Source organism: Caballeronia sp. GACF4 (genome assembly GCF_023631025.1).
Lineage (GTDB): Bacteria > Pseudomonadota > Gammaproteobacteria > Burkholderiales > Burkholderiaceae > Caballeronia.
This window is the reverse complement of the sequence record NZ_JALQDW010000010.1, coordinates 54,838-169,354: the sequence shown is the minus strand read 5'-3', so window position 1 is coordinate 169,354 and position 114,517 is coordinate 54,838. Positions and strand designations below refer to the sequence as shown.

At 62.1% G+C, this 114,517-nt stretch carries 105 protein-coding genes, 1 tRNA gene and 5 pseudogenes (2 of these 111 running past the window's edge); 73 read left to right on the top strand and 38 right to left on the bottom strand.

Annotation, left to right across the window (positions count from 1 at the left end; all coding sequences use genetic code 11):
* From murC to lpxC, 7 genes are all read left to right on the top strand, one after another.
* A protein-coding gene (gene murC / locus NCR40_RS11600) for a UDP-N-acetylmuramate--L-alanine ligase (protein WP_244826301.1) crosses the window boundary here: on the top strand, positions 1-1,047 show its 3' portion. Its footprint begins 345 nt before the window's first position; only the last 1,047 of its 1,392 coding nucleotides appear in the window; its start codon lies off the left edge, out of view; the stop codon is at positions 1,045-1,047.
* A gap of 26 nt (positions 1,048-1,073) precedes the next feature.
* Positions 1,074-2,015, top strand: a complete 942-nt coding sequence (locus tag NCR40_RS11595) for a D-alanine--D-alanine ligase (RefSeq protein WP_244828120.1) — start codon at positions 1,074-1,076, stop codon at positions 2,013-2,015.
* A gap of 30 nt (positions 2,016-2,045) precedes the next feature.
* Positions 2,046-2,798, top strand: a complete 753-nt coding sequence (locus tag NCR40_RS11590; protein ID WP_244826300.1) for a cell division protein FtsQ/DivIB — start codon at positions 2,046-2,048, stop codon at positions 2,796-2,798.
* A gap of 26 nt (positions 2,799-2,824) precedes the next feature.
* The gene (gene ftsA, locus NCR40_RS11585) at positions 2,825-4,057 is read left to right on the top strand and encodes a cell division protein FtsA (RefSeq protein ID WP_244826299.1); all 1,233 of its coding nucleotides are present in this window, start codon (positions 2,825-2,827) and stop codon (positions 4,055-4,057) included.
* A 144-nt stretch (positions 4,058-4,201) separates the two neighbouring features.
* The gene (gene ftsZ, locus NCR40_RS11580) at positions 4,202-5,404 is read left to right on the top strand and encodes a cell division protein FtsZ (RefSeq protein ID WP_244826298.1); all 1,203 of its coding nucleotides are present in this window, start codon (positions 4,202-4,204) and stop codon (positions 5,402-5,404) included.
* 282 nt (positions 5,405-5,686) lie between these two features.
* Positions 5,687-6,190, top strand: a complete 504-nt coding sequence (locus NCR40_RS11575) for a peroxiredoxin (RefSeq protein WP_250509505.1) — start codon at positions 5,687-5,689, stop codon at positions 6,188-6,190.
* A 266-nt stretch (positions 6,191-6,456) separates the two neighbouring features.
* On the top strand, positions 6,457-7,374 hold the full coding sequence (gene lpxC / locus NCR40_RS11570) for a UDP-3-O-acyl-N-acetylglucosamine deacetylase (protein ID WP_250509504.1): 918 nt from the start codon (positions 6,457-6,459) through the stop codon (positions 7,372-7,374).
* A gap of 50 nt (positions 7,375-7,424) precedes the next feature.
* Here lpxC and NCR40_RS11565 read toward each other — a convergent pair whose 3' ends face one another.
* Positions 7,425-7,919: a DciA family protein gene (locus tag NCR40_RS11565; RefSeq protein WP_250509503.1), complete on the bottom strand. Its 495-nt coding sequence runs from the start codon at positions 7,917-7,919 to the stop codon at positions 7,425-7,427.
* A 288-nt stretch (positions 7,920-8,207) separates the two neighbouring features.
* Here NCR40_RS11565 and secA point away from each other — a divergent pair, with 288 nt between their 5' ends.
* From secA to NCR40_RS11540, 4 genes are all read left to right on the top strand, one after another.
* On the top strand, positions 8,208-11,021 hold the full coding sequence (gene secA / locus NCR40_RS11560) for a preprotein translocase subunit SecA (RefSeq protein ID WP_244826294.1): 2,814 nt from the start codon (positions 8,208-8,210) through the stop codon (positions 11,019-11,021).
* Positions 11,022-11,192: 171 nt separating this feature from the next.
* Positions 11,193-12,434 carry a bifunctional glutamate N-acetyltransferase/amino-acid acetyltransferase ArgJ gene (gene argJ, locus NCR40_RS11550; RefSeq protein ID WP_284507755.1) on the top strand — a complete coding sequence of 414 codons (1,242 nt, stop codon included), beginning with the start codon at positions 11,193-11,195 and terminating at the stop codon, positions 12,432-12,434.
* Positions 12,435-12,460: 26 nt separating this feature from the next.
* Positions 12,461-13,324 (top strand): ATP-binding protein, encoded by an 864-nt coding sequence (locus NCR40_RS11545; RefSeq protein WP_244826292.1) that lies wholly within the window; start codon positions 12,461-12,463, stop codon positions 13,322-13,324.
* Between the two features lie 5 nt (positions 13,325-13,329).
* Entirely contained in the window at positions 13,330-13,773 is a 444-nt protein-coding gene (locus NCR40_RS11540) for an NUDIX domain-containing protein (protein ID WP_250509502.1), read from the top strand.
* On the opposite strand, the gene NCR40_RS11535 is transcribed toward NCR40_RS11540, so the two are convergent.
* From NCR40_RS11535 to NCR40_RS11495, 9 genes are all read right to left on the bottom strand, one after another.
* Positions 13,770-13,961 carry a DNA gyrase inhibitor YacG gene (locus NCR40_RS11535; RefSeq protein ID WP_244826290.1) on the bottom strand — a complete coding sequence of 64 codons (192 nt, stop codon included), beginning with the start codon at positions 13,959-13,961 and terminating at the stop codon, positions 13,770-13,772. The two genes, NCR40_RS11540 and NCR40_RS11535, sit on opposite strands and share 4 nt — an antisense overlap.
* A 67-nt stretch (positions 13,962-14,028) precedes the next feature.
* Entirely contained in the window at positions 14,029-14,784 is a 756-nt protein-coding gene (gene zapD / locus NCR40_RS11530; RefSeq protein WP_244826289.1) for a cell division protein ZapD, read from the bottom strand.
* Between the two features lie 147 nt (positions 14,785-14,931).
* Positions 14,932-15,537, bottom strand: coding sequence for a dephospho-CoA kinase (coaE, locus tag NCR40_RS11525; protein ID WP_250509501.1), 606 nt, complete (start codon positions 15,535-15,537; stop codon positions 14,932-14,934).
* A gap of 16 nt (positions 15,538-15,553) precedes the next feature.
* Positions 15,554-16,465, bottom strand: coding sequence for a prepilin peptidase (locus NCR40_RS11520; protein WP_250509500.1), 912 nt, complete (start codon positions 16,463-16,465; stop codon positions 15,554-15,556).
* Positions 16,466-16,496: 31 nt separating this feature from the next.
* Entirely contained in the window at positions 16,497-17,705 is a 1,209-nt protein-coding gene (locus NCR40_RS11515) for a type II secretion system F family protein (protein WP_250509499.1), read from the bottom strand.
* Positions 17,702-18,895: a GspE/PulE family protein gene (locus NCR40_RS11510; RefSeq protein ID WP_250509498.1), complete on the bottom strand. Its 1,194-nt coding sequence runs from the start codon at positions 18,893-18,895 to the stop codon at positions 17,702-17,704. The genes NCR40_RS11515 and NCR40_RS11510 overlap by 4 nt, the downstream gene beginning before the upstream one ends.
* Positions 18,896-18,969: 74 nt before the next feature.
* The gene (locus NCR40_RS11505) at positions 18,970-20,259 is read right to left on the bottom strand and encodes an HlyC/CorC family transporter (protein WP_250509497.1); all 1,290 of its coding nucleotides are present in this window, start codon (positions 20,257-20,259) and stop codon (positions 18,970-18,972) included.
* A 161-nt stretch (positions 20,260-20,420) separates the two neighbouring features.
* Positions 20,421-20,497: transfer RNA gene (locus NCR40_RS11500), tRNA-Pro, on the bottom strand.
* Positions 20,498-20,538: 41 nt separating this feature from the next.
* The gene (locus NCR40_RS11495; protein WP_244826283.1) at positions 20,539-21,531 is read right to left on the bottom strand and encodes a polyprenyl synthetase family protein; all 993 of its coding nucleotides are present in this window, start codon (positions 21,529-21,531) and stop codon (positions 20,539-20,541) included.
* A 247-nt stretch (positions 21,532-21,778) separates the two neighbouring features.
* Between NCR40_RS11495 and rplU the strand changes: the two genes are divergently transcribed.
* From rplU to proB, 4 genes are all read left to right on the top strand, one after another.
* Positions 21,779-22,090 (top strand): 50S ribosomal protein L21, encoded by a 312-nt coding sequence (gene rplU / locus NCR40_RS11490; protein WP_244828118.1) that lies wholly within the window; start codon positions 21,779-21,781, stop codon positions 22,088-22,090.
* A gap of 52 nt (positions 22,091-22,142) precedes the next feature.
* On the top strand, positions 22,143-22,403 hold the full coding sequence (rpmA, locus tag NCR40_RS11485) for a 50S ribosomal protein L27 (RefSeq protein ID WP_014192314.1): 261 nt from the start codon (positions 22,143-22,145) through the stop codon (positions 22,401-22,403).
* A 210-nt stretch (positions 22,404-22,613) separates the two neighbouring features.
* Entirely contained in the window at positions 22,614-23,732 is a 1,119-nt protein-coding gene (gene cgtA / locus NCR40_RS11480) for an Obg family GTPase CgtA (protein ID WP_250465691.1), read from the top strand.
* A gap of 49 nt (positions 23,733-23,781) precedes the next feature.
* Positions 23,782-24,900 (top strand): glutamate 5-kinase, encoded by a 1,119-nt coding sequence (gene proB / locus NCR40_RS11475; protein WP_250509496.1) that lies wholly within the window; start codon positions 23,782-23,784, stop codon positions 24,898-24,900.
* Between the two features lie 92 nt (positions 24,901-24,992).
* On the opposite strand, the gene NCR40_RS11470 is transcribed toward proB, so the two are convergent.
* A complete protein-coding gene (locus tag NCR40_RS11470; protein WP_370652138.1) occupies positions 24,993-25,556 on the bottom strand; it encodes a CNP1-like family protein in 564 nt (187 codons plus the stop codon).
* Between NCR40_RS11470 and NCR40_RS11465 the strand changes: the two genes are divergently transcribed.
* Positions 25,516-25,662 (top strand): hypothetical protein, encoded by a 147-nt coding sequence (locus NCR40_RS11465; protein ID WP_244828158.1) that lies wholly within the window; start codon positions 25,516-25,518, stop codon positions 25,660-25,662. The genes NCR40_RS11470 and NCR40_RS11465 overlap by 41 nt on opposite strands.
* On the opposite strand, the gene NCR40_RS11460 is transcribed toward NCR40_RS11465, so the two are convergent.
* A complete protein-coding gene (locus NCR40_RS11460) occupies positions 25,663-26,313 on the bottom strand; it encodes an RNA pyrophosphohydrolase (RefSeq protein WP_244826279.1) in 651 nt (216 codons plus the stop codon).
* A gap of 295 nt (positions 26,314-26,608) precedes the next feature.
* Here NCR40_RS11460 and NCR40_RS11455 point away from each other — a divergent pair, with 295 nt between their 5' ends.
* Entirely contained in the window at positions 26,609-28,345 is a 1,737-nt protein-coding gene (locus NCR40_RS11455) for a proline--tRNA ligase (RefSeq protein ID WP_250509495.1), read from the top strand.
* Between the two features lies 1 nt (position 28,346).
* Positions 28,347-28,946 carry a MarC family protein gene (locus NCR40_RS11450; protein ID WP_244826277.1) on the top strand — a complete coding sequence of 200 codons (600 nt, stop codon included), beginning with the start codon at positions 28,347-28,349 and terminating at the stop codon, positions 28,944-28,946.
* Between the two features lie 46 nt (positions 28,947-28,992).
* Here the strand turns inward: NCR40_RS11450 and NCR40_RS11445 are convergent, their stop codons facing one another.
* A complete protein-coding gene (locus tag NCR40_RS11445; RefSeq protein WP_244826276.1) occupies positions 28,993-29,544 on the bottom strand; it encodes a hypoxanthine-guanine phosphoribosyltransferase in 552 nt (183 codons plus the stop codon).
* Between the two features lie 115 nt (positions 29,545-29,659).
* Positions 29,660-31,027, bottom strand: a complete 1,368-nt coding sequence (gene ffh, locus NCR40_RS11440) for a signal recognition particle protein (protein ID WP_244826275.1) — start codon at positions 31,025-31,027, stop codon at positions 29,660-29,662.
* Between the two features lie 121 nt (positions 31,028-31,148).
* Here ffh and NCR40_RS11435 point away from each other — a divergent pair, with 121 nt between their 5' ends.
* The 3 genes from NCR40_RS11435 to NCR40_RS11425 all read left to right on the top strand — a co-directional run bounded on the left by NCR40_RS11435 (position 31,149) and on the right by NCR40_RS11425 (position 36,410).
* On the top strand, positions 31,149-32,060 hold the full coding sequence (locus tag NCR40_RS11435; RefSeq protein ID WP_244826274.1) for a cytochrome C assembly family protein: 912 nt from the start codon (positions 31,149-31,151) through the stop codon (positions 32,058-32,060).
* Positions 32,061-32,088: 28 nt separating this feature from the next.
* Complete coding sequence (locus tag NCR40_RS11430) at positions 32,089-32,430, top strand: PP0621 family protein (protein ID WP_250509494.1); 342 nt, start codon at positions 32,089-32,091, stop codon at positions 32,428-32,430.
* A gap of 974 nt (positions 32,431-33,404) precedes the next feature.
* The gene (locus NCR40_RS11425; RefSeq protein ID WP_250509493.1) at positions 33,405-36,410 is read left to right on the top strand and encodes a ribonucleoside-diphosphate reductase subunit alpha; all 3,006 of its coding nucleotides are present in this window, start codon (positions 33,405-33,407) and stop codon (positions 36,408-36,410) included.
* Positions 36,411-36,569: 159 nt separating this feature from the next.
* Here NCR40_RS11425 and NCR40_RS11420 read toward each other — a convergent pair whose 3' ends face one another.
* The gene (locus NCR40_RS11420) at positions 36,570-37,964 is read right to left on the bottom strand and encodes an MFS transporter (protein ID WP_244826271.1); all 1,395 of its coding nucleotides are present in this window, start codon (positions 37,962-37,964) and stop codon (positions 36,570-36,572) included.
* 119 nt (positions 37,965-38,083) lie between these two features.
* Between NCR40_RS11420 and NCR40_RS11415 the strand changes: the two genes are divergently transcribed.
* From NCR40_RS11415 to NCR40_RS11400, 4 genes and pseudogenes are all read left to right on the top strand, one after another.
* Entirely contained in the window at positions 38,084-38,296 is a 213-nt protein-coding gene (locus NCR40_RS11415) for a DUF3820 family protein (RefSeq protein WP_250465684.1), read from the top strand.
* A gap of 696 nt (positions 38,297-38,992) precedes the next feature.
* Positions 38,993-40,252: a ribonucleotide-diphosphate reductase subunit beta gene (locus NCR40_RS11410; RefSeq protein ID WP_250465682.1), complete on the top strand. Its 1,260-nt coding sequence runs from the start codon at positions 38,993-38,995 to the stop codon at positions 40,250-40,252.
* 104 nt (positions 40,253-40,356) lie between these two features.
* Positions 40,357-40,693, top strand: a pseudogene (locus tag NCR40_RS11405) (hypothetical protein).
* A gap of 31 nt (positions 40,694-40,724) precedes the next feature.
* Complete coding sequence (locus tag NCR40_RS11400; protein WP_244826268.1) at positions 40,725-41,453, top strand: histone H1-like DNA-binding protein; 729 nt, start codon at positions 40,725-40,727, stop codon at positions 41,451-41,453.
* Positions 41,454-41,717: 264 nt separating this feature from the next.
* On the opposite strand, the gene NCR40_RS11395 is transcribed toward NCR40_RS11400, so the two are convergent.
* From NCR40_RS11395 to NCR40_RS11355, 9 genes are all read right to left on the bottom strand, one after another.
* Positions 41,718-42,197: an outer membrane lipoprotein gene (locus NCR40_RS11395; RefSeq protein WP_244826267.1), complete on the bottom strand. Its 480-nt coding sequence runs from the start codon at positions 42,195-42,197 to the stop codon at positions 41,718-41,720.
* A 17-nt stretch (positions 42,198-42,214) separates the two neighbouring features.
* The gene (locus NCR40_RS11390) at positions 42,215-43,153 is read right to left on the bottom strand and encodes a carbohydrate kinase family protein (RefSeq protein ID WP_250509492.1); all 939 of its coding nucleotides are present in this window, start codon (positions 43,151-43,153) and stop codon (positions 42,215-42,217) included.
* A 135-nt stretch (positions 43,154-43,288) separates the two neighbouring features.
* A complete protein-coding gene (gene tpx, locus NCR40_RS11385) occupies positions 43,289-43,789 on the bottom strand; it encodes a thiol peroxidase (protein WP_250509491.1) in 501 nt (166 codons plus the stop codon).
* Positions 43,790-43,904: 115 nt separating this feature from the next.
* Entirely contained in the window at positions 43,905-45,320 is a 1,416-nt protein-coding gene (locus NCR40_RS11380) for a DUF3426 domain-containing protein (RefSeq protein ID WP_250509490.1), read from the bottom strand.
* Between the two features lie 49 nt (positions 45,321-45,369).
* On the bottom strand, positions 45,370-46,272 hold the full coding sequence (gene prmA, locus NCR40_RS11375; RefSeq protein WP_250509489.1) for a 50S ribosomal protein L11 methyltransferase: 903 nt from the start codon (positions 46,270-46,272) through the stop codon (positions 45,370-45,372).
* A gap of 14 nt (positions 46,273-46,286) precedes the next feature.
* Positions 46,287-47,660: an acetyl-CoA carboxylase biotin carboxylase subunit gene (accC, locus tag NCR40_RS11370; RefSeq protein WP_244826262.1), complete on the bottom strand. Its 1,374-nt coding sequence runs from the start codon at positions 47,658-47,660 to the stop codon at positions 46,287-46,289.
* Positions 47,661-47,843: 183 nt separating this feature from the next.
* Entirely contained in the window at positions 47,844-48,317 is a 474-nt protein-coding gene (gene accB / locus NCR40_RS11365; RefSeq protein WP_250509488.1) for an acetyl-CoA carboxylase biotin carboxyl carrier protein, read from the bottom strand.
* Between the two features lie 528 nt (positions 48,318-48,845).
* Entirely contained in the window at positions 48,846-49,385 is a 540-nt protein-coding gene (locus NCR40_RS11360; RefSeq protein ID WP_250509487.1) for a TlpA family protein disulfide reductase, read from the bottom strand.
* 14 nt (positions 49,386-49,399) lie between these two features.
* Positions 49,400-50,047 (bottom strand): UDP-N-acetylmuramate--alanine ligase, encoded by a 648-nt coding sequence (locus tag NCR40_RS11355; protein ID WP_244826259.1) that lies wholly within the window; start codon positions 50,045-50,047, stop codon positions 49,400-49,402.
* Between the two features lie 218 nt (positions 50,048-50,265).
* On the opposite strand from NCR40_RS11355, the gene mpl reads away from it, so the two are divergent.
* The 16 genes from mpl to pyrF all read left to right on the top strand — a co-directional run bounded on the left by mpl (position 50,266) and on the right by pyrF (position 67,477).
* A complete protein-coding gene (mpl, locus tag NCR40_RS11350; RefSeq protein WP_244826258.1) occupies positions 50,266-51,660 on the top strand; it encodes a UDP-N-acetylmuramate:L-alanyl-gamma-D-glutamyl-meso-diaminopimelate ligase in 1,395 nt (464 codons plus the stop codon).
* Positions 51,657-52,256: a YqiA/YcfP family alpha/beta fold hydrolase gene (locus NCR40_RS11345; protein WP_244826257.1), complete on the top strand. Its 600-nt coding sequence runs from the start codon at positions 51,657-51,659 to the stop codon at positions 52,254-52,256. Before mpl ends, NCR40_RS11345 begins: the two co-directional genes overlap by 4 nt.
* Before the next feature lie 85 nt (positions 52,257-52,341).
* A complete protein-coding gene (locus NCR40_RS11340) occupies positions 52,342-54,423 on the top strand; it encodes a ribonuclease catalytic domain-containing protein (protein ID WP_250509486.1) in 2,082 nt (693 codons plus the stop codon).
* A gap of 61 nt (positions 54,424-54,484) precedes the next feature.
* Positions 54,485-55,333 (top strand): shikimate dehydrogenase, encoded by an 849-nt coding sequence (gene aroE / locus NCR40_RS11335; RefSeq protein ID WP_250465667.1) that lies wholly within the window; start codon positions 54,485-54,487, stop codon positions 55,331-55,333.
* Positions 55,333-56,085 (top strand): monofunctional biosynthetic peptidoglycan transglycosylase, encoded by a 753-nt coding sequence (mtgA, locus tag NCR40_RS11330; RefSeq protein WP_250509485.1) that lies wholly within the window; start codon positions 55,333-55,335, stop codon positions 56,083-56,085. The genes aroE and mtgA overlap by 1 nt, the downstream gene beginning before the upstream one ends.
* A 443-nt stretch (positions 56,086-56,528) precedes the next feature.
* Positions 56,529-57,410 carry an IclR family transcriptional regulator gene (locus NCR40_RS11325; RefSeq protein WP_250509520.1) on the top strand — a complete coding sequence of 294 codons (882 nt, stop codon included), beginning with the start codon at positions 56,529-56,531 and terminating at the stop codon, positions 57,408-57,410.
* A complete protein-coding gene (locus NCR40_RS11320; RefSeq protein ID WP_244826253.1) occupies positions 57,407-58,369 on the top strand; it encodes a 2-dehydro-3-deoxygalactonokinase in 963 nt (320 codons plus the stop codon). The genes NCR40_RS11325 and NCR40_RS11320 overlap by 4 nt, the downstream gene beginning before the upstream one ends.
* A gap of 18 nt (positions 58,370-58,387) precedes the next feature.
* Positions 58,388-59,074, top strand: coding sequence for a 2-dehydro-3-deoxy-6-phosphogalactonate aldolase (locus NCR40_RS11315; RefSeq protein ID WP_250465664.1), 687 nt, complete (start codon positions 58,388-58,390; stop codon positions 59,072-59,074).
* Positions 59,071-59,850, top strand: a complete 780-nt coding sequence (locus NCR40_RS11310; protein ID WP_250509484.1) for an SDR family oxidoreductase — start codon at positions 59,071-59,073, stop codon at positions 59,848-59,850. The genes NCR40_RS11315 and NCR40_RS11310 overlap by 4 nt, the downstream gene beginning before the upstream one ends.
* 113 nt (positions 59,851-59,963) lie before the next feature.
* On the top strand, positions 59,964-60,971 hold the full coding sequence (locus NCR40_RS11305; RefSeq protein ID WP_250509483.1) for an arabinose ABC transporter substrate-binding protein: 1,008 nt from the start codon (positions 59,964-59,966) through the stop codon (positions 60,969-60,971).
* A 59-nt stretch (positions 60,972-61,030) separates the two neighbouring features.
* Complete coding sequence (araG, locus tag NCR40_RS11300; protein ID WP_250465661.1) at positions 61,031-62,545, top strand: L-arabinose ABC transporter ATP-binding protein AraG; 1,515 nt, start codon at positions 61,031-61,033, stop codon at positions 62,543-62,545.
* A 24-nt stretch (positions 62,546-62,569) separates the two neighbouring features.
* Positions 62,570-63,586 carry an L-arabinose ABC transporter permease AraH gene (araH, locus tag NCR40_RS11295; RefSeq protein ID WP_244826248.1) on the top strand — a complete coding sequence of 339 codons (1,017 nt, stop codon included), beginning with the start codon at positions 62,570-62,572 and terminating at the stop codon, positions 63,584-63,586.
* Between the two features lie 75 nt (positions 63,587-63,661).
* The gene (locus tag NCR40_RS11290) at positions 63,662-64,450 is read left to right on the top strand and encodes an SDR family NAD(P)-dependent oxidoreductase (RefSeq protein ID WP_244826247.1); all 789 of its coding nucleotides are present in this window, start codon (positions 63,662-63,664) and stop codon (positions 64,448-64,450) included.
* A complete protein-coding gene (locus tag NCR40_RS11285; protein WP_244826246.1) occupies positions 64,441-65,316 on the top strand; it encodes an SMP-30/gluconolactonase/LRE family protein in 876 nt (291 codons plus the stop codon). The genes NCR40_RS11290 and NCR40_RS11285 overlap by 10 nt, the downstream gene beginning before the upstream one ends.
* 82 nt (positions 65,317-65,398) lie before the next feature.
* Entirely contained in the window at positions 65,399-66,532 is a 1,134-nt protein-coding gene (locus NCR40_RS11280) for an aldose 1-epimerase (RefSeq protein ID WP_250509482.1), read from the top strand.
* Positions 66,533-66,664: 132 nt separating this feature from the next.
* On the top strand, positions 66,665-67,477 hold the full coding sequence (gene pyrF, locus NCR40_RS11275; protein WP_250465655.1) for an orotidine-5'-phosphate decarboxylase: 813 nt from the start codon (positions 66,665-66,667) through the stop codon (positions 67,475-67,477).
* Between the two features lie 156 nt (positions 67,478-67,633).
* Here pyrF and NCR40_RS11270 read toward each other — a convergent pair whose 3' ends face one another.
* Genes NCR40_RS11270 through thiL form a run of 3 tightly spaced genes read right to left on the bottom strand, consistent with a single transcriptional unit; the run spans position 67,634 to position 69,707 of the window.
* Positions 67,634-68,134, bottom strand: a complete 501-nt coding sequence (locus NCR40_RS11270; protein ID WP_244826243.1) for a CinA family protein — start codon at positions 68,132-68,134, stop codon at positions 67,634-67,636.
* A 39-nt stretch (positions 68,135-68,173) separates the two neighbouring features.
* The gene (locus NCR40_RS11265) at positions 68,174-68,713 is read right to left on the bottom strand and encodes a phosphatidylglycerophosphatase A family protein (RefSeq protein WP_250509481.1); all 540 of its coding nucleotides are present in this window, start codon (positions 68,711-68,713) and stop codon (positions 68,174-68,176) included.
* Positions 68,703-69,707 (bottom strand): thiamine-phosphate kinase, encoded by a 1,005-nt coding sequence (gene thiL / locus NCR40_RS11260; RefSeq protein WP_250509519.1) that lies wholly within the window; start codon positions 69,705-69,707, stop codon positions 68,703-68,705. The genes NCR40_RS11265 and thiL overlap by 11 nt, the downstream gene beginning before the upstream one ends.
* A 263-nt stretch (positions 69,708-69,970) precedes the next feature.
* Here thiL and NCR40_RS11255 point away from each other — a divergent pair, with 263 nt between their 5' ends.
* From NCR40_RS11255 to NCR40_RS11245, 4 genes and pseudogenes are all read left to right on the top strand, one after another.
* The gene (locus NCR40_RS11255; protein WP_244826241.1) at positions 69,971-72,265 is read left to right on the top strand and encodes an NADP-dependent malic enzyme; all 2,295 of its coding nucleotides are present in this window, start codon (positions 69,971-69,973) and stop codon (positions 72,263-72,265) included.
* Between the two features lie 452 nt (positions 72,266-72,717).
* Positions 72,718-73,236: a ribonuclease gene (locus NCR40_RS11250; protein ID WP_250509480.1), complete on the top strand. Its 519-nt coding sequence runs from the start codon at positions 72,718-72,720 to the stop codon at positions 73,234-73,236.
* 15 nt (positions 73,237-73,251) lie between these two features.
* Positions 73,252-73,359, top strand: a pseudogene (locus tag NCR40_RS31610) (barstar family protein); the annotation flags it as partial.
* A 69-nt stretch (positions 73,360-73,428) separates the two neighbouring features.
* A pseudogene (locus NCR40_RS11245) lies at positions 73,429-73,824 on the top strand (barstar family protein); the annotation flags it as partial.
* 99 nt (positions 73,825-73,923) lie between these two features.
* Here NCR40_RS11245 and NCR40_RS11240 read toward each other — a convergent pair.
* Both NCR40_RS11240 and NCR40_RS11235 read right to left on the bottom strand, forming a co-directional pair.
* Positions 73,924-74,661, bottom strand: coding sequence for a 16S rRNA (uracil(1498)-N(3))-methyltransferase (locus tag NCR40_RS11240; protein ID WP_250509479.1), 738 nt, complete (start codon positions 74,659-74,661; stop codon positions 73,924-73,926).
* Between the two features lie 64 nt (positions 74,662-74,725).
* Positions 74,726-75,139, bottom strand: a complete 414-nt coding sequence (locus tag NCR40_RS11235; RefSeq protein WP_244826237.1) for a VOC family protein — start codon at positions 75,137-75,139, stop codon at positions 74,726-74,728.
* 347 nt (positions 75,140-75,486) lie between these two features.
* On the opposite strand from NCR40_RS11235, the gene tkt reads away from it, so the two are divergent.
* The gene (gene tkt, locus NCR40_RS11230; RefSeq protein WP_250509478.1) at positions 75,487-77,538 is read left to right on the top strand and encodes a transketolase; all 2,052 of its coding nucleotides are present in this window, start codon (positions 75,487-75,489) and stop codon (positions 77,536-77,538) included.
* A 42-nt stretch (positions 77,539-77,580) separates the two neighbouring features.
* Entirely contained in the window at positions 77,581-78,591 is a 1,011-nt protein-coding gene (gene gap / locus NCR40_RS11225) for a type I glyceraldehyde-3-phosphate dehydrogenase (RefSeq protein WP_250509477.1), read from the top strand.
* A gap of 189 nt (positions 78,592-78,780) precedes the next feature.
* Here the strand turns inward: gap and NCR40_RS11220 are convergent, their stop codons facing one another.
* Positions 78,781-79,476 carry a FadR/GntR family transcriptional regulator gene (locus NCR40_RS11220; protein ID WP_244826234.1) on the bottom strand — a complete coding sequence of 232 codons (696 nt, stop codon included), beginning with the start codon at positions 79,474-79,476 and terminating at the stop codon, positions 78,781-78,783.
* A gap of 230 nt (positions 79,477-79,706) precedes the next feature.
* On the opposite strand from NCR40_RS11220, the gene NCR40_RS11215 reads away from it, so the two are divergent.
* Both NCR40_RS11215 and alc read left to right on the top strand, forming a co-directional pair.
* Positions 79,707-81,026: a C4-dicarboxylate transporter DctA gene (locus NCR40_RS11215; RefSeq protein ID WP_244828113.1), complete on the top strand. Its 1,320-nt coding sequence runs from the start codon at positions 79,707-79,709 to the stop codon at positions 81,024-81,026.
* A 41-nt stretch (positions 81,027-81,067) separates the two neighbouring features.
* Positions 81,068-82,087, top strand: coding sequence for an allantoicase (gene alc / locus NCR40_RS11210; RefSeq protein WP_250509476.1), 1,020 nt, complete (start codon positions 81,068-81,070; stop codon positions 82,085-82,087).
* 185 nt (positions 82,088-82,272) lie between these two features.
* Here the strand turns inward: alc and fur are convergent, their stop codons facing one another.
* Complete coding sequence (fur, locus tag NCR40_RS11205) at positions 82,273-82,701, bottom strand: ferric iron uptake transcriptional regulator (RefSeq protein ID WP_244826232.1); 429 nt, start codon at positions 82,699-82,701, stop codon at positions 82,273-82,275.
* 231 nt (positions 82,702-82,932) lie between these two features.
* Between fur and NCR40_RS11200 the strand changes: the two genes are divergently transcribed.
* The 9 genes from NCR40_RS11200 (at position 82,933) to NCR40_RS11160 (ending at position 92,346) form a co-directional block, all read left to right on the top strand.
* Complete coding sequence (locus NCR40_RS11200) at positions 82,933-83,724, top strand: outer membrane protein assembly factor BamE (RefSeq protein ID WP_244826231.1); 792 nt, start codon at positions 82,933-82,935, stop codon at positions 83,722-83,724.
* Positions 83,725-83,826: 102 nt separating this feature from the next.
* Positions 83,827-84,624, top strand: coding sequence for a 4-hydroxy-tetrahydrodipicolinate reductase (dapB, locus tag NCR40_RS11195; protein ID WP_250509475.1), 798 nt, complete (start codon positions 83,827-83,829; stop codon positions 84,622-84,624).
* A gap of 5 nt (positions 84,625-84,629) precedes the next feature.
* Positions 84,630-85,295, top strand: coding sequence for a MotA/TolQ/ExbB proton channel family protein (locus NCR40_RS11190; protein ID WP_250465640.1), 666 nt, complete (start codon positions 84,630-84,632; stop codon positions 85,293-85,295).
* Between the two features lie 14 nt (positions 85,296-85,309).
* A complete protein-coding gene (locus NCR40_RS11185) occupies positions 85,310-85,738 on the top strand; it encodes an ExbD/TolR family protein (RefSeq protein ID WP_244826228.1) in 429 nt (142 codons plus the stop codon).
* Between the two features lie 460 nt (positions 85,739-86,198).
* Positions 86,199-88,793, top strand: coding sequence for a leucine--tRNA ligase (leuS, locus tag NCR40_RS11180; RefSeq protein WP_250492718.1), 2,595 nt, complete (start codon positions 86,199-86,201; stop codon positions 88,791-88,793).
* Between the two features lie 53 nt (positions 88,794-88,846).
* Entirely contained in the window at positions 88,847-89,398 is a 552-nt protein-coding gene (locus NCR40_RS11175) for an LPS-assembly lipoprotein LptE (protein WP_244828112.1), read from the top strand.
* 22 nt (positions 89,399-89,420) lie between these two features.
* Positions 89,421-90,521 carry a DNA polymerase III subunit delta gene (gene holA, locus NCR40_RS11170; RefSeq protein WP_250492717.1) on the top strand — a complete coding sequence of 367 codons (1,101 nt, stop codon included), beginning with the start codon at positions 89,421-89,423 and terminating at the stop codon, positions 90,519-90,521.
* Between the two features lie 127 nt (positions 90,522-90,648).
* Entirely contained in the window at positions 90,649-91,920 is a 1,272-nt protein-coding gene (locus tag NCR40_RS11165) for a glutamate-5-semialdehyde dehydrogenase (RefSeq protein WP_250509518.1), read from the top strand.
* 9 nt (positions 91,921-91,929) lie between these two features.
* The gene (locus tag NCR40_RS11160) at positions 91,930-92,346 is read left to right on the top strand and encodes a CopD family protein (RefSeq protein WP_244826225.1); all 417 of its coding nucleotides are present in this window, start codon (positions 91,930-91,932) and stop codon (positions 92,344-92,346) included.
* 10 nt (positions 92,347-92,356) lie between these two features.
* On the opposite strand, the gene NCR40_RS11155 is transcribed toward NCR40_RS11160, so the two are convergent.
* Together NCR40_RS11155 and NCR40_RS11150 are read right to left on the bottom strand one after the other, a co-directional pair.
* Positions 92,357-93,985 (bottom strand): hypothetical protein, encoded by a 1,629-nt coding sequence (locus NCR40_RS11155; RefSeq protein WP_502800979.1) that lies wholly within the window; start codon positions 93,983-93,985, stop codon positions 92,357-92,359.
* Between the two features lie 337 nt (positions 93,986-94,322).
* The gene (locus tag NCR40_RS11150) at positions 94,323-95,162 is read right to left on the bottom strand and encodes a MurR/RpiR family transcriptional regulator (protein ID WP_244826223.1); all 840 of its coding nucleotides are present in this window, start codon (positions 95,160-95,162) and stop codon (positions 94,323-94,325) included.
* A gap of 300 nt (positions 95,163-95,462) precedes the next feature.
* Here NCR40_RS11150 and edd point away from each other — a divergent pair, with 300 nt between their 5' ends.
* From edd to NCR40_RS11125, 6 genes and pseudogenes are all read left to right on the top strand, one after another.
* A complete protein-coding gene (gene edd / locus NCR40_RS11145) occupies positions 95,463-97,352 on the top strand; it encodes a phosphogluconate dehydratase (protein ID WP_250509473.1) in 1,890 nt (629 codons plus the stop codon).
* 85 nt (positions 97,353-97,437) lie between these two features.
* A complete protein-coding gene (gene eda / locus NCR40_RS11140; RefSeq protein WP_250465630.1) occupies positions 97,438-98,064 on the top strand; it encodes a bifunctional 4-hydroxy-2-oxoglutarate aldolase/2-dehydro-3-deoxy-phosphogluconate aldolase in 627 nt (208 codons plus the stop codon).
* Between the two features lie 1,087 nt (positions 98,065-99,151).
* A pseudogene (locus NCR40_RS11135) lies at positions 99,152-99,259 on the top strand (hypothetical protein); the annotation flags it as partial.
* Between the two features lie 444 nt (positions 99,260-99,703).
* Positions 99,704-99,916 (top strand): annotated as a pseudogene (locus tag NCR40_RS31460) (DUF2827 family protein); the annotation flags it as partial.
* Positions 99,917-99,969: 53 nt separating this feature from the next.
* Entirely contained in the window at positions 99,970-100,299 is a 330-nt protein-coding gene (locus tag NCR40_RS31455; protein WP_350029299.1) for a DUF2827 family protein, read from the top strand.
* Positions 100,296-101,219, top strand: coding sequence for a DUF2827 family protein (locus NCR40_RS11125; protein ID WP_350029298.1), 924 nt, complete (start codon positions 100,296-100,298; stop codon positions 101,217-101,219). The genes NCR40_RS31455 and NCR40_RS11125 overlap by 4 nt, the downstream gene beginning before the upstream one ends.
* A 239-nt stretch (positions 101,220-101,458) precedes the next feature.
* Here the strand turns inward: NCR40_RS11125 and NCR40_RS31280 are convergent, their stop codons facing one another.
* Entirely contained in the window at positions 101,459-101,593 is a 135-nt protein-coding gene (locus NCR40_RS31280; RefSeq protein WP_284507754.1) for a hypothetical protein, read from the bottom strand.
* Between the two features lie 13 nt (positions 101,594-101,606).
* Between NCR40_RS31280 and NCR40_RS11120 the strand changes: the two genes are divergently transcribed.
* The 4 genes from NCR40_RS11120 (at position 101,607) to NCR40_RS11105 (ending at position 104,507) form a co-directional block, all read left to right on the top strand.
* Positions 101,607-101,954, top strand: coding sequence for a YadA-like family protein (locus NCR40_RS11120; protein ID WP_250509472.1), 348 nt, complete (start codon positions 101,607-101,609; stop codon positions 101,952-101,954).
* A 107-nt stretch (positions 101,955-102,061) separates the two neighbouring features.
* Positions 102,062-102,373, top strand: a complete 312-nt coding sequence (locus NCR40_RS11115; protein WP_250465617.1) for a hypothetical protein — start codon at positions 102,062-102,064, stop codon at positions 102,371-102,373.
* Positions 102,374-102,637: 264 nt separating this feature from the next.
* Positions 102,638-104,002: a GntP family permease gene (locus NCR40_RS11110; RefSeq protein ID WP_250465615.1), complete on the top strand. Its 1,365-nt coding sequence runs from the start codon at positions 102,638-102,640 to the stop codon at positions 104,000-104,002.
* Between the two features lie 10 nt (positions 104,003-104,012).
* On the top strand, positions 104,013-104,507 hold the full coding sequence (locus NCR40_RS11105) for a gluconokinase (protein ID WP_244826208.1): 495 nt from the start codon (positions 104,013-104,015) through the stop codon (positions 104,505-104,507).
* A 107-nt stretch (positions 104,508-104,614) separates the two neighbouring features.
* Here the strand turns inward: NCR40_RS11105 and purB are convergent, their stop codons facing one another.
* The 3 genes from purB to NCR40_RS11090 form a co-directional block, all read right to left on the bottom strand.
* Entirely contained in the window at positions 104,615-106,003 is a 1,389-nt protein-coding gene (purB, locus tag NCR40_RS11100) for an adenylosuccinate lyase (RefSeq protein ID WP_244826207.1), read from the bottom strand.
* 95 nt (positions 106,004-106,098) lie between these two features.
* Positions 106,099-106,806: an N-acetylmuramate alpha-1-phosphate uridylyltransferase MurU gene (gene murU, locus NCR40_RS11095; RefSeq protein ID WP_250509471.1), complete on the bottom strand. Its 708-nt coding sequence runs from the start codon at positions 106,804-106,806 to the stop codon at positions 106,099-106,101.
* Between the two features lie 6 nt (positions 106,807-106,812).
* Positions 106,813-107,838 (bottom strand): aminoglycoside phosphotransferase family protein, encoded by a 1,026-nt coding sequence (locus NCR40_RS11090; protein WP_250465610.1) that lies wholly within the window; start codon positions 107,836-107,838, stop codon positions 106,813-106,815.
* Between the two features lie 246 nt (positions 107,839-108,084).
* Between NCR40_RS11090 and NCR40_RS11085 the strand changes: the two genes are divergently transcribed.
* From NCR40_RS11085 to rsmA, 4 genes are all read left to right on the top strand, one after another.
* Entirely contained in the window at positions 108,085-110,475 is a 2,391-nt protein-coding gene (locus tag NCR40_RS11085; RefSeq protein WP_250509470.1) for an LPS-assembly protein LptD, read from the top strand.
* Positions 110,476-110,600: 125 nt separating this feature from the next.
* A complete protein-coding gene (locus tag NCR40_RS11080; RefSeq protein ID WP_502800367.1) occupies positions 110,601-111,965 on the top strand; it encodes a peptidylprolyl isomerase in 1,365 nt (454 codons plus the stop codon).
* Positions 111,966-111,971: 6 nt separating this feature from the next.
* Positions 111,972-112,973, top strand: a complete 1,002-nt coding sequence (gene pdxA / locus NCR40_RS11075; protein WP_250465609.1) for a 4-hydroxythreonine-4-phosphate dehydrogenase PdxA — start codon at positions 111,972-111,974, stop codon at positions 112,971-112,973.
* Between the two features lie 47 nt (positions 112,974-113,020).
* Positions 113,021-113,830, top strand: a complete 810-nt coding sequence (gene rsmA / locus NCR40_RS11070; protein ID WP_250465607.1) for a 16S rRNA (adenine(1518)-N(6)/adenine(1519)-N(6))-dimethyltransferase RsmA — start codon at positions 113,021-113,023, stop codon at positions 113,828-113,830.
* 3 nt (positions 113,831-113,833) lie between these two features.
* Here the strand turns inward: rsmA and NCR40_RS11065 are convergent, their stop codons facing one another.
* On the bottom strand, positions 113,834-114,061 hold the full coding sequence (locus NCR40_RS11065) for a hypothetical protein (RefSeq protein ID WP_244826201.1): 228 nt from the start codon (positions 114,059-114,061) through the stop codon (positions 113,834-113,836).
* 175 nt (positions 114,062-114,236) lie between these two features.
* On the opposite strand from NCR40_RS11065, the gene NCR40_RS11060 reads away from it, so the two are divergent.
* A protein-coding gene (locus NCR40_RS11060) for a metallophosphoesterase family protein (RefSeq protein WP_250509469.1) crosses the window boundary here: on the top strand, positions 114,237-114,517 show its 5' portion. Its footprint extends 988 nt past the window's final position; only the first 281 of its 1,269 coding nucleotides appear in the window; the start codon lies at positions 114,237-114,239; its stop codon lies beyond the right edge, outside the window.

Here is a 114,517-nt window from a genome sequence, read left to right as displayed (position 1 = left end):
AAGACCACGACCACGTCGCTCGTCGCAAGTGTGCTGGCGGCAGGCGGACTCGATCCGACTTTCGTCATTGGCGGCCGGCTGATCAGCGCGGGCGCGAATGCGCGGCTCGGCACGGGCGACTTCATCGTCGCGGAAGCGGACGAGTCGGACGCGTCGTTCCTCAACCTCTTTCCCGTGATCGAAGTCATCACGAACATCGACGCCGATCACATGGACACCTACGGCCACGACTTCGCGCGGCTGAAGCAGGCGTTCATCGAATTCACGCATCGCCTGCCGTTCTATGGCATTGCCGTGTTGTGCGTGGACGACCCGAACGTGCGCGAAATCCTGCCGTTCGTGTCGAAGCCGATCATCCGCTACGGTCTCGGCGCCGAAGCGCAAGTGCGCGCGGTGAACGTCGAAGCGCGCGGCGGCCGCATGAAGTTCACGACGCTGCGCGAAGACGCGCCGCCGCTCGATATCGAACTGAATCTGCCGGGCACGCACAACGTGCAGAACGCGCTCGCCGCCATCGCCATTGCGACCGAACTCGAAGTCGCGGATGCCGATATCCAGCGTGCGCTCGCTGAGTTCAACGGCGTGGGCCGGCGCTTCCAGCGTTATGGCGAAGTGAAGGCGAACGACAACGAAGGCGCGTACACGCTGATCGACGACTACGGTCATCACCCGGTCGAGATGGCCGCGACCATCGCGGCGGCGCGCGGCGCGTTTCCGGATCGCCGGCTCGTGCTCGCGTTCCAGCCGCATCGCTACACGCGCACGCGCGACTGCTTCGAGGATTTCGTGAAGGTGTTGTCCACCGTCGATGCCCTCGTGCTCACCGATGTCTACGCCGCGGGCGAAGCCCCCATCGTCGCCGCCGACGGCCGTGCGCTCGCGCGCGCCATCCGCGTGGCGGGCAAGGTCGAACCGGTGTTCGTCGAAACCGTGGACGAAGTACCCGATGCCGTGACGACGCTTGCGCGCAACGGCGACGTGGTGATCACCATGGGCGCGGGTTCCATCGGCGGTGTATGCGGGCGGCTCGCGCTGAGCCAGAACTGAACATGAAAGACGCAACCAAAAGCAACGTGAATCAACTCGATCCCAAGGTCTTCGGCAAGGTCGCCGTGCTGCTTGGCGGTAACTCGGCCGAGCGCGAAGTCTCGCTCAACTCGGGACGGCTCGTGCTCGAAGGTTTGCGCGAAGCGGGCATCGACGCGCATCCGTTCGATCCGGCGGAGCGTCCGCTCTCGGACTTGAAGGCGGAAGGTTTCGAGCGCGTGTTTATCGCGCTGCATGGCGGCTATGGAGAGAACGGCCAGTTGCAGGGCGCGCTGGACTTTTACGGCATCCGTTATACGGGCAGCGGCGTGCTCGGTTCGGCGCTCGGCATGGACAAGCTGCGCACCAAGCTCGTGTGGCAGCAGACCGGCATTCCCACGCCGCCGTTCGAGACCGTGTATCGCGGTGAAGACTACGACGCGCGCACGCACGAGATCATTGCGAAGCTCGGCTTGCCGCTTTTCGTGAAGCCGGCGACGGAAGGCTCGAGCGTCGCTGTCATCAAGGTGAAGAGCGCGGAAACGCTCGCGCCCGCGCTCGAAGAAGCCGCGAAGTACGACAAGATCGTGATCGTGGAGAAGAGCATCGAAGGCGGCGGCGAGTTCACGTGCTGTATCGCCGGCAATCTGGATTTGCCGGTCATCAAGATCGTGCCGGCGGGCGAGTTTTACGACTATCACGCGAAGTACGTCGCCGACGACACCCAGTACCTGATTCCCTGCGGCCTGACCGAAGCGGAGGAAGCGCGCATGAAGCAACTGACGCAGCGCGCCTTCGACATGCTCGGCTGCACGGACTGGGGCCGCGCCGACTTCATGCTGGACCTCGACGGCAATCCGTACTTTCTCGAAGTCAACACGGCGCCGGGCATGACGGATCACTCGTTGCCGCCGAAAGCGGCGCGCGCGGTCGGCATCAGCTACAAGGATCTGGTGGTGAAGGTGTTGTCGTTGACGCTCGAAGACTAAGCATTCGCACAGGACACAAGCAAACGAACCATGTGGAACAACGTTCGCCAAATGAACCTCGCCGCCAGCGCGCTGCACTTGATGCTCGTGCTTATGCTGCTGGCCGCCGCGGGCATCTGGGCGATACAGCGTCCCGAGTTTCGTCTGCGCGGTATCCAGATCGACGGCGACACGGCGCACATCAACACGCCGACGGTGCGCGCGAGCGTGGTGGGGCATCTGAAGGGCAATTTCTTCACGGTCGATCTCGATACGGCCCGCGCCGCGTTCGAGCAGATGCCGTGGGTGCGTCATGCAAGCGTGCGGCGCGTCTGGCCGAATGCGCTCGCAGTGACACTCGAGGAATACAAGCCGCTCGGCACCTGGGGCAACGACCAGTTGGTGAGCGTGGACGGTGAACTCTTCACGGCGAACCAGGGCGAACTCGACGACGACCTGCCCGCGTTCGACGGTCCCGAGGGCACGGCGAAGGAAGTGGTCGCCCGGTATCACGATTTTCAGAAGTGGTTCGCGCCGCTCGACGCGCAGCCGGAGGAAGTGACGCTGTCGCCGCGATTCGCGTGGACGGTCAAGCTCTCGAACGGCACGCAGCTCGAACTGGGCCGCGAGCGCAATGAAGACACATTGCTCGAACGCAGTCGGCGCTTCGTCGCGTCGTGGCCGTCGGTGACGGGGCGTTGGGGCAACGACATCGAATACGCGGATTTGCGTTACCCGAATGGCTTCGCGATACGAGCAGCTGGAATGCGTTTCATCAATGACACCGACAAGGCCAAGAAGTAAGCAGACAAAACGGGCATGAGCACGCTATGAGCAAAGACTACAAAGACCTGCTGGTTTCCCTCGACATTGGAACGTCGAAGGTGGTCGCGATCGTCGCCGAACTGAAAGGCGAGGGCCACTACGAGGTGATCGGACTCGGTCAGAGCGACTCGAAGGGGTTGAAGAAGGGCGTCGTGGTCAACATCGAGGCCACGGTGCAATCCATTCAGCGCGCGCTCGAGGAAGCCGAGCTGATGGCGGATTGCAAGATCACGAATGTCTTCACCGGCATTGCGGGAAGCCATATCCGCAGCTTCAATTCGAGCGGCATGGTGGCGATCAAGGACAAGGAAGTCACGCAGACGGACGTCGCCCGCGTGATCGAAACGGCCAAGGCCATCAACATCCCGACCGATCAGCAGGTGCTGCATATCCTGACGCAGGAATTCATCATCGACGGACAGGAAGACGTGCGCGAGCCTATCGGCATGAGCGGTATCCGGCTCGAAGTAAAGGTGCATATCGTGACGGGCGCGGTGAGCGCGGCGCAGAACATCGTGAAGTGCGTGCGCCGCTGCGGGCTCGAAGTGAACGACCTCATTCTTCAGCCGCTCGCCTCGTCGCTGGCGGTGTTGACGGAAGACGAGAAGGAACTGGGCGTGGTGCTCGTCGATATCGGCGGCGGCACGACGGACATCGCCATCTTCAGCGAAGGCGCGATCCGTCACACGGCCGTGATTCCCATCGCTGGCGATCAAATCACGAGCGACGTCGCGATGGCGCTGCGCACGCCGACGCCGGACGCGGAAGACATCAAGGTGAGCTACGGCATCGCGAAGCAGGCGCTCGCCGATCCCGACGAGATGATCGAAGTGCCGGGTCTCGGCGAACGCGGTCCGCGCACGCTGTCGCGTCAGGCGCTCGCAGCGGTGGTCGAGCCGCGTGTCGAGGAACTGTTCTCGCTGGTGCAGCAGGTCGTGCGCGAATCCGGCTACGAAGAATTGCTGTCGAGCGGCGTCGTCCTGACCGGCGGCGCGGCGATGATGCCCGGCATGGTCGAACTCGGCGAAGACATTTTCCTGAAGCCAGTGCGTATCGGCGTGCCGGAATACGCGGGCGGCCTTGCAGACGTCGTGCGCAATCCGCGCTATTCGACGGCCATGGGCCTGCTCGCCGAAGGACGCTCGCAACGCATGCGCGGCCGCAAGGTCGCGGTACAGAACGGATCGATGGGCCAGGTCTTCACGCGCATGAAAGACTGGTTTCTCGGAAACTTCTGAATCGAATAAGAAACATAAGTAGCACGAAAGAAAAAGCAGCAGACGCTGAATATAATTCGTGCCAGTACCGGCGGCTGGCGCGCGGTGAGGGGTTGCCCGATCTCTCGCCGAATAACGCCGATCTTCATTCTTGACGGAGGCAACATGGATTTCGAAATGCTGGAAACGGAAACCAACGGAACGATCATCAAGGTGGTCGGTGTCGGAGGTGCGGGTGGCAACGCCGTGCAGCACATGATCAACAGAGGTGTACAAGGCGTCGACTTCATCGTGATGAATACCGACGCGCAGGCACTGGCTCGCTCACGCGCGCCGGCGGTTCTGCAATTGGGCATGACCGGTCTCGGTGCGGGCGCCAAGCCGGACAAGGGTAAGGAAGCGGCGGAAGACGCGCGCGAGCGTATCGCCGATGCATTGCGTGGCGCGCACATGGTGTTCATCACCGCGGGCATGGGTGGCGGCACGGGGACGGGCGCGGCGCCAGTGGTCGCGCAGATCGCGAAGGAAATGGGCATTCTGACCGTCGGCGTCGTGAGCAAGCCGTTCGAGTTCGAAGGCGGCCGCCGCATGCGCGTGGCGGAAGCCGGCTCGCAGCAGTTGGAAGATCACGTCGACTCGCTCATCGTCGTGTTGAATGACAAGCTGTTCGACGTAATGGGCGATGACGCCGAAATGGACAAGTGCTTCCAGTGCGCGGATGACGTGCTGAACAACGCTGTCGCGGGCATCGCGGAAATCATCAACGTCGATGGTCTCGTGAACGTCGACTTCGAAGACGTGAAGACCGTGATGGGCGAGCAAGGCAAAGCGATGATGGGCACGGCGACAGTCGCCGGCGTCGATCGCGCGCGTCTCGCGGCGGAACAGGCCGTGGCGAGCCCGTTGCTCGAAGGCGTGGACTTGTCGGGTGCGCGCGGCGTGCTCGTGAATATCACGTCGAGCCGTTCGCTGCGTTTGTCGGAAACGCGTGAAGTGATGAATACCATCAAGAGCTACGCGGCCGACGACGCAACCGTGATCTTCGGCGCGGTGTACGACGACGCAATGGGCGACGCCCTGCGCGTGACGGTGGTGGCAACGGGCCTGGGCCGTGCGGCGAAGAAGCAGCAGCAAGCGCCAATGACCCTCCTGCGCACGGGCACCGACAATCAGCCGGTCGCGCATGCGCACGCAACGCACAACACGTATTCGCCGCAGCATGGTCAGCCGACGGATTACGGTCAGCTGGACACGCCGGCAGTGTGGCGTTCGACGCGGGAAACGGCGGCATCGCATGTGCAGGCATTGCAGGAAAAGGGCGTCGACACTTACGACATCCCGGCGTTCCTGCGCAAGCAAGCGGACTAAGACGGGCCTCATCGCCGAATCATGGCGACGAGCGAAGCCGTAGCACCCGTTATCACGCGCGCTGAGTCGAGAAGCGCGACAATGCAGGCTTCACGTGGGGCGACTGTCCAAGGCCGCGTTCGAGGACGTATCGAATCGGACGCCAGGCCGTGGCCAGGCGCTCTCCACGAATTTGCCACTGTGCAGATGAAGCCGGTGTCGTCGAACTTCGCGATAAAGCGTCAAGCGCGGGACGATGCACTTCGCCGGAATGTGCGGGCACTGACGAGGGAAGGACCGAGCATGATCAAAGTGGGTGAAACGTTGCCGGATGTGCGTCTCTTCGAGTTCATCGAGGAGCCGAGCGAAGGCTGCGCCGTGGGACCGAACGGGTTCTCGGCGCGCGAGCGGACCGCTGGCAAGCGCGTGGTGATCTTCGGATTGCCGGGCGCGTTCACGCCGACGTGTTCCGCCAGACACGTGCCCGGCTATGTCGAGGCGGCGGAGAAGTTTTCCGCTGAGGGTATCGACGAAGTCTGGTGCGTTTCCGTCAACGACGCGTTCGTCATGAACGCGTGGGGACGCGATCTTCAAACCGCGGGCAAGGTGAAGATGATCGCGGACGGCAGTGCGCGTTTTGCCCAGGCACTCGGACTGGATCAGGATTTGACCGAGCGCGGCATGGGGATTCGTTCCCAGCGCTACGCGATGGTGATCGACAATGGCGTGGTCAAGACGCTCAATGTCGAAGCGCCCGGCAAGTTCGAAGTCAGCGACGCTCAAAGCATCCTGGCGACGTTGCGCTGAGTGAAGCGGCGTCGCGTTGTCTCTGTACAACGCCGCAGACGCACTCTCAAACAGCCGCAACTTGGGGCCGATGACCGGAAATGCCTCCATTCCGGCCATCGGCCCGTTCTACTTCATTAAATCTGTCATCGGCAGGTAACACCGGGAAACACTTGAAACCTCCCGGAGCGCGACGACGTGCACTGGATGGAGTATACTTCGGCCTATTAGCTTATATAGTGCGATTAATTCTCTTTATTGGGAATTCATATCGGAAGAAGAAAATCATGTTGAAGCAGCGAACAATCAAGACCGTAGTCAAGACCGTGGGGATCGGGCTCCATTCCGGCCGGAAGGTCGAACTGACGCTCAAGCCCGCACCGGCTGGCACGGGCATCGTGTTCTCGCGTATCGACTTGCCGCAGCCGGTCGACATTCCCGCGTCCGCGATGGCAGTCGGCGACACGCGTCTGGCGTCCGTGTTGCAGAAGGACGGCGCGCGCGTTTCCACCGTCGAGCACTTGATGTCGGCATGCGCGGGACTCGGTATCGACAATCTGTATGTCGATGTAACCGCCGAGGAAATCCCGATCATGGACGGCAGCGCGGCTTCGTTCGTGTTTCTGATTCAATCGGCGGGTATCGAAGAGCAGAACGCGCCGAAGAAATTCATCAAGGTGACGAAGCCCGTCGAAGTGCGCGACGGCGATAAATTCGCGCGTCTCGACCCGTATTTCGGCTTCAAACTGAGCTTTACCATCGACTTCCGTCACCCAGCCGTCGACAAGACCGGTCAGGCGTTGGAAGTGGATTTCGCGACTACGTCATATGTGCGTGAAATCGCGCGTGCTCGTACGTTCGGCTTTGCGCACGAAGTTGAAATGATGCGCGAACTCGGTCTCGCACGCGGCGGCAGCATGGACAACGCGATCGTGCTCGACGAGTACCGCATCCTGAATAACGACGGCTTGCGCTACGACGACGAATTCGTGAAGCACAAGATGCTGGACGCCATTGGCGACCTGTATGTCGTGGGGCATCCCCTGCTCGCGTCCTACAAGGCGTACAAGGGCGGCCACGCCATGAACAACATGCTTTTGCGCGAATTGCTCGCAAACGAAGACGCTTACGAAATGGTCACGTTCGAGGACATTCAGAAGGCGCCGCGCGGTTTCAGTTTCGACACGCAGACGGCATTTGCCTGAGTCACTTCAGGCAGCGAGTTTCAAGCGAATGAGCGGTGCGAAAGCATCGCTCATTTTTTTTCGCCGTTGCCTCGATGACGCGCGGCCATTTTCGCGAGCGCTTCCTGTAGCGGCGAAGGCGCGAGCGTCTCGGCAAGCTCGTGCAGCGCCGATGCGCCCGCCGCCGACATCCGCGCTTGCTTGGGCGGCACCGCGTCCTGCATCGATTGCGGACGCACGCGCACTCTCAGCGAGTTGACCGCCCAGCCGCGTTGCTGCAAATCGGCGAGCAAAGTGGGCTCGATATGGCGCAGCCGCGCCGCGAGCGCGTTATGCGCGGCGAAAAGCGCTAGCACGCCATCCTTGATGAAACCGGGCTCGACATTGGCCGCGAGATAATCCGGCAGGAGCGTGCTCAGATCGCGCTGCAGCGCCGCCACTTGCTCGACGCCTGCCCGCAATGCGCGAAAGGCATCGGTGCGATCGAGGACATCGGCCAGCGCCTGTGGCTTGCGCGGATCGAACCGCTGCGGTCCAGATCTTGAATTTGTAGAAAAACGGCTCATTTTTGGCTTGAGAACGCCCGACGCAATGGTTCGATTGTAACGCGCGCCCGCGCGCTTCCCCGACGCGCAAGCCTTATTCGGCAACCGCGCCGGAACAAACTTTCAAACGGTTGACTGTCGCGTTCCCCCGACGCGCGCGAGCCCACGCGGACGTAAGGTCTGCCAAACTCGCGTGCTAAAATTCCCGATTCGATTTCACCCAATGGACTTAAGTCGCCGGGGTTCTCCGAACTCGGACGCAGCAAGCAACATGCGCCCATCCGAAGCCGCGACGCAGACACTGATCCGATGACCACCGGTTTCCTTCAGAAGATTTTTGGCAGCCGCAATCAGCGGCTGGTCAAGCAGTACCAAAAGACCGTTGTGGCGATCAACGCCCTCGAGCCGACCGTCGAGAAATACACGGACGATCAGCTACGCGCGAAGACGGACGAGTTCCGCCAGCGCGTCGCGAGCGGCGAATCGCTCGACGTGCTTCTGCCCGAGGCGTTCGCGGTCTGTCGCGAAGCGAGTCGGCGCGTCCTGAAAATGCGCCACTTCGACGTCCAGTTGATCGGCGGCATGGTGCTGCATTACGGCAAGATCGCGGAAATGCGCACGGGCGAAGGCAAGACGCTCGTCGCCACACTCGCCGCGTATCTGAACGCGCTGTCGGGCCGCGGCGTGCATGTCGTGACGGTGAACGACTACCTCGCGCAACGCGACGCCGAATGGATGGCGCGTCTCTACAACTTCCTGGGTCTTTCGTGCGGCGTGAATCTGTCGCAAATGGAACACGGCCAGAAGCAGGAAGCCTACGCGGCGGACATCACTTACGGCACGAACAACGAATTCGGCTTCGACTATCTGCGCGACAACATGGTCTACGAGACCAACGCGCGCGTGCAGCGGCCGCTCAACTTCGCCATCGTCGATGAAGTGGATTCGATCCTCATCGACGAAGCGCGTACGCCGCTCATCATTTCCGGTCAGGCCGAAGATCACACCGACCTCTACGTGCGCATGAATGCGCTCCCGCCGCTGCTCGAACAGCAGATCGGCGAGGAGAAGGCGGACGGCACGGGCGTCGAAAAGCCGGGCGACTACACGCTCGACGAGAAAGCGCGTCAGGTGTTCCTTACCGAATCGGGCCATGAAAAGGCGGAGCGTCTGCTTGCCGAATGGGGTTTGATCGGCGAGGGCGAAAGTCTCTACGCGCCGCAGAACATCACCTTGATGCACCACGTGTACGCCGCTTTGCGCGCGCACACGCTGTTCTTCCGCGATCAGCACTACGTCGTGCAGGGCAGCGAGGTCGTTATCGTCGACGAATTCACGGGCCGCATGATGACGGGCCGCCGCTGGTCGGACGGTCTGCATCAGGCAGTGGAAGCCAAGGAGCACGTGCAGATCCAGAGCGAAAACCAGACGCTCGCTTCCATCACGCTGCAAAACTATTTCCGCATGTATTCCAAGCTGTCCGGCATGACCGGCACGGCTGACACGGAAGCCTACGAGTTCCAGGAAATCTACGGTCTGGAAACGGTCGTGATCCCGACCAACCGTGCGCCGAAGCGTGTCGACAAGCAGGATCAGATCTACAAGACATCGAAGGAACGTTATGACGCCGTCATCCGCGACATTCGCGAGTGCGTCGAACGCGGTCAGCCAACGCTCGTCGGCACGACGTCCATCGAAGCGTCGGAATTGCTCTCCGGCCTGCTCACTCAGGCAGGCATTCGCCACGAAGTGCTGAACGCGAAGCAGCACGCGCGCGAAGCGGCCATCGTCGCGGAAGCGGGGCGTCCGAGCGCCGTGACCATTGCGACCAACATGGCCGGTCGCGGCACGGACATCGTGCTTGGCGGCAATGTAGAGAAGCAGGCTTCGTTCATCGAGGCGGATCTTTCGATTGCCGAAGGCGAAAAGGCCCGGCTGATTCAGAAGCTGCACGACGAATGGCAGATGCTGCACGACACCGTGAAGGAAGCGGGCGGCCTGCATATCATCGGGACCGAGCGGCATGAATCGCGCCGTATCGACAACCAGTTGCGCGGCCGCGCGGGCCGTCAGGGCGATCCGGGTTCGTCGCGCTTCTATCTTTCGCTGGATGATCCGCTTCTGCGCATTTTCGCGGGCGACCGCGTGCGCGCGATCATGGACCGCCTGAAGATGCCGGAAGGCGAGCCGATCGAAGCGGGCATGGTCACGCGGTCGATCGAAGGGGCGCAGCGCAAGGTGGAAGCGCGCAACTTCGACATCCGGAAGCAACTGCTCGAATACGACGACGTCTCCAACGATCAGCGCAAGGTGATCTATCAGCAGCGCAACGAGTTGCTGGAAGCGACGGACGTGCAGGAAACCATCGCGGCCATGCGTCAGAGCGTGATCGGCGACCTGGTGCGCAACTTCGTGCCGGCGGGCAGTATCGAGGAACAGTGGGACGCGCCCGAGCTCGAAGAAGTGCTGCGCAATGACTGGTCGCTCGATCTCGCCGTGCAGGAGATGATTAACGAGTCGAACTCCATCGACGCCGAGGAAATCAACGAAGCCGTGCTCGCCGCCGCCGACGAAGCGTACGAGGCGAAGGTCGCCATGGTCGGCCGCGATTCATTCAGCGCGTTCGAACGCTCGATCATGCTGCAGACGCTCGACAGCCGCTGGCGCGAACATCTGGCCGCGCTCGATCATCTGCGTCAGGGCATCCATCTGCGCGGCTATGCGCAGAAGAACCCGAAGCAGGAATACAAGCGCGAGGCGTTCGAACTCTTCGCGGCCATGCTCGACGAGGTCAAGCAGGAAGTCACGCGCGTCGTGATGAACGTGCAGATCCAGTCGCCGGAGCAGCTCGAAGAAGCCGCAGAACAGTACGAAGAGCGTGGCAGCCATCTGGAGAACGTGTCGTTCACGCACGCGGACTTCAACGCGCCGGCGGCAGCGCCCGCGCCTGCCGCGGTGGCGGCAACTGCCGCCGCGCAGATGGTCAATCAGGCTATGTCCGCAGGCGACGACGTCAGCGTCGTCACACGTTCAGCCGACGATCTGCCGAAGGTCGGCCGCAACGACCCGTGCCCGTGCGGCAGCGGGAAGAAGTACAAAAACTGTCACGGCAAGCTGGCTTAATAGGCTGCTCAGACGAAACGGACCAAGCGACGCAGCAATGCGTCGTTTGTCCATCTGGCGCTTTCGCGCGCGTTTCACGGCGTCGCTCCGCTCCCGGCGCGCGTCAGTCCTTCATCCTGTGCCGGCCTGGTCTTCTCACCGGCACGCGTCACCTACAGCTGAGTCGCGAACATGGCCGTCAATTTCCCCTCGATCGATCCCGCAGCGCTTCATCCCGTCGCCGGCGTCACGCTAGGCTGGGCCGAGGCGAACATTCGCAAGCCCAATCGCAAGGACGTGCTGGTCATTCGCGTCGATGAAGGCGCGACCGTGGCGGGCGTGTTCACGCAAAATCGTTTTTGCGCCGCACCGGTAATCGTCTGCCGCGAGCATCTCGAAGCCGTTCGCGCGGGCGGCAAGGGCATTCGCGCGCTCGTCATCAACACGGGCAACGCGAATGCGGGCACCGGCGAGCCGGGCCTCGTGATCGCTCGCGAGACTTGCGCGGAGCTTGCGCGCCTCGCGAACCTCGACGCGCAGCAGATCCTGCCGTTCTCCACGGGCGTGATTCTCGAGCCGCTACCGCTCGATCGTCTGAAAGCGGGCTTGCCTGCCGCGCTGGCCAATCAGCAGGCCGCGCACTGGTTCGAAGCCGCGCAGTCCATCATGACCACGGACACGCTGCCGAAAGCCACGTCGCGTCAGGTTCGGATCGACGGCCACACGGTGACCTTTTCGGGCATCAGCAAGGGCGCGGGCATGATCAAGCCGAACATGGCCACCATGCTCGGGTTCCTCGCCTTCGATGCCAACGTCGCGCAACCCGTGCTCGACGAACTGGTGAAGCACGTTGCGGATCGCTCGTTCAACTGCATCACCATCGACGGCGATACCTCGACCAACGATTCATTCATTCTGATCGCGTCGGGCAAATCGAGCCTGCCGGCAGTCACATCGACGGATTCACCCGCTTACGCCGCTTTGCGCGATGCAGTCACTGCCGTCGCGCAAGAACTGGCGCAGCTCATCGTGCGCGATGGCGAAGGCGCGACCAAGTTCATGACGATCACCGTCGAAGGCGGCAAGGACGTCGCGGAATGCCGCCAGATTGCTTATGCAATCGGCCATTCACCGCTCGTGAAGACCGCGTTCTATGCGTCGGACCCTAATCTCGGGCGTATTCTCGCGGCAATCGGCTATGCGGGCGTGGCGGACCTCGACGTCGGCAAGATTGATCTTTACCTCGACGACGTGCTCGTCGCGAAAGCGGGCGGGCGCAACCCCGAGTATCGCGAGGAAGACGGCCAGCGCGTGATGAAAAAGAGCGAGATCGCGATTCGCGTGCTGCTCGGCCGTGGCGACGCACAAGCCACCGTTTGGACCTGTGACCTTTCGCACGATTACGTGAGCATCAACGCCGACTATCGCTCCTGATCCGGCGCGCCCAAGAAAAAGACACCATGGACAAGCTCGAACAATTCCTCACGCGCGCCGAAGCGGTGCTGGCGCGCATCGAAGGCATGTTGCCGCCCGCGGCGCCGGAAATCGACTGGGAATCCGCAGTGGCGTTTCGCTGGCGCAAGCGCCAGGGGCGCGGCTATTTGCAGCCGGTGACGGCTGTTTCGCAGATTGCGCTGGATGATCTCCAGAACATCGACCGTCAGAAAGGCCTGATCGAACAGAATACGCGCCAGTTCGTGCAGAAGCTGCCCGCCAACAATGTGTTGCTGACGGGCGCGCGCGGCACGGGTAAATCGTCGCTCATCAAGGCTTGCCTGAACGCATATTCGAAAGACGGCCTGCGTCTGATTGAAGTCGACAAAGACGATTTGCACGACCTTGGCGACATCGTCGATCTCATTTCGACGCGACCGGAACGCTTCATCGTGTTCTGCGACGATCTTTCCTTCGAGGAAGGCGAGTCTGGCTACAAGGCGCTCAAAGTCGCGCTCGACGGCTCTGTTGCCGCGCAGTCTGACAACGTGCTCATTTACGCGACGTCGAATCGCCGTCACTTGATGCCCGAGTACATGAGCGAAAACGAGACGTACAAGCACACGTCCGATGGCGAGATTCATCCGGGCGAAGTCGTCGAAGAAAAGATTTCGCTGTCGGAGCGTTTCGGGCTGTGGGTGAGCTTCTATCCATTCAAGCAGGACGATTATCTGGCGATCGTCGGCCATTGGCTGAAGCATTTCGGCGTCGATGAAGCCGAGATTGCCGGCGCTCGTGGCGATGCGCTCGTCTGGGCGCTCGAGCGCGGTTCGCGTTCGGGCCGCGTCGCATGGCAGTTCGCGCGCGACTGGTCGGGACGCAAGCAATGACGGACATGACCGACGCCAGGCACAAGAACGAGGCGACCATCGACCTTGCGCCCGATGGCCGCAAGGTGACGAAAGTGGCCGTCGGCGTCATGGTTCAGCCGGACGGGCGCTATCTGCTTGCGCAGCGTCCGCCGGGCAAGCCATACGAAGGTTACTGGGAATTTCCGGGAGGCAAGCTGGAACGAGGAGAGAGCGTCGAGGCTGCGCTTGGCCGGGAGTTGCATGAAGAGCTGGGAATTGACGTGGTCGCCTGTGAACTTTGGCGCACGCTCGAACACGATTATCCGCATGCCTACGTGCGGCTGTTTTTCTGCAAGGTGACGGAGTGGAAGGGCGAGCCGCTCGGGCGCGAAGGGCAGGCTATCTCTTGGCAGACTCTGCCGGTGGACGTGGCGCCGCTGCTACCCGCAGCGATTCCCATTCTGGAATGGCTCGCCGAAGAAGCCTAGTTCAGGCTGCCGCGCGTGTCGTCGTCAGGCGGCGTTTCCTGGGCGTTGCCTCCGATCTTGTACTTTTCGGTGGCCCAGGCGCCCAGATCGATCTGCTTGCAACGCTCAGAGCAGAACGGACGAAAACGGTTTTCCGGTACCCAGCGAACTTCCTTGGCGCAGGTCGGGCATTTGACGACAGTGGTCATGACGATGAGACGTAACGAATGGAGCGGGCTTCGATCTATCCTCGATACGAAACGGAAATGCTCGGGTTCAAAGGCTGCAAAGCGTCAGATGAAAGGGCACGTCGACATCGACGGCGCGCGGCTTGAGATCGCCGTCCTGCACGGTGAAACGCACCCACAGCATGTACTTGTTTGCGCTTGCTTCGGGAATCACGCGAACTTCTTGCGACACCCGCACCTGCATTAGTTGATACGTTCTGCCGGACAACATCTGCTGATAGCTGCCCTGCATGGCCATGACTTTAGACGCCTGGCCGGATTCGCGCGCAAGCCGCAATACGATGGCGGCGGCGTCGCGCAAAGCGAGCATGGGCATGACCCATTTGGCGATGTCCTGCCGGCGCTCTTCCACCGGCAACTGCTGCCACGCGTAATACGAGGGCAAATCGAATTTGCACGTACCGCCGGGAATGATCGTACGACTACGAATACTCGCGAGCCACTCGTTGTCCGCAAGATGCTGGCCGGTCTTGCCGTGCATGTCCGCAAGGCCCGCGAGCGTCTGCTCGATCTCGCCCAGCACCGCTTCCAGCGCTTCTTGTTCGATCCCGGGATTGCCGCGAAAGGGCGCAAGCGTCTGACGCTGACGCTCCAGTTCCTTCATGAGATCGGCTTTGAGGTCCGTACGGCCCGCGACTTCGGCGATCTCGAAGAGCGTGATCAACGCGACATGATGCTCCCGCGGATCTTCCTGAGTCAGAAAGAACGTGAAGCGCTCGAACAGGTCTTCGAGACGCAACAGCGTCCGGATTCGCTCGTTGAAGGGATACTCGTAAAGGATCAAGCGCTCGCCTCGGCGTAGGTCGGTTGCTTCCCCGGCAGGGAAGTCAGGACATTCTAATGCTGCATCCCTACCCTAGCAAATCGCGCCACATTTAGGTCGATTTCGAAGCATTTCGATAATTTCGCCCATGCCGGCCGCAATGAACGCTCATTCGGACGCCAGCGCGAGATAGCGGGCGTGCAAGGTGTCGACATGACGGGCGAGCGTGTCCAGCGTGGATGTTTCATCGTTTATGACGATATCGTCCGCTGCTTCGAGGCGTGCTTTGCGCGTTGCCTGCTTCGCAATGATCGCAAGCACTTGTTCGCGCGCAAAGCCATTACGCCGCATGACGCGCGCGATCTGCGTTTCCACCGGGCAATCGACCACCAGCACGCGTGACACTCGCGTCTTCCAGTTGCCCGATTCCACCAGAAGCGGTACGACGACGATGTGATACGCGCCCGTTGCAGCCTGCCGCTGACGCTCGGTCTCCGCGCGAATCAGTGGATGCACGATGCCTTCGAGCCGGGCCTTCGCGGTATCGTCGGAGAAGACGAGCGTGCGCATTTTCGCGCGGTCGAGGGAGCCGTCGGTTGCAACGAACTCTCGGCCAAACTCATTCGCGATAAGCGGCATTGCGACGCCGCCCGGCGCTGTCACCCGATGCGCGATGAGATCGGTATCGACTAGCGGCACGCCGCGCGCCGCGAAAAGGTCAGCGACCGTGCTTTTGCCGCTGCCGATGCCGCCCGTCAGACCGATGCTGAACATCCGTGGCTCCTTGTCGTCATCCGAACAAAGCATAAAGCGGCGTACCGATAAAAAGCGTGATCGCGCCGCCCGCCGCGAGGAACGGCCCGAACGGCAGCGGTTCTTCGAAGCGCATGCGCCCGCGCCACGTCGCCACGATGCCGAAGGCCGCGCCCGCAACCGCCGAGATCAGCACGACCTGCGCAAGCGCTTCCCAGCCGAGCCACGCGCCGATAGCCGCGAGTAGCTTGAAGTCACCGTAGCCCATGCCTTCGACGCCGCGCGCGAGTTTGAAGAGCCAATAGACGCACCACAGGAAAAGGTAGCCCGCGATGGCGCCGGTCACGGCATCGTGCAGCGTCGCAAACCCGCCCGCGCCGAAATTGACGATGAGCCCGGCCCAAAGCAGAGGCAGCGTCAGCACATCGGGCAAATAGCGCGTGTCGTAATCGATGAGACTGGCCGCCAAGAGCGTCGCGCACAGCCCGAACGCGGCGAACGCGGGCCAGTCCGGTCCGAACGCGTAGAGCGAAAGCGCGGCGAACGTGCCCGTCGTCAGTTCGGTCAGCGGGTAACGCGGGCTCACGCGCGCGCCGCATGACGCGCATCTTCCACGCAGAGCGAGATAGCTGACGACGGGAATGTTTTCCCACGCGCGCAGGACGTGACCGCAATGAGGGCACGCACTGCGCGGCACGGCGAGGTTGAAGCGTTTAGGGTAGGAATCGCCTTCGGGCTGCGGAGCATTTGGAAGCGCTGCATCGACTTCGGCGCGCCAGGCGCGTTCGAGCATGACCGGCAAGCGGTGCACGACGACGGTGAGAAAGCTGCCGATCACGAGGCCGAACACGATGGCGAAGCCGTACTGAACGGCGTACGGAAGCGCGGCAAAAGCCGCGAAATAGCGGCTGGCGTAATGAACGGCGGATGGATCGAACAAAGGCTGCATGTTAGTGAAACGATGGCTTTGGCCCGCGATGCTACACCACGTTGCCGAGCTGAATGATGGGAAGATACATCGCGATGACGAGACCGCCCACGAGCGCGCCCAGCACGGCGATCACCACGGGTTCGCACAGACTCGCAAACGTGCCGATGCGATCGTCCACCTGCCGGTCGGCAAGGCTCGCGAGATCGAGCAGCATGGCGTCGAGCGAGCCGGATTCCTCGGCGACGGCGATCGGCTGCACGACGTCATCGGGGAAGCACCGCAGCGCGCGCATGGCGGCCGCGAGACGCTCGCCGCGCCGCAGACGCACGGCGATCTCCACGGTGGCGTCGTCGAACACGCGATTTCCGGTGGCCTGAGTGAGCGAATCGAATGCGTCGGAGAGTGGCGTGCCGGCCGCGAGCAGCGTGCCGAGCGCGCGGCTCCAGCGCGCCACCGCAAGCGAGCGCAGCAACGTACCCGCGAGCGGCAAACGCAGCGCGGCGAGATCCGCGCGCCGTCGCGCCTGCGGTGACCGCTTCAGCCGATGTATGCTGATCAGCGCCACGCACGCGCAAACCACCACGAACGGCACGCCATGACGCGCGACGCCGTCCGATAGCGCGAGCACGAAGCGGGTCGGCGCGGGCAGGGCGGCGCCGAAGCCGTCGAAGATCGTCTTGAAGGTCGGCACGACGCCGATCAAAAGCCCCGCCGTGATCGCGAGCGACAGCAGTAGCACCATCGCCGGATAGGTCAGCGCGGCACGCAGCTTCGCGCGTTGCGACGCGCTGCGCTCGCGGTCATCGGCGATACGTCCAAGTACGGCAGGCAGCGCGCCCGCCACTTCGCCGACCGCGACGAGCTGACAATACAGCGCATCGAACGAAGCGGGATGACGCGCTAGCGCCGCCGAAAACGGCACGCCGCGTGTGATGTCGCGGGCGAGCGTGCGCATGAGACGCGCCAATCCGCCGCGCGAACCGGCATTGGATAGCATGTCGAGCGCATTTGCGAGCGGCAGTCCCGCGCGCAGCAAACCGGCGAGCTGACGCGTAAAGACCGTGATCTCGATCCCTTTCGTGCGCGGCGCCGGGGCCCGGCCGAGTGCCTCCAGCCCGATGACGATCACGCCGTTGGACCGAAGCGACGCGCGCGCCGACGCGGCATCGGCGGCGATGGTCTTGCCGCTGCGGCGCCGGCCGTCGGCATCGACGCCGCGCCACGCGAAGCGCGTGTCCGTGGATTCGTCGCGCATCATGCGATTTCCGTGGCCTCGGTGGCTTCCGCGACGCTCGTCACGCCCTCGCGAACGCGTGCGAAAGCGGCATCGCGCAAGGCGGGCATGCCGTGCAGTTGCGCTGTGCGGGCAATGGCGTGCGTCGCCGCGCGTCCGACGATGAGTTCGCGGATGTCATCGGAAACCGGCATTACTTGATGCACGCCGACGCGCCCGCGATATCCGATGCCATGACACGCCGGACACCCACGCGGTTCGAACGGCCGGATGCCGTCATCTAGCGTAAGTGGCGCGGGCGCGCGACACGCTTCGCACAGCTTGCGCACGAGCCTTTGCGCGGTGACGAGCCGCAGCGCGGATGCGAGGTTATACGGCGCGACGCCGATATCGATCAGCCGTGCGATAGCCGCGGGCGCGTCGTTGGTGTGCAGCGTCGAGAGCACGAGATGGCCGGTCTGCGCGGCTTTCACGGCGACGTCGGCGGTTTCGGCATCACGGATTTCCCCGACCATCACGATGTCCGGGTCTTGCCGCATGAACGCGCGCAAGGCGACGTCGAAGTTGAGCCCCGCCTTGTCGCGCACGTTCACCTGATTGATGCCCGCGAGTTGAATCTCCACCGGGTCCTCGACCGAGCAGATGTTGCGCGCCTCGGCGTTGAGCATCTGCAGGAAACAATAGAGCGAGAGCGTTTTGCCGCTGCCGGTCGGACCCGTCACGAGCACGAGACCATGCGGCGCGCGAATGGCGGACTCGACCGTGCGGCTTTGCTGCGCATCGAGCCCGAGGGCATCGAGCGAAAGAGCGGGCGGCAGCGCGTCGAGCCTGCGCAATACCAACTTTTCGCCGAACACGGTCGGCAGCGAACTCACGCGATAGTCGCCAATCTGCCCGCCCGCCAGCGCGAGACGCAGCCGCCCGTCCTGCGGTACGCGCCGCTCGGCGATATCCATCCGCGCCAGCACCTTGATTCGCGTGATAACGGCATCGCGCAGATGCGTCGGCGGATGCCGCAACACATGGAGCACGCCATCGACACGCAAACGAACGCGCCAGCCATGCTCGCCCGGCTCGATGTGGACATCGGACGCGCCGCGCGAAGCCGCTTCGCGCAGCGTATCGGCGACGAGCGTGACCGCGGGCGCGTCTTGATCGGAAGGGGAATCGGGTGCCGGATCGGCGGTAGAAGCAAGGCGAAAGGGAGAATTCATGCGCGTGAGCCGGTCGATGTCGGAAGGCTCCGATCATCTCGCGGCGCATGGCGCGTGCGTAGTCGTCCGAATGGCTAACGCTGTGGGCGTTTGACCGGCGCGACGGGGCGGAAAATCTTGACCGTGCGGATGGCTTGATCGTCGCTGCGCATGACTTCGAAATACACGCCCGCGATGCGCACCGACACGTCGCCGTCCGGAATGTCCTCCAGCGTTTCGAGGATCAGACCGTTGAGCGTCTTGGGGCCATCGGTCGGCAGGGTCAGCTTGAGCCAGCGGTTGAGTTCGCGCAGCGGCATGCTGCCCGCCACGATGCACTCGCCTTTGTCGTCCCAGCCGCCGCGCGAACCCGCGCCGCGCGGAATCGTCGTCGTGAATTCACCGATCAGTTCTTCGATGATGTCTTCCGGCGTCACGAGCCCCTGCAATTCACCGTATTCGTTGACGACGATCGCGATTCGCTGGCCGCTTTCCTGAAAGTACTGAAGCTGCTGGAACACGGGCGTTCCGGTCGGCACGAAGTAAGGCTCGGCGAGCAGCGCGCGCAGCGTCTCGCGTTCGAGTTCCTGGTTATGCAGCGCGGACAAGGTCTTGCGCACGTGGAGCACGCCTAGCACGCGGTCGATATCGCCCTGAAACACCACCAGCTTATTGTGATAGCAGGTTTCGAGCTGATGCAGAATTTGGTCGAAGGGCGCATCGAAGTCGAGCGCTTCAATGCGTCGGCGCGGGATCATCACGTCATCGACGGAAATGTTCTCCAGATCGAACAGATTCAGGAGGATGCTGCGGTGCTTGGTCGGCATGAAACTGCCCGATTCCAGCACGATGGTGCGCAATTCTTCCGGCGAAATGCGCTGATCGCGGCCGCCTTTCGTGTTGATGTGCAACGCGCTCAGAATGGCGTTGGCGAAAAGATTCACGAACCACACGAGCGGCCGCGCGATGCGCATGAGCGGCGAAAGGATCAGGCTCGCGGGCAGCGCGACTTTTTCGGGATACGTCGCGCCGACGATTTTCGGCGCGATTTCCGCGAACACGATGATGAGAAACGCGACCATGCCCGTCGTGATCGACAGGACCATGTTGTTGTGGCCGAAAGTCTTGAGCGCAATCGACGTGGTGAGAACCGGGATGATCGTATTGATCAGGTTGTTGCCGATGAGAATGACCGAAAGCAGTTGATCGGTCTTGGCGAGCAGTCCTTGCGTGGTGCGCGCGCGCAGCGATCCTTGACTAGCAAGGAATTTCAACCGATGGCGATTGAGCGCCATCATCGACGTTTCAGAAATCGAGAAAAAACCGGAAAGAATGAGCAGCAGAAAGATGGCGCAAAATTGCGCCCATAAAGGAAGGTTGTCCACGCGTTGATCGAGTAGGGGCGGTGATGGGGACGACTATAACAGACGGTTTTATTGACTTGCCTGCTGCGTGCACGCGCTTGGCGGACCCATGGCAGACGCGTAAATCAGCCGCGCAAAACAAAAAACCCGCATGGCGGACCATGCGGGTTTTTCAGCAATTCTGGTCGGGGTGAGAGGATTCGAACCTCCGGCCTCTACGTCCCGAACGTAGCGCTCTACCAGGCTAAGCTACACCCCGAATTTGTTTTTACCTGGACTTTAGAGGCGGTTTAGTCTCTTTCAAGACTGCCTCGACGTCGAGTAAGAACATAATTCTATCAGGCTTTCTTTGTAAATGGAATCTGGAAACGAAGAAATCGCGCTTGCCGCAGCGTGCGCTTCCTTGCGCGCGCACTCAAGCGTGTGATCGAGCGCGCCGGAAGTCGTAATGGCGTGGAAGATCGTATCGAATCGATCCGTGCCGCCTTGCTCGATCGCCTCGCGCGCGAGTGTCGCTTGCTCCGGCGTGCCGTGCTCCATCAAATAGATGAGCGGCAGCGTGGGCTTGCCTTCGCGCAGGTCGTCGCCGGCATTCTTGCCCATGGATTCAGGCGTACCGGTGTAATCGAGCCAGTCGTCCATGATCTGAAACGCGGTGCCGATGCGCCGGCCGAATTCCGCCGCCGCTGCTTCCGTGCGCGCGTCAGAGCCTGAAAGTACCGCGCCGAGCTGGGCCGCCGCTTCGAAAAGCTTCGCCGTCTTGTAGCGGATCACCTGCATGTAACGCGCTTCGTCCACGTCCGGATCGTGCATGTTCAGAAGCTGCAGCACTTCGCCTTCGGAGATGACGTTGGTCGCGACGGATAGAATCTCCATCACGCGCATCTTGCCAACGGTCACCATCATTTCGAACGAGCGCGAATACAGGAAGTCGCCGACCAGCACGCTCGCGGCATTGCCGAAGAGCGCATTGGCCGTCTTGCGGCCGCGACGCAGGTCGGATTCGTCGACCACGTCGTCGTGCAGAAGCGTCGCCGTATGAATGAACTCGACCACGGCGGCCAGTTCATGCCGGTGCCCCGTCGTGTCCCCGAGCGCGCCCGCGACGAGCAGCAAGAGCGCCGGCCGCAAGCGCTTGCCGCCCGCGCCGATGATGTACTCGGAAATCTGGTTGATGAGCATCACTTCTGATGCCAGGCGCTGCCGGATGACGCGATTGACCTGCTGCATGTCCTCGGCGATCGGGGCAAGCAGTGCGGCGGCGTTGGGAGGGGAAGTGGCGGTGGACGACATGATCGGCTAATAAGGTGATGCGGCGGATTATAAGGCGAATCCGACTCACCACGCGTGTCGGGCGCGAGCATCGGAGGCGTTTGCCCGCGAAATCGGCGTCAAATCGGACTGTTTTCGCCGAGGATCGCGCCGTCATGCACAACGCACGGGATTGTCAATGCGTTTTGACGAAGCCTCTAACCCTATGTATAATCTCGTGTTTTCCTCGCGCGGTGCGTGGAAAAATGAATTCAGAGTGAGGTTCTCAATGTACGCGGTCATAAAAACCGGCGGCAAGCAGTACAAAGTTGCCGTTGGCGAAAAATTGAAAGTAGAACAGATACCGGCAGACATTGACGCTGAAATCACGCTCGACCAGGTTCTCGCAGTAGGCGAAGGCGAATCGATTAAGTTCGGTGCGCCGCTGGTCAGTGGGGCTTCCGTCAAGGCTACCGTGGTCTCCCAAGGTCGTCATGCCAAAGTGACCATCTTCAAGATGCGTCGCCGGAAGCACTACCAAAAGCACGCTGGCCATCGCCAGAACTACACCGAACTGCGCATCGACGCGATCAACGCCTAAGGCGTGGTCGCATCGTTATCGTTACGCGGAAATCGGTTAAGGAGCTAATCAAATGGCACACAAAAAAGCAGGCGGGTCTTCCCGCAACGGCCGCGACTCAGAATCGAAACGCCTCGGCGTGAAGGTTTATGGCGGCCAGGCAATCAACGCAGGCGGCATCATCGTTCGCCAGCGCGGCACGCGCATGCACCCGGGTGAAAACGTCGGCATCGGCAAGGATCACACGCTGTTCGCGCTGGCCGACGGTCACGTCAAGTTCGTGACGAAGGGCGCAGCAAGAAAGCACACGGTCGTCGTCGTCCCGGCAGCTTAAGTTTTACTGCACGGGCTTCAGGACCGACAAAGGCCCCGCGAAGTTCGCGGGGCCTTTTGTTTTTTGGATGCGCGAAACGCCGCATCGCCAGGAATTCTTCATCACCGTGGCTGGCGCACGTCAGTCACGGCAAAATAGTATCTCGACCGGAACTTGAGCTTCAATGCAAGTTTCGGTCTCATCGAGCAGAAACACGGGACGGAGCAACGCATGAAGTTCATTGACGAAGCGAGAATTGAAGTCATCGCCGGCGACGGGGGAGATGGCAGCGCGTCGATGCGCCGCGAAAAATTCGTCCCGTTCGGCGGACCGGACGGCGGCGACGGCGGTCGCGGCGGCAGCGTCTACGCGGTTGCGGATCGCAATATCAATACGCTGATCGACTACCGGTTCTCGAAGAAGCATCAGGCGCGCAACGGCGAAAACGGTCGCGGCGCGGACTGCTACGGCAAAGGTGGCGACGACATCACGTTGCGCATGCCGGTCGGCACCATCATCACGGATCAGGACACGGGCGAACTCATCGCCGATCTGACCGAACACAATCAGCAGATTCTGATTGCCCAAGGCGGCTCGGGCGGCCTCGGTAATCTACATTTCAAGTCGAGCACGAACCGTGCGCCGCGTCAGAAGACCGACGGCAAGCCGGGCGAGCGCCGCATGCTCAAGCTCGAGCTGAAGGTGCTCGCGGATGTCGGTCTGCTCGGCATGCCGAACGCGGGGAAATCCACGTTTATCGCGTCGGTGTCGAACGCGCGGCCGAAGATCGCCGATTATCCCTTCACCACGCTTGCGCCGAATCTCGGCGTGGTGCGCGTGGGTCCGAGCAAGAGCTTCGTGATCGCGGACATTCCCGGCCTGATCGAAGGCGCGGCGGAAGGCGCGGGGCTTGGGCATCGCTTTCTGCGTCACTTGCAGCGCACGGGCGTGCTGTTGCATCTGGTCGATCTCGCCCCGTTCGATGAAAACGTCGATCCCGTTGCCGAGGCGAAGGCCATCGTCAACGAACTGCGCAAATACGACGAGTCGCTCTACGAAAAGCCGCGCTGGCTCGTGCTGAACAAGCTCGACATGGTGCCGGAAGACGAACGTCGCGCGCGTATCGACGACTTCGTCGAGCGTTTCGAATGGACCGGGCCGGTGTACGAGATTTCGGCGCTGACCGGTCAGGGTTGCGAGGCGCTCATCTACGCAATCTACGACTACATTTCGCAGAACTCGGACGCGTCGCGCGCGGCCGAGGCCGAGGATCTCGCGGCGGACGTGCGCTTTCGCGACACGCCTGTGAAAGAGCAAGCAGACAAAGACGTAGACGAAGACGAAGAGTAACGACACGGCCCGCCCGCGTGGGCCGCGACATCCGAGGAGAATGCGCACGATGCGTTCGGTCATCGCCGCTGCGAAGCGAATCGTAGTGAAAGTAGGGTCCAGCCTCGTTACCAACGACGGGCGCGGGCTCGATCATGCGGCAATCAATCGCTGGGCGGCGCAAATCGCGGCCTTGCGCGAGCAGGGCAAGGAAGTCGTGCTGGTGAGTTCCGGCGCGATCGCGGAGGGTATTCATCGGCTTGGATGGACCAAGCGTCCGCGCGAAATCGACGAATTGCAGGCCGCCGCCGCCGTCGGGCAGATGGGGCTCGCGCAGGTCTACGAGAGCAGCTTCGGCGCGCACGGCATTCGCACCGCGCAGATTCTGCTGACGCACGCCGACCTGGCCGACCGCGAGCGCTATCTGAACGCGCGTTCCACTTTGCTCACGCTGCTGCGTCTGGGCGCGGTGCCGATCATCAACGAGAACGACACGGTCATCACCGACGAAATCAAGTTCGGCGACAACGACACGCTCGGCGCGCTCGTGGCGAATCTGATCGAAGGCGACGCGCTCGTCATTCTCACCGACCAACGCGGCCTCTTTACCGCCGATCCGCGCAAGGACCCGAGCGCGACGCTCGTCGGACAGGCGGACGCCGGCACGCCAGAACTCGAAGCCATGGCGGGCGGCGCGGGTTCGAGCCTCGGACGCGGTGGCATGCTGACGAAGATTCTCGCGGCGAAGCGCGCGGCGCATAGCGGCGCGAACACGGTGATCGCAAGCGGCCGCGAAGCCGATGTGCTCACGCGGCTCGCTTCCGGCGAGATGATCGGCACGCAACTCATCGCGCGTACGGCGCGCATTGCGGCGCGCAAGCAGTGGATGGCGGATCACCTTCAAATGCGCGGTCACGTGGTGATCGACAACGGCGCGGTTCAGAAGGTCACAGCCGAAGGCAAGAGCTTGCTGCCGATCGGCGTGATCGACGTGAAGGGCGCGTTCGATCGCGGCGAAGTCATCGCCTGTTTGGACGACGAAGGACGCGAAGTGGCGCGCGGTATCACGAATTACAGCAGTTCAGAAGCGCGGCTGATTCATCGGCGGCCGAGCGGCGAGATCGAAACGGTGCTCGGCTATATGCTGGAGCCGGAGCTGATTCACCGCGATAATCTGGTGCTCGTCTGAGACTTGATACGTAAAAGGCCCGCGTGAAAGCGGGCCTTTTCGCATGAGCGCACGTTCGACGCAACTCAACTCAACGCAACGTCAACGCAACTTCAGCGCACGTTGATGGAACTCTGTGTGCGCTTGTACTGAATGTTGCTGGCGATCTGCTTGGCCGTGCCGACCGGCAGTTTGCTCGTGCAGAAATAATCCTGATACAGCGCCGCCTGATACGCATTCAATTCGCCATTTTCTATGCGGCGAAAGTCGAATGCGACCTCGCGATCCCAAGCCGTACCGTTATCGTTGATGCTCGCGTAGCGGCGCCATTCGTAGGTATCGCAGCGAATGCCTTCGTAATTCACGTTGCGCGCGCCGCTCGGGCTCGTCGCGACGATCACGTAGCGAATGACGCCATCCTTGCCGACCGAAAGCGAAGTCTTGTCGACGGCGAAAATCAGCGGCGTATTCTGCGACACGTTGAACGCAAGCAGATTCGAGGCCTCGGGCAGCGGCGGAAGCGTATCGACCTTTTCCTCGGTCCACTCCGGCTTCTGGTCGAGCAGATAGGTGAAGACGCCATCGTCCTGAGTGGACGGGCCTTTGTTGCTGGAGCAGGCAGCGAGCGTGGCCAGCATGGCCACGGATACCGCAGCGGACAACGCAAATGAACCAATGGCTTTCAATTCGATCTTCCCGAAAACAGGTGCGCATACGGCAACAGCACGGCGAATTGCTCGCCGTGCCGTGCTCAGTGTCAAAGTAAAAGAAGAACCGCAGTGATCAGTCGCACGAAGACCGCTGCACGATGATATGCACTTCCTCGCTGATCGTGCATTCTGCCTGAACCTCGTTGCCAGCGACGGTTACGGCAGGTGCTTCGATCGTCATCGTCTGGACGACGCGTGGATAGCGTGGTCCGTGATGCGCGACGCGCTCGCCGCGTTCGACGCGGGAGTTGGTACGCCGCAAGAAGCGGGATAGCTCGGTCAGAGCCAGTTGATAAACGTCACGCTTGAACTCGATTACCGCATCCAGCGGGACCCAGTATTCGTTCCAGCGCCAGGCATCGAATTCCGGATGGTCCGTCGCGCGCAGGCAAATGTCACAGTCGCGTCCCACCATGCGCAGCAGAAACCAGATCTGTTTCTGTCCGCGATAATGTCCGCGCACTTCGCGCTTGATGAACTTATCCGGCACCTCATAACGCAGCCAGTCGCGCGTGCGACCGACGACCTTGACGTGCTCCGGAAGCAAGCCGGTTTCTTCGTGTAACTCCCGATACATCGCTTGCACAGGGGTCTCACCGTACTTGATGCCCCCTTGCGGAAACTGCCAGGAATGTTCACGCAGCCGCTTACCCCAAAACACTTCGTTGCGCGCGTTCAAGAGGATGATGCCGACGTTCGGGCGAAAGCCTTCACGATCCAGCATACAACCACCTTCGAATCCTTTAAAATTGCTTTGATTATAAACAGATAACGGGCACGGCGTATTGGAATCAACCCGCGGAACCGGCCTTCGTCATTAGCCCGGGTTCGAAGCACGCATAAGCGACTTTTTGCCAGAGCACTCCGCGTGCGGCAAAATCTTCTTCCGTTGGCCGAAGTAGCGCATCGACGCGCTGCCTCTGCTCCGTACAAAGTCGTCGTCCGTCCCGTCGTTCACACGTATCGCCAGTTTCGAGAGCCAGAGCTTTCGAAGCGCGTGGCGCATTTGGAAAACTCGAATGAAAGCATCCCGTTTCTTCATCGGCACCCTGAAAGAGGCGCCCTCCGAGGCCGAAATCGTCAGCCACAAGCTCATGATGCGCGCCGGCATGATCCGTCGCGTCGCGGGCGGCATTTACGATTACCTGCCAATCGGCCTGCGTTCGGTACGCAAGGTCGAGGCCATCGTGCGTGAAGAGATGAACCGCGCGGGCGCGCTCGAACTGCTGATGCCCGCCGTGCAGCCCGCCGAACTGTGGCAGGAATCGGGACGTTGGGAACAATACGGCCCCGAACTGCTGCGCTTCAAGGACCGTCACGACCGCGACTTCGTCATGGGCCCGACGCACGAGGAAGTGGTGACCGAGATCGCGCGCAGCGCAATCAAGAGCTATCGGCAGTTGCCGGTGAACTTCTATCAGGTGCAGACGAAGTTCCGCGATGAAATCCGCCCGCGCTTCGGTGTCATGCGTGGCCGCGAGTTCATCATGAAAGACGCGTATTCGTTCGATAAAGACACGGCCGGCCTCGCCGAGTCGTATCGGAAAATGTTCGATGCCTACGTGCGCATCTTCACGCGCATCGGCCTGGAGTTTCGCGCCGTCGCGGCGGACAACGGTTCGATTGGCGGCAGCGGCTCGCATGAATTCCACGTGATCGCCGAGACGGGCGAGGACGACATCGCGTATTGCCCGGCTTCGGATTTCGCGGCGAACGTCGAGGCTGCCGAAGGCGTGCCGCTCATCGCCACGCGCGCCGCGCCCGCCGAAGAGCTCAAAAAGACGCCGACGCCCGGCAAGGCGAAGTGCGAAGCCGTCGCCGAGTATCTCGGCATTCCGCTCGAGCGCACGATCAAGTCGATCATTCTCGCCACCGACAACGAAGGCGCCGAGCCGACCATCTGGCTTCTGATGCTGCGCGGCGACCATTCGTTGAACGACATCAAGACGGGCAAGTTGCCGGGCCTCAAGGGTTATCGCTTCGCGACGGAAGCGGAGATCGTCGAATGGTTCGGCACGCCGCCGGGCTATCTCGGCCCGATCGGCACGAAAAAGCCGGTGCGCGTGATCGCCGACAGCACGGTCGCGAACATGAGCGACTTCGTGGTCGGCTCGAACGAAGTGGATTTCCACACGACCGGCGTGAACTGGGGCCGCGATCTGCCCGAGCCGGAAGTCGCGGATATCCGCAACGTCGTCGCGGGCGATCCCTCGCCGGACGGCAAGGGCACGCTCGAAATCTGTCGCGGTATTGAAGTGGGCCACGTGTTCCAGCTTGGCACCAAATACTCGGATTCGATGGGCGCGACCTTCCTCGACGAAAACGGCAAGCCCGCGCCCATGCAGATGGGCTGCTACGGCATCGGAATCACGCGTATTCTGGGCGCAGCCATCGAACAGAACTTCGACGACAAGGGCATCATCTGGCCGGAAGCCATTGCGCCTTTCGAAGTCGTGATCTGCCCGATGGGCTACGACCGCAGCGAAGCCGTGCGCGAGCAGGCCAACAAGCTCTACGCGACCTTGCAGGAAGCCGGCCTCGACGTAATTCTCGACGATCGCGGTGAGCGCCCGGGCGTGATGTTCGCGGACTGGGAACTGATCGGCGTGCCGCATCGCATCGTGATTGGCGATCGCGGGCTCAAGGACGGCAAGCTGGAATATCAGGCGCGCCGCGATACCGAAGCCACGCTCGTGCCGGTGGACGAGGCAGCGGGCATGGTGACGGCCAAAATTCGTGAGGCGCTCGCGAAGTAACGTGCAATACAACTTCCTGTCGGCGACGATTCTGCTTCTGTTGATTACCGATCCGCTCGGCAATATTCCAATCTTCATCAACGCACTGCGCGGCGTCGCTATCGAGCGGCGTCGCGTCGTGATCTTGCGGGAAGTGGCGATTGCGTTCGTGATCCTGCTGGTGTTCATGCTGGCCGGCGACCGCTTCCTGCGCGCGATGAACTTGACGGATCTGTCGTTGCGTATCGGCGGCGGGATCGTGCTGTTTCTGATCGCGCTGCGGATGATCTTTCCGCATCCTGACGGCCCGATGGGCGGCGACTCGCGCGGCGGCGAACCGCTTATCGTGCCGCTCGCCATTCCCGCGCTTGCGGGACCGTCCGCGCTTGCCACGGTAATGCTGCTGACATCGCAAGCGCCGGGGAAGATGCTGGAATGGATCGGCGCGCTCACGGTCACCATGGTCGTGTGCGCCATCGTGCTCGTGCTGGCCGAGAAGATTCAACACTGGCTCGGCGAGCGCGCGGTGACGGCATTCGAGCGCTTGATGGGGCTCGTGCTCGTGGCCATTTCGGTCGAGATGATGCTCACGGGCATACGGACCTTCGTGCATCAGCTATGAAAAAAGCGGCCTCGGCCGCTTTTTTCACTGACTACCGAACGAACGCTCATGCGCCTTCGGTTAGCGCGCGAATGGTCGGCAGATTCCGCCAATAACCCTTCGCGTCCATGCCGCAGCCGAACACATAACGGTCCGGCACTTCGAAGCCGCAGAAATCAGGACGCAGCGGTTTGGCCTTCGGGATGATCTTCTCGCACAGCACCGCCGACAGAAACTGCTTCGCGCCCATTGCCATGATGCGGTCGCGGATAGCAGCCATGGTTTCGCCTTCGTCGAGGATATCGTCGAGTACGAGCACCACGCGATCTTTCACCGATTCGGCCGGCGCCACGCGCCACTGCATTTCGCTGCCGCCCTTGATGGCGTTGCGATAGCGCGTCAGATGGATGTAGTCGAACTCGAGCGGGAAGTCGAGATGCGGCAGCAGCATGCCGGTGAAAACGGCCGCGCCTCCCATGACCGAAAGCACGAGCGGGAAATCGTCGCTCGTTGCCGCCTTGATGGCTGCAGCCATGCGTTCGATCGATGCGTTGACGGCCTCGACCGAAACGATCTCTTCGGAGTGGCTGAAAATATGGAGAGCTTCTTCGCGATTCATAGAGGGAAGCGGGGAGGCGGACTACTTAGTGTGGAAAGAAACGGCGGCGTGCGCCCTATGATAAACCCGCGCTCCTCGCGGCGTTCGGCGCGAGCGCGGGCCTGTTCTGTCGCGCCTAGCGCATGCCGGGCATCATGCCCTTCATGCCGCGCATCATCTTTTGCAGGTTGCCGCCTTTAAGCTTCTTCATCATGCCGCGCATTTGCTCGTACTGGTTCAGCATGCGGTTGACTTCCTGCACATGCACGCCCGCGCCCGCCGCGATACGACGTTTGCGCGCGGCCTTGATGAGCTCGGGCTTCGCGCGTTCCTGAAGCGTCATGGAATTGATGATGCCTTCCATGCGACGCATCTGCTTCTCGGCGTTGTTCATGTCCGCGCCTTGCGCCGCTTGCTGAAACTGCGCGGGCAGCTTGTCCATGAGCGAAGAGAGGCCGCCCATTTTCTTCATCTGCGAGAGCTGCGCCTTGAAGTCGTTCAGGTCGAAGTCGCCGCCTTTCTTGACCTTGTCGGCGAGTTGCTGCGCGGCTTGCGTGTCGACGCCGCGCTGCGCTTCCTCGACGAGCGCGAGAATGTCGCCCATGCCGAGAATCCGGTTCGCCATGCGATCCGGATGGAACACTTCGAGACCGTCGAGCTTTTCCGCGACGCCGACGAACTTGATCGGCTTGCCGGTGACATGACGCACGGAGAGCGCCGCGCCGCCGCGCGAGTCGCCGTCGAGCTTGGTGAGCACGACGCCGGTGAGCGGCAGGGCGTCGTTGAACGCCTTGGCGGTGTTGACCGCGTCCTGACCGAGCATGGCGTCGACGACGAAGAGCGTCTCGGCGGGCTTGAGCAGCGCGTGTAGCTCGCTGATCTCCTTCATCATGGCTTCGTCGATACCGAGACGGCCGGCCGTGTCGACGATCACAACGTCATGGTAGTGGCGCTTGGCCCAGTCGATTGCCGCGCGCGCGATATCCGCGGGCTTCTGATCCGGCTCGGACGGGAAGAAGTCCGCGCCGACCTGCTCGGTCACCGTCTGCAACTGACGAATAGCCGCCGGACGATACACGTCGACAGAAACCGTCAGCACCTTCTTCTTGCTCTTTTCGCGCAGCAGCTTGGCGAGCTTGCCGGTGGTCGTGGTCTTACCCGCGCCCTGCAAGCCGGCCATGAGGATGACGGCGGGCGGCGTGACCGCGAGATTCAGTTCGGCGGCCTTGCCTTCGTAGTCGCCGCCGATCACGGCAGTCAGTTCGCGCTGCACGACGCCGACGAGCGCCTGGCCCGGCGAAAGGCTCGATAGGACTTCCTCGCCGAGCGCCTTTTCCTTCACCTTGGCGATGAATTCGCGCACGACCGGCAGCGCCACGTCTGCTTCGAGAAGCGCGAGACGCACTTCGCGCAGCATCTCCTGCGTGTTGGCCTCGGTGAGGCGGGCCTCGCCGCGCAGCGTCTTGACGACGCGCGCCATCCGTTGAGTGAGGTTGTCGAGCATGGGGAGCGCTATAGAATGCGGCCCAGAATTCACAGTGACATGGCGCGCTCACCGCGCTGCGCACTATGCTGGCGCAAGGGTGAAGGCGTCGCGGAACCGGGGCCTAGTGTAAACTTCGAACATGGATATTGTACTGTATGCCCTCACTGCGCTTCTCTACGGCGGACTAGCCGTGGCGGGGTGGCGCGCGCATCGTCATACCGCCGTCGAACCGGCGCTGGCGGGCGTGCCTGCGGGCGTAGGCTCGATGACATCGACGTCGCGCGCATCGGGCATGAGCGGTGTCGGGCGCGCTTTATTATTAGTGGCATTGCTGGTGCATGGCGTTCTGCTGCACACCACCATCTTTCCGCAGAACGCGATGATCTTCGGCTTCGCGTTCGCGCTCTCGGCCATGTTCTGGCTGGGCGCGGGCATCTACTGGATCGAAAGCTTCTTCTTTCCGCTCGACGGCCTGCGTCTGCTCGTGTTGCCGCTCGCTTGCGTGGCGTCCTTGCTGCCGCTTCTGTTCGGCGGCGTGCGCGTGCTTTCGTATTCCGCCGCGCCAATGTTCAAGCTGCATTTTCTGATCGCCAATATCGCTTATGGGCTGTTCGCCATCGCGGCGCTGCATGCGGTGCTCATGTTGCTGCTCGAGCGCCGGCTGCAGCGCATGCGCGGCCTCAACACGCGTCATGCGGCCAATGGCGGCTGGCTCGCGAGCTGGCTCGATACCTTGCCGCCGCTGCTTACGCTCGAAAAGCTGCTGTTCAGATTGATCGCGGCTGGCTTCGTGCTGCTTACGCTGACGCTGGTGTCGGGCATCGCGTTCAACGAGCAACTGGTCGATCGCGCGCTGCGTCTTGATCACAAGACCGTGTTCGCGTTCCTTTCCTGGGTAATGTTCGGCGCACTGCTGACCGCGCGACGCGTTTCCGGCTGGCGCGGACGCGCTGCCTTGCGCTGGGTGCTCGCTTCGTTCGTCGCGTTGCTGCTGGCTTACGTGGGCAGCCGGTTCGTCTTCGAAGTGCTGCTGCATCGCGCAGTGGTGTGAGCGCGGCATTTCCAACCTGTTCAAGTCGATGCGAAACTTCATTCTTCTGATCGCGCTCTTCTTCGTGACCCAATGGCTCCTGAAGAAACTGCGCCGCGCCAACGAGCGCGCTCAAGCCGATGCGCGTTCGTCGGCGGGAAGCGGCCCGGCGGGCTCATCGGGCGCTGCGGGTGCCGCTGGTGCGCGCCGCACGCGTGGCGGCGCCGCTGCGAGCGATGCTCCGCAGCTCACCGATCCGCTCATCCGCTGCGTGCAATGCGGCGTGCATACGCCACGCAGCGAGTCGATCGTGGTGGCGGGACAGCGCTTTTGTTGCGATGAACACGCGCGACGTCATGCCGCGAGCCCGCGAGGGCGTGACGCGCGTTGAGCCTTCGGTGCCGAAACGAACATGCGCCGCCTCACGTCGAGGATGTCTTGCAGACTGGAAAGGCGCGCTGTTCCCGCAAAGGCCGTGCTGCGGTAAGCACGGTCATCCTCCCTTGACACGCACTAAGCGCATGCGGCGGCTACTTAGCCAACCGTGAACGTGAGATGCGGTTTGCAGCGTCTTTAGTGCGGCGAGCGCAGTCTCATACATCTAAACTCTCGCCGACTGCTAACGCCTGCATCGCCAGGATGGCATCGGCGTGAACGTCCCGCACGCGCAAAGACTCAAATCGGCCTTCGCGTATAGCGCAATCACGCGCCCGATTCACGCCTGTCCACACATCTTGACTTCGTTATAAACGCCTCGCGGAAGCTCCGTCTCGCTGCGCCGCAGCAAGCTCACGCCCGATCCCTTGCCGTGCTTTGACGCAGCAAAAGTCAACCCCGTGAGCGCATGGTCAGAGCAAATAAAACTTTTTGAGACTGTGCGAAAGTCCACTATACTTGGTGCCGAAAGACGTACTTTGCACTATATCTTGTGTTGTTGAGGCGGCGCCCGCTCTAATGAGCCGGCGCCGTCGGCTTTCCGGCGTAAGAGAAGTTGGCTGGCCCGGGGCGGTGCGCGCGACGCTTCCATCTGCGAGGAATGGGGCATCGGGGGTATCGAGCGCCAGCAAGAAGCACCGTGAAGAAGGCATGCAAGTGAACGTGAGTCGGAACGCGAGTTGAAACGTGAAATCGCGTCGACCGACACCGCGCGCCAACGCGGGCATCGCATGAGACGCCAGAAACAATGCGGGCCGTTATCGGCGTTATTTTTTGCGCGATTCGTGTTCCGAGCCTGCTGTATTCAGCCTGGCTTTACCGCCAAACATCGCGCGTGTCGCATCGGTTCAACGACGACGGCAAACGCGCGCGGCATAAGTGATAAATCCGCGGACCATCCGCACCATTCGAACATCAGGAGTTTTGCACATGCAAACCACCGAGAACGCCACGACTTCCTTCGAAGGCGCATCCGCGCGGCCGCAGGGCGGCGCCAATGCATCGGGCGCGCCAGCGCTCGCGCCGAACACGACGTACGCGGACTACAAAGTCATCCGCCGCAACGGAAGCGTGGTGTCGTTCGAGCCGTCGAAGATCGCCATCGCGGTCACGAAGGCGTTCATCGCCGTGAACGGCGGTCAGGGCGCGGCGTCCGCTCGCGTGCGCGAACTCGTCGACCGACTGACGCAAGCCGTCGTGCGCGCGCTCGTGCGCAGCCGTCCGCATGGCGGCACGTTCCATATCGAAGACATTCAGGATCAGGTCGAACTCGCGCTGATGCGCGGCGGCGAGCACAACGTCGCGCGTGCCTATGTGCTGTATCGCGAGAAGCGCACACAAGAGCGCGCGCACGCGCCGGAAGTCCGGGCGAACGCGAGCGGCATCAACGTGGTGGACAACGGCGTCACGCATCCGCTCGATCTGGACGCGCTCAAGGCTCTGATCGTCTCGGCCTGCGCCAATCTGGGCGATGCCGTCTCTGCCGACCCGATCGTCGCCGAAACGGTGAAGAACCTGTACGACGGCGTGCCGATGAGCCAGGTCTACGACTCGGCCATCCTCGCCGCGCGCACGATGATCGAAAAAGACCCGGCGTACAGCCAGGTCACCGCGCGCATTCTGCTGCACACCATCCGCCGCGAAATTCTCGAAGGCGAAGTGACGCAAGCCGAAATGGGCGAGCGCTACGCCGAATACTTCCCGCAATTCATCAAGCAGGGCGTGCAAGCCGAACTGCTCGACGACAAGCTCCAGCAATTCGACCTGAAGCGTCTCGGCGCCGCGCTCGACGCGAGCCGCGATCTGCAATTCGGCTATCTCGGCCTGCAGACGCTGTACGACCGCTACTTCCTGCACACGGAAGGCAAGCGTATCGAACTGCCGCAAGCGTTCTTCATGCGCGTCGCAATGGGTCTGTCGCTCAACGAGATCGACCGCGAAGCGCGCGCCATCGAGTTCTACAACGTGCTGTCGTCGTTCGACTTCATGTCGTCCACGCCCACGCTCTTCAACTCCGGCACGCGCCGTTCCCAGCTTTCGTCGTGCTATCTGACGACCGTCGCCGACGACCTCGACGGCATCTACGAAGCGCTCAAGGAAAACGCGCTGCTCTCGAAGTTCGCGGGCGGGCTCGGCAACGACTGGACGCGCGTACGTGCGCTCGGCTCGCACATCAAGGGCACCAACGGCAAGTCGCAAGGCGTCGTGCCGTTCCTGAAGGTCGTGAACGATACTGCCGTCGCGGTGAATCAGGGCGGCAAGCGCAAGGGCGCGGTGTGCGCGTATCTGGAGACGTGGCACCTGGACATCGAGGAATTCCTGGAACTGCGCAAGAACACGGGCGATGACCGTCGCCGCACCCACGACATGAACACGGCGAACTGGATTCCCGACCTGTTCATGAAGCGCGTGCACGAAGGCGGCGACTGGACGCTGTTCTCGCCGGCTACCTGCCCGGACCTGCACGACCTGTTCGGCGCGGCTTTCGAAAAGGCCTACACGGCTTACGAAGAGAAAGCGGCGCGCGGCGAGATCAAGCTGTTCAAGAAGCTGCCCGCGGCGCAACTGTGGCGCAAGATGCTCGGCATGCTGTTCGAGACCGGCCATCCGTGGATCACGTTCAAGGACCCGTGCAACGTGCGCTCGCCGCAGCAGCACGTGGGCGTCGTGCACTCGTCGAACCTGTGCACGGAAATCACGCTGAACACGAGCGACAACGAAATCGCCGTGTGCAATCTGGGTTCCGTGAACCTGGTCGCGCACCTGGCGAAACAGGCGGACGGCACGCTCGCGCTGGATCACGCGAAGCTCAAGCGCACCATCAGCGTGGCGATGCGCATGCTCGACAACGTCATCGACATCAATTACTACGCGGTGGCGAAGGCGCGTAACTCGAACCTGAAGCATCGTCCGGTGGGCATGGGCATCATGGGCTTCCAGGACTGCCTGCATCTGCTGCGCACGCCGTATGCGTCGCAAGAGGCGGTCGAGTTCGCGGATCGTTCGATGGAAGCCGTCTGCTACTACGCTTACTACGCGTCGACGGAACTGGCGGAAGAGCGCGGCCGTTACTCGAGCTATCGCGGCTCGCTGTGGGATCGCGGCATCCTCCCGCAGGACACGCTGCAGTTGCTGGCCGAGGCGCGTGGCGGTTATGTCGAAGTCGACACGTCAGAATCCATGGACTGGTCCGTGCTGCGTTCGCGCATCTCGACGCACGGCATGCGCAATTCGAATTGCGTGGCGATTGCGCCGACGGCGACGATCTCGAACATCATCGGCGTGTCGGCGTGTATCGAGCCGACGTTCCAGAACCTGTACGTCAAGTCGAACTTGTCGGGCGAGTTCACGGTGGTCAACGACTACCTGGTGCGCGACCTGAAAGCGCGCGGCCTGTGGGACGAAGTCATGGTGTCGGACCTGAAGTACTTCGATGGCACGCTGTCGCGCATCGACCGCATTCCGGCCGATCTGCGCGCCATCTACGCCACCGCGTTCGAACTGGACGCGAAGTGGGTGGTGGAAGCGGCGGCGCGTCGCCAGAAGTGGATCGATCAGGCGCAGTCGCTCAATATCTACATGGGCGGCGCATCGGGCAAGAAGCTGGACGAGGTCTACAAGCTCGCCTGGCTGCGCGGCCTCAAGACCACCTACTATCTCCGCACGATGGCGGCGACGCACGTCGAGAAGTCGACGGTGGCGCACGGCGCGCTCAACGCGGTTCCTTCAGGCGATGGCGGTAGCGGTGCCGCTGGCGCCGGTGGTGCGGACGGATTCAACGGCGGCGCGGTTGGCGGTGCGGCGGCGGGCGGATTCAACGCTGCGGCGGCGGTGGCTGCTGCCGTGCCGGTTGAAGCGGCTCAGCAAGCCGATGGTCCCGTCTGCATGATGCGTCCCGGCGACCCCGGCTTCGACGAGTGCGAAGCTTGTCAATAAGCTAGTTGCTGGCGGTTCGATCAGGTAGGGCTTTATGTTTCACGCCGGGCCGGCATTGCGTGCTTCGTTGAAGGAAGCGCGCGGTGCCGGCCCGGTTTCGTTTTGGTTCGATCGTTCTGTTTGCTTCGCGGGTTTGCAGCGTGGCGCTTCAGGCTTTCGTCAACCTCGCGTTCCTCGCGAAATCTCCGATCCGGCATCGAGCGGCAATCGCGCGGTTATCGGCATCGACAAAAACGAAAACATTCCGACGACGAAAAACGCGGGCCAAAAATCCGACCACTGCACAGCCGAATGTCCGTTCAGATACTGCGAGAACTCGAGCGTCACGCCGGCGATCGTCACACCCAGCCCGAGCGATACCTGCTGCACGAAGCTCGCGAGACTCGTCGCGCGTCCGACATCGCGCGTTTCGATCTCCGCATAAGCGAGCGAGTTGAGGCTCGTGAACTGCAATGCGGGAAAGAAGCCGCCGAGCAGCACGACTGCCCAGATCAGCCAGGTCGGCGTGCCCGGAAAGAAGGTCCCGCAGGCGGCGATGGCAATGCCGGAAAGCGCCGCGTTGAAGAAGAGCGTGCGTCGAAAGCCGAAGCGCCGCAACACGCGCGACGCCAGCGAGCGCATGAACATGCCGCCGAAAGCCGAAGCGCAGGTGATCGCGCCGGACTTGAAGGCCGTCATGCCGAGCCCTTCCTGCAACGCGAGCGGCAGCAGAAACGGCACCGCGCCAAGCCCGATGCGAAAGAGCGATCCGCCGATCACGCTCGCCTGAAAGGTCGGCACCTTGAAGAAGCGCAGATCGAGCAGCGGCCGTTCGACGCGCGCCGCATGCATGATGTAGAACGAGACCATGAGCGCGCCGACGACGCACATCGCAACGGCCACGCTTGGCGACACGAGCTCGCCGCCTACGAGCGACAAGCCGAGCAGCAGCAGCACGCCCGCGCCCGCCGAGAGAAAGAAGCCGAACCAGTCGAGCCTGCCCGGATGCTCCTCGCGCGAATCCGCGATGTAGCGGTTGGTCAGATAGATACCGAGAATGCCGATCGGAATGTTGATGAAGAAGATCAGCCGCCAGTGCAAATATGTCGTGATGAAACCGCCGAGCAGCGGCCCCACGGCGGGTCCGAGCATTGCGGGCAGCGAGAGATAGTTCATCGCGCGAATGAAGTCCGCGCGCCGCACCGAGCGGAAGATGATGATGCGCCCGACCGGCACCATCATCGCGCCGCCGACGCCTTGGATGAAGCGCGCCACCGTGAATGGTCCGAGCGAAGTGGACGCCGCGCAGAGGATAGAGCCGACCACGAACACGCCGATGGCCGCACGAAACACGGTGCGTGCGCCGAAGCGGTCGGCGACCCAGCCGCAGATCGGTATGAAGACGCCGAGGCCGAGCACATAACTCGTGACGGCAATCTTCAGCGTGACGGGATCGCGCCCGAAGGCACGCGCCATTTCGGGAATCGCAGTGACGATGACATTGGCATCGACGCTTTCCATGAACATCGCGCACGCGACGATGAGAGGGGCGATGAGAGCTTTGGCGATCGGCATGGAGAATCGCGTTCGACACGAGGCAGCGAGAGCGGCGATTATGGCACCGATATGGAGCAGCCGACGAGTACGAAACTCGCAACGCGCCGCGATGAACATGGAAGAGGAGTGAAGAAGCGATGGACCCGCAAGACCTGCAACGACTCGTCACGCAGACGATGCCCTACGGCAAGTACAAGGACCGGCTCATCGCCGACTTGCCCGCTCACTATCTCGCGTGGTTCGCGCGTGAGGGTTTTCCAGAGGGCAAGCTGGGTCGCCTGCTTGCCCTCATGCATGAGATCGACCATAACAATTTGCGCTCTCTGCTCGATCCGCTGCGAGGCCGCTGAGGCTGTGCGTCAAGCGCTATAGGTTGTATTTGCTAGGAACGCAAGACACAATATCTAGTGGAAATTGGATGCGCCAAATGCTAGACTTCGGCAACGGTTTCGACGCATCGGAGCGCTTTGCCGAGAGGTCGGAAACAGCCTTCGGTGCATGCATGAACAGGCTTCGAACCCTTGCATCGAGTCACTCGTCGAGCTCATGCATCCGCGTCTCGCGAGACCACGGCAAAGCACATCGAAGCACGGCGAAGAGCATGCAGAGATGACGTATCGACACCACGAATCATCCAAGCGCTTGAGTCTTGTGACATCGCTCGACATTGCATCGCTCGAACATCGCAAGCAAGAACGTCAGCGCTACGCGGCATCTATCGCGAAGAGGGTCATCGAGCAAGCGCGAAGTCACGCGACATGATTTGATCGTCAGCCGCAAAGCCTTATGCGGCAACGCTCTCAGAGCTTCGAGAGAACACGGTCGAAGCACTCGCCGGTGTCATCGAACACACTCGATCAGGACCGCTTCACACACGCTTCCACCGATCTTGCATGACGCTTCACACACGATGTGATGAACCAAATGTTGTATGCAGGAAGCAACGCCGAAACTAAAACGCGTGAAAACGAGAATTTCCATGAGCAAACTCTTTTAATGCTCATGGAAAGATGGTACAAACCGAACTAAATTGATGGTGAGAATTTATGCTCAACTGGGATGACGAGACCACTGCCGTAGCTCCCTCGAGCGCTTCGCAACAGAACCCGTTGCAGAACGCTCAAGGCACGACTTTCGGTACGCAAGGTACAGCGCATGTCGATCATCGTGCTGCCCAAGCTCATCAAGCTGCTCATCAGATCGCGCAAGCGAACAACATCTTCTCCGATGGCTTCGTTCCGCCCGCAGCCGCGACTCCTTCCGCTGGCGTCATCGCCGCGCAAAGCGAAGCGCGCGTCAACGTCGCGGACAAGCGCATCATCAACGGCAAGACCGACGTCAATCAGCTGGTGCCGTTCAAGTACAAGTGGGCGTGGGAAAAGTACCTTGCGGGTTGCGCGAACCATTGGATGCCGCAGGAAGTGAACATGTCGCGCGACATCGCCCTGTGGAAAGACCCGAACGGTCTTTCGGACGACGAGCGCCGCATCGTCAAGCGCAACCTGGGCTTCTTCGTCACGGCAGACTCGCTCGCCGCGAACAACATCGTGCTCGGTACGTACCGTCACATCACCGCTCCCGAGTGCCGCCAGTTCTTGCTGCGCCAGGCGTTCGAAGAAGCCATCCATACGCACGCGTATCAGTACATCGTCGAATCGCTCGGGCTCGATGAAAGCGAAATCTTCAACGCCTATCACGAAGTCGCTTCCATCCGCGCGAAGGACGAGTTCCTGATTCCGTTCATCCAGACGTTGACGGACCCGGCCTTCACCACGGGCACGCTGGAAGCGGACCAGAAATTGCTGAAGTCGTTGATCGTGTTTGCCTGCATCATGGAAGGGCTGTTCTTCTATGTAGGCTTCACGCAAATCCTGGCGCTGGGTCGCCAGAACAAGATGACGGGGGCTGCCGAGCAGTATCAGTACATCCTCCGCGATGAATCGATGCACTGCAATTTCGGCATCGACCTCATCAACCAGATCAAGCTCGAAGAGCCGCAATTGTGGACCGCCGACTTCAAGGCCGAGATCCGCGAGCTCTTCAAGGAGGCGGTCGAACTTGAATATCGCTACGCTGAAGACACCATGCCGCGCGGGGTGCTCGGCCTGAACGCGTCGATGTTCAAGAGCTACCTGCGCTTTATCTGCAACCGGCGTTGCCAGCAGATCGGGCTTGACCCGCTCTACCCGAACGAGGAAAACCCGTTCCCGTGGATGAGCGAAATGATCGACTTGAAGAAGGAACGCAACTTCTTCGAGACACGCGTGATTGAGTATCAAACCGGCGGCGCGCTGACCTGGGAATAACAACAAGCCCAGGACGTGTTGCAGACGAAATCGATGGGACGGCCGGGCAGCGGCGTGACACTCACGCGCGCTCGGCCGACAAGGTTTAGGAGAACGGTCGCCTGATGCAGAGTGCGCCTTGTGACTTAGCTAGCCCGTGCTCGTACACGGCTGCGATAGAAGACAGGCCTTTTGCGATCCCTTCAATGGGATGGGCAAACTTCCCCCCGGAAAACGCCAGCGGCAAGCTCGCTGGCTCGATCAAGCGATGGCCGGCGCCGCGTATCAGCGGTGCTGACACTATCTGGCGCGCGGTGCCAAAGGGCACGGCGCGCCTTGCCGTATTCATTAGCGTAAGCAGGTGGGATCAGCGTACGCCGATGAATAATCCGCTTCGTAGCGTGCGCCTTGAGAAGCGACGCGTGGGAAGCGGGTTTTGACGAAGGGTGTAGTTTGAACTGACTCTCATCTGAAAACCTGAAGGAGAAAAACCATGGCAGTTGCCAAGAAAAAACCCGCAGCCAAGAAGGTTGCAGCAAAGAAAGTCACCGCAAAGAAGGCCGCCCCGGCGAAGAAAGTAGCAGCCAAGAAGGTCGCCACGAAGAAGGTAGCAGCCAAGAAAGTCGCGGTGAAGAAGGTCGCGGCGAAGAAGGTTGCAGCGAAGAAGGCTCCGGCTAAAAAGGCGGCAGCAAAGAAGGTAGCGTCGAAGAAGGTCGCAACGAAGAAGGTTGCTGCCAAGAAGGCGCCCGCCAAGAAGGCTGCAGCGAAGAAGGTAGCCACCAAGAAAGTAGCCGCGAAGAAGGCGCCTGCGAAGAAGGCCGCAGCGAAGAAGGCTGCTGCCAAGAAGGCGCCTGCTAAGAAGGCTGCGGCGAAGAAGGCCCCCGCGAAGAAGGCTGCCGCCAAAAAGGCTGCCGCGAAAAAGGCTCCTGCGAAGAAGGCTGCCGCGAAAAAGGCTCCCGCCAAAACCGCTGCTGCCCCTGCTCCCGCCGCCGCGCCTGCCCCCGCTGCCGCTCCTGCTTCCGCTGCTCCCGCAGCGAAGAAGGCTCCCGCAGCCAAGAAAGCTCCGGCCAAAAAGGCCGCTGCTGCGAAGAAGACTACGGCTGCCGCTCCTGCAACGACGGCAACGACCGTATCGACGCCTGCTCCGGCTCCGGCCGCCGCAGTCAAGACGGCGTTGAATCCGGCGGCAGCATGGCCGTTCCCGACGGGCAGCCGTCCGTAAGTCTTTACGTTCGTAGTTGGCAGGACCACGGCACACACCGATGTGCCTTTCGACCGGGTAGGCCTACCCGGCCTCAAACCCGCTGCTCAGGGAAACCTGGCGGCGGGTTTTTCCGTTCGCATGACTTTGGGCTTCGCCGCGTTTTCGTGAGCCAAAGAAAAAGCGCATGTATCTTTCAATACATGCGCTTCGTTCGGAACGCGAAAGACCTGCGTGCGCCCGATCTGACGAGCCCACGCGAGGGCTAATCCTCCGCTGAATACCTTAGTGCGTGACGCGTGTGACGCCGCCACTCGACAGCAGGCGAACTCGCTCGCCTGCCTGGAACACTTCTCCGTTCGAGGTTTGCGTGATGGCGCGCATGTCGCCGTTATCGAGACGCACGGTGATCTCCAGGCCGTTCTTCATGGCGACGTTGTTCTCGACCGCGTTACCCGCGACCGCGCCTGCCAGACCGCCGATGATGCCCGCGATGATCGACCCGTTGCCGCCGCCGATGACGCTGGCTGCGGCCACGCCGCCGAGCGCGCCGCCACCTATGGTGCCGAGACCGGTCGGTTGACCGTTGTTCGAGCTGATCTTCACGCCCCGCACGCTTTCGACGGTCGCCATGCGCACCGTCTCTTCACGTTGCGCCTGCGAAGCCGTGTACACGTCCGGCGAACTGCTGTTGTAGGCGCAGCCCGTGAGCGCCACCGAGCCGACGAGCGCTACTGCAAGCGCGATACGACTTATCGTTTTCATTCCATTACTCCACTCAATCACGACAGGCTGCTTCCGAAAGCCTGCTTGTAACGCTCTTCAATTTCGGCACGTGCCGGCTCATAAGTTTGCGGACCCTGATGTTCGATCTTCAATGCGCCCATCAGACTTGCAAGACGGCCCGTCTTTTCCCAACCAAGCTTGTTTTCGATACCGTACAGCAGGCCGCCGCGGAACGCGTCGCCGCAGCCAGTGGGATCGACGACTTGCCGCGCTTTCACGGCGGGCACTTCGAGCACGCCGTCCTCGTGATAGATCTGCGCGCCATGCTCGCCGCGCGTGATGATGAGCGCATCGACGCGGCTCATGATGTCTTCGATCGACCATCCGGTCTTGTTGCTCAACAACTTGGCTTCGTAATCGTTGACCGCCACGTAAGTGGCAAGTTCAATCATGCGACAAAGCTCGACACCTTCCAAGATCGGCAGACCCTGACCCGGATCGAACACGAACGGCACGCCCGCCGACGCGAACTGCGCCGCGTGCTCGCGCATGCCGTCTGCGCCATCCGGAGCCACGATGCCAAGCGAGATGTTCTTAGCTTCCTCGGCGCGGTTCAGGTGCGACTCCATCATCGCGCCGGGATGGAACGCGGTGATCTGATTGTTCGCCAGGTCGGTCGTGATGAAGCATTGCGCCGAGTGCTGGTCCGGCAGGACGCGCACGTACTCTTTCGAGATACCGAGCGTGTCGAGCCGGTCGATATACAACTGAGCATCCGCCGCGCCCAGTGTCGCCATGATCTTGGGATCGCCGCCAAGTAGCTTGAGCGCGTAGGCGATGTTGCCCGCGCAGCCGCCGAAGTTGCGCCGCATCGTCGGCACCAGGAAGCTGATGTTCAGCATGTGCACCTGGTCCGGCAGGATGTGGTCGCCGAAGCGGCCCTGGAAAGTCATGATGTTGTCGTAGGCGAGCGAGCCGCAGATAAGCGTAGCCAAGGCGAACGTCCTTTAAGTTTAGGTGCCGAGGAAGAGGGTGCACATACGGCGCGCGGCGGTGAACCCTTTTGAGCGTCCACCGCGTCCCGTATGCGGACCGCCGAACCGCCGCAGCGGTCCGGCATGTCGTCGACCTTACTTGAGCGAAGCAAGCGCGGCGTCGTAATTCGGCTCCTGCTTGATTTCCGGCACGAGTTCCGAATGCAGCACCTTGTTGTCTGCGTCCAGCACGACGACGGCGCGTGCCGTCAGGCCCTTGAGCGGTCCGCTCGTGACGTCCACGCCATACGCTTCCGCGAATTCGTGACCGCGAAACGTCGATGCCGTCACCACGTTTTCGATGCCTTCGGTCGTGCAGAAGCGCTTGGCGGCGAACGGCAGATCGCCCGAGACGACCACCACGACCGTGTTGTCGAGGCCGGCGGCGGCTTCGTTGAACTTGCGCGTCGAGGTCGCGCAGGTCGGCGTGTCGAGACTCGGCACAATGTTCAGCACTTTGCGCTTGCCCGCGAATTTCGCCAGCTTGACGTCGCCGAGATCGGCGCCGACGAGCGTGAAATCGGCCGCCTGCTGGCCGGCGCTCGGAAACGTGCCACTTACGTCGATAGGATTGCCGCCGAGGGTAACTTGACTCATGTTGCGCTCCAGAGAATGTGTCAGATGCTGACGGGAAAGCGCGCGCGTTCGTTCATCTTCGATGTTAACGCGCGCGTCAGAATGGACAGGGTTCGTGCGGCCGCGCGGGCACGCATCATGGATAGAAAACCTGAACCCTGTAGTTCGCGGCGACCGCATCGCCCGTATCCAGCCTCACGACGACCGGCTGCGCGCTTTGCGGCGGAAGGCCGATGGGGAATATCGTACCCGGTCGGGCGTAATCCTGCGGCCACAGCACGCGGCGCACGGCGACGTTGCTCTTGTCGTCGAGCAGGGTGAGTTCGAGCGCAGGATAAGCCAGCGACACATCCGACCGATTGCGCAGCGACAGCTTCAGTTCGAGCTTGTGCGGACCGTCGACCTGACGCAGCCCGGAGCTCTCGATCTGCAGCCCGTCGATATAGCGCGGCGGCGCGATGGTGCAGCCGAGCTGATAGCAGATATCCGCGTAGAGCGAATGCGTGCCGGGAACATAGACCATGACGGATTCGCGTTGCCACCACAATATCTGGCCGATCAGCGTCAGCACGAGCAGCACCGAGAGCACGATGCCCGCCGCGCGCCAGCCCGTGCGCGGACGCGTCCATTCGGGATCGGGCGGATCGAGCGGACCGAGTGCATCGCGCGATTCGCGGATGACCGGGAACGCTTCGTTGGCGCTGGCCGCGTGCGCGGCGCCCGGCGGGCGCGGTGACTTTGCGCCGAAGGCCGGCTCGGGGTCCTTGCCCCAGTCGGCGGCGGGCGCGGGCTCCGGTGCGGGACGCGGCGGTTCGGCCGCGGTCGGCGTCGGGCCGATGAATGGCTCCGCGCGATCGTCCGGCGGAACGAAGCGTGCGGCGGGTGTCTCGGGCGGAGGGACAGGGCGCGTTGGAGATTGTGCGGCCGGAGTGACGTGATCGGCTGGCGGTGCATCGACACGAACGAACTGCTTCGCGGGATGGTTCTGCGCTGGTTGCGCGGATGCAGGCGTATTCGCGTAGAGGGTGCGGTCGCTGTCCTCTTCAGGCGCCAAAGGCACAAGCGGCGCGGGCGGCGCGGGCGGATTATTCGCGCCGAGATCGAGCGGTCGAGGCGCAGATGCAGACGGTCCGCTTGGAACCGGCGCAGGTGTCTTTCGCGTGATCGGCTTGGCGGCGGGAGGCGTCGAAGGCTTTACAGCGGCAGGCGCTGCCGGACTCGGCGTCGCCGGCTTCTCTACTTCCTTCGCTATCTTCGGCGTTGCCGGCGCCGTAACACCCGGAGATTCCGCTGCCACCGAATTCGCCGATGCATCGCCATTCGCATCGGATGCAAAGCTTGCAGGACCGACGGCGACTTCATCGTCGATGATCGCCGCATGTTGCGCCTCGTGCGGCGCGGCGTGCTCTTCCGGAAGCTCGAAGCGATGATGCGCGGCGTCGAAGACTTCCTGACAATGGCCGCAACGCACGCGGCCGTCATGCGGCGCGAGCAGATGCGGGTCCAGCCTGAAGACGGTTTCGCAGTGTGGGCAGCGGGTTGCCAGCGCCATAGGAGAGTGCCATTGGCCTCGCGGCCTAGTCGTGGACGATGGCGTTATTCTAAAGGCTTTCGCGCCGAGTTCCGGCGAGGCACACCCAGCCTTCGTGCTCGCGCCAGACAGCGATGTCGATCCACTGCGCGTAGACCGCCGCAACCTCGTCGGCCTGTCGCGCGAGAATGCCCGACAACGCGATACGGCCGCCCGCTTTCACCTTCGAGGCAAGCATCGACGCCATCAGCTTGAGCGGATTGGACAGAATGTTGGCAACGACGATATCGAACTCGCCGGCAGGACATTCGTCGGGCAGACCGTAGATGACGTCGGCGTGATTGCGTTCGCTATTCTGACGCGCGGATTCCACCGCCTGCGGGTCGATGTCGATGCCATATACCGGCTGTGCGCCGCACTTCTTCGCGAGAATCGCGAGGATGCCCGAGCCGCAACCGTAATCGAGCAACGACTGTCCGGGTTTCACCGACTGCTCCAGCCACTCCATGCAGAGCCGCGTGGTCGGATGGCTGCCCGTACCGAACGCGAGGCCCGGATCGAGTTCGAGCACGAGCGCGTCCGGGTCGGGCGCGTCATGCCACGAAGGCACGACCCAGATACGCTCGCCGATATGAATCGGATCGAACTGCGCTTGCGTGAGCCGCACCCAATCCTGCTCTTCGACTTCGCGCAGGGAATAGGCGGGCGTGTCGGCAAGACCGATCTCATTCGCGGCGGCCGCGAGAAGCACGGCGGGATCGGCGTCGTCGGCGAGCAGCGCGACCACGCGCGAACGCTTCCACGCGCTCGTCTCCGGCGTGAGGCCGGGTTCGCCGAAAAGCGGTTGCTCGTCAGGCGTGTCGGCGTCGGCGTCCTCGACGGAGACCGACAGCGCGCCCACGTCGAGCAACGCATCCGACAGCGCTTCCGCGTGCTCGCGATCCAGCTCGGCGATCAATTCCCGGTAACTCATGCTAATCGACTCGCTTATGCCTTCGACTCTTCGGCCACCGCCGCCTTGCGCGCGGCGAGCTTGTTTTCGAGGTAATGGATGCTCGTGCCGCCTTCGACGAACTTGGCGTCGATCATCAGTTCGCGATGCAGCGGGATGTTGGTCTGAATGCCTTCCACGACCATTTCCGAGAGCGCGATCCGCATGCGGTTGATCGCCTGCTCGCGCGTCGCGCCATAGGAGATCAGCTTGCCGATCATCGAGTCGTAGTTGGGCGGGACGAAATAGCCGTTGTAGGCGTGCGAATCGACGCGGATGCCCGGACCGCCCGGCGCGTGCCACGACGTGAGACGTCCCGGCGACGGCGTGAACTTGAACGGATCTTCCGCGTTGATCCGGCATTCGATCGCGTGGCCGCGAAACTGAATGTCTTTCTGGCGGATGGAGAGCTTCTCGCCAGCCGCGATGCGGATCTGTTCCTGCACGATATCCACGCCCGTGATGAGTTCCGTCACCGGATGCTCGACTTGCACGCGCGTGTTCATTTCGATGAAGTAGAACTCGTTGTTCTCGTACAGGAATTCGAACGTGCCCGCGCCGAGATAGCCCATCTTCTTGCACGCGTCGGCGCAGCGGTCGCCGATACGCTCGATCAGCCGCCGCGCGATGCCCGGCGCCGGCGCTTCCTCGACCACTTTCTGGTGTCGGCGCTGCATGGAACAGTCGCGCTCGCCGAGCCAGATCGCGTTGCGGAACGAATCCGCCAACACTTGAATCTCGATATGCCGCGGGTTCTCCAGGAATTTCTCCATGTAGACCTGCGGATTGCCGAACGCACGGCCCGCTTCCTCGCGCGTCATGTTTACCGCGTTTACGAGCGCCGCTTCCGTATGCACGACGCGCATGCCGCGTCCGCCGCCGCCGCCCGCCGCCTTGATGATGACCGGATAGCCGACCGTGCGCGCAATCTTCACGATCTCTTTTGGATCGTCCGGCAACGCGCCTTCCGAGCCCGGCACGCACGGCACGCCGGTCTTGATCATGGTCTGCTTGGCCGTGACCTTGTCGCCCATCATGCGGATGGTTTCGGGACGCGGCCCGATGAACGTGAAGCCCGATTGCTCGACGCGTTCGGCGAAATCGGCGTTCTCGGAAAGGAAGCCGTAGCCGGGGTGGATGGCTTCGGCGTCCGTGACTTCGGCCGCGCTGATGAGCGCGGGCATGTTCAGATAGCTGAGGTTCGACGGCGCCGGACCGATACACACGGCTTCGTCGGCCAACTTCACGTACTTTGCTTCCTTGTCGGCTTCCGAGTAGACGACAACGGTCTTGACGCCCAGTTCGCGGCACGCGCGCTGGATGCGAAGCGCGATCTCGCCGCGGTTCGCAATGAGGATTTTTTCAAACATGGCTGTGGGTCGGCTCATCAACGGGCGCGACGGGCGCGCCCTCGGGAATCGAATCGGCGGCGCGCGGTTCGGGCATCGGGGAAAACCGATGCGAAGCGCGCGGACACGGCGGGCAGCCGGAGATCGAAAACACGGTGCGAGCCATCGTGATGAGGTGCATCCGGCGTCGTCCGGCGTAACGCGTCAGTCGCCGATCACGAAGAGCGGCTGGCCGTATTCGACCGCCTGACCGTTCTCGACGAGGATCTCCTTTACGACGCCGGACTTATCGGCTTCGATCTCGTTCAGGAGCTTCATGGCTTCGATGATGCAGATGGTCTGGCCTTCCTTGACCGTATCGCCGACCTGGACGAACGGGTCCGCGCCCGGCGAAGGCGCGCGGTAGAACGAGCCGACCATCGGCGAAGTGACGATGTGTCCTTGCGGCGCGACGGCAGCGGGGCTCGCGGCGGGCGCCGCCGAACCTTCGCCTGCGCCGCCGGCGAACGGCGCGGGTGCGGCCTGCGTTTGCGGCGCGTATTGCTGAGGCGCCTGCATGTAGACCGGCGCCGCATTCTTGACGATGCGAACCTTGCCTTCGCCTTCCGTCACTTCGAGTTCCGAGATGCCGGATTCCGAGACGAGGTCGATCAGCGTTTTAAGTTTACGAAGGTCCATCGAAAATTCCCCTTTCAATGCTTGGAGACCGGGACTGCCCCGGTGCTTGACTTGACTTTGTGGTGTTCTGACTGTCAGCCGCGGACCGGCAGGGCCAGCGCTTCGGCACGCGTTTGCTGCAAGCGCGGTGCGCTGAACCAAACGTGAGCCGAAGTTGCGGCGGCAGAATCGATTGGCACGCAAGGCGCGTTCATGTCGAATGCGTCATCGTGATCGTTTTGAAGCGCGCTCCCCGATGGCCTGCGAAAAGGCTGGCCGACGCACACCAAACGCGTGTCGGTTTCGACAGCAATGTCGCCTTGCGGCACCGGTTGAGTGTTCATGGTCGCTTCGGGTTGTGCGGAATTCGGCGCACTTTAGCGCTCTTTAGAGAATTTTGTCTAGTTTTACCGTTCCGACAGGGTCCGACCAGTAGGGCAGAAGTTCGGACAAGTCGTAGCGAAAGAGCGAAGTTCCGGCAAGATCGGCGTTCAACCTGCTAACTTGCTGCTTATTGGGCGACACTTCGGTTAAAAACGCAGCGAATTTTTACAGCGCGTCGAGTGTACGCTTAAGTTCGGCTACGTTGACTTCACCAAGCTTGGTCGACCGGACCACGCCTTTTGCGTCGATCACGACGGTGAACGGCAAACCGCCCGCGTTATTGCCGAAGTTGCGCGCGAGGTCGGCACCGCCGAAGCCCGTCACATAGACGGGATAGTCCACGTTCACCTTACCGAGAAAATCGTTGACGTTCTTCTCGCTGTCCACTCCCAAGCCGATGAATGTGATGCCTTTTTTCTCATATTCGCGATGTAGCGCCGACAACTCCGGCATTTCCTTGACGCACGGTCCGCACCACGAAGCCCAGAAGTTCACGACGACCGGTTTTCCTTTAAATGATGCAAGCGGTTGCGCGGTGCCCGAAGCTCCCGGCGGCGCGGCCTTCCATAATTCTTCGACGGCGTTGCCATTGTTCTGTGTCGCGGCCACGGTTTCGCCGCCGGTGAAGACATGCCCCGCGTAGAAGCCGCCGACCGTCGCCGCGACCGCGACGACTAGAAGCGCCAGAATCCGTTTGCTGTTCATAGGAAAAAATAGAGTCAGCCGCTGATTTCGAGCGACGGGGTATCGGGATGATCGAGCAGCGTGCGTACCGTCGCGGCGTTCGCCCGCGCGAGACGTCCGCGGCCATCGGCGCGCACGGCGCCGCGCAAGTCGTCAGGATCATAGAGCGCGATATGCAGGCCCATTGGTTCCTCGCCGGGTATGCGCTGCAAAAAACTCAGCGTTTCCACGTAACCGCGCCCGGCGAAATGCCGCGTCTCCGACACGTCGTACTGAATGTTCGCATTCAGCAAGTAGATGGCGACTTCCTTTGGGTTGTCGCAGAAGCATTGCAAGTGGACGTCGGAATGCTCGCCCGCCGTGCCGTTGAGTACCGCGCCCGTCAGATAAGGATCGAAGGGCTTCAACCGTTCCATCCATTCGAGCGCGAACTCGCGCATGCGGCGCAGGACGACAGGCTGACTGTCGCTCTGGAAGATCGCCTGATACTCGCGGATCTCCTCTTCGATCTGATCGTTGTCGGGCAAAAACTCGCCGCCGATCTTCGCCTCGCCGACCACCTGCCGCGCCGCCTTGCGCTTGGCTGTGGAGTAGTCGAGGCCGTCTTCGGCGATCATTCTCGCGGCCGCGATGGCGATTTCCTCGCGCACGCGCTGCGGATCGAAATGTGATTTGCGAACCATGGCGAAATAATACTAGATATCGTTGAACGGCTTCGATCGGGTCTCGATCGAGCGTTGATCGGCCCTCGATCGCGCCGGTTTGCATCGGCTGCCGGCGGGCGTAAGGTGGCGGAGTGCGTCGGTTACAATAAGCGCCTCCAGGCGTCTTCGCGCACGGCGTGCACGCGGCGCCGTTTCATGTTTCCCGCACTCTTCGCCCACGCGGCGCGACACGGTTTATGCACATCCACATCCTCGGCATCTGCGGCACCTTCATGGGCGGACTCGCCGTGCTGGCGCGCGAAGCGGGCCACAAGGTCACCGGCTGCGACGCCGGCGTCTACCCGCCGATGAGCACGCAACTCGAAGCGCAAGGCATCGAACTGATCGAAGGTTACGGCGTCGAGCAACTCGCGCTCGAACCCGACCTGTTCGTGATCGGCAACGTGGTGTCGCGAGGCAATCCGCTGATGGAGGCCATTCTCGACCGCGGCCTGCCTTACACGTCGGGTCCGCAGTGGCTCGGCGAGCACGTGCTTGCGGGCAAGTGGGTTCTGGCGGTTGCGGGCACGCACGGCAAGACCACGACGAGCTCCATGCTTGCGTGGTTACTGGAAGATTCCGGCTTGAATCCGGGCTTTCTCATTGGCGGCGTACCGCTCAACTTCGGCATTTCCGCGCGACTGACCGACTCGAGCTTCTTCGTCATCGAAGCCGACGAATACGACACCGCGTTCTTCGACAAGCGCTCGAAGTTCGTCCACTATCGGCCGCGCACGGCGGTGCTCAACAATCTCGAATTCGATCACGCCGATATCTTCCCCGATCTCGCCGCCATCGAAACGCAATTTCATCATCTCGTGCGCACGGTGCCGGGCATCGGACGCATCGTCACGAACGGGCGCGAAGGCGCGCTCGAACGCGTGCTGACGCGCGGCTGCTGGTCGAGCGTCGAACGCTTCGGTGTGGATGGCGGCTGGCAAGCGCTACCCGCGACCGAGGGCGCGCGCGTCGACGAGCAATTCGCGGTGTATTGGGAAGGCGAGCGTCAAGGCGTGGTCGAGTGGCAAGTGCAGGGCGAACACAATCGCATGAACGCGCTCGCGGCGATCGCAGCGGCGCGCTCGGTCGGCGTGCCGGCGTCGCAAGCGGTCAAGTCGCTGGCGAGCTTTCGCAACGTCAAGCGGCGCATGGAAGTGAAGGGCAGCGTGGATGGCGTCACCGTCTACGACGACTTCGCGCACCATCCAACCGCCATCGAAACCACGGTTGCAGGCCTGCGCACGCGTATTGGCGACGCGCGCATTCTGGCCGTGCTGGAGCCGCGCTCCAACACCATGAAACTCGGCACGATGAAAGCGCAGTTGCCCGGCAGTCTCGCCGACGCGAATCTCGTGTTCGGCTACGGCGCGCGTGATGGCCGCGACAAACTCGGCTGGGATCTGGCGGAAGCGCTCGCACCGCTCGGCGACAAGGCACAGGCATTCAACGAGATCGAACCGTTGGTGAAGGCGGTCGCGGCCGCCGCGCGCCCCGGCGACCACGTGCTCGTGATGAGCAACGGCGGCTTCGGCGGCGTGCATCAAAAGCTGCTCGACGCACTTTCGGCGCGTCCGTCCGGAGGAAACGCGTGATTCTCTACCTACACGGCTTTCGCTCCTCGCCCCAATCTTTCAAGGCGCGCGTCATGCGTGCGCGTCTGGCGGACCTCGGGCGGCTGAGCGAATGGCAGTGTCCGGTATTGCCCGTCTCGCCGAAAGAAGCGATCGAACTGGCGGAATCGCTCGTCGCGAATACGTCCGCTGCTGAAATCACCGTGGTCGGCAGTTCGCTCGGCGGTTTCTACGCCACGTATCTCGCCGAAAAGCACGGCTGGCGCGCCGTGCTGCTCAATCCCGCCGTGGTGCCGCAGCGCGATCTGAGCCACTATCTCGGCGAACAGCCGCTGTGGCATGGCGGCGGCAGCATCACCGTGTTGCCGCGCCATCTGGACGAACTGCGCGCGCTCGCCGTCGAGAAGATCACGCAGGCCGAGCGTTACTATCTGATTGCGGCCACCGGCGACGAAGTGCTCGATTACCGCACCATGCTCGCCCACTACCCCGGCGTGCGCACCACGCTGATCGAAGGCGGCGATCACGCCATCAGCGACTTCCCCGACTATCTGGACGACGTGCTCGCGTTCTGCGGACGTGAACCGCCGCCGGCCGTCGCATCCGCGGCCGCGTGACACACGCGCGCGGCGCGAGGACATAGCCCATTCAACCGCCGGCGCGCTTGCCGCGACCCGGTCCACCGTTTTACGAGAGTATTGAGTGAACGTTTTCTTCGAGGAATCGGGTAGTTTCAAGGCCGGATCGGTGCTGTCCAAACAGGGCGATGCCTTCCAGGTCGAATTGCCGGGCGGACGGCGTGCGAAAGTGCGCGCGAAAGACGTGCTGATCGAATTCGATAAACCCGCTGCGGGCGAGCTGATGCAGGAAGCCGACGCCATCGCGCAGGAAATCGATCTCGACTTTCTGTGGGAATGCGCGCCCGACGACGAATTTCCGTTCGCCACGCTCGGCGCGGATTACTTCGGCGACAAATTCGGCGCGGCCGAACGCGCGGCGCTCGTGCTGCGCATGCATGGCGCGCCGGTGTACTTTCGCCGCAAGGGGCGCGGGCAGTATCAGCGAGCGCCGCAAGAGCAATTGCAGATGGCGCTTGCCGGGCTCGAACGCAAGCGTCAGCAGGCGCTCGTGCAAGCGGGCTACGAAGAGGAACTGAAGGCGGGCAAGTTGCCCGAAGCGCTCGCGGGCAAGGCAATCGGTTTGCTCACGAAGCCCGACAAGAACTCCATCGAGTACAAGGCGCTCGAAGCGGCGGCCGCCGCGCGCGGAATTTCGCAAGCGCGGCTCATGCTGGAATGCGGCGGAATTGCCTCGGCGCGCGCCTTGCACGAAGCGAAGTTCCTGTCGGAGTTCTTTCCGCACGGCGTCGGTTTTCCGTCGCTGCAACCCGCGCCTTTCCCGGAAGACTTGCCCGAAGCGGATGTCGAAGCATTCTCCATCGACGACGTCACGACGACCGAAATCGACGACGCCTTTTCCGTCCAGCATCTCTCCGATGGCCGCGTGCGCGTGGGTATTCACATTGCGGCGCCGGCGCTTGGCATCGCGCGGGGCGATGCGATCGACGCCATTGCGCGTGGCCGGCTGTCCACGGTCTACATGCCGGGCGACAAGATCACCATGTTGCCCGACGACGTCGTCAATGTTTTCACGCTCGGTGAAGGCGGCTTGCGCCCGGCGCTGTCGCTTTACATCATCGTGAATCGCGAGACGCAGGAGATCGTCGCCACCGAAACGCGCGCCGAACGTGTATTCGTGAAGTCGAATCTGCGCCACAACCATCTCGACGAACACGTCACCGAAGAGACGCTCGCGGACGGCAGCGGCGATTATCCGCACAAGGCGGACATTGCCGTGCTCTGGCCGCTGGCTCAAGCGCTCTTCGAAAAGCGACAGCAGGCGCGCGCCACTTACGGTCTGAAGCGCGAAGTGCAGCGTAACAACGACTTCAATTTCTATGTCGAAGGCGAGCACATCACCATTACGCCGCGCCGCCGTGGCTCGCCGCTCGATCTGATCGTCGCAGAACTGGCGATTCTCGCGAATTCGTCGTGGGGCGCGTTTCTCAACGATCACGGCGTACCGGGCATCTACCGATCGCAGCGCGGTTTCGGCGGTCCCGGTCCAAAGCGCACGCGCATGCAGACCACGCCCGCGCCGCACGAAGGCTTGGGCGTCGCGCAATATGCGTGGAGCACCTCGCCGCTGCGCCGTTATGTCGATCTCGTGAATCAGTGGCAATTGCTCGCGTGCGTGCAGCATGGCGTGACGGCCAAGCTCGCCGCGCCGTTCAAACCGAAGGACGCGGATCTCTTCGCCGTGGTGCAAGGTTTTGACGATACCTACACCGCTTATGCCGATCATCAGCGCCGCATGGAGTATTTCTGGTGTCTGCGCTGGCTCAAGCAGGAGAACAAGCGGCAAGTTCCGGCATCGGTCATCAAGGACGATCTGGTGCGTCTCGAAGAAATTCCGCTGATCCTGCATGTGCCCGGACTCGGCGTGCATGCGCGCGGCACGCGTTTGATGCTCGAAGTCGTATCTATCGATGAACTGACCGTCGAGGCGTCGTGCCGCCTGCTGCACGTGATCGACGCGCCCACGCAAAGCGCGCCGGTGGAAGAAGACGAAGCCGAGGAAGAGATCGTCGAAACCGTCGATCTCAGCGCCGAAAGCGAAGCCGAAGCGCAGGCGGAAGTCTCCGCGACGGAGCCGACGGCCGAAGGTGCCGACGGAGTCGAGGGTGCAGGCGAATCGCAAGAGTCTTCGGAGCGGGCGGAATGAAGCCGCGCGCCGGCATGATCCAGAGCGCGCACGCCGCGCGCCAACTCACGGGACGCGCGCGATGACGCAACGCGATCAATACGTGGTGATCGGCAATCCGATCGAGCACAGCAAATCGCCCTGGATTCACGCGAAATTCGCTATCCAGACCGGCGAGCCTATCGAGTACGGACGCATCCTCGGGCCGCTCGGCGGCTTCGAGGAGCAAGCCAGAACGTTCATGGCGTCGGGCGGACGCGGCATGAACGTGACCGTGCCCTTCAAACTCGACGCCCACGCTTTCGCCAATACACTCTCGCCGCGCGCAGCCGCTGCGGGCGCGGTCAATACGCTGTCGTTCGGTGCGGATGGCGTGCGCGGTGACAACACGGACGGCGTCGGCCTCGTGCGCGACATCGAAGTGAATCTCGGCGTGAGCCTCACGGGCAAGCGCGTGCTGCTGCTTGGCGCGGGCGGCGCGGCGCGCGGCGTCGTGCTGCCTATCTTCGATCGCTCGCCGGCGGTGCTCACCATCGTGAATCGCACGGCTGAGAAGGCGCTGCAACTGGTCGATCAGTTCGCGGAAGCCGCGCTCGCGTCGAACGTGCGGTTTGCGGGCGGCAGCGCGAAGAGCGCGGAAGAAGGGCGCTACGACGTCATCGTCAACGCGACCGCGGGCAGTCTCGACGCCGCCTTGCCCGACTGCGACGCCGCCGCGTTCGGCGCCGGCACGCTCGCCTACGACATGATGTACAGCGCGAAGCCAACCGTGTTCATGCAGCACGCCGAACGCCTTCAGGCGCGCGCGGCGGATGGCCTCGGCATGCTCGTCGAACAGGCGGCCGAATCGTTCTTCATCTGGCGCGGCGTGCGCCCGGACGGCGGCGCGGTATTGCGCGAGCTGCGCCAGGTGCTCGCAGCCAAAGTCTGATGACGACCGCACCCATGTCCGAGCACACGCGCACGCGGCAGCGGCGCGGGGTGCGGCTCGGTCCCGCGCGCTGGATCGGTTATGGCGTGTCGGTACTGGTTATCGCCGCGCTCGCGACGCAGCTCTACTTTTTCGCGCAGATCGCGGTCTGGACCGTGGTAAATCCCGGCGCGACGGCCTTCATGCGCGCCGACGCCTGGACCCTCGCGAAAGAGCGTCCTGGCATCGAACTGCAACGCACGTGGGTTCCGTACGACCAGATTTCGCGCAATCTGAAGCGCGCGATCATCGCGTCGGAAGACTCCAACTTCGTCAATAACAACGGCTACGAAACCGACGCCATCTTGCAAGCCTGGGAAAAGAACAAGGCGCGCGGAAAGATCGTCGTGGGCGGTTCGACCATTTCGCAGCAACTGGCGCGGAATCTGTTCTTGTCGCGCGAGAAAAGCTATATCCGCAAGGCCGAGGAACTCGTCATCACGTCGATGCTCGAGCTTTTGATGGACAAGCAGCGCATCTTCGAGATCTATCTCAATTCGGTTGAGTGGGGTAATGGCGTCTACGGCGCGCAGGCTGCGGCCCAGTATTACTACAAGACGACGGCGGCAAAGCTGTCCGCGTCGCAAAGCGCACGGCTTGCCGTCATGCTGCCGCGTCCGAAATACTTCGACGATCACCGCGCGACGCCGTATCTGACCAGGCGCGCCAACGTAATCGCGCGGCGAATGGGCGCGGCCGAGTTGCCCGAGTGAAATTTAGCTGGCCGCGATAAACAAGTTAAAGCCCTGATTTATCAGGGCTTTTTTGTTTTCAAAAGGCTGTCGGCCGTCAGCTTCACTCCCATTATGTGAACAGTGCGATCACATATTGAATTATCGAGATAGGCGGAACTACAATCCGACCACAGCATAAAAAGCACACGCGCCAGTCCTCCGAGACGGGCGCGACGAAGAATATCCAGAACAACGGAGACAAGTCATGCAATCGATCGCCTGCCCGCGTTCGCGGGTCGCGTCACGCGCCTCATCTTTCGGATTCGTCATCGCTTCGGCGGGCGCTTGGGCTTGTGCCGCGCGCGCCGTCCAGCTTGCACGCTTCGCATGACGCGCGTCGTGTTCATCGAGGAACGAGCGGCATGACCAAAATCGAACAAACCGAATCCGCGCCGAACGTGCGCGATATGTCGGCCAACGCCATGAACGACGGCGCCGACAAGAAAAGCAACGGCCATCATCGGCGCGATCCGGACGCCTTTGCGCTGCCGAGCGCGCTCGTCGACATCACGCCGCAACAGGCAGGCACGCAAACGCTTTTGCGCGGCCTCGCGATTCTCGAAGCCGCCGCCAACGGCGCGCGCGATCTGCGCTCGTTCGGCGCGGCGCTCGGCACCACGCGCAGCACGACGCATCGGCTCGTGAGTTCGCTCGTGCAGGCGCGTTATCTCCGGCAAGTGCAGGGCGGTTATCTGCTCGGGCCGAAACTGATCGAACTCGGCACCATCGCGCTCGAACAGATGCCGCTCACGGCGGTCGCGCGTCCGCATTTGCAGTCGCTCGCGGAATACACGCACGACACCATTCACCTTGGCGTGCGCGACGGCGACGACGTGCTCTATATCGACAAGATTCCGGGCACGCGCGGGTTGGAAATGCGCTCGCGCGTGGGGCATCGCATGCCGCTGGCATCGACGGGAATCGGCAAGGCAATGATGCTCGACCTCGAAGCCAACGTCTGGAAGAAGCTGCTCGATGCATCGCTGCGCGCGCTCGCCCGCACGAGTTTCAAGCCGGAGAACCGGCCGGACATGGACACGTTTTTGCAGCGCATGACACGCTATTCGCAAGGTGGCTTTACCTTCGATCTCGAAGAGAACGAGGCGTCGATCCGCTGCGTGGCGGCGCCCGTGCGCGATGCGTCGGGTGCGATCGTCGCGGCGCTTTCGGTGGCGAGCACGATTCCCTATATGCCCCACGAACGCATGGAAGAACTGATTCCGGTCGTGCAGCGCGAAGCGCGCGCGATCTCCGAGGAACTCGGCTGGCGCGCGCCGCAAGCCAACCGCAGGATCAAGCGATGAGCGCGCCCGTTCTGATCGCGCTCGACTGGGGCACGACGTCCCTGCGCGCTTATCTGCTCGATGCCGCGGGCGCCGCGCTCGACACGCGCGCTTCGTCGGCGGGAATCATGAAGCTGCCCGCTGGCGGCTTCGATCAGGCTTTCGAGGAAACCTGCGGCGCTTGGCTGAGCGCAAATGCGCAACTACCCGTCATCGCGGCGGGCATGGTCGGCAGCGCGCAGGGTTGGATGGAGGCGCCTTACGTCGAAACGCCCGCCGATGCCGACGCGCTCGTCGCGGGCATCGTCACGGTAAAGGCGGCGCGGGGCGCGACCGTTCATGTCGTGCCGGGCGTGCTCGAACGCGGCACGCTGCCGAACGTGATGCGCGGCGAGGAGACGCAGATTTTCGGCGCACTCGCGAGCGATGCGTCGCTGAACACGGCGAGTGGCGCGCTCATCGGTCTGCCGGGCACGCATGCCAAGTGGGCATTCGTGCAAGCGGGACGGATCGAACGCTTCTATACGTTCATGACGGGCGAGACCTTCGGCGCACTGCGCGATCACACCATCCTCGGCCGCACGATGGAGCAGGACGCAAAGCCGGACAGCGCGGCATTTCTGAGAGGCGTCGATACCGCGCGCGATGCCGGTCATGCCGGCCTTCTGGCGACGATCTTCAGCACGCGCACACTCGGACTGACCGGTCAGCTCACGGCGGCCGAGCAGCCGGATTATCTGTCGGGACTTTTGATCGGCCATGAACTGCGCGGCCTGAACGAAGTGCTGGCGCGCGAGAACGCGACGCTCGCCGGCAAGACGCTGCGTCTGATCGGCAACGATGCGCTGTGCGACCGCTATCGGGCGGCCCTCGCGCAATACGGATGCAACGACGCGCAGACGGTGGCGCAAGCGACCGAATCCGGGCTTTATCGAATCGCATTGCAGGCCGGGTTGATCGCCAAGCCCGCGCGCATGTGACACGGAAAGGAGAAACGAATGCAACCGCCCATCAATCTACCCGCGCCTTACGGCATGCACGGCGGCCTCGCGAAAGCGTTCGCCGCGTGTCCGCTGATCGCGATCCTGCGGGGCATCACGCCCGAGGAAGCCGAGGCGCACGGCCGCGCGCTGTATGAAGCGGGCTTTCGCATCATCGAAGTGCCGCTCAATTCGCCGCAGCCGTTCGACAGCATCGCGGCGATTCGCCAGGCGCTGCCCGCCGATGCCATCGTCGGCGCGGGCACGGTGCTGCATGCGAGTTACGTCGACAGCGTGCGCGCGGCAGGCGGCGAACTGATCGTGATGCCGCACAGCGACGCCGATGTCGTGCGCGCGGCGAAAGCGCAGGGGCTCGCCTGCGCGCCGGGCGTGGCAACGCCGAACGAAGCGTTCCTCGCGCTCAAGAACGGCGCGGACGTATTGAAGATGTTCCCCGCCGAACAACTCGGCGCGCATGTCGTGAAGGCGTGGCGCGCGGTAATCGCGAAGGAAGTGCCGCTGGTGCCGGTGGGTGGCGTCGCGCCGGACAACATGGGGCCGTTTCTCAGCGCGGGCGCGAACGGCTTCGGTCTCGGCTCGGCGCTGTACAAGCCGGGGCAGAGCGAAACTGCGACGGCATCGCATGCGAAGGCGTTCATCGACGGACTAGCGGTCGCGCGTTCCACACGGGGCGAGAAGCAATGAACCGCCTCGCCGGCAAGGTCGCGATGATCACGGGCGCCGGGCGCGGCATCGGTGCGGCGATCGCGCTGGCGTTTGCGCGCGAGGGCGCGGCGGTCGCGCTCGCCGAACTCGATATCGAGACGGCGCAAGCGACGGCTGAACGCATCGCGAAGGAAGCGAATTCGACGCGCGTCGTCGCGATCGGCACGGACGTGACCCAAAGCGCATCGGTGAAGGACACGGTCGCGCAAACCGAAAGCGCGTTCGGCCCGCTCGACGTGCTCGTGAACAACGCGGGCATCAACGTGTTCTGCGACCCGCTCACGATGACCGACGAAGACTGGCGGCGCTGCTTCGCCGTCGATCTCGACGGCGTCTGGAACGGCTGCCGCGCGGCGCTGCCCGGCATGGTCGAGCGCGGCGCGGGCAGCATCGTGAATATCGCCTCGACGCATTCGTTCAAGATCATCCCCGGCTGCTTTCCGTATCCGGTGGCCAAGCACGGCGTGATCGGACTGACGCGCGCGCTCGGCATCGAATACGCGCCGAACAACGTGCGCGTGAATGCCATCGCGCCGGGTTATATCGAAACGCAACTGACGCTCGACTGGTGGAACGGCCAGCCCGATCCAAAGGCCGCGCGTCAGGCCACACTGGATTTGCAGCCGATGAAGCGTGTCGGCCAGCCGCAAGAAGTGGCGATGACGGCGGTGTTCCTCGCATCCGACGAGGCGCCGTTCATCAACGCGAGTTGCATCACGATCGATGGCGGGCGCTCTGCGCTCTACCACGACTGAAGTCACGAATGACGCACTGGCCGTGGTGCGGCATCACTACAAAAACGCGGCCGCCAACCAACTGAGCGCCCGTGCGCGGGCATGATTCGAGCAAAAAGTCGGGAGACAAAACGATGAAACGCAGACTGATCCTTACCCTTCTCGCCGCTGCGACGGCCACGAGCGCCACCATGATCGCCGCGCCGGTTGCGCAAGCCGCCGACGACGTCAAGATCGGCTTCCTGGTGAAGCAACCCGAAGAACCGTGGTTCCAGGACGAATGGAAGTTCGCCGAAATGGCCGCGAAAGCGAAGGGCTTCACCCTCGTGAAGATCGGCGCGCCGTCGGGCGAAAAGGTCATGAGCGCGATCGACAACCTTGCCGCGCAAAAGGCTCAAGGGTTCATCATCTGCACGCCTGACGTCAAGCTCGGACCGGGCATCGTGGCCAAGGCGAAGGCCGACAAGCTCAAGATGATGACGGTGGACGACCGTCTCGTCGACGGTTCCGGCAAGCCGATCGAAGCCGTGCCGCACATGGGCATTTCGGCTTACAACATCGGCAAGCAAGTCGGCGACGGCATTGCGGCCGAGATCAAGAAGCGCGGTTGGGACGTGAAGGAAGTCGGCGCCATCGACGTGACTTACGAACAGCTGCCGACCGCGCATGACCGCACGGCCGGCGCCACCGACGCGCTCGTGGCATCGGGCTTTCCGAAGGCGAACATCATCATGGCGCCGCAAGCGAAGACCGACACCGAAAACGCGTTCAACGCCGCGAACATCGCGCTCACGAAGAACCCGCAGTTCAAGCACTGGGTGGCCTACGCGCTCAACGACGAAGGCGTGCTCGGCGCGGTGCGCGCGGCGGAAGGCCGTGGCTTCAAGGCTGACAACATGATCGGCATCGGCATCGGCGGCTCGGATTCGGCGATCAACGAGTTCAAGAAACCGAACCCGACGGGCTTCTACGGCACGGTCATCATCAGCCCGAAGCGTCACGGCGAGGAAACCTCGGACCTGATGTACGCGTGGATCAAGGACGGCAAGGCGCCGCCGGCACTCACGCTCACGACCGGCATGCTGGCAACGCGTGAAAACGTGGCGTCGGTGCGTCAGCAGATGGGCTTGGCATCGAACTAAGTCATTGGACGTGAGCGGGCCGCGCGTGGCGTGGCTCGCTCGAAGCATAAGGAGGCGATGTGTCAGCGACGCTGCGTTTTGACAATATCGGCAAGGTTTTTCCAGGCGTGCGCGCGCTCGACGGCGTGTCGTTCGACGTCAACGCCGGCGAAGTTCACGGTTTGATGGGCGAGAACGGCGCGGGTAAATCGACCTTGCTCAAGATTCTCGGCGGCGAGTATCAGCCCGATTCGGGGCGCGTGCTCATCGACGAAAAGGAAGTGCATTTCGGAAGCGCCGCGGCTTCGATTGCTTCGGGCATCGCGGTGATCCATCAGGAGTTGCAGTACGTGCCGGACTTGACCGTGGCCGAGAACCTGCTGCTCGGCGCGCTGCCGAACCGGCTCGGCTGGGTCAACAAGCGCGAGGCGAAGAAGCACGTGCGCGACCGGCTGACGGCAATGGGCGTCGATCTCGATCCCAACGCCAAGCTGCGCAAGCTCTCGATCGCGCAGCGGCAGATGGTGGAAATCTGCAAGGCGCTGTTGCGCAACGCGCGCGTGATCGCGCTCGACGAACCGACGAGTTCGTTGTCGCATCGCGAGACGGAAGTGCTGTTCAAGCTCGTGCGCGATCTGAAGGCGGACAACCGCGCGCTCATCTATATCTCGCATCGCATGGACGAGATTTACGAGCTGTGCAATGCCTGCACCATCTTCCGCGACGGCCGCAAGATCGCGTCGCATCTTTCGCTGAAAGACTTGCCGCGCGACACGCTGGTTCAGGAGATGGTCGGCCGCGAGATCAGCGATATCTATAACTATCGCGCGCGGCCGCTCGGCGACGTGCGCTTCTCGGTCAAGAACCTGCAAGGCGCCGCCCTGAGCGCGCCGGCGAATTTCGAAGTGCGGCGCGGCGAGATCGTCGGTTTCTTCGGGCTGGTGGGCGCGGGGCGCAGCGAATTGATGCACCTCGTCTACGGCGCGGACAAGAAGAAGGAAGGCGCGATCGAACTCGACGGTCAGCCGATCAAGGTGCGCAGCACGGGCGAAGCGATTCGACACGGCATCGTGCTGTGCCCGGAAGATCGCAAGGAAGAGGGCATTGTCGCGATGGCGACGGTCGCGGAGAACATCAACATCTCGTGCCGCAGGCATTATCTGCGCGCGGGTTTGTTCCTCGATCGCAAGAAGGAAGCACAGACGGCGGATCGCTTCATCCAGCTCTTGAAGATCAAGACGCCGAGCCGCAGACAGCGCATCCGCTTTTTGTCGGGCGGCAATCAGCAGAAAGCCATTCTGTCGCGCTGGCTCGCGGAGCCGGATCTCAAGGTCGTGATCCTCGATGAACCGACGCGCGGTATCGACGTCGGCGCCAAGCACGAGATCTACAACGTGATCTATCAACTGGCGGAGCGCGGCTGCGCCATCGTGATGATTTCGTCGGAACTGCCCGAAGTGCTGGGCGTGTCCGACCGGATCGTCGTGATGCGGCAAGGGCGTATAGCGGGCGAATTGCCGCGCGGGAAGGCGAACGAGCAGTCGGTATTGAGTCTGGCGCTGCCGCAATCGGACACGGTCGCGGAAGCGGCTTAAAGAGAGAAGACAGGGGAGCACATCATGGAAGCAAGAGAAAACATCGTCGGGCAAGCGGGTGAGGCGGTGGCGAACGCGCTGATTCCGCAGAAGAACGACAAGCAAAAGTGGTATCAGCAACTGACGGAATACAGTCTGATCGTGATCTTCGTGGTGATGTTCGCCACAATGTCGCTGACGGTCGATCACTTCTTTTCGATCGAAAACATGCTCGGACTGGCCCTGTCGATCTCGCAGATCGGCATGGTGGCCTGCACGATGATGTTCTGCCTCGCCTCGCGCGACTTCGACCTTTCGGTCGGCTCGACGATCGCCTTCGCCGGCGTGCTTTGCGCGATGGTGTTGAACGCGACGGGCAATACGTTCATCGCGATCATCGCGGCGGTGGCGGCGGGTTCGGTGATCGGCTTCGTGAACGGCGCGGTGATCGCCTATCTGCGCATCAACGCGCTGATTACCACGCTCGCCACGATGGAAATCGTGCGCGGCCTGGGCTTCATCGTGTCGCACGGTCAGGCGGTGGGCGTGTCGTCGGACACCTTCATCGAACTCGGCGGACTGTCGATGCTGGGGATTTCCCTGCCTATCTGGGTCACGCTTGCATGTTTCATCGTTTTTGGCGTATTGCTCAACCAGACTGTGTACGGCCGCAATACGCTCGCAATTGGCGGCAATCCGGAAGCCTCGCGGCTCGCGGGCATCAACGTGGAGCGCACGCGCGTGTGGATCTTCCTGATCCAGGGCGCGGTCACCGCGCTCGCGGGCGTCATTCTCGCTTCGCGGATCACGTCGGGTCAGCCGAATGCCGCTGAAGGTTTCGAATTGAACGTGATTTCCGCGTGCGTGCTGGGCGGCGTGTCGCTGCTCGGCGGACGCGCGACGATCTCGGGCGTCGTGATCGGCGTGCTCATCATGGGCACGGTCGAAAACGTGATGAACCTTTTGAACATCGACGCGTTCTATCAGTACCTCGTGCGCGGCGCGATCCTGCTGGCCGCCGTGCTGCTGGATCAGCTGAAGAATCGCGGGTCGCGGGACTGAGCCTCCGGTCGTGTCGTTTGCATCGCCGCGAGAGCCATATGGCTTTCGCGAAGCCAAACTCTTGTGAACAAGCCCATGTCAGCCACTGAAAAGAAGCTCGCCGTTTATCCCAGCCTCGCGGGCAAGACCGTGCTCATCACGGGCGGCGCCACCGGTATCGGCGCGTCCTTCGTGGAAAACTTCGCCGGTCAGGGCGCGAAGGTCGCGTTCTTCGATATCGATACGGCCGCGGGCGAAGCGCTCGCCGACCGGCTCGGCGCGTCGCTGCCCGAAGGCCGTTTCAAGCCGCTCTTCCTGCGTATCGATCTGACCGACATCGACGCCTTGCGTAAAGGCATCGTCGATGTGCGCTCGGCGCTCGGGCCCATCAGCGTGCTCGTCAACAACGCGGCGAACGACAAGCGTCATTCGATCGAATCCGTGACGCCCGAATCGTACGATGCCGGCATCGCGGTGAACATTCGCCATCAGTTCTTCGCGGCGCAGGCGGTCATCGAAGACATGAAGCAGCTCGGCGGCGGCTCGATCATCAATCTCGGCTCCATCAGCTGGATGCTCAAGCAAGGCAATTTCCCGGTCTACGTCACGTCGAAGTCGGGCGTGCAGGGCATGACGCGCGGCCTCGCGCGCGATCTCGGCAAGTTCGGCATTCGCGTGAATACGCTCGTCCCGGGCTGGGTGATGACCGAAAAGCAAAAGACGCTCTGGCTCGACGACGCAGGCCGCGAAGCCATCAAGCTCGGCCAGTGCATCGACGCCGAACTGATGCCGGAACATCTCGCGCGCGCGGCGCTGTTCCTGGCGTCGGACGACAGCAGCATGTTGACCGCGCAGGATATCGTCGTCGACGGAGGATGGGCGTGAAAGCGCGCCTTCTCGTCGACAGCCAGTGCGCGCTCGGCGAAGGCGCGACGTGGTGCGCGCGAAGCGGCCGCTTCTACTGGACCGATATCGAAGGCAAGCGTCTGTGGCGTTACGATCCGCGCGATGGCAAAAGCGAATCCTTCGAAATGCCCGAGCGGCTCGCGTGCTTCACGCCGTGCGCCGATGCGGGACGCTTGCTGCTCGGCCTTGCATCGCGGCTCGCGTTCTTCGACCTGACGACGCGCGAGATCGAGACCATCATGCTCGTCGAAGCCGATTTGCCGACGCGTCTGAACGATGGCCGCTGCGACCGCGAAGGGCGCTTCGTGTTCGGCACCAAGCACGACGTGGAGGATGCGCAGGCGGTCGGCGGGTTCTATCGGCTGAATCACGATTTGTCGCTCGAACGGTTGCCGCTTCCGGACTGCGCGATCTCGAACAGCATCGGCTTCAGTCCAGATGGCGCGACGATGTACTACTGCGATTCCCCGACGCGCCAGATTCGCGCGTGCGATTACCCGAGCTTCGCGAACGACCGCGTGTTCGTCGAATTGAGCGATGCGACGGGCGTTCCCGACGGTTCCATCGTCGATGCCGATGGCGGGCTCTGGAACGCGCAATGGGGCGGTTATCGCGTGGTGCGTTATGCACCCGATGGCCGCGAAAGCGCGCGTGTCGATGTGCCGAGCGCGCAACCGAGTTGCGTCGCGTTCGGCGGCGCGGACTTCGCCTCGATGTATGTGACGAGCGCGCGCGTCGGACTGAACGAGCGTGCCTTGCAGACCGATCCGCATGCAGGCGGCGTGTTCATCGCCACACCGGGTGTGCGCGGAATCGAAGAAGCGGTATTTCAGGGCAAGCCATGAAACCAAGGCGCCGCGCTCTGCGTTCAAGCGCGCCCAAGCCCGGCCACGCCGGGCAGTTTCGCCTCTCGCTGGAGTACGAGCCATGACTGCTGCGCGCACAGAAACAGGATCGAACGCGGTATCCGCATCCACGGCGCAGGCGAACGCCCGCCGTTCTCGTCTCGCCGCCGCCAAGGAGCCGCCGATACGCCCCGGCCCGGGCACCGCGGCGGTCGCTATCGGCAGCGCGGGCGTCGCTGGCTGCATCACGCTTGCAAACGCGCATTTGCGGCTCGATGTCGCGCCTTCGCTCGGCGGCGGCATCACACGATTCGACTGGCGTCATGAAGGCGCGCTCGTGCCGATCTTCCGACCTTGCATCGAACCGGGCCCGGACACCGATCCGAATCAGCTCGCCTGCTATCCGCTGCTGCCGTATTCGAATCGCATCGGCAATGGGCAGTTCGAGTTTTCCGGCCGCGCGATCGACGTGCCGTGCAACCGCGCGGGCGAACCGCTGCCCATTCACGGCGACGGCTGGCTCGGCGCGTGGCAAGTGGAAGAGGAAGAGGCAGACGCAGCCCATGTGCGCATGACGCTCGACCGGCGCGACGGCAAGCCGTATTCGTATCGCGCAACGCAGACTTATGCCTTGGACGACGCGACGCTCGTCGTGACACTCGACGTTCAGAACACGGGCGATCAGGCGCTGCCGTTCGGTCTCGGGCTGCATCCGTTTCTGATGCGCGAAGCGGATACGGAGTTATCCGCGGCGGCGGGCGGTCTCTGGCTTTGCGGCGACGACTGGCTGCCGGTGCGTCACGTTCCCGCGCCGCCCGCGTGGCAGTTCGGCGTGGCATACCCGATGCCGTCCGAGATGGTGAACAACGCCTTCACCGGCTGGAGCGGACGCACGAGCGTGCTGTGGCCCAGGCGTCGGCTGTCGCTCATCATCGCCGCCGATACCGACTACTACGTGCTCTACGCGCCGCCCGGCGAGAACTTCTTTTGCTTCGAGCCGGTGGATCATCCGATCAACGCGGTGAACCTGCCCGGTGGAGGCGAGGCGCACGGCATGACGGTGCTCGAACCGGGCGAGCGGCTCGCGCGTACGTTTCGCTTCACGGTCGAGCGAACGGGCGATGCGTCGCGGCGGGCCAGTCCACGCACGCGCGCCCGCGCGGGTTCGGGCGCGAAGGCGAAGGCACGCGCAACGCATGCACGCGTGGATGGCTGAAGGAAAGCCAGATGACAGACGCCTGAGAGCAAGCGATAAAAGCGGCGGCTTGCCGGACGATTCGGAGGAGTAGGGTGGAACGCCGGCACGTTAAAATGCGTGCCATCGACGTTCTTCGAGAAGCCTCCCGCCATGTCCTTCATTCAATCGCTCAACGCCGCGTGGTCGCGCACGCAATCGCTGCTGTGCGTCGGTCTCGATCCCGAGCCGTCGAAGTTCCCGGCCGCGCTCAAGGGCCGTTCGGACGCGATCTTCGAGTTCTGCCGCGATATCGTCGATGCCACCGCGCCTTACGCGTCATCGTTCAAACCGCAGATCGCGTACTTCGCGTCGAATCGCGCGGAAGATCAACTCGAAGCGCTGATCGCGCATATCCACGAGAAGCATCCCGGCATTCCCGTGATCCTGGATGCCAAGCGCGGCGACATCGGCAGCACGGCGGAGCAATATGCGCGCGAGGCGTTCGAGCGCTATCGTGCGGATGCGGTCACGGTCAACCCGTACATGGGTTTCGATTCCATCGAGCCGTATCTCGCGCATAAAGGCAAGGGCGTGATCGTGTTGTGCCGGACCTCGAACGCGGGCGGCTCCGATCTGCAGTTTCTCGATACAGGCGGCAGGCCGCTTTATCACGTGGTCGCGACGCTCGCGGCCGAAAGGTGGAATAAGAACGGTCAGCTCGGACTCGTGGTTGGCGCGACGTTTCCGAGGGAAATCGAAGCGGTGCGTTGTATTGTCGGCGAGATGCCGTTGTTAATTCCAGGTATCGGCGCGCAAGGCGGCGATGTCGAAAGAACCGTGCGCGCGGGCCGCACTGGCAACGGCACGGGCATGCTGATCAATTCGTCGCGCGCGATCATCTACGCGAGCAAGGGCGAGGATTACGCTCAAGCCGCTGCGGACGCGGCGAAGAAAACGCGCGATTCGATCAACGCGTATCGATAAGAACGATGCGCGGCTTCGGCAATGCGACGATGCATTAAAGCCGCGCTGAAACGTGGATCAGCGGGTACCGATGAATTCGCGGCGTTTCAACTCTACGCCAATTCACGACCAATACCGCGAAGTCAGAACGCGATGCGATCGAAGCCACATCGCCGCTTACTTCTCCCTGCGCTCCAGCAACTCCAGCAAGCCCCTCAACGCATGCGCCGCCGCCTGTGTGCGTACTTGTTCGCGGTCCCCCTTGAACAACTGCGTCTCGACAGCCGTATGCAGCCGATTGCTCCACGCAAACGACACCGTTCCCACCGGCTTCGCCTCGCTGCCGCCCCCTGGCCCCGCCACGCCCGTGATCGACACCGCCACCTGCGCGCGGCTGTTGCGCAAGGCGCCTTCGGCCATTGCTTTCGCCACCGGCTCGCTCACCGCGCCATGCTGTTCGATCAACGCAGCCGGCACGCCGATCATCTCGGTCTTCGCGAGGTTCGAATACGTGACGAAGCCGCGCTCGAACCACGCACTGCTGCCGGAAATATCCGTGATCGCCGCCGCGACCATGCCGCCCGTGCACGACTCGGCGGTCGCGAGCGTCAGCCGTTCGTCGCGGAGCTTGTTGCCGACGCGAATCGCGAGTTGGTGAACGACGGTATCGGTTGCCATGACGATGTTCCGAAGGGTTGAAGGTGAGAAGAACGACCGTCAGACGGTCATGCGCCAGAGCGCGATCACGAGCAGCGAGAAGAACGCCGCGACCAGGTCGTCGAACATGATGCCGAAGCCGCCTTTCAAATGGCGGTCGAAATAGCGAATGGGCGGTGGCTTGACCATGTCGAAAAAGCGAAACACGACGAACGCCCACAACTGTCCGGTGAACGTCGCGGGCGTGACGAGCAGCAGCACGAGCCAGAACGCAATGATCTCGTCCCACACGACCGCCGACGGGTCCGCGACATTCGTCTTCTTCGCGGTGAAGCCGCAGAACCAGCATCCGGCAACAAAGCCGATGACGATCAGCGCGCCCCATTCGGCCACCGTCAGATACTGATTGAACACGACGAACGAAACCCACGCGAAGAGCGTACCGACGGTGCCGGGCATGATCGGCGAAAGCCCGCTGCCGAAACCGAGCGAAAGAATATGCAGCGGATGCGTGAGCATGAAGCGCGCGCTCGGCTTGCGCGGCGCGCCGCGCGCAGTGGGGGGATCGCCCGGGAGCGCCGGGGTCGGGTCAGTCTGCATGAAAGTGGTCGAAGCCTTGCAACGTCAGTGAAAGCGGCGCGCCCGTGTTGTCGCGCCAGTCGATAGCGGGCGTACTCGTCGTGCACGGCGTGCTCATCGCTTCGATTGTACCGATGCGCGTCAACGCCACGCCCACGCGTTCTGCAATGCGAGCCACGGCGTCACGCCGCTCGCGCGGCGCGGTGAAGCAGAGTTCGTAGTCGTCGCCGCCCGCGAGCGCGCATTGGCGGCGCGCGGCTTCGGGCAACGCGCGAACGGCATCGGAGCACGGCACGGCGTCGGCATCGACGATGGCGCGCACGTTCGACCGCCTGAGGATATGCATGAGATCGCCGGCCAGGCCATCGGAGATATCGAGCGCCGCGTGCGCGACGCCGCGCAGCGCGAGACCGAGCGCCACGCGCGGCTCGGGGCGTTCGAGCGCCATGTTCCATGCGGACGACGCCGCCGGCCATTCGCCGCGTATTGCGCCGAGTCCCGCGCGGGCATCGCCCAAGGTGCCGGAAACGTAGATGTCGTCGTCGGGCTTCGCGGCATCGCGACGCAATGCCGCGCCATGCGGCACGTCGCCGAAAACGGTGATGCAGATGTTGAGCGGACCGCTCGTGGTGTCGCCACCGATCAGCGCGCAGTCGAAGCGCTGCGCGAGCGCGAAGAGGCCGTCGCTGAATGCGGCGAGCCACGCTTCGTCGGCGCGCGGCAAGGCGAGCGCAAGCGTGAACGCGTGCGGCTTCGCGCCCATCGCGGCGAGATCGGAAAGGTTCACGGCGAGCGCCTTGTGGCCGAGCGCGTTCGGATCGACATCGGGAAAGAAGTGACGGCCTTCGACCAGCATGTCCGTGGAAATAGCCAGTTGATGTCCGGCGGGCGGCGCGATCAGCGCGCAATCGTCACCGATGCCAAGCGGCATGGCGGCCGCGTTGTCGTGTCGTGACGATGGCGGGCTCGCGCGGCGGGCGAAGTATCGATCGATCAGTGAAAACTCGGAGAGCATCGTGGGCGTCAAGGCTGATTGTTGCGCTGCAAGATAGAAATGTATTGGACGGCAAAATGCATCGGCGAGCGGTGAACGTACCCGCATCGTGTCTCGAAAAAACCGGCCGATGCGCTGAAAGCCTTGCTGTGCTTCAGGATCAGACCTTTTAAAGTCACGGCACTTGTAGCTGAATTGCATGGACTGCGGGCTAAAGCGCTACACGAATGGCGCTACAATGCGTTCGAACTTCCATTCTAATTCCCGCACTGCTAGCCCGCCTTATGACGACTGACGCCAATACCAAGCTTCGCGAAGCCGCGCTCGACTATCACGAGTTTCCGGTCCCCGGAAAGATCGCAATTGCGCCGACCAAGCAGATGATCAACCAGCGCGATCTCGCGCTGGCTTACTCGCCGGGCGTCGCGTTCGCGTGCGAGGCGATCGTTGAAAATCCGCTCAACGCCGCACGCTTCACCGCGCGCAGCAACCTCGTGGGCGTCGTGTCGAACGGCACGGCGGTGCTGGGTCTCGGCAACATCGGTCCGCTCGCTTCCAAGCCGGTGATGGAAGGCAAGGCCGTGCTCTTCAAGAAGTTCGCGGGTATCGACGTGTTCGACATCGAGCTCAACGAAAGCGATCCGCACAAGCTCGTCGAAGTGGTCGCCGCGCTCGAACCGACGTTCGGCGGCATCAATCTGGAAGATATCAAGGCGCCGGATTGCTTCATCGTCGAGCGCGAGTGCCGCAAGCGCATGAAGATTCCCGTCTTCCACGACGATCAGCACGGCACGGCTATCGTGGTCGCGGCAGCCATCACCAACGGCCTGAAGGTGGTCGGCAAGGACATCGCCGAAGTGAAGCTCGTGGCGTCCGGCGCGGGCGCGGCGGCGCTGGCCTGTCTCACTTTGCTCGTCGATCTCGGCATGAAGATCGAGAACATCTTCGTCACGGACTTGGCCGGCGTGGTCTATAAAGGCCGCACCGAACTCATGGACCCGGACAAGGAACGCTTTGCTCGCGAGACCAGCGCGCGCACGCTCGCCGAAGTGATGGAAGGCGCGGACGTGTTCCTCGGCTTGTCGGCAGGCGGCGTGCTCAAGCAGGAAATGGTCAAGGGCATGGCCGCGAAGCCGCTCATTCTCGCGCTTGCCAATCCGACGCCGGAAATCCTGCCGGAACTCGCGCTCGAAGTGCGCCCCGATGCCGTGCTCGCCACCGGCCGCACGGACTACCCGAATCAGGTCAACAACGTTCTGTGCTTTCCGTTCATCTTCCGTGGCGCGCTCGATGCGGGCGCGACCACCATCACGAAGGAAATGGAAATCGCGGCGGTGAACGCAATCGCGGAACTGGCGCGTCAGGAACAAAGCGATATCGTCGCGACCGCGTACGGCATTCAGGACTTGTCGTTCGGCCCCGAGTATCTGATTCCGAAGCCTTTCGATCCGCGTCTCATCGTGAAGATTGCGCCAGCAGTGGCCAAGGCCGCGATGGACAGCGGCGTGGCGACGCGTCCTATCGAGGACATGGACGCCTACGAACAGCACTTGCAGCAGTTCGTCTACCACAGCGGCACGACCATGAAGCCCGTGTTCCAGCTCGCGCGCAGCGTGGAGCCGGAGAAGAAGCGCATCGTGTTCGCGGAAGGCGAGGAAGAGCGCGTGCTGCGCGCCGTGCAGATCGCCGTCGACGAAAAAATCGCCAAGCCGATTCTCATCGGCCGGCCGGCGGTCATCAGACAGCGCATCACGAAGTTCGGTCTGCGTCTCACGCCGGATGTCGACTTCACGATGGTCGACACCGATCACGACGAGCGCTACCGCGACTTCTGGCAGACGTACTACAAGATGATGGCGCGCAAGGGTATCAGCGAGCAGATGGCCAAGCTCGAGATGCGCCGCCGCACCACGCTCATCGGCGCGATGCTGGTGGAAAAGGGCGAAGCCGACGGCATGATCTGCGGTACGGTAAGCACGACGCATCGGCATTTGCACTTCATCGATCAGGTGATCGGCAAGAAGGAAGGCGCGAAGGTCTACGCGGCCATGAACGGCCTCGTGTTGCCGGGCCGCCAGATTTTCCTGGCCGACACGCACGTCAACGTCGACCCGACGCCCGAGCAGCTCGCGGAAATCACCATCATGGCGGCGGAAGAGGTGAAGCGTTTCGGCATCGTGCCGAAGATCGCGCTGCTGTCGCATTCGAACTTCGGCACGAGCAACGCGCCGACCGCGCAGAAGATGCGCGACGTGCTGGCTATCCTCAAGCAACGCGCGCCCGATCTCGACGTCGACGGCGAAATGCACGGCGACGTCGCGCTCGACTCACGTTTGCGCAAGGAAGTGCTGCCGGAATCGACGCTCGAAGGCGACGCCAATTTGCTGATCCTGCCGAACATCGACGCCGCGAACATCTCGTACAACCTGCTGAAGACTGCGGCGGGCAACAACATTGCCATCGGTCCGATGCTCCTCGGCGCGGCAAAACCGGTGCATGTGCTGACGGCATCGGCGACGGTGCGGCGTATCGTCAACATGACGGCGCTGCTCGTGGCCGACGCGACCGCTGCACGGTGAACGAATGAACTGAGCGTCTGCCGTACGACGACGTGCCAATTGAACGCGGCGGAATTTTCCGCCGCGTTTTTTTTGGCAGCAAAAAACGCGGGCGAAAAAAAAAGCGTGCCGTGGGTCGTTGGCACGCTTCGAGGCAAGAGCAAAGGGGCTTCACTCGCCCTCCAAGGGTCAAAAACAGAGCCTCGGCGGAGCGCCTGCCGTGAAGCCGACAAGTGAGGCGACTCGTCATATGGCTTCGCGGCTCTGCGGGACAAATTATTATCTCGTTCAGGATAAAAATCTCTCAGATTTGGGCTAAATATTGACTTGATTTTTTGCCAATCTCCATGCTTTTTGGCAATTTTAAGGAAGAATTGCCGATTTCTCGCGGAACGTTGCTTCCCCTTGTCATTAGCGATACCCTTGCATCTTTCATGGTCGTCGAATTCTGATAACGCGGGGACAACCGTTTCGTGATGCGTGCATGGGTTTCAACCATCGTCGCCTTGAGTCTCATTCTTGGCGGGTGTGGCAAGGACGAATCCCGTGGCGGCGCACCAGACGCGGCATCCGCGGGTCCCGCTGCCATTCAGGCAAGCGAGGCGCCGGGAACGCCCGCCGAATCGGCAGGGTCTCTTGGTCGGGGACCGGTGCGGGAACCCACGCAACGGTCTGCCGAATCCGGCCGGCCTGAGCGTGACGGGCTCGCCACCATCGGCATTGCGCAGTTGCCGAAGCAGGCAGTGGCGACATTGCGGCTGATCGAAGCGGGCGGCCCTTTCCCTTATCCAAAGGACGGAGTCGTGTTCGGCAATCGCGAGCGTGTGCTGCCGCGGCATCCGCGTGGTTATTACCACGAGTACACGGTGCCCACGCCGCGTTCGCGTGACCGGGGCGCCCGGCGAATCGTGTGTGGCGGGTCGAAGCGGCAGACTGGCGACTGCTACTACACGGACGACCATTACGCCAGTTTCAAACGCATTGCGGACTAACTAGGGATTAACGGCATGAGCGACAACATCTACGCGCACGACAACGGCGTCGCGAGTGATCTTTTCGCAACCGGCGATGGCAACCTGTTCCAGCGAGTATTGCGGCTACGCATGACAGAACACGACAACAGACCCGATGACGAGCCGAATCCGGTGCAGGCGCATCCTCAGGAACCGGCGGAGGAATCCGAGTCTCTTTTCGCGACGGTGCGGCCGAATATCGTGCAATCCATCCGCGCGTTCCGTGTTCAGGAACTCGCCGACGAAGCGAATCGACTCGAACAGCATTTTCTTTACGCGTATCTCGGGCAGGCGCAGAGCAAGCAGGAAATCCTGGAGACCATTGCGACGTCGTTCCTGTTTCCCAAGCACTTCGGCAAGAACTACGACGCGCTGTACGACTCGCTGACCGATCTCGTCCACAAGGCGGGCTCGCAACCGGGTTTCGTGATCGTGCTGGAGCAATTGCCGATTGCGCAGAAATTCGACAAGGAAGGGCGCGAGACGCTGCTCGACGTGTTCCGCGACGCGGCCGAGTTCTGGGCCGAACGGCGCGTGGCGTTCCGCGTGTTCTATTCGTTCGTTTGACGCGCTGAAGCGAGCGCTGCTCGCGCGACGTTTGAAAATGAATCAGCCCGATGGGTCTTGCTCATCGGGCTGATTTTGTTTTGCGGGCTGTCGTCCCGTTCACCAGCCGCCCCAACGCGCGGCCAGTGCCGCCAGCACCGCGATTCCCGCCGTCTCCGTGCGCAACACGCGCGGTCCGAGACCGAGCGCGGAGAAACCCGCCGCCACGATCTCACTTTCTTCCGATGGCGAAAATCCCGCCTCCGGTCCAATCAGCAAAGTCACCGGTTCGCGCGGCGCTTTTGCGGGCAGCGTCGCGAACGCGAGTTCCGCGCGCGGCGAAAGCAGCAAGCGCAGCTCACCATCGGAGGCGGGCGGCAAGTCGGCGAGCCAGGCGTCGAGATCGCGCGGCGGCGCGACGTGCGGTACGCGATTGCGTCCGCATTGCTCGCAGGCGGCGCGCACGAGCGCTTGCCAGTGCGCCTGACGCTTGAGCGCACGCTCGCCCGCAAGCCGCACGACGCCGCGCTCGGTCGTCAGCGGCACGATATCCGCGACGCCCAGCTCCACCGTTTTCTCGATCAGCCAGTCCATCTTGTCGCCGCCCGCGACGCCTTGCGCGAGTATTACGCGATACGGCGGCTCCGCGTCACGTTCGTCGTGTTCGTCGATCCGCGCGCTGGCCGCACGTTTCGCGATCTCGGTCAGCTCCGCGCGATACTCGCCGCCTTCGCCATCGAAGAGCGTGATGACATCGCCGGTCTGGAGGCGCAGGACGTGCACGTGGCGCACGACATCGTCGGGGAGGGGCAAGGTTTGGCCCACCGCGAGCGGGCCGTCAACGTAAAAGCGTGGCATAGGTAACGATCGCGGATGCAGAACCCGCGGATAGTGAAGTTGCCTTGAGGGAATGAAACAGCGCTTAGTTCAGATGCCGCGCAATCGCCCAGCGATAGCCATCCGGATCTTCGATCTGCGCGAAGCGGTCGCCCCAGAACTGATCCTGTGGCTCGATGAGCGCTTTCGCGCCCACGGCGATGGCCTGCGCGAAGGTGGCATCCACGTCGTCCACATAAAGATAGAACGACTGCGGCGCCATGATGCCGGAGCTCTTCGGCGTGCGCGCCTGCGAGCCGTAAGCGCCCTCCGGCGCGAACATCACGATCAACTGGCCGCGATACGTCATCTCGACGTGGATGATGCTGCCATCGTCGTTCACGCTGTCGCGCACCGCGAAGCCGAGCGCTTTCTCGTAGAACCCGATGCTCACGCGCGCATCGCGCACGGTGAGATAGGGCGTCAACCAGGGCACGTCGGCCGGGCGTGGGTCTGTCATCGAAAGCACTCCTTCAAGCCTTGCTGCACGAATACGGTGAGGGACATTCTGCCACGAAGCCCGGCATGCCATCCGGAGGCGCCGGCGCTCGAAGCGAAGCAGCCGCTGCACGGAACGTGCCCGCCGCGATGGTCAGCGATGCGCGTCGAACGGCGATGCTTTGGCGCTTGCTCGCGGCCTGTCAATCGGACCGGTCTGTTAGAATGACGGCCTCCCGATCCTCGTCGTTTCTCGTCGTTCCGGTCCTGAAAACGTTGTGTGCCGCGGGTCCGGCGCGTAGCAGAATCACTGCGGATTATTTCAGGACCAGCCGGAAGCTCCCGAGCTTTCCAAGCACTCGACACGACATGACGACCCAGCCCTCCAGTCAGACCGCCCTCATGGCCAACGCGATCCGCGCGCTTGCCATGGATGCCGTTCAACAAGCCAATTCCGGTCACCCCGGCATGCCCATGGGCATGGCCGAAATCGGCGTCGCGCTGTGGTCGCGCCATCTGAAGCACAACCCCACGAATCCGCACTGGTTCGACCGCGACCGTTTCGTTTTGTCGAATGGTCACGGCTCCATGCTGCTGTATTCGCTGCTGCACCTGACCGGCTACGACCTGCCGATCGGTGAACTGAAGAACTTCCGCCAACTGCATTCGAAGACGCCGGGCCATCCGGAAGTGGGCATGACGCCGGGCGTCGAGACCACCACCGGGCCGCTCGGTCAGGGCGTCGGCAACGCGGTCGGCATGGCGCTCGCCGAAGCGTTGCTGGCGGCCGAGTTCAACAAGGCCGACGCGAAGATCGTCGATCACCATACGTATGTTTTCCTCGGCGACGGTTGCCTGATGGAAGGCATCTCGCACGAAGCCGCATCGCTCGCGGGCACGCTCAAGCTGAACAAGCTGATCGCGCTGTACGACGACAACGGCATCTCCATCGACGGTCACGTCGAACACTGGTTCCACGACGACACCCCGAAGCGTTTCGAAGCCTACGGCTGGAACGTGGTCCGCGCGGTAGACGGCCATGACGTCGAAGCGGTCGATGCCGCCATCGCCACGGCGAAGAACTCGGACAAGCCCACGCTGATCTGCTGCCGCACGGTCATCGGCAAGGGTGCGCCGACGAAGGCGGGCGGTCACGACGCGCACGGCGCGCCGCTCGGCGACAAGGAAATCGCCGCGACGCGCGCGGGCCTCGGCTGGAATTACGAGCCGTTCGTGATTCCGCAGGAAGTCTATGCGGCGTGGGACGCGAAGGAACAAGGCACGCACGCCGAAGCCGAGTGGAACAAGGCGTTCGAGGCCTACCGCGCGAAGTACGGCAGCGAAGCGGTCGAATTCACGCGCCGCATGAAGGGCGAATTGCCGACTGACTGGAAGGCGAGCGCGGCGAAGATCATCGAAGATGCGAACCAGCGCGCCGAAACGGTCGCTTCGCGCAAGGCATCGCAACAGACCATCGAAGGTCTGGCCGCTGCGTTGCCGGAACTGCTGGGCGGTTCAGCGGATCTCACGGGATCGAACCTCACGAACTGGAAAGCGTCGAAGCCCGTACGCGCCGCCGGCGACGCAGAAAACGCGAACCCCGGTCACGCGGGCATCCAGTGGGGCAACCACATCAATTACGGTGTGCGCGAATTCGGCATGAGCACGGCCATCAACGGTCTCGCGCTGCATGGCGGCTTCCGCCCGTTCGGCGGCACGTTTCTGACGTTTTCGGATTACAGCCGCAACGCGTTGCGCGTCGCGGCGCTGATGAAGTCGCGCTCCATCTTCGTGTTCACGCACGACTCCATCGGTCTTGGCGAAGATGGCCCGACGCATCAGTCGATCGAACACGTGTCGAGCCTGCGTCTGATTCCGCAACTGCAGACGTGGCGCCCGGCCGACACCGTGGAAACGGCGGTGGCCTGGACGCATGCAATCGAACATCAAGGTCCGTCCACGTTGATCTTCAGCCGGCAGAATCTGCAATTCTCGCCGCGCAACGACGTGCAGATCGCGAACATCGCGAAGGGCGGCTACGTGCTGCGCGACTGGAACGACGACATTCCGGCGCGCAAGATCATCCTCATCGCGACCGGCTCGGAAGTGCAGCTCGCGATGCAGGCGGTCGAGGCGCTGGCGAAGGACGGCATCGGCGCGCGCGTCGTCTCGATGCCCTGCACCAACGTGTTCGACAAGCAAGACGCCGAATACCGCGAGCGCGTGTTGCCCAAGGGCGTGGCGCGCGTGGCGATCGAGGCGGGCGTGACGGATTTCTGGCGCAAGTACGTGGGCCTCGAAGGCGGCGTGGTCGGCATCGACACGTTCGGCGAATCCGCACCGGCGGGCGAGCTGTTCAAGCATTTCGGCTTCACGGTGGAACATGTCGTCGAGACGGCGAAGTCCGTGCTCGCGGCCTGAACCCGGCAGTCAACGGTTTTTTTAGCCATCAGGAGATTGACCATGACGATTCGCGTTGCAATCAACGGCTACGGCCGGATCGGCCGCAATACGCTGCGAGCTTTCTACGAAAACGGCAAGAAACACGACATCGAGATCGTCGCCATCAACGATCTCGGCGATGCCAAGACGAACGCGCATTTGACGCAGTACGACACGGCGCACGGCAAGTTCCCGGGCGAAGTGTCGGTGGACGGCGATTACCTCGTCGTCAACGGCGACAAGATTCGCGTGCTGGCCAACCGCAACCCGGCCGAGCTGCCGTGGGGCGAGTTGAACGTCGACGTCGTGCTGGAATGCACGGGCTTTTTCACGACGAAGGAAAAAGCGAGCGCGCATATCAAGGGTGGCGCGAAGAAGGTCATCATCTCGGCGCCGGGCGGCAAGGACGTGGACGCGACCATCGTGTATGGCGTGAACCACCACGTGCTAAAGGCATCCGACACGGTCATCTCGAACGCGTCGTGCACGACGAACTGTCTCGCGCCGCTCGTCAAGCCGCTGAACGACAAGATCGGTCTCGTGAACGGTCTGATGACCACCATCCACGCCTACACGAACGATCAGGTTTTGACCGACGTGTATCACGAAGACCTGCGTCGCGCACGCTCGGCCACGCATAGCCAGATCCCGACGAAGACGGGCGCGGCTTCGGCAGTCGGTCTCGTGCTGCCGGAACTGAACGGCAAGCTGGACGGCTATGCCATTCGCGTGCCGACCATCAACGTGTCGGTGGTCGATCTGTCGTTCATCGCCGCACGTGATACGACGGTCGAGGAAGTCAACAAGATCATGAAGGATGCAGCGGAAGGTTCGCTCAAGGGCATTCTCGGCTACAACGAGGCGCCGCTCGTGTCGATCGACTTCAATCACAACCCGGCTTCGTCGACGTTCGATGCAACGCTCACCAAGGTGTCGGGCCGTCTCGTGAAGGTGTCGAGCTGGTACGACAACGAGTGGGGCTTCTCGAACCGCATGCTGGACACGGCTGTAGCGCTCGCGAACGCGAAGTAAGCTTGCTGCACTGACCGACGTAAAAAAAGCCGCTCTTCGGAGCGGCTTTTCTTTTCCCGCGCGGGTTCCGGCTTACGCGAAATTGCTGCCGGCAATGCGACACGACGTAAGCCGCAGCCGCCGCAGCCGCGTTCGCCGATGCCGTGCCCCTGAGATCGATTCGACAGCGCATCGCTGGAAAGGCCGGACCTACGCTCGGTGTGGCACCGGAAAATGCACGCCCGCGCGTTGCGCCGCGTTGACGATGTGCCGCTCTATTGCAATGCCGGCTTTCTCGCCGTCTCGCGCCTTGAGTGCTTCGACGATCACCATGTGTTCGTTATAAGTCGAAAGCACGAGCTCGCGCCGATAGAACGGCAAGCGCTGGCTCTCTTTCATGATGTCGGCGCTGCCACGCAAGATGGACTCGATGGCCGCATTGCCCGCGAGACTCACGATACGCATATGGAATGCGAAGTCGAGTTGCGCGGCCTCCTCGAGTTCCGCCGCCATGAGCGCGCCTTGCAGCGCGTTCAGATTGTCATCGAGCCAGTCGATGTCGGCGTCGCCGATGGAATGCGCCGCCAGCCGCGCGACGAATCCTTCGAGCGCGAAGCGCATCTGATACGTATCGGGCAACGACGCCTGATCGGCAAACCGCCAGCCATGCGCGCTCGACGCCTGCGCGCTGCTCACATACACACCCTTGCCGGGACGGATGTGCAGCATGCCGAGCGCTTCGAGCGTGGTCAGCGCCTCGCGCAACGAAGCACGGCTGATCGCCAGTTCCTCCGATAGTTGCCGCTGCGCGGGCAGCAAACTGCCCACGGGATACATGCTCGACTCGATACGCTCGCGAATGGTCGCGATGGCGGCATCGGTCACGGTATGCGGAACGTTTTTCATAGGAAGAATTGGGAATGGCCGGTCTGACCGCCATTGTATGCGCGCCTTTCGTACGCGTGTGCTCCGGTTCGAATCAAGCGATTCCATGCCAGAAGGCAACAGGGTAAACCGTTAGCACGCGTTGCTTGACGCGGTTATATCGGCTTTCTAATATGCCTCATCACATCACTGGTCCGACCAGTCGGAACAGTTGCCCGGAAATGAAACCCTTCAACGACAAGGAGAAGGTCGTGTCGAGATTCCTGAATTCGCTGTTCGGCAGGGTGATGATCGCGCTGGTCATCGGTATCGTGGTCGGCGCGCTTTTCCCGCACTTCGGCCAGTCGCTGCGGCCGCTCGGCGATGGCTTTCTCAAGCTCATCAAGATGGTGATCGGGCCGATCGTGTTCTGCGTCGTCGTCAGCGGCATGGCGAGCGCGGGCGATCTGAAGAAGGTCGGGCGCGTCGGTCTGAAAGCGGTGGTCTACTTCGAGATCATGACTACGCTGGCGCTCGTGATCGGCGCGATCCTCGCGTGGGTGACGCGTCCGGGCGTCGGCATGAATATCGACCTGCATACGCTCGACGCGTCGTCGCTCACGACCTACACGGAACACGCGAAGAGCCTCAAGGACACGGCGGGTTTTCTGCTGAAGATCATTCCCGATACCGCCATCGACGCCTTCGCCAAGGGCGACATCCTGCAAGTGCTGGTGTTTTCCGTGCTATTTGGCTCGGCGCTCTCGTTGCTCGGCGACAAGGCGAAACGCGTGACCGGTCTGATCGACGAACTCTCGCACGTGTTCTTTCGCATCATGGCGTTCATCATCAAGCTGGCGCCGCTCGGCGTGCTCGGCGCGATTGCGTTCACGACCGGGCAGTACGGCGTCGAATCGTTGAAGCAACTCGGCCTGCTCGTGGCCGTGTTCTATGCAAGCTGCTTCCTCTTCGTGTTCGTCGTGCTCGCGGTGGTGATGCGCCTCGCGGGCTTCTCCATCTTCAAGCTCGTGCGCTATCTGCGCGAAGAATTGTCGATCGTGCTCGGCACTGCATCGTCCGATGCCGTGCTGCCGCAGATCATGCGCAAGCTCGAATGGATGGGCATCAAGGACTCGACCGTCGGCCTCGTGATTCCGACCGGCTATTCGTTCAATCTCGACGGCTTCTCGATCTACCTCACGCTCGCGGTGATCTTCATTGCGCAGGCGACCAACACGCCGCTTTCGCTGCATGACCTGATCGTCGTGGTCCTCGTGTCGCTCGTGACCTCGAAGGGCGCGCACGGCATTCCCGGCTCGGCCATCGTGATCCTTGCGGCCACGCTGTCGGCCATTCCCGCGATTCCCGTGCTCGGTCTCGTGCTGATTCTGCCGGTCGACTGGTTCGTCGGCATTGCGCGGGCGGTGACGAATCTCATCGGCAATTGCGTGGCGACCGTGGTCGTGGCCGTGTGGGAGAACGACATCGACCGGGCGCGCGCCAGGCGTGTGCTCGACCAGGACGCGGATTATCGCTTCGTGCCGGCTGCGCCCGAAACCTCGCATGGGCATGAGAACGCGCACGCGATCTGATGCCGAAGCTGCGCTCGATCTTCAAATAAAAGGACATACGAATGGCAAACCCGATTCTCGATCCCGATGCGCCCGCCTTCACGCGCCGCTATATGAACCTCGCGGACCCGCGTCTCGGCGCGCAGGCGCTCTTCGCCACGGACGAATTCTTCGCGCCGAAGGAACGCATGCTGGAGCCGCAGCCGGCGGTGTTCATTCCCGGCAAATACGACCAACACGGCAAGTGGATGGACGGCTGGGAAACGCGCCGCAAGCGCACGACGGGCTATGACTTCTGCGTCGTCAAGCTCGCGCGCGCGGGCACGATTCACGGCATCGATATCGATACGAGTCATTTCACGGGCAACTTTCCGCCGGCCGCGTCGGTCGAGGCGTGCTACAGCCCGAACGCCGATCCGGCGAGCGCGCCCGAAGACGGCGACTGGCGCGAGATCGTGCCGGCGACGACCTTGCAGGGCAATCGTCATCACTATGTCGAGATCGCCGATACGCGCGCTTACACGCACTTGCGCGTGAACATTTACCCCGATGGCGGGATCGCGCGGCTACGTGTGTATGGTCAGCCGAAGACGGATTTTTCGCGCATCGAGCGCGGCACGCTGCTGGACCTCGCGGCTGTCGAGAACGGCGCGTATCTGGTCGCGGCGAACAATCAGCACTTCGGGCCAGCATCGCAAATGCTGATGCCGGGACGCGGCGTGAATATGGGCGATGGCTGGGAAACGCGTCGCCGTCGCGAGCCGGGCAACGACTGGGCGATCGTGGCGCTGGCCGCGCCCGGCGTGATCCGCGCGGTCGAAGTCGATACCGCGCATTTCAAAGGCAATTTCCCCGATCGCTGCTCGCTGCAGGCGGCGCGTGTGGAGGGCGGCACGGATGAATCGCTCGTGACGCAAGCCATGTTCTGGCCTGTACTGCTCGACGAGCAAAAACTCGCTATGGACAAGGTGCATCGCTTCGAGAAGGAGCTCGCGAAGCTCGGGCCCGTGACGCACGTGCGCTTCAATATTTTTCCGGATGGCGGCGTGTCGCGGCTGCGCGTCTTCGGCGAAATTCAATGAAGACGCCGATGCTTGTCTTGCTCGCGCGCCGAGCGTTCGCGTTCATCGATCAAGGTTCGTGAACGTAATTGCGAATCGTGCGCATACGCATCTCGCAAATCGTACAGGCGAAATGAAACCGCCGTCCATCGTTGCCGATGGGCGGCGGTTTTGCCTATCGCGCGCCGGACACCCGGCGTATCCGCTCAATGCTTGCGGTGCGGGCAGTTTTCTTTCGTGCAGGCGCCGTACAAAGCCAGCGCATGCTCGTGGAGCTTGAAGCCGCGTTCTTTCGCGATGGACTGCTGACGGCGTTCGATCTCGGCGTCGAAGAACTCTTCCACGCGGCCGCAGTCGATGCACACGAGGTGATCGTGATGCGAACCTTCGTTGAGTTCGAAGACGGCCTTGCCCGATTCGAAATTGCTCCGCGACAAAAGTCCGGCTTGCTCGAACTGCGTGAGCACGCGATAAACCGTGGCGAGACCGATATCCAGCTCTTCGGTGAGCAGGTTTCGATACACGTCTTCAGCGGTCAGATGGCGCACCGGACTGTGCTGGAAGATTTCGAGAATCTTGAGGCGGGGCAGGGTCGCCTTGAGCCCGATATTTTTGAGATCGGCGGGATTGGTCATGGCTAGGCATCCCTAGAGTACAATTTGAGGTTCTCATAGTAATGCGTTTTGACCGTTCCCGACATCATGAACAGAAATGACACGGATCGGTCCGCATGAGCACGTGACTGTCGCGTATTGGCTCACGTATTGGCTTGGATTGGCTTGGATTGGCGCGGCCTTCGAAAACGCCTCGCGCGAAAGGTTGAAATGTTCTCAAAAATTTTATCGAATTGCAGGGAGAGCCGTCGCATGCGGGGAACCATGATCGCTGCAACCGTGGCCGCATTGCTGGCCGGTTGCTCGACTTACGACAGCATCACGCAGAAGATCGCGCAGAGCATCACGCCGTATCGGATCACGGTCGTGCAAGGCAATTTCGTTTCGCAGGAAGCAGCAAGCCAGATGCAGGTCGGCATGTCGCGCGATCAGGTCAAGCAAATTCTCGGCACGCCGCTTCTCACCGACATGTTCCACGCGGATCGCTGGGACTACGTCTTCTACTTCAAGCGCGGTTCCACGTCGGTCGTGCAGCAGCGCGACTTCGTCGTGAACTTCGCGAGCGAGCGCGTGGTGAGCTGGTCGGGCGGCGAGAATCTGCCTTCGAACCTCGAACTGCTCGCGGAAATCGACGGCGACAAGGGCGTGAAGGTCGCGAAGGCCGCGGTGCCTCCCGCTTCCGCGCCGGTCGCGGCATCCACCGTGGCCGTGACCGCTCCGGCGGGCGAGCCTTCCACGCAGCCAAACGCAGCGGCGGCTTTTTCGGGCGACGCGAACCAGCAAGCGGCGCAGGCCGCGAATCGCGCGACCGCTCAGGTGGATACGCCAACGGGCCGTCAGCGCTCTTCGGCCTACAGCAGCGCGCCGCAAAGCGCGGGCGGTGCGCCGGGTTCGGCGGGCGCGGGCGGCAGCAACTCGCAGATCCAGTTGCAGCGCAAGCCGCAGCAAATCAACATTCCGGATAGCAGCGCGGTAGGCCCGGCGAGCACGTCGCCCACGCCTTCCAACGCCGGTAGTCAGACGCAGTTCTCCATGCCGCAGTAACGCGGCGCAGACGGGAACCGGCGCGCTCCTCGCGCGGTTCCCGTTGCTTCCAATCTGCATCATCCAGCGCGTGACCGTTGCGCGCTTCGACACGAGACAGCCATGAAGATCGCCATCGCCGGGGCATCGGGCCGCATGGGCCGGATGTTGATCGAAACCGTTCTCAACGATCCCGACGCGGAACTCGTCGGCGCCCTCGACCGGCCCGGCGTGCCGCAGCTCGGCCAGGACGCGGGCGCGTTTCTCGGCAAGACCACGGGCGTCCTGCTCACCGACGACATCGAACGCGTGTTCGCCGCCGCCGATTATCTGATCGACTTCACGCGCCCCGAGGGCACGCTCGCGCATCTCGAAGCCGCGCTGCGTCACAACGTGAAAATGGTGATCGGCACGACCGGTTTCTCCGATGAACAGAAGGCGCAATTGCGAGCCGCGGGCGCGAAGATCGGCGTCGTGTTCGCGCCGAACATGAGCGTTGGCGTGAACGTCACGCTCAAGTTGCTCGAATTCGCGGCGAAGCACTTCGCGGAAGGCTACGACATCGAAGTGATCGAGGCGCATCACCGCCACAAGGTGGATGCGCCTTCTGGCACCGCGCTTGCCATGGGCGAGGCAGTGGCCAAGGCGCTCGGCCGCGACCTCAAGGACTGCGCCGTCTACGCGCGCGAAGGCGTGACCGGCGAACGCGACCCATCGACTATCGGTTTCGCGACCATTCGCGGCGGCGATATCGTCGGGGATCACACGGTCATGTTCGCGGGCATCGGCGAGCGCGTCGAGATCACGCATAAATCGGCGAGCCGTCTGTCTTACGCGCAGGGCGCGCTGCGCGCGGTGAGGTTTCTCGCGAGCCACGACAAAGGCTTCTTCGACATGCAGGACGTCCTCGGGCTGCGCTGAGATTCATGGCGGCCACAGGCGTCATTCATTATCTTCAAAGCGGCGATGCGGTCACGCATGCGATTGCGGGCGTGCTGCTCGCCATGTCGTTCGCGAGCTGGTGTTTTCTGCTGGTAAAGGCGTGGGTGCTCACGCGCGCGAAGCGTCAGGGGCCGCGCGGGGTGCAGCGGTTCTGGCAGGCGGCGACGTTCAAGGACGGCATCGGCGCCTTGCGTGCAGTCGATCGCGAGCGCGTATATCTGCCGCTCGCCGAGGCTGCGTGGCGTGCGTCGGAAGCCGAGATGCCGGGCGCGTTGCTCGCGCGCGTGGAACGCAGCGAACGCGTGCTGCGCGCGTTGCGCCAAGCGTTGCTGAATTCACAGCGGCGGCTGGAGTTCGGGCAGGTTCTGCTGGCGTCAGTGGGCAGCACGGCGCCGTTCGTCGGGCTGCTCGGGACTGTGTGGGGCATTTATCACGCGCTGACCAGCATTGCGGCGAGCGGACAGGCAATGATCGAAACCGTCGCCGGTCCGGTTGGCGAGGCGCTTATCATGACGGCTTTCGGGCTCGTCGTGGCCATTCCGGCGGTGCTCGCCTACAACGTGCTCGGGCGCTACGTGCGGCAGATTTCCGAGGAACTCGACGGCTTCGCGCACGATCTGCACGCGTTCGTGTGCGGTGAAGGCAAGTAGGGGAGCGCGAGACGATGGCGTTCGGCGGACTCGACAAAAAGCCCAATAACGCGCCAATGGCGGACATCAACATGACGCCGCTCATCGACGTCATGCTCGTTCTGCTCGTCATCTTTATCATCACCGCGCCACTTTTCACGCATGCGATCCGGCTCGATCTGCCGAAAGTCGCGTCGCAGCCGGCGCGCGAGACGCCGCAGACCATCACGCTTTCCATCGACGATGCGGGCAAGCTCTACTGGAACGACGCGCCCATCAGCATGAACGACATGCGCGCGCGTTTTGCGGATGCCGCCAAGGCCGCGCAAAAGCCCGAAGTGCATTTGCGGGCGTCGAGCGCGACGCGCTACGAGGTCATCGCGCAGGTGATGGGCGCGGCGCAGCAGGCGGGGTTGGAGCGGATTGGGTTCGTTACGCAAGCGGTCGGGCAACCGGCGCGGTAGGCGCGTCTTTTTAGTTTTGCGGCGGTCGGGGGCGCCGGGCGGGATGCAACTTCAGCATGCCGGTCAAATGTATCTTCCCGCTTCGTACACTTGAGCTTTGCAGCGACGGGAGACGCGAAGCGCGGCACAATCCCAATGCGCTCGTCGATCAAGCTTGCATTGCGCGTATGTCGCTCGATCGGCTTACTTGGCGGCGTTTGACTTCTCACTAGCGGGCGCTCGAAGCTTTGCATCGGCGCCAAGCACCTCGCCGCCTCCGCCAGAAAGCCCTGCACACGCATCTCGAAGCCTGCCGCCATCGCCTGAGCAAGTTGACACGACGGTATAATCGCCCTTTGCCCGTGCTTTGCGTTGCTCGTCAGCAGCAGGACGAAACACCGGGCGCAGCGCCAATCCAGACCGACACGCCGCAAAGCGCGTCCGAGGTCCGTTCCCAGCATTTGCGTAAAGCCACCACACCATGCACGATAAATACGTACCCGCCGACGTCGAATCCGCCGCGCAGAGCAACTGGCGCGCGAACGACGTCTACCGGACGACCGAGACGTCGGCCAAGCCCAAGTTCTATTGCGTCTCGATGCTGCCGTATCCGTCGGGCAAGCTGCACATGGGGCACGTGCGCAACTACACCATCAACGACGTGATGTACCGTTATCTGCGCATGAACGGTCACAACACGCTCATGCCGATGGGCTGGGACGCGTTCGGCATGCCCGCCGAAAACGCGGCCATGGCGAACAACGTGCCGCCGGCAAAGTGGACCTACGAAAACATCGCGTACATGAAGAAGCAGATGCAGTCGATGGGTCTCGCCATCGACTGGTCGCGCGAAGTCGCCACCTGCTCGCCCGAGTACTACAAGTGGAACCAGTGGCTGTTTCTCAAGATGCTGGAAAAGGGCATCGCGTACAAGAAAACCGGCACGGTGAACTGGGACCCGGTCGATCAGACCGTGCTCGCGAACGAGCAAGTCATCGACGGGCGCGGCTGGCGCTCGGGCGCGCTGGTGGAAAAGCGCGAAATTCCGATGTACTACCTGCGCATCACCGACTATGCGGACCAGTTGCTCGACGATCTCGAAGGCCTCGGCTGGCCCGAGCGCGTCAAGATCATGCAGCAGAACTGGATCGGCAAGAGCTTCGGCGTGAACTTCGGTTTCCCGTATGAGATCGATGGCGAGGCGAAGCTGCTGCGCGTGTTCACCACGCGCGCCGACACCATCATGGGCGTCACCTTCGCGGCGATCGCGGCGGAGCATCCGCTCGCCACGCGCCTTGCCCGCGACAACGCGGACTTGCAGGCGTTCATCGAGGAATGCAAGCGCGGCGGCGTGGCGGAAGCCGATGTCGCCACCATGGAAAAGAAGGGCATGCCCACCGGTTTCTTCGTCACGCATCCACTGACGGGCGAACAGGTCGAAGTGTGGATCGGCAACTACGTGCTGATGTCCTACGGCGAAGGCGCGGTCATGGGCGTGCCCTCGCACGACGAGCGCGATTTCGCGTTCGCGAAGAAATACGGCTTGCCGATCAAGCAGGTCATCGCCGTCGAAGGCAAGACGTATTCGACCGATGCCTGGCAGGAATGGTACGGCGACAAAACCGCCGGGCGTCTCGTCGACAGCGGCAAGTACGACGGCATGACGACCGAGGAAGCCATCAACGCGATCGCCGCCGACTTGAAAGCGAAAGACTTCGGCGACAAGCAGATCACCTGGCGTCTGCGCGACTGGGGCATTTCGCGTCAGCGCTACTGGGGCACGCCGATTCCGATCATCCATTGCCCGAGTTGCGGCGACGTGCCGGTGCCGGAAAAAGACTTGCCGGTCGTGCTGCCGGAAGACCTCGTGCCGGACGGCACGGGCAATCCGCTCGCGAAGTCCGAAGCGTTCCTGAATTGCGCGTGCCCGAAATGCGGCGCGGCGGCGAAGCGCGAGACCGACACGATGGACACCTTCGTCGATTCTTCCTGGTACTTCTCGCGCTACAGCGCGCCTGACGCCAAGACCATGGTCGACGAACGCACCGATTACTGGATGCCGATGGACCAGTACATCGGCGGTATCGAGCACGCCATTCTGCACTTGTTGTACTCGCGCTTCTGGACCAAGGTCATGCGCGACATGGGCCTCGTGAAGTTCGGCGAGCCCGCGAAGAATCTGCTCACGCAGGGCATGGTGCTCAACGAGACGTTCTATCGCGAAGACGCGGCGGGCAAGAAGACCTGGTACAACCCGCTGGATGTCACCGTCACGCACGACGACAAGGGCCGTCCCACGGGCGCGACCTCGAACGCGGACGGTCAGCCGGTCGTGCTCGGCGGCGTCGAGAAGATGTCGAAGTCGAAGAACAACGGCGTGGACCCGCAGACGCTCATCGACCAATACGGTGCGGATACGGCGCGTCTTTTCGTTATGTTCGCCGCGCCGCCGGAGCAATCGCTCGAATGGTCGGGCGCGGGCGTGGAAGGCGCGAGCCGGTTCCTGCGCCGCGTGTGGCATTTCGGACACGACAACGCTGAAGCGCTGCGTCAGCACGCGAAGCTCGATGCATCGAAACTCAACGATGCCGATCGCGCGCTGCGCCGCGAAATCTATACGGTGCTCAAGCAAGCCGACTTCGACTACGGCCGCCTGCAGTACAACACGGTCGTTTCGGCCGCGATGAAGATGCTCAACGCGCTCGAAGGCGCGAAGCAGTCGAGCGAAGGCGTGCTCAACGAAACCTTCAGCGTGCTGTTGCGCGTGCTGTATCCGGTCGTGCCGCACGTCACGTTTCAGTTGTGGTCGGAACTCGGTTACGCCGATAGCTTCGGTCCGCTGCTCGATGCGCCGTGGCCGAAGGTCGACGAAGCCGCGCTCGAACAATCGGAGATCGAACTCGTGTTGCAAGTCAACGGCAAGGTCCGTGGCGCGCTGACGGTCGCGAAGGACGCATCGCGCGAAGACATCGAAAAGGCCGCGATCGCGCACGAGATGTTCGAGAAGTTTGCCGAAGGGCGTGCGCCGAAGAAGGTCGTCGTGGTGCCGGGACGCCTCGTCAACGTGGTCGTCTGATGATGAGCGCCAAGGGAGTGGATGTGACCGGAAAACGAGTCGAGGCAACCGGCATGGGCAGGCGTTCGTTTCTGGCGCTGCTTGGCGGCGCGCTCGCCGTATCCGCGTGCGGCTTCCAGTTGCGCGGACAGCAGGACTACGCGTTCAAGCGGCTCTCCATTTCGGGCGGCACGCCGCAAATGGTCGCGCGGCTCGAACGCATGGTGCAGGGCGGCAGCGATACGGTCATCGTCAAGGCGGGCGAGAAGCCGGACGCCACTTTGTCGCTGTCCGAGGGCACGGGCATGGGCACGCTGAGTCTGAATTCGCAGGGCGTGGTGCAGGAATACGAGCTCGATTTCCGGCTGACGTATTCGCTGCTCGGCGCCGACGGCACGTTGCTGATTCCGCCTAGCGTCATCGCGCTGAATCGCGCAATGACCTACAGCGACCAATACACGCTCGCGAAATCGCAGGAAGCGACGCTGCTCTACAACGACATGCGTAACGACGCCGTCGATCAGTTGACGCGCCGGCTTGCCGTCGTGCGTTCGCTGCATCCGGCGCCGAGCGAGCAGACGCCGGGCATCGCGCCACGCGCGCCGTTGCCGACGCCGCCGCTTTGATCGCGCGCGCTCATCGACCATCATGCAGTTGAAGCTCGACGCGCTCGAAGCGCACCTCGCGAAAGGTCCGAAGGGTCTGTACGTCGTTTATGGCGACGAGCACCTGCTCGCGCAGGAAGCGTGCGACCGCATCCGAGCCGCGGCGCGCGCGGCGGGTTTCACGGACCGTACGGTGTTTACCGTCGAGCGCGGTTTCGACTGGAGCGGGTTGATCGGCGCGACGCAGTCGATGTCGCTCTTCGGCGACCGGCAACTGATCGAATTGCGCATTCCCACGGGCAAGCCGGGCAAGGAAGGCGCGGAAGCGTTGAAGACGCTCGCCGCCGCCAATAACCCCGACATCCTCGCGCTCGTCACCTTGCCGCGTCTCGATGGCGCGACGCAGAAGTCCGCGTGGTTTACGGCGCTGATCGGCGCGGGCGTCGCGCTGAAAATCGATCCAGTGGAACGCGCGCAATTGCCCATGTGGGTCGGTCAGCGGCTTTCGTTGCAAGGCCAGCGTGTGGCGCCAGGCGAAGAAGGGCGGCGAGCGCTTCTGTTCATCGCCGAACGCGTGGAGGGCAATCTGCTCGCGGCGCATCAGGAAATCCAGAAGCTCGGGCTGTTGTATCCGCAAGGCGTATTGAGTTTCGAGCAGATTCACGATGCCGTGCTGAACGTCGCGCGCTACGACGTCTTCAAGCTCAACGAGGCCATGTTGACCGGCGATATCGGCCGGCTCGCGCGCATGCTCGACGGTCTGAAGGGCGAAGGCGAAGCCGCCGTGCTCGTGCTGTGGGCGCTGGTCGAAGAGGTGCGTACGCTGCTGCGTATCAAGCGCGGCGTGGCATCGGGCAAACCGCTCGCCACGCTCATGCGCGAGAACCGCGTCTGGGGTCCGCGCGAACGGTTGATCGGCCCGGCGCTCTCGCGCGTGACCGAGGAAGCGCTGGAGAAGGCGCTTTCGCTGGCGGCGCGGCTGGATCGGCAGGTGAAGGGGCTGTCCGGGAGCACGGGCAAGCGCGGCAGCGAACCGCCGCCCGATCCCTGGGCCGGCATGTTCGAGCTAGCCATGGCTGTCGCGCATTCCAGCAAGGCCGCGCATGCCGCCGCCGTTGCGCCACCGGCGCGAGTGCGTCGCTAGACGCTTGAGCGGGCGCTGTTGCAATACGCTTAACCGCTTAGAATGATTTTTTCAGTGCTCGCCGTTGTTCGGACGAAGCGCGATATCCAGACATTGCGGACGCCTGCGGCCCGCAAAGAGACACATGATGAACATCGATCACTACATGGCCGACCTTGGCCGGCGCGCGCGCAAGGCGTCGCGTGCCATGGCGCGGGCATCGACGGCGGCCAGGAACGCGGCGCTGCATGCGGTGGCGCTCGCTATTGCCGAGGAACGCGAAGCACTCAAAGCGGCGAATGCCCGCGATCTCGCCCGCGCGCGCGAGAAGGGTCACGACGCGGCGTTCATCGACCGTCTGACGCTGTCGGACAAGGCGCTCGACACGATGGTCGAAGGCTTGCGACAGGTCGCGGCGCTGGCCGATCCCATCGGTGAAATCAGCGGGCTCAAGTATCGGCCGAGCGGCATTCAGGTCGGGCAGATGCGCGTGCCGCTGGGCGTGATCGGCATCATTTATGAATCGCGGCCGAACGTGACGATCGACGCGGCCGCTCTGTGCCTCAAGTCGGGCAACGCCACCATTTTGCGCGGCGGTTCCGAGGCGCTGGAATGCAACACGGCGCTTGCAAAGCTCATCGCCAAGGGCCTCGAAACGGCCGGCTTGCCGCAAGATGCGGTGCAGGTCGTCGAGACGGCGGATCGCGCGGCGGTCGGCAAGCTCATCACCATGACGGAGTTCGTCGACGTGATCGTGCCGCGCGGCGGCAAGAGCCTCATCGCGCGGCTCATGGAAGAAGCGCGCGTGCCCATGATCAAGCATCTCGACGGCATCTGCCACGTTTATGTCGATGACCGCGCGGATCTCGCCAAGGCCGCGGTGATCTGCGACAACGCGAAGACGCACCGCTACGGCACCTGCAACACGATGGAAACGCTGCTCGTTGCGCGGGGCATCGCGCATGAGGCACTGCCGGCGCTCGCGCGCGCGTTTCAGGCAAAGGATGTCGAACTGCGTGTGGACGGACTTGCGCGCGCGGTGCTCGAAGCGGCGAACGTGGGTTCGCTCGTCGATGCCACCGAGGTCGACTGGACCACGGAATATCTCGCGCCGGTTCTGGCCATCAAGGTCGTCGAGGACCTCGATGAAGCGATCGAGCACATCAACATCTACGGCTCGCATCATACGGATGCCATCGTCACCGAAGACCACGACCGCGCCATGCGTTTTTTGCGCGAGGTCGATTCGGCGAGCGTGATGGTCAACGCATCGACCCGTTTCGCCGATGGCTTCGAATTCGGTCTCGGCGCGGAAATCGGCATCTCGAACGACAAGCTGCACGCGCGCGGACCTGTCGGGCTGGAAGGGCTGACGTCACTAAAATTCGTCGTGCTCGGGCGCGGCGAAGTGCGTCAGTAAGGTCACGCGATGCTCTGGATCAAATCGCTGCATATCGTGCTGGTCGCGTCGTGGTTCGCCGGGCTTTTCTATCTGCCGCGCATTTTCGTGAATCTCGCGATGGAGAAGGACGCGGCTGCAACCGCTCGCTTGCTGCTCATGGCGCGCAAGCTGTTTCGCTTCATGACGTTCATCGCGGTGCCCGCCCTGGCGTGCGGGCTTTGGTTGTGGCTCGTGGTAGGCATTGGCGCGGGGCAGGGCTGGCTGCATGCGAAGCTCACCGTCGTTGCGCTGATCATCGTTTATCACGCTTATTGCGGGCGCTTGCTGCACACGTTTCAACGTGGCGAGAATAAGCGGTCGGACAAGTGGTATCGGATGTTCAATGAATTGCCGGTGCTGGGTCTTTTAGGCGCGACGTTGCTTGTCGTGGTCAAGCCTTTTTAGCTTGCCTTTTTCACGCGTCGCGCTGTTCAAGTAGCGCTAGCGCCATTTCGCCGAATACTTCCGGCCGTCCCTCGAAGAAGCGTTGCACGACTTTCGTTTCAAGCATCCACGCGCGTAGCGCTTCTCTCTCATCCCGGTTATTCGCCAACCGGACAGCAGCCTCAACGTAGTCGTCCACAGTCGTTGCGACCATCCATTCCGGCATCGACGCGCGTGCGAACATCGCGCCGTCGATATGCTCGAACACTTCCGGTCCCGTTTTGCAGATACCGGGCAAGCCGACAGTGAAGGCATCTACGATTCCGTTTGTATTGCCGAAGGGAAAGGGGCTCAGGAACATGTCCATGTTGGCGAGCTGTTCGGCGTATTCCTCGTAGGGCAAGAATCCGTGAATCGTGAATGAGCCGGAAGGAAGATACTCGGTCAGCACGCGATTCAGGTGCATTAAGGTGAACACCTTGCTGCCGCTTGCAATGAAATGCAGATGCACTTGCGGCTCTGCCCGCTGCACGATTGCCCTGCAGGCAGTGAAGAAGGACGGATTGAGCTTCATCGGCGTCGCGGCGATGGCAATGTCAGTGTGGTTCTTGCCAACCGGCGTGCGGGCCGGAACCGCGCTCAATAAACTCGATGCGATATAAGGCTGTCCGTCCTTCGGCAGCCGCATGAGTTTTTCGCTGAAGCAAGCCGGGTCGCCGACATAATCATCTTCGACACTGACGTAGTCGATGCAGTTCGAATGCGTCGTCGCCGGGTGCCCGAGCGCCGCAATTTGCAGCGGCGCGACGCGGATGTTCGACAAGAATATGGTCAGAACCGACATGCCCACGCTGGGCATGTACAGCACGCTTGGGTGCTCCGTTTGCGCGAAGTCGCGAATGAGGCGGACTTGGTCGAGCACGTTGGCGCCTTCCGGGAGATCGATAGTTCGATCGAATACCCGACGACCCGCATCGTCGATAGAGCGAGGTGCGCAGAACGCGACGGTTTCGAAGCAACGTCTTGCCGCAGCGAGCGTTGCGGAATGCGTTCGCACGATCGAATGCCCGCTGTTGAAACTTTCCGCGACAACCAGCATGAGCGGATGTGCGTTCCGTTCGCGCTCGGGTGGTGGCTTGGTCGTATCGAGATCGGTCAGCCCGAAATTCGCAAGACCCAGGCGCACGAGACCGTTGATGCCTTGTTTCACGGCATGGCGGTTTCCCTCGGTGTAAGTGCAATGCATGTACAGCGCCCAGAGACTCGTCAAATCGAGCGGCGGCGACTCACTCAGTTTGTCGATGGAGCCGGTCAGCCATTCGAGCAAGCGGATGCGTCGTGCACACGCAACCGCGCTGCCGCCGAATTGTTTTCCTCCGATACCGATGGCAAGACTCAACGCCGAAGCGCGGTCGGCGTTCCAAAGTTGCGCGATATCGAGGTCGATGCGTGATTCCGGGCTGTACAAAATGCTCAGGCGTCGAGCGGTGTCGGCAGAAAGAGTGGATGCGTCGGCGTTGCCTTGGCGACGAGCAAGCAACTCACGCACGAAATGGTCGGTATGACCGGGCGACGTGGCAGCCGCGATGCTCCAGATGAGCGAACGCTGCGCTTGCAACGATTGCAACCGAACGTCGGTCCAGGTGAATCGCGGATTCACGAGCATGCTTCCTAAAGCATGACAAACGCGGCTGGCGAAATGCTCGTCCGACTCGGATCTATTGGCGAACGCTCGGGCGTCGCCGTGGGACATGAGGTCGGCCAGATTCATATACGGAAATCTTGCCAACCGTTCCGAGAACTTGCCGAACAGGGCGAGAGCTTCATCGAAGTCTTCGCCATTGATACAGGACTCGAAACGTTCAAGTGAAAATACGCCGCTGGTTTCCATTTGCTCTACTGATCACTTAATCGCTGAAGCTCATACTAAATGATCATACTGGCAAAGTAAGCCGATTGAACCAACTGTCACATTCGCGGCCGGTGTGCTGCGTCGATTAAAGGTCGACGCGTCTTCGTTCCAGCACATCCTTGGCCTCGGCAAGACGCGCAGCCAACTCAGGGCCACGTGCCAACGCCATGCCGACCGCGAGAATATCGCCGATGGCCAAGTGCGATACGCGGGAAGTCATCGGCGAGAAAATATCCGTGTCTTCGTCGACATTCGCGAAAAGCCCGATATTCGCCATGCGCGCGAGCGGCGAATTGCCATGCGTGATAGCGATCACGCTCGCGCCGCGATCCATTGCCGATTTGCACGCGTCGAGAATGTCTTTTGTGCGGCCAGTATTGGAAATGGCGACGACGACATCGCCGGGTCCGAGCAGCGCCGCCGAAGTCGTATAGGTATGCGGGTCCGAATACGCAACCGACGGCACGCCGAGGCGGAAGAACTTGTGCTGCATATCCAACGCCGCGATGCCCGATCCGCCCGCGCCATAGAACTCGATGCGACGCGCGTTGGCCAGCACGCCAATCGCGGCGGCGACGCTGTCCGACGACAAGCTGTTGCGCACCTGGATCAGCGCTCCGATGGTGCGGTCCAGAACCTTCGCGGCAACGCCCGCAGGCGGCTCGTCGCTGCGGACATCGCGATAAACCGTGGGAACGTCCCCTGCCACGCTTTGAGCAAGACGAATCTTGAACTCGCGAAAGCCGGAAAAGCCCAACGCCTGACAGAAGCGCGCGATCGTCGGCTGACTGACGCCTGCCCGCGCCGCAAAATCGGTCATCGACAAGTCGAGTACCTCGCGCGGCGCTTCGAGCACGTAGTCGGCCAGCTTGCGCTCCGAAGGGCGCAATTGTTCTCGCATCGCCTCGACTTGGGACAGCAACATCGGGAATCTCGCCTATGCTGGAAAATTGCCTGCGACTATAGCTGATCGCTGCTTTGTACATTTACTACACGATCTGATGTGTAGATTTAGGGGATTTCCCTGAGTTCGCTGCCAGTAAAAGCGCCAGATACGCGAACGCTTAACAAATAAAGGCGGATCGCAAGTTGTCTGCTTGTAGTTTTTCTACTAACATTTCGTTCCACGGCACGACGCAAAATAGTCAGATAGCTGCCAGTCCTCGCGACGTCCAACCCAATACCTCGACGGCAAGCACGCCGGGAGTGAGACAAAGGAGCTCCGATGGTTTCCCCGCATTCGCAACTCAAGAAGGTCACCGACCGCGTGATCGAACGCAGCAAGTCCACCCGTTCGGCTTATCTGACGCGCATCGACGCCGCGCGCGGCAAGTTTCCGGCGCGCGGCGCGTTGTCGTGCGCCAATCTCGCGCACGGCTTCGCGGGTCTCGAAGGGCAGGAAAAGTTCGCGATCAAGGCGGTGCGCGAGCCGAACATCGGCATTGTGTCTTCTTATAACGAAATGCTGTCGGCGCACGCGCCGTACAAGAGCTTCCCCGACATCATCAAGCAGGCGGCTCAGCAGCACGGCGGTATTGCGCAATTCGCGGGCGGCGTGCCGGCCATGTGCGACGGCATCACGCAGGGCAACGCTGGCATGGAGTTGTCGCTGTTCTCGCGCGAAGTCATCGCCATGAGCACGGCCGTGGCGCTCACGCACAACATGTTCGATGCCGCTTTGTGCCTCGGCGTATGCGACAAGATCGTGCCGGGTCTCGCCATCGGCGCGCTGCAGTTCGGACATCTGCCGACCATCTTCGTGCCCGCCGGTCCGATGACGAGCGGCCTCACCAACGACGACAAAGCGAAGGTTCGTCAGGAGTTCGCGACGGGCAAATGCAACCGCGACGCATTGCTCGAAGCGGAAGCGGCGGCTTATCACGGTCACGGCACATGCACGTTTTACGGCACGGCGAACAGCAATCAGATGCTGATGGAAGTGATGGGCCTGCATCTGCCGAGCGCTGCGTTCGTGCATCCGCATACGCCGTTGCGCGATGCACTTACCGCCGAGGCCGCGCGTCGCGTACTGGATATCACGCTCGAACGCGGCCACTACACGCCGATTGGCCACGTCGTCGATGAGAAAGCGATCATCAACGGCATCGTCGCGTTGCTGGCGACGGGCGGCTCCACGAATCACACGCTGCATCTGGTGGCGATCGCGCGCGCGGCGGGGATCATCATCGACTGGAACGACTTCGATCAACTGTCGCAGGTCGTTCCGCTGCTCGCGAAGATCTATCCGAACGGCAAGGCCGATGTGAACCATTTTCACGCGGCGGGCGGCGTTGCGTTCCTCGTGCGCAATCTGCTCGAAGGCGGCTTGCTGCATGAGGACGTGCAGACGGTCGTCGGTCATGGGCTGTCGCATTACACGAAGGAGCCGAAGCTCATCGACGGCAAGCTCCAATGGGTCGACGGCGCTAAAGAAAGTCATGACAGCAAGGTGCTGCGTAGCATTGGCGAGCCGTTTCAGCCGGATGGCGGTTTGCGACTTATGCAGGGCAAACTCGGGCGCGGAGTGATCAAGATCTCGGCGGTTGCGCCTGAACATCGCGTGGTGAAGGCGCCGGCTATCGTGTTCAATTCGCAGGAAGAAGTGCAGGAGGCGTTCGACAGGGGCGAGCTCAAGCGCGATTTCGTGGCGGTCGTGCGCTTTCAGGGCGCGCGCGCGAATGGCATGCCGGAGTTGCATCGATTGACGCCGTTGCTCGGCGTGTTGCAGGATCAGGGCTTCCATGTGGCGCTCGTGACCGATGGGCGCATGTCGGGCGCATCGGGCAAGGTGCCCGCGGTAATCCACATATCGCCTGAAGCGTTGTTGCATGGTCCGATCGGCAAGGTGCGCACGGGCGATATGATCGTGATCGATGCGCCGTCGGGTGTGCTAGACGTCGATATCGATGCCGATGAATGGGCGGCGCGCGAAGTGGAGGCGCCGCTGCATCAGGCGCAAAACGAGGCGGGCTTCGGGCGTGAGCTGTTCGGCGTGTTCCGTCACGCGGCGTTGCCGGCGGAAGAGGGCGCGTCGGTGTTTGGCGCGCTGCTTGACGCCGCGTCTGCTCCGTCGCACCGCTCGCCCGATGTCGTGAAGGCGCATGCGACACATTGAGTCATAGGCCGTTGCTGCCTGAAACAAACCTCGCGGCTTGGCCGTTAGACAACGGCGCCGCATCAAACACCAGGAGTCGTATCACATGAAAACGGTAAGCGAAATCGTCCGTCTGGGTCCTGTCATCCCTGTTCTTGCCTTCGATTCGGTCGAGCAGGGCGAGCACGTCTCGCGCGCGCTGCACGCTGGCGGCGTGAAGGTGTTGGAGATTACGTTGCGCACGGCCGCGGGTATCGCGGCAATCGAACGGGCGAGTCAGCTTGCGGACGATATCGTCGTGGGCGTCGGCACGATCACGAAACCCGAGCATTGTGCACAGGCAAAGAAGGCGGGTGCGCAATTCGGTGTGTCACCCGGCTTGACGCGAGACATGCATAAGGCTGCGCAAGATGCGGGCTTGCCATTGCTGCCTGGCGTGATGACACCGAGCGACATCATTACGGCGATGGAACTTGGATATGAAATCGTGAAGTTTTTCCCGGCGCAGCAGGCGGGTGGAATTCCGATGCTGCAGGCTTTCCATGGGCCGTTTCCCAACTTGAAGTTCTGTCCGACGGGCGGGATTACTGCCGAGACGGCGACGAGCTTCTTGGCGCAGCCGAATGTGGTTTGCGTGGGCGGGTCTTGGTTGACGCCGAAGGCTGCGCTGGCTGCGCAGAATTGGGAGGAGGTTACGAGGCTGGCGCGGGCGGCTACAGAGTTGGCGGCGTAGGGGTGAGTTGCTGGGCTAAAGAGGTGTGATTTCTCTCGCGCATGAGCTTGTCCTTGGAGGCGCGTCTTTTGTACGAAGGTGACGTGCCCTGAGCCGAGCTCGCGTTTCGTGGTGGAACTCGCTTATCGAGCCCTCTTCCGATCTAGCCGGTTCTTGTTGGCCCGCATCTTCGACGTGACGCTTGAAATATCGACTTCTGCTTTTTGTGCCTCACGCCCGTTCTGCAGACACCCTTGATGGCGGTGACGTAGGACCCAAGAGCTCATCCTTCAAAATGCTTAAGGGTTCTCAACAAATTTCGGCTGACACTGGCGAGTTAAGCGTTGTGTCGTGTTGAGTAAGAGTTCAGCACTTGGTCGTCGACGTTTTTAGTCTTATCCGTCAGAACCAACGGCTCGAGCAAGCCATCGTTGAGTGACTCCGCACCACTGGCTGCATCACGGCAAGATGCAGACGATGTGTGAATTAACATTTCAATCGATGCTTCTAAGTTAGATTGAGCATCTTAAAAATTGAAATCTACTCAACGTGCGAAACGGCCCGATGGTTTCGTTTGTTGAGCGATTTGGTTCGAACCAACACTGTTCGCCAATTTATTAAAACAGGCTGAGACAGGTGTGGATTTTGAATAAACAGATTCTGCGAATTTTCTCCGCTATACGCCGTCGGATAATTGAATTCGTGATCCACGGACACGAACGATTTTAGTAGTATAAAAAGAGCGAGCTAAGACGAAGAAAATCATTGGTATCCGCACTGGAATGGCTGAAAGCAGGTGACAGAGAAACGAACTTGACCGCAGAATGCTGAACCAGAAGTAATTGCTTCTGAAAGACTCGACATTTGCTGACGCTTGCGAGCGAGCAACGATCAGCAAGCAACAAGCGACGTGCGACGCGAAGCGAAATAGGCCCGATTCGACACTTAGTGCGCCTTCGCTTCTTCCTAAGTGGAACAAGTACACATGGCTCGATGTATTGGTTCGAACCGTACCTCGACGCTATAGCAGAATAACAGAGGCCACCGAATTGCACTGTGCTGGCGTCGGTGCGCGCATTCGTGCATTTTCATTCGTCGCAACCAAAACGCTGCTAATGCAATGCTTGCGACGCGTATCTTGTTCATGAGCGAGTTGGCGAATCGTGCCGACATGGTGGGCACGGACATCGATGCAGTGCGGCGTGGCATGGGATCGTGCCGTCAAGACGAGCTTCGGTGATACAAAGCGAGACATCGTTACGAACTGTGGCGACGCTTTCTTGCGCCGATCTCCCGCACGCTCTTTCGAGCTAATCGCCCCGACACTTTTTAGCTTTTCCACCGAAAGCGGTCGGACGTTTTAGCCTGCCGGACTGCCTTTCAGCGTTGGCAGACTAGAACCCTGGCACCGTCATAGGACGACTCTCATAAAACGTCAGGTTCACTGGGAATTTCAGGTGTTCTTCTATATATTTGACCAAGGAATCCGCTTTTTGTCCTCCGGCAAAAACGCTTGATTACGGTCTCTCCTGCTTCCCATCAGCGTTTGGCAAATGGCAACGCGTGCTTCTTTGGGCACGGCAGTCTCTCAAACGCAAAGCCAACAGCGCAGCGTTTCAATTTTTGAAAATGCGCTCCGTCATTTTAGGGATAACAACTAATGACAATCCGCATTGGAATTTCTGTCGTAACGCATCAAGGACAGAACATCTGGCAGAACGGGCTTGGGCAAAATGTCATCTTCTTGGCGGAAGCTCTCCAACGGTTACCGTTCGTAGAAAGCGTTTCGTTGATTGATGTTGGCGATCAAAACGCGATGCCGCCGCAAGTCGATCTGTCGTCAAGAAAGGTGCGCATCATGCGCGCAGCGGATGCAACCAATCTTGTCGATGTGATTTTCGAGATGGGCGGCGCGCTGCAGGCTTCATGGCGCAGTACGCAGATGCCGTCGTCTCTCATCAATGGGGAAACGACCAGAATTATCTTTACCTTGACGTCTTGTATGGCGGCTATCCGTTGGTGCACAACTCGCCTTGGCTCGACGCGGGCTATTACTACCCGGACTTCAACGTGCAAGAGGGCGGCCAGCAACTCTTATTGGCTGCTCGCGAACACGACGCATCGCTAGCTGACTATCGCGCACGAGCCCAGCGTGTAATCGACTCGGTCAATCCGTTTCAACAAGCAAATCTCGATAGTTTTGCCAATCGGTTGCTGCACCTCTGCAACCACAGCACTGTGAAGCTCGGCGTATGAACAAGCAAACAAAACCCCGCATGCCGGAGCGGTTGAATGTCGGCGTTTCCATTTTTATCCGAAAAGGCGAGCAGTCACTCTGGGAGAACGGCATTTTCCAGAACTGCCTGTATCTCGTCATGCTGCTTAAGCGTTCTCCGCGCGTAAAAGCCACATATTTGGTGACGGGCGGCGGCGATGGTGGCCCGGAGGACGCCAAGCGTTTCTTGGTCGATTCGCCGGCACCGCTCATCGACATGGAAACAGCCATGACGAAGCTCGACGTAATGATCGAGATGAGCGCGCAGCTTAATAAGGAATGGTCGATCAAGTTTCGAGACGGCGGCGGAAAGATCATTACGATGCGCGTGGGTAATGACTACGTCATTGACATCGAGCGAATGGTCTTCAACCTGCAACACGCGCTGCTTATTTCGGGTGCACCGTATGACGAGGTTTGGACGCTCCCGGAATACGAGCGCAGTTGTGCGCCATACTTCGAGACGCTCTTCTGTGCGCCCGTGAAGCTGATGCCGCACCTTTGGAGTCCTGTGGTTCTCGACCGCGAGGTTGCGAAATTGCCGGAAGGCCAGACGTTTGGATATCAGCGTGGCCGTGGCCGCTGGCGTATTGGAATCTTTGAGCCGAATGTCTGCATGGTGAAAACGAGTTATATCCCCATGCTCTGCTGTGAAATGGCGCATCGGGAGAATCCGGACATGATTGAACGTATGTACGCATACAACACGTTCAAACTGAAAGATCATCCAGGATTCGCAGGATTTGCGCAGAGCCTGAACATTGTCAAACATGGGCTCGGCTTCTTTGAGGGGCGTTATCCGTTCGCGCAGATCGTACCAGTGTCGGTTGATGCAGTTGTCAGCCACCAGTGGGAGAACCCACAGAACTATGTCTATTACGAAGCTTTGTACGGTGGGTAACAGTCGCGTCGATAGCCTGTCTACGAGCCTGGACTCCGCGAACAGCACGATTGGTTCGGTTTCTACCGGCGTGGCGTCGATCAGTACTTCGGTTGGAAGCCTGTCGACCGTTGTAAGCACGACGGTGAGCGCGGTGGGTAGCCTGTCTACCACGGTCAGCTCGATGTCCACGGGTTTGAGCACCACCAACAGTTCGGTCAACTCCCTCTCTACGACTCTCGGTAGCGCAAGTACGTCCGTCAATTCGATCTCGACAGGCGTGAGCACGGTCTCAGTTCGACCAATAGCTCGGTCAGCACGTTGTCGACAAGCCTGTCGACGGGCATGAGCACCGCGAATAGTTCGACGAGCAGTCTGTCGGGTTCGACTTCCACGAGCGTCAACTCGATGGCTACGCAAGACACGGATATGGTCAACGTGAACCAGTTGAACGACGCGGTCGCGCAATCCAACGGCTACACGGACGGTGCGGTTGCCGGGATGCAAAGCCAGGTCACTAACATCGGTCGCACTGCCTACTCGGGTATTGCGGCGGCTACGGCTCTGGCCATGGTCCCGCACATCGATCAGGACAAGGATATGTCCGTCGGTGTGGGCGGCGCCGCGTATCAGGGTTATGCGGCGGCTGCCGTCGCGATGAACCTGCGCGTCACGCAGAACCTCGTGTTGCAGGCGGGTGCGGGTACGAGCCGCAATGGCACCGTGTACAGCGCCAACGCTTCGTACCGGTGGTAAAGCGAGCTTCCTGACGTGAAAGTCAGGAAGCAAAGCCTGGGCATTCGCGTAGTCGCGCGTTTGCCCAGGCGCTCGATTCAAGCAACCAATTACCCGGCAGTTGAAAGATGTTCAAGTATCTTATTTCCATCATCTCCGCAGCGGCAATGTTGTCTGCATGCACCACCGACACAGGCATGGCCTATACGGCTCGAAAGGTGAACATCGCAAATCAGGGCGAAGCCTATCGTGTCACATGCTCCGGTCTGTTCGAGTCGCAGAAGTCGTGCATGAGTGCGGCGACAAAGATTTGCCAGGATCGCCAAGTGGTTTTGGTGCAGGCAGTCGACGGTCTGCAAGGCAATCAAGGCCGTAACAATCCGCGCGAGATCACCTTCACCTGCGGTTCTGCCGCATCGACCGCGAATCCGGCGTCCTGATTCAAGCTGTTCGAATTAGCGCGAAGCAATAGGCACGAAAGAGCCGACTCTCAACAAGAGTCGGCTTTTTTCACATTCAAGCGACGGCGCGCGCATCCAAATTCAGCTTTATGTTGTCCTTCGACCGCTTTACGGACGACTTTCCCGCTTACCAGTAAAATCCCGATTCTTCGGCGCGGTGCACGCGCTTGCCCGTTGCTTCTTTGCAGCGACGGCAAACGCACGCATAGCGCCAAAAACCTCAACAAAATCAAAGGAGGCGTCATGCCGGCCGTCCACGGGAGCATGCTCCTGCTCTATGCGGTAATCGCGATCGCGGTTCTGATCCTGATGATCGCGCGTTTTAAGGTTTACCCGTTTCTCGTTCTGATCATCGTGTCCGTGCTGCTCGCGCTTGCGGTCGGCATGCCGATGGACAAGATCGTCAAGGCGTTCGAGACCGGCAACGGCAATACGCTCGGGCATATCGCCATCGTCGTGGGTCTCGGTACGATGCTCGGCAAAATGATGGCGGAATCCGGCGGCGCCGAGCGCGTCGCCAATACGCTGATCAATGTCTTCGGCGAAAAGAACATTCACTGGGCGATGATGGTCGTGGCGATCATCGTGGGCTTGCCGGTGTTCTTCGAGGTGGGTTTCGTGCTGCTGATTCCGATCGCGTTCAATGTCGCCAAACGCACGGGCAAGTCCTTGCTGCTGATCGGTCTGCCGATGGTCGCCGGCCTTTCGGTCGTGCACGGTCTGATTCCGCCGCACCCGGCCGCGTTGCTCGCGGTACAGGCGTATCACGCCGATATCGGCAGGACAATTGCATATGGTCTGATCGTCGGGATTCCGACCGCAATTGTCGCCGGGCCGCTTTTTGCGCTCATGATCCACAAGTACATCAAGCTGCCGGATGCCAATGCGCTGGCCGACCAGTTCATCAGCAAGCATGGCGATACGGAAAAAAAGCGCGATCTGCCGAGCTTCGGCATTACGCTCTTCACCATTCTGTTGCCGGTGATTCTCATGCTCGTCGGCAGTTGGGCTGACTTGGTCTTCACGCCGAAGACGCTGCCCAACGACCTTCTACGCTTCGTCGGTCAGTCCGACATGGCGCTTCTGATTGCCGTGCTGGTCAGTTTCTGGACTTTCGGTGCGGCGCGCGGCTTCAATCGCGATCAGATCCAGAAGTTCTGCGGCGAATGTCTTGCGCCAATCGCGGGCATCACGCTGATCGTGGGCGCGGGCGGCGGTTTCGGCAATATCCTGCGTGAGAGCGGCATTTCTCAGCAGATCGTCGCCACGGCTTCGCAAGCGAATCTTTCGCCCTTGCTGCTCGGCTGGTTCGTCGCCGCGCTGATTCGCCTGGCCACCGGCTCGGCGACTGTCGCCATGACGACCGCTTGCGGTATCGTGGCGCCGATTGCAGCGGCGGCAGGCGGTCACGTCAGTCCCGAGTTGCTGGTACTTGCTACCGGCTCTGGCTCGCTGATCTTCTCGCACGTGAACGATGGCGGCTTCTGGCTGATCAAAGAGTATTTCGGGATGACGGTCGGACAGACGTTCAAGACCTGGTCGTTGCTCGAAACGCTGATTTCCCTGATGGGTTTAGGTTTGACCTTCGCGCTCGCGGCGGTCGTGTAAGGAGATTTTGATGATTCTCATCGCGATGGGCGTCTCGGGCGCCGGCAAAACCCGCATCGGCGAAATGCTGGCGGAACGCCTGCAATGCCCGTTCACTGACGGCGACGCGTTCCACAGCGCCGCCAACAAGGAAAAGATGCACAAGGGCATCCCGCTGACGGACGACGACCGCTGGCCGTGGCTCAAGACGATCCGCGCGGCGATCGAAGAGAAAAAGCGCGCGGGCGAAACGGCGGTGTTCACGTGCTCGTCGTTGAAGCGCTCGTATCGCGACATCTTGCGCGATGGCGACAAGGACGTCGTTTTCGTCTATCTGCAAGGCACGTTCGACGTATTGAAGGAGCGCCTGCAGACGCGCACAGGCCACTTCTTCGAGCCGTCGCTGTTGCAAAGCCAGCTCGATACGCTCGAGGAGCCGGGCGAAGACGAGGCGATCATCGAGAGTATTGAACTCACGCCTGAGCAGATCGTGGATAACGTGATCGAGAAGCTCAAGACGCGCTGAGTCAGGAGCGATAGGCATCAAAAAAGGCCCCGCGTGTTCAAGCGCGGGGCCTTCTTTTATGAAGCGAGCAAGTGCGGAAGGGCCGGCTCAAGCGGCCCGATCGAACGTCAAGCGATTCGCTTCGCCAGCTCGACCGCCTTGCCGATATACGAACCCGGCGTCATGTCGAGCAGCAGCTGCTTCGCATCCGCGGGAATCGCGAGACCATTGATGAACGTCTGCAAGCCTTCGCGCGTGATGCCTTTGCCGCGCGTCAGTTCCTTCAGTTGCTCATACGGATTCTCGATGCCGAAACGGCGCATCACCGTTTGCACGGGCTCGGCGAGCACTTCCCAGCAATTGTCGAGATCTTCGTTCAGGCGCGCCGCGTTCACCTCGAGCTTGTCCAGACCGCGGATCAGCGCGTCGTAGGAGAGCAGCGAGTAGCCGAATGCCACGCCGATATTGCGCAGCACCGTCGAATCGGTGAGGTCGCGCTGCCAGCGCGAAATCGGCAGCTTGTCGGAAAGATGGCGCAGCGTCGCGTTCGCTAGGCCGAGATTGCCTTCCGAGTTTTCGAAGTCGATTGGGTTGACCTTGTGCGGCATCGTCGATGAACCAATCTCGCCCGCTTTCGTGCGCTGCTTGAAGTAGCCAAGCGAGATGTATCCCCACACGTCGCGATCGAGGTCGAGCAGAATCGTGTTCGCGCGCGCGACGGCATCGAACAGTTCCGCCATGTAGTCGTGCGGCTCGATCTGGATCGTGTACGGATTGAACGTGAGCTTCAAACGGTTTTCGACGACATCCTTCGAAAACGCTTCCCAGTCGAACTCCGGATACGCCGACAGATGCGCGTTGTAATTGCCGACCGCGCCGTTCATCTTGCCAAGCAGCGGCACCTCGACGATACGTTCGATGGCGCGCGACAGACGCGCCGCCACGTTGGCGATTTCCTTGCCGAGCGTCGTCGGGCTCGCGGGCTGGCCGTGCGTGCGCGAGAGCATTGGCTGTTCGGCGTGTGCGTGCGCGAGCTTCACCAGGCGCTCGTGCACCGAGCGCAGCGCGGGCACGATGACATGTTCGCGCGCGCCGGCGAGCATGAGCCCGTGCGACGTGTTGTTGATATCTTCCGACGTACACGCGAAGTGAATGAACTCGCTCGCGCGTTCCAGTTCCGGCTGACCCTTGACCGATTCCTTCAGCCAGTATTCGACTGCCTTCACATCATGATTCGTGACGCGCTCGATGTCCTTGATGCGCGCCGCGTCGTGCGCCGTGAAGCGCTCGGCCAAGCTCAGCAGAAATTGCTCGGATGCCTCGGAAAAGCGCGGCACTTCGGCGAAGCCCGCACGCGACAGCGCGATCAGCCAATGAATTTCGACCGTCACGCGGTGACGCATGAATGCGGCCTCGGAGAGCCATTCGCGCAGGGCTTCAGTCTTGGAGGCGTAGCGACCGTCGAGCGGCGAAAGCGCGGTGAGCGCGAAGAGGGTATCGGGACGGGTATCGGACATGATGGCTTGGCGTGTCAGCTTCTGCTTGCGGCTGGAAGGAAAAGACGGCAGAACTGCGCATTTTACCATCGGATGCGTCCCAATCCCGGCGCGCCTCAGGCTTGGGCGCGCAATGCCCGGTCGAGCGCGTCGAGTTGCGCGGGCGTGCCGACGTTCTCCCAGCGGCCGACGTACAACTCGCCGGTGGCGCGTTTCCCTGCGATGGTCTCGCGGTAATACGGCGTCAGCGCGCGGCGCGTACCCGGAGTCAGGTCATGGAACATGCGCGTGTCGTAGAGACCGATGTTGCCGAACGTATGGCGCGGCGCGCCGTCGATGGCGAGCAGTCCGTCTTCGCGCAACGCAAAGTCGCCGTTTGGATGGAAGGGCGGATTGGGCACCATCACGAGATGCATGCCGGGCGTATCGCGCGATGCGAGCTTGTCGGCGCGTTCGCCGAGCGACGCATAGTCGAACTCGCAGAACACATCGCCGCTCACCGCGATAAAAACGCCGCGCCCGATCAGATGCAGCGCCTGCGCGATTCCGCCCGCCGTTTCCAGCGCGTCGGTCTCGGCGGAATAGCGCAACTCGACGCCCCAGCGCGAACCGTCGCCGAGCGCGTCTTCGATCTGCTCGCCGAGCCACGCGTGATTGATGACGATGGTTTGGATGCCCGCCGCCGCGAGCCGCTCGATCTGCCAGACGATCAATGGCTTGCCGCCGACTTCAAGCAGCGGCTTCGGGCAGGAATCGGTGAGCGGGCGCATCCGTTCGCCGCGGCCGGCGGCGAAGATCATCGCCGTGTTGAGGGTTTGACTCATGGGTGCTCAGAACGTATAGCCGACTTCGATCGCGCGGCCTTCCCACTGATCGAGCAGCCGCGCGAAGGGGAAGAGCGGCGCGTAGCGTTCGGCCACCTTGCGCGCGTAGCCGATGAAGCGCGGCAAGTCCGCCAGATAGTGCGACTTGCCATCGCGATAATGAATGCGCGCGAACAGCCCGAGCACCTTGATGTGCCGCTGCAGGCCCATCCACTCGACCTGACGATAGAACTCGCCGAAGTCCGCATCGACCGGAAGGCCGGCCTTTCGCGCGCGTTCCCAGTAGTACACGATACAGTCGAGCTGAAACTCTTCGTCCCAGCTGATGAACGCGTCGCGCATGAGCGATGCGATGTCGTACGCAATCGGCCCGTACACCGCGTCCTGAAAATCCAGCACGCCGGGGTTCGGCTCCGCGACCATCAGATTGCGCGGCATGAAGTCGCGCAGCATGAAAGTCCGCGGTTGCGCGAGCGCGCTTTTGACGAGCAGATCGAAGGTCTTGTCGAGCGTCTTGCGCTCGGCTTGTGTGACCTCGCGGCCAAGGTGACGGCCGATGAACCACTCGGGCATCAACTCCATCTCGCGACGCAGGAACGCTTCGTCGAACGGCGGGAGCACGCCTTCGCGCGAAGTCTGCTGAAAGCGGATCAGCGCGTCGATGGCGTCGCGCATGAGCCCGCGCGCGTTCTTTTCATCGAGGACGGAGATGTAGGTGGTCGTGCCGAGATCGGTCACGAGCATGAAGCCGGCCTCGAAGTCGGCCTCGAGAATCTTCGGTACATGCACGTTGGCGGTTTCGAGCAAGCCTGCCACTTGCACGAACTCGCGGCATTTCTCGGGCGGCGGGGCATCGACGGCGATGAGCGTGCTGCCATGCTCCGATGCGCTTTCCAGCCTGAAGTAGCGGCGAAAGCTGGCGTCGGCCGACGCGGGCGCGAGCGTCGCGACATCGAGCCGGTAACGATCGGTGAGGGTTTGCAGCCACGAACGAAGTTGTTCGAAGCGGGAATCGGGGGGAATGTGCGTCATAAATTCGAGAGGCAAAACATCTTGCCATATAATACCCCACGACTTTTTTAAGCGATCCGTTTCAAGCCTGGCGCCAGGCCCGACGACTGTCCGCGTCACCGTTCGATCGAGTGTCGTCCCTGCCTGGCAACGGACCGTCCAGTTTCGACCTCGACGCATGTGCGGTCACAGCGCGGCCAAAAGCGCGGCCGCAGACTTGTCGGCATCGCGCTCAGGACGCGAACGGGATCGAACCGCCACCCATACATGCCGCCACGACAGTTTCCCGCATCGAAGATTCCAGGCGACGCTCAGCCACGCCGGCGGCGGCTCGTCGCCGCGCTTTTATCCGTTCCGGGCATGATGCCCGCTTTCGCGCACGCTCAGCTTGCAGGACCCGCAGCCGAACCGCAGCCAATCGACGGTCCCGGCAGCCTGCGTCTCGCGCCCCAACTGGAAGAGCGCCCGCTGAAGAGCGGCCAGCAGCCAACGAGCTTTCTTCTCGGCGACAAGACCACTGGCACGTCCGACGAGGACATGGCGGCGAAAGGTTCGGCGGAAATCCGGCGCACGGTGACGGTCATCAAGGGCGATGCGCTCCATTACGACCAGGACACCGACATGGCCGATGCTTTCGGCAATGTCAGGCTCATCAACAACGGCGTGTCGTTCGTGGGTCCCGAAGCGCATTTGAAGGTGGAGGCGAACGAAGGGTTCATGACGAACCCGAAGTACCACTTCCTGCTGACGGGCGGCTCGGGCAGCGCGGAGCGCATCGATATCATCGATAACGAGCGGGCGCGTGTCGATCACGGCACCTACACGGCCTGCGCGTGCGAAACCAATCCGGCCTGGTACATCAAGGGCAGTTCGTTCGATTTCGATACCGGCGCCGAAGACGGCGTCGCGCATAACGGCGTGCTGTTCTTCCAGGGCGTGCCGGTATTCGCAAGCCCGTGGCTGTCGTTTCCGTTGACGGGCGACCGCCGCAGTGGCTTTCTGCCGCCGACTTTTTCGGTGAGTTCGAACACGGGCTTCGAACTGACGGCGCCGTACTATTTCAACATCGCGCCCGATCGCGATTTGACACTGACGCCGCGCATCATGACTCAGCGTGGCGTTCTGATGGAAGCGACGTACCGCTATCTGTCGCCTACATATTCGGGCTCATTCACTGGCGATTTTCTGCCAAACGACCGCGAAACGCACACGAACCGTTATGCCATCTTCTGGAAACACTTTCAGAACTTCGGCGGCGGCCTTGCGGGTTACGTCAATTACAACAAGGTTTCCGACGATCAGTATCCGGAAGACCTGGGCAACGCGTCGAACCAGTTCCTGAACGGCACGCAGTTGCTCTACCAGCAGGAAGCGGGTCTGACATACAGCAACGGACCGTGGTCCGTGCTTGCGCGCGAACAGCGCTGGCAGACGTTGCAGCCGTCGGTCCCGCCGTATGCGCGCGAACCGCAGTTGAACGTGCAGTACAGCAAGTTCAACGTCGGCGGTTTCGATTACGGCGCCGAAGCGGATTTCACGCGCTTCACGATCACCGAGGAAGGCGCGACCGACGGTCAGCGCATGTACTTCAACCCGTACGTGAGTTACGGGGTCAACGCGCCGGGCTACTTTGTCACGCCGAAGATTCAGTGGCATTTCGCGTCTTACGACCTGAGCCATATCGCGACGGGGCCGGTAGTGGGTCAACCGCTGACGCCGGCAGGTCAGCCGAAGAACTTCACCGAATCGATCCCGACGCTCAGTTTCGACTCGGGTCTCGTGTTCGACCGCTCGGTGCGGCTTTTCGGCCAGGACTACATCCAGACGCTGGAACCGCGGCTTTACTACGTCTACACGCCGTATCACAACCAGAATTTCGCGCCGATCTTCGATACCGCCGAAGCCGACTTCGGTCTCGCCGAGATCTACACGCCGAACACGTTCGTCGGCAACGACCGGATCGCGGACGCAAACCGCATCACGGCGGGCCTCACGACGCGCTTCATCAACCCGGCGACGGGCGATGAACGTGCGCGTTTCGTCATCGCGCAGCAGTACTATTTCACGAGCCAGCGCGTCACGATCTCCGAGGATCAGCCGATCAACGAGGCCAAGCACTCGGACCTCATCGCGGGCGCGGCGATCAAGCTGGGAGCTGGTTTCGCCTCGGAAACCGCGTTCCAATATAATGTCGACAACAATCAGCTCGTGCGCTCGAGCATCGGCTTCGCGTTCAGCCCGGCCGACCGCAAGGTGATCAACGTCGGCTACCGCTACACGCGTTCCAACCAGACCACGCTCGTGAACGAGCCGATCAACCAGATCCTGGTGTCCGGCGAGTGGCCGCTCACGAATCGTCTCTATGCGGTCGCTCGTGTCAATTATGATCTTGCGAGTCATCGGCTCGTCGACGGCCTCGTGGGCTTCCAGTACGATGCCGACTGCTGGGCGCTTGGTTTCGGCGCGCAACGTTACGCTAATGGCGTCAACACCAGCGGTCAGCCCTCGTCCGGCACGCGCGTGCTCGCGCAGCTTACGTTCAAGGGCCTGTCGAACGTCGACAACGGCCTCGTCAGCGCGTTCCGCGCGAGCGTCCAGGGCTACCAGCCTCCGCCGCCAGCAGCGCCGCCGCTCGCCCGCTACAGCAACTACGAGTGAGCCTCGGGGAACGCAGGCGGACAAGGCATCCTCTAACACGCAGCTAAGAAGCAGTAAGGCGGCTCGCCAGAACCGCACGAGAAGCAGCATACGAACGGGCACGACCCGTATTTGATGGAGTATCTGTGGCAAACGTGAATATGTTTCGATCGACGGTAGTTGCAACAAGCGTGATCGCTGCCGCTCTGATCCTGAGTTCGCCGGCCGGTGCGCAGGCGTTGTCGAATGGCAGCAGTGCCCAAGTCACCGATTCGGTCGTCGCGATCGTCAACGACGGCGTCATTACGCGGCGCGAACTCGAAGACCGCTCGCGCCTCATCGCGCAGCGTCTGCAACAACAGAACGCGCCGGTGCCGCCCGCTGAACAATTGCAGCAGCAGGTGCTCGATCAGATGGTGCTCGAGCGCATTCAGTTGCAGCGCGCGAAGGAAGACAACATCGTCGTCGACGACGCCACCGTGAACCGCACGCTCGAGCGTCTTGCGCAGCAAAACCAGATGACGCTCGACGTCTACCGCTCGCGCATCGAGGCGCAAGGCGTGCCCTGGGCCACCTTCACGCGCGACGCCCGCACCGAACTCACGCTCTCCAAGCTGCGCGAAAAGGAAGTGGACAGCAAGATCACCGTGTCCGACGGCGAAGTGGCGAACTACATCGCCAGCCAGCGCGGTCCCGGCGCGCGCAACTCGAGCGATCTGCACCTGCAGCACATCATGTTCAAGCTGCCTTCCGACGCATCTTCCGCCGATGTCGCGAAGGTGCAGGCGCAAGCCGACGCGGTGCTTAAGCAAGCGCAAAACGGCGACGACTTCGCGAAACTTGCCAGGCAGAATTCGCAGGACACGGACGCAGGCAAGGGCGGCGACCTCGGCTTTCGCACGCCGGGCACGTTGCCGGCGGGCATCGTGTCGGCAGTGGCCACGCTGCGTCCCGGTCAGGTCGTGCCGACGCTTCTGCGCACCGACGGCGGCTTCGAGATCGTCAAGCTGGTCGAACGCCGCGCGAGCCAGGGCACCGCGGCCGATGCGCCGAAGCTCGTGCAGACGCACGTGCGTCACATTCTGCTGCGCGTGTCGGATGGCATGTCGGAACAATCCGCGCGCCAGAAGCTGCTCGACATCAAGCAGCAAGTGCTCTCGGGCGGCGATTTCGCGAACTTCGCGCGCACGTATTCGCAAGACGGTTCGGCCTCGCAAGGCGGCGATCTCGGCTGGATCAGCCCGGGCGAAACCGTGCCCGAGTTCGAACGCGCGATGAACAGTCTGCAGGACGACGCCGTGAGCGACCCGGTGCGCAGCGAATACGGCTATCACCTGATCCAGGTGCTGGGTCGGCGCGACGCGGAAGGGTCGGCCACGCAGCAGCTCGATATCGCGCGTCAGGCCATTGGTCAGCGCAAGGCGGAACAGGCGTACTCCGACTGGCTGCGCGAACTGCGTGACACCGCCTACGTGCAGTACAAGGGCATTGCGGCGCAAGCCCAGCAGTAAAAAAGCATGAACGCCGACACCCATCCGCTCGCCCCGGCGATCACCATCGCGATCACCACGGGCGAACCGGCGGGCGTCGGTCCGGAATTGACGGCGGCCGCCTTGCAGGAAGCGCACGCGCGCTGGCCGTTAGCGCGCTTCGTCGTGCTGGGCGACCGCGAGTTGCTCAAGGCACGCGCTGCGTCCTGGCCTGCCGCGCATGGTGGAATCGAGATCGAGCATCATGCGCTTGCCGCGCCCGCCGAGGCCGGCAAGCTGAACGCGGCCAACGGCCGTTACGTGCTGAATCTGCTCGATGCAGCCATCGACGGCGCGCTCGCAGGCCGGTTCGACGCCATCGTTACCGCACCGCTGCAAAAGAGCACGATCAACGACGCCGGCGTGCCTTTCACCGGCCACACCGAATATCTCGCCGAGCGCACGCATACGCCGCAAGTCGTGATGATGCTGGCGGGCACGGGCGAGCGGCCATTGCGCGTTGCGCTTGCCACCACGCATCTGCCGCTGAAGGACGTGTCCGCGGCACTGACCATCGACGGATTGGTCGAGACGCTGCGCATCATCGATCACGATCTGCGCGCGCATTTCGGCCTCGCCGCGCCGCGTATTCTCGTGACCGGGCTGAACCCGCATGCGGGCGAGAACGGTTATCTCGGCCGCGAGGAAATCGATGTCATCGCGCCCGCGCTCGAATGTGCTCGCGCGCTCGGTATCGACGCGCCGGGTCCGTATCCGGCGGATACTCTGTTTCAGCCGCGCTATCTGAAAGACGCCGATTGCGTGCTCGCGATGTTCCACGACCAGGGCTTGCCGGTACTGAAATTCGCAACCTTTGGCGAAGGCATCAATGTCACGCTGGGTTTGCCGATCATCCGCACTTCCGTCGATCACGGCACGGCGCTCGATCTCGCGGGCACGGGCCGCGCCGATGCGGGCAGCATGATCGCGGCCATCGACGCCGCCGTCACGATGGCGCGCCACAAGCACCGAGACAAGCGCGGCGTCTGAGCGTCGCGCGGTTCTTCATCCACATCAGTTTCAAAGGCGTCAGACCGATGTCCACCAGACACCAGGGCCATTTCGCGCGCAAGCGCTTCGGGCAGAACTTTCTCGTCGATCAGGGCGTGATCGATTCGATCGTCGATACGATCGCGCCGAAACGCGGCGAACGCATGGTCGAAATTGGACCGGGTCTTGCCGCGCTGACCGAGCCGCTGATCGAACGGGTGGCCACGCCCGAGTCGCCGCTGCACGCAGTGGAACTCGACCGCGATCTGATCGGCCGGTTGGAAAAGCGCTTTGGCGAGCGTCTCGTCGTGCATTCCGCCGATGCGCTCGAATTCGACTTCGGCTCGCTCGCGCTGGAAGGCGACAAGCCGACGCTGCGTATCGTCGGGAATCTGCCGTACAACATTTCGAGTCCGCTCTTGTTTCACCTGACGAGCTTCGCGCCCAAGGTGATCGACCAGCACTTCATGCTGCAGGACGAAGTGGTCGATCGCATGATTGCCGAGCCCGCCAGCAAGGACTACGGCCGCCTGTCCGTGATGCTGCAATACCGCTACGTGATGGACAAGCTGATCGACGTGCCGCCCGAATCTTTCCAGCCGCCGCCGAAAGTGAATTCCGCGATCGTGCGGATGATTCCGTTCGCGCCGCACGAACTGCCCGTGGTGGATGAGGCGACCTTGAGTGAAGTCGTCAAGGCTGCTTTCGCGCAGCGTCGCAAGGTCCTGCGCAACAATCTCGGCGCGTATCGCGACAGAATCGACTTCGACGCGCTCGGCTTCGATCTCGCGCGTCGCGCCGAAGAAGTGCCGGTGGCGGAGTTCGTTGCGCTGGCACAAGCGCTCGTGCGGGCTTGAGTGTCATAGACATAGCGCGGCGCTCGAAACGTCCGAAAGCAGCCGCATGAGACGTTCGAGCCGCATGCGCTGGTCGCGATGCAGGCCGCGCGTCGCGCTGACCTGCTGTACGCGACTGCGCCAGTACGTCTGGCCGAACAGCGAATTTGCGCCTTCCTTCGACAGGACGCGTTCCAGATGCACGATGGCGGCATCGACTGTCTGCGTGGTGTAAGGGCTCGTTGCGCTCACTTGTTCTCCTCGTTCTGTTCGTTCTTCGGCGGATGCGAGTGAGTCATTGTGCAAGCCCGCAGGGACACATCGCGTCCCGAAGAAACGCGTTCCAACGCGACGCGATTCGTTCATTGCGGCTGCTATCATCGTCGCTCCGCGCGGTCATCGAGTACATCAAAAAGGAGGCAACGCCATGCGGTTCGTTCACGCGGCGGATATCCATCTGGACAGCCCGTTGCACGGTCTCGCCGCTTATGCCGACGCGCCCGCCGATCTCTTGCGCAACGCCACGCGCGATGCATTCACGAAGCTCGTCGATGTCGCGCTCGAAGAGGCGGTGGACTTCATGGTCATCGCGGGCGATCTCTACGACGGCACCTGGCGCGACTACAACACGGGCATCTTCTTTTGCCGCGAGATGGGGCGCTTGCGACGCGCGGGCATTCCGGTTTATGTGCTCTTCGGCAATCACGA

What these genes read in the sequence shown, in the direction of transcription:
- NCR40_RS11535 (WP_244826290.1), bottom strand. Translation starts at nt 13,961, where the DNA reads ATGACCACTGTCGTCAAATGCCCGACCTGCGCCAAGGAAGTTCGCTGG.
- NCR40_RS11400 (WP_244826268.1), top strand. Translation starts at nt 40,725, where the DNA reads ATGGCAGTTGCCAAGAAAAAACCCGCAGCCAAGAAGGTTGCAGCAAAG.
- ftsA (WP_244826299.1), top strand. Translation starts at nt 2,825, where the DNA reads ATGAGCAAAGACTACAAAGACCTGCTGGTTTCCCTCGACATTGGAACG.
- NCR40_RS11360 (WP_250509487.1), bottom strand. Translation starts at nt 49,385, where the DNA reads ATGAACAGCAAACGGATTCTGGCGCTTCTAGTCGTCGCGGTCGCGGCG.
- mtgA (WP_250509485.1), top strand. Translation starts at nt 55,333, where the DNA reads ATGACGACCGCACCCATGTCCGAGCACACGCGCACGCGGCAGCGGCGC.
- NCR40_RS11290 (WP_244826247.1), top strand. Translation starts at nt 63,662, where the DNA reads ATGTCAGCCACTGAAAAGAAGCTCGCCGTTTATCCCAGCCTCGCGGGC.
- argJ (WP_284507755.1), top strand. Translation starts at nt 11,193, where the DNA reads ATGGCCGTCAATTTCCCCTCGATCGATCCCGCAGCGCTTCATCCCGTC.
- NCR40_RS11085 (WP_250509470.1), top strand. Translation starts at nt 108,085, where the DNA reads ATGCCGCCACGACAGTTTCCCGCATCGAAGATTCCAGGCGACGCTCAG.
- secA (WP_244826294.1), top strand. Translation starts at nt 8,208, where the DNA reads ATGACCACCGGTTTCCTTCAGAAGATTTTTGGCAGCCGCAATCAGCGG.
- NCR40_RS11510 (WP_250509498.1), bottom strand. Translation starts at nt 18,895, where the DNA reads ATGAATTCTCCCTTTCGCCTTGCTTCTACCGCCGATCCGGCACCCGAT.
- fur (WP_244826232.1), bottom strand. Translation starts at nt 82,701, where the DNA reads ATGACCAATCCCGCCGATCTCAAAAATATCGGGCTCAAGGCGACCCTG.
- NCR40_RS11355 (WP_244826259.1), bottom strand. Translation starts at nt 50,047, where the DNA reads ATGGTTCGCAAATCACATTTCGATCCGCAGCGCGTGCGCGAGGAAATC.
- NCR40_RS11110 (WP_250465615.1), top strand. Translation starts at nt 102,638, where the DNA reads ATGCCGGCCGTCCACGGGAGCATGCTCCTGCTCTATGCGGTAATCGCG.
- NCR40_RS11280 (WP_250509482.1), top strand. Translation starts at nt 65,399, where the DNA reads ATGACTGCTGCGCGCACAGAAACAGGATCGAACGCGGTATCCGCATCC.
- eda (WP_250465630.1), top strand. Translation starts at nt 97,438, where the DNA reads ATGAAAACGGTAAGCGAAATCGTCCGTCTGGGTCCTGTCATCCCTGTT.
- NCR40_RS11090 (WP_250465610.1), bottom strand. Translation starts at nt 107,838, where the DNA reads ATGACGCACATTCCCCCCGATTCCCGCTTCGAACAACTTCGTTCGTGG.
- mpl (WP_244826258.1), top strand. Translation starts at nt 50,266, where the DNA reads ATGCACATCCACATCCTCGGCATCTGCGGCACCTTCATGGGCGGACTC.
- NCR40_RS11575 (WP_250509505.1), top strand. Translation starts at nt 5,687, where the DNA reads ATGATCAAAGTGGGTGAAACGTTGCCGGATGTGCGTCTCTTCGAGTTC.
- NCR40_RS11120 (WP_250509472.1), top strand. Translation starts at nt 101,607, where the DNA reads ATGGCTACGCAAGACACGGATATGGTCAACGTGAACCAGTTGAACGAC.
- araH (WP_244826248.1), top strand. Translation starts at nt 62,570, where the DNA reads ATGGAAGCAAGAGAAAACATCGTCGGGCAAGCGGGTGAGGCGGTGGCG.
- prmA (WP_250509489.1), bottom strand. Translation starts at nt 46,272, where the DNA reads ATGAGTTACCGGGAATTGATCGCCGAGCTGGATCGCGAGCACGCGGAA.
- NCR40_RS11540 (WP_250509502.1), top strand. Translation starts at nt 13,330, where the DNA reads ATGACCGACGCCAGGCACAAGAACGAGGCGACCATCGACCTTGCGCCC.
- NCR40_RS11165 (WP_250509518.1), top strand. Translation starts at nt 90,649, where the DNA reads ATGAACATCGATCACTACATGGCCGACCTTGGCCGGCGCGCGCGCAAG.
- NCR40_RS11175 (WP_244828112.1), top strand. Translation starts at nt 88,847, where the DNA reads ATGGGCAGGCGTTCGTTTCTGGCGCTGCTTGGCGGCGCGCTCGCCGTA.
- NCR40_RS11495 (WP_244826283.1), bottom strand. Translation starts at nt 21,531, where the DNA reads ATGTCGTCCACCGCCACTTCCCCTCCCAACGCCGCCGCACTGCTTGCC.
- NCR40_RS11235 (WP_244826237.1), bottom strand. Translation starts at nt 75,139, where the DNA reads ATGACAGACCCACGCCCGGCCGACGTGCCCTGGTTGACGCCCTATCTC.
- ffh (WP_244826275.1), bottom strand. Translation starts at nt 31,027, where the DNA reads ATGCTCGACAACCTCACTCAACGGATGGCGCGCGTCGTCAAGACGCTG.
- thiL (WP_250509519.1), bottom strand. Translation starts at nt 69,707, where the DNA reads ATGCTCTCCGAGTTTTCACTGATCGATCGATACTTCGCCCGCCGCGCG.
- NCR40_RS11265 (WP_250509481.1), bottom strand. Translation starts at nt 68,713, where the DNA reads ATGCAGACTGACCCGACCCCGGCGCTCCCGGGCGATCCCCCCACTGCG.
- NCR40_RS11125 (WP_350029298.1), top strand. Translation starts at nt 100,296, where the DNA reads ATGAACAAGCAAACAAAACCCCGCATGCCGGAGCGGTTGAATGTCGGC.
- ftsZ (WP_244826298.1), top strand. Translation starts at nt 4,202, where the DNA reads ATGGATTTCGAAATGCTGGAAACGGAAACCAACGGAACGATCATCAAG.
- NCR40_RS11545 (WP_244826292.1), top strand. Translation starts at nt 12,461, where the DNA reads ATGGACAAGCTCGAACAATTCCTCACGCGCGCCGAAGCGGTGCTGGCG.
- NCR40_RS11515 (WP_250509499.1), bottom strand. Translation starts at nt 17,705, where the DNA reads ATGATGCGCGACGAATCCACGGACACGCGCTTCGCGTGGCGCGGCGTC.
- NCR40_RS11465 (WP_244828158.1), top strand. Translation starts at nt 25,516, where the DNA reads ATGGCCACGGATACCGCAGCGGACAACGCAAATGAACCAATGGCTTTC.
- NCR40_RS11460 (WP_244826279.1), bottom strand. Translation starts at nt 26,313, where the DNA reads ATGCTGGATCGTGAAGGCTTTCGCCCGAACGTCGGCATCATCCTCTTG.
- NCR40_RS11220 (WP_244826234.1), bottom strand. Translation starts at nt 79,476, where the DNA reads ATGAAAAACGTTCCGCATACCGTGACCGATGCCGCCATCGCGACCATT.
- proB (WP_250509496.1), top strand. Translation starts at nt 23,782, where the DNA reads ATGCGTTCGGTCATCGCCGCTGCGAAGCGAATCGTAGTGAAAGTAGGG.
- NCR40_RS11420 (WP_244826271.1), bottom strand. Translation starts at nt 37,964, where the DNA reads ATGCCGATCGCCAAAGCTCTCATCGCCCCTCTCATCGTCGCGTGCGCG.
- NCR40_RS11310 (WP_250509484.1), top strand. Translation starts at nt 59,071, where the DNA reads ATGAACCGCCTCGCCGGCAAGGTCGCGATGATCACGGGCGCCGGGCGC.
- NCR40_RS11455 (WP_250509495.1), top strand. Translation starts at nt 26,609, where the DNA reads ATGAAAGCATCCCGTTTCTTCATCGGCACCCTGAAAGAGGCGCCCTCC.
- NCR40_RS11150 (WP_244826223.1), bottom strand. Translation starts at nt 95,162, where the DNA reads ATGTTGCTGTCCCAAGTCGAGGCGATGCGAGAACAATTGCGCCCTTCG.
- cgtA (WP_250465691.1), top strand. Translation starts at nt 22,614, where the DNA reads ATGAAGTTCATTGACGAAGCGAGAATTGAAGTCATCGCCGGCGACGGG.
- aroE (WP_250465667.1), top strand. Translation starts at nt 54,485, where the DNA reads ATGACGCAACGCGATCAATACGTGGTGATCGGCAATCCGATCGAGCAC.
- pyrF (WP_250465655.1), top strand. Translation starts at nt 66,665, where the DNA reads ATGTCCTTCATTCAATCGCTCAACGCCGCGTGGTCGCGCACGCAATCG.
- coaE (WP_250509501.1), bottom strand. Translation starts at nt 15,537, where the DNA reads ATGTTCAGCATCGGTCTGACGGGCGGCATCGGCAGCGGCAAAAGCACG.
- NCR40_RS11320 (WP_244826253.1), top strand. Translation starts at nt 57,407, where the DNA reads ATGAGCGCGCCCGTTCTGATCGCGCTCGACTGGGGCACGACGTCCCTG.
- purB (WP_244826207.1), bottom strand. Translation starts at nt 106,003, where the DNA reads ATGTCCGATACCCGTCCCGATACCCTCTTCGCGCTCACCGCGCTTTCG.
- NCR40_RS11185 (WP_244826228.1), top strand. Translation starts at nt 85,310, where the DNA reads ATGGCGTTCGGCGGACTCGACAAAAAGCCCAATAACGCGCCAATGGCG.
- NCR40_RS11445 (WP_244826276.1), bottom strand. Translation starts at nt 29,544, where the DNA reads ATGAATCGCGAAGAAGCTCTCCATATTTTCAGCCACTCCGAAGAGATC.
- rsmA (WP_250465607.1), top strand. Translation starts at nt 113,021, where the DNA reads ATGTCCACCAGACACCAGGGCCATTTCGCGCGCAAGCGCTTCGGGCAG.
- NCR40_RS11115 (WP_250465617.1), top strand. Translation starts at nt 102,062, where the DNA reads ATGTTCAAGTATCTTATTTCCATCATCTCCGCAGCGGCAATGTTGTCT.
- NCR40_RS11435 (WP_244826274.1), top strand. Translation starts at nt 31,149, where the DNA reads ATGGATATTGTACTGTATGCCCTCACTGCGCTTCTCTACGGCGGACTA.
- NCR40_RS11160 (WP_244826225.1), top strand. Translation starts at nt 91,930, where the DNA reads ATGCTCTGGATCAAATCGCTGCATATCGTGCTGGTCGCGTCGTGGTTC.
- NCR40_RS11425 (WP_250509493.1), top strand. Translation starts at nt 33,405, where the DNA reads ATGCAAACCACCGAGAACGCCACGACTTCCTTCGAAGGCGCATCCGCG.
- NCR40_RS11240 (WP_250509479.1), bottom strand. Translation starts at nt 74,661, where the DNA reads ATGCCACGCTTTTACGTTGACGGCCCGCTCGCGGTGGGCCAAACCTTG.
- NCR40_RS11520 (WP_250509500.1), bottom strand. Translation starts at nt 16,465, where the DNA reads ATGCAGCCTTTGTTCGATCCATCCGCCGTTCATTACGCCAGCCGCTAT.
- tkt (WP_250509478.1), top strand. Translation starts at nt 75,487, where the DNA reads ATGACGACCCAGCCCTCCAGTCAGACCGCCCTCATGGCCAACGCGATC.
- NCR40_RS11410 (WP_250465682.1), top strand. Translation starts at nt 38,993, where the DNA reads ATGCTCAACTGGGATGACGAGACCACTGCCGTAGCTCCCTCGAGCGCT.
- accB (WP_250509488.1), bottom strand. Translation starts at nt 48,317, where the DNA reads ATGGACCTTCGTAAACTTAAAACGCTGATCGACCTCGTCTCGGAATCC.
- NCR40_RS11590 (WP_244826300.1), top strand. Translation starts at nt 2,046, where the DNA reads ATGTGGAACAACGTTCGCCAAATGAACCTCGCCGCCAGCGCGCTGCAC.
- NCR40_RS11380 (WP_250509490.1), bottom strand. Translation starts at nt 45,320, where the DNA reads ATGGCGCTGGCAACCCGCTGCCCACACTGCGAAACCGTCTTCAGGCTG.
- murU (WP_250509471.1), bottom strand. Translation starts at nt 106,806, where the DNA reads ATGAGTCAAACCCTCAACACGGCGATGATCTTCGCCGCCGGCCGCGGC.
- pdxA (WP_250465609.1), top strand. Translation starts at nt 111,972, where the DNA reads ATGAACGCCGACACCCATCCGCTCGCCCCGGCGATCACCATCGCGATC.
- NCR40_RS11315 (WP_250465664.1), top strand. Translation starts at nt 58,388, where the DNA reads ATGCAACCGCCCATCAATCTACCCGCGCCTTACGGCATGCACGGCGGC.
- NCR40_RS11285 (WP_244826246.1), top strand. Translation starts at nt 64,441, where the DNA reads ATGGGCGTGAAAGCGCGCCTTCTCGTCGACAGCCAGTGCGCGCTCGGC.
- leuS (WP_250492718.1), top strand. Translation starts at nt 86,199, where the DNA reads ATGCACGATAAATACGTACCCGCCGACGTCGAATCCGCCGCGCAGAGC.
- NCR40_RS11105 (WP_244826208.1), top strand. Translation starts at nt 104,013, where the DNA reads ATGATTCTCATCGCGATGGGCGTCTCGGGCGCCGGCAAAACCCGCATC.
- alc (WP_250509476.1), top strand. Translation starts at nt 81,068, where the DNA reads ATGGCAAACCCGATTCTCGATCCCGATGCGCCCGCCTTCACGCGCCGC.
- NCR40_RS11430 (WP_250509494.1), top strand. Translation starts at nt 32,089, where the DNA reads ATGCGAAACTTCATTCTTCTGATCGCGCTCTTCTTCGTGACCCAATGG.
- edd (WP_250509473.1), top strand. Translation starts at nt 95,463, where the DNA reads ATGGTTTCCCCGCATTCGCAACTCAAGAAGGTCACCGACCGCGTGATC.
- NCR40_RS11190 (WP_250465640.1), top strand. Translation starts at nt 84,630, where the DNA reads ATGGCGGCCACAGGCGTCATTCATTATCTTCAAAGCGGCGATGCGGTC.
- accC (WP_244826262.1), bottom strand. Translation starts at nt 47,660, where the DNA reads ATGTTTGAAAAAATCCTCATTGCGAACCGCGGCGAGATCGCGCTTCGC.
- dapB (WP_250509475.1), top strand. Translation starts at nt 83,827, where the DNA reads ATGAAGATCGCCATCGCCGGGGCATCGGGCCGCATGGGCCGGATGTTG.
- NCR40_RS11395 (WP_244826267.1), bottom strand. Translation starts at nt 42,197, where the DNA reads ATGAAAACGATAAGTCGTATCGCGCTTGCAGTAGCGCTCGTCGGCTCG.
- NCR40_RS11415 (WP_250465684.1), top strand. Translation starts at nt 38,084, where the DNA reads ATGGACCCGCAAGACCTGCAACGACTCGTCACGCAGACGATGCCCTAC.
- NCR40_RS11305 (WP_250509483.1), top strand. Translation starts at nt 59,964, where the DNA reads ATGAAACGCAGACTGATCCTTACCCTTCTCGCCGCTGCGACGGCCACG.
- rpmA (WP_014192314.1), top strand. Translation starts at nt 22,143, where the DNA reads ATGGCACACAAAAAAGCAGGCGGGTCTTCCCGCAACGGCCGCGACTCA.
- NCR40_RS11270 (WP_244826243.1), bottom strand. Translation starts at nt 68,134, where the DNA reads ATGGCAACCGATACCGTCGTTCACCAACTCGCGATTCGCGTCGGCAAC.
- gap (WP_250509477.1), top strand. Translation starts at nt 77,581, where the DNA reads ATGACGATTCGCGTTGCAATCAACGGCTACGGCCGGATCGGCCGCAAT.
- rplU (WP_244828118.1), top strand. Translation starts at nt 21,779, where the DNA reads ATGTACGCGGTCATAAAAACCGGCGGCAAGCAGTACAAAGTTGCCGTT.
- NCR40_RS31455 (WP_350029299.1), top strand. Translation starts at nt 99,970, where the DNA reads ATGGCGCAGTACGCAGATGCCGTCGTCTCTCATCAATGGGGAAACGAC.
- NCR40_RS11325 (WP_250509520.1), top strand. Translation starts at nt 56,529, where the DNA reads ATGAACGACGGCGCCGACAAGAAAAGCAACGGCCATCATCGGCGCGAT.
- lpxC (WP_250509504.1), top strand. Translation starts at nt 6,457, where the DNA reads ATGTTGAAGCAGCGAACAATCAAGACCGTAGTCAAGACCGTGGGGATC.
- NCR40_RS11565 (WP_250509503.1), bottom strand. Translation starts at nt 7,919, where the DNA reads ATGAGCCGTTTTTCTACAAATTCAAGATCTGGACCGCAGCGGTTCGAT.
- NCR40_RS11255 (WP_244826241.1), top strand. Translation starts at nt 69,971, where the DNA reads ATGACGACTGACGCCAATACCAAGCTTCGCGAAGCCGCGCTCGACTAT.
- tpx (WP_250509491.1), bottom strand. Translation starts at nt 43,789, where the DNA reads ATGAGTCAAGTTACCCTCGGCGGCAATCCTATCGACGTAAGTGGCACG.
- holA (WP_250492717.1), top strand. Translation starts at nt 89,421, where the DNA reads ATGCAGTTGAAGCTCGACGCGCTCGAAGCGCACCTCGCGAAAGGTCCG.
- NCR40_RS11200 (WP_244826231.1), top strand. Translation starts at nt 82,933, where the DNA reads ATGCGGGGAACCATGATCGCTGCAACCGTGGCCGCATTGCTGGCCGGT.